We start from the raw sequence: 115,343 nt of genomic DNA on the forward strand, positions 1-115,343 counted from the left end.
TCCGACGGTGTAGGCAGTACCATTGAAAACTACTCTTCCAGGAACATCTTCCATATCGACAGAAGAAATATAACTGGGAACGCGAACAACATCAAAACCATCGACTAAAAGTTTGATGCTACCGTAACCGTTATCAAAGCCGGAGGGAAAAATTTTTTGTAAGGTGTGAATGTTGGTCATGGGGGTCAAGTGGGGTATAAAGTATGAATGAGTCAAAAATACCCTAAGCATCACCTATATATACCCTATATAGGAGGTAAAATGAGCATAAAAATTTTCAAGTATTTATAGGGTATATATAGCACCTACTTATACCCCATAAATTTTTGTAGACTGCTAACAATGTCAAATTTTGTACGCTGCTTTCACAAAAGCAGTAGAACTCATCCAACTGACTGTTTGATTGAGCAAGGAGCGCATAAATAGCTCATTGAGAGAATGTATTTCAAGAGATGTCAGATTCTGAGCTAGTCGCTCACCATAACTGGGTCGATTTGCATTAGCTCTAAACAAGCGCTCAATAAAGCCTGGGGTAATGTGTATTGGTGTTGTGTTCTGCTCAACTAATACTTCGACTGCTAACCCCGCATCTTCAAAAGCTTGCTGCAAATCAAAAGCATCCCAGTTCAACATCGGGTCTGATTGATTCGAGTAAATAGCCTCTTCAGCCGTAACTAAACGCTGATACAATTTTTTATCCAACTTTTCTGGCTCAATTAAGCGATAAAGCCTTTGTGTGTGGCGTGGGATTGATTCCGCCAGCAGTATTTTTCCTGAAGAAGGCAGTAATTTAGCTAGAATTTGGGCCGCGCTCGCTTTATCCGTTTGGGCAAACAATACATTGCGACCAATAATGTAGTCAAATATTACTCCTGGCGTTTGTGAAGCTAACACAGCAGGTAGTTCAGTGATTTGGGCATTTAATATCACTGGACGCATCAGTTCTGGAAGTGCTGCTGCTTGTTCAATTAGAGCAAGAGCATCATTTTGATTATTAACACAAGCATAAACTCCACCTTCCCCGACACGGCGGATTGCTTCCCAGGTGAGTAAACCACTACCTGCATTTAAATCCAAAACCAAATGATGACGTTGTAATTGGGCTAAGGTGAAAATGTGATCGCGTATTACTGCTAATTGCGTACCTACTTGCGAAAGAGTACGTTGTAGCCATAATTCACTAGTTCGGTCGATACTGCTATAAGTTAGTATTTCTAGAGGAGCAACACCCATTCCTTCTACTAAAGCAGCTAATTGAGCTTCACGGCGGCTGGCAACTTGAGCATTAATTTTTTCCTCCAATCCCTGCATTGATGGCTGATAAAATACTTGTCCTTGCAAGCTAGCAGGCAAGTATTGCTGCGCCACCCAATGGTCTCGGTAAGCGTGAGGATACAGATAGCCTGCTCCATGCCCAAATCCTTTTTTATCTCGATTAGCATCTTTGAGATGATTGGGGATATCTGCTGACCTTTCGCTCTCAACAGCTGCCAAAGCATCGAAAAAGCCCATAATGCTGTTGGACTTGGGTGCAGTTGCCAAATAAAGTGTTGCTTGCGCTAGGTGATATCGTCCTTCAGGCATACCGACGCGATCAAATGCTTCAGCGCAAGCATTGACTACAACAACAGCATTGGGGTCAGCTAGTCCCACATCCTCACTAGCAAGAATTAACATTCTGCGGAAGATAAAGCGAGGGTCTTCACCTGCATACACCATTTTCGCTAGCCAGTATAGTGCTGCGTCAGGATCTGAGCCGCGTAAGCTTTTGATAAAGGCGCTAATGGTATCAAAATGAGCATCACCTTCTTTATCGTATAAAACCGCTCGCTGCTGAATTGATTCTTCGGCGACTGCCAGGGTGATATGAATAACATCATTAGAAGTAGCTGATGTCGTCTCTACAGCTAATTCCAAAGCATTCAATAGTGAACGAGCATCACCATTGGCAACATTAACTAGGTGAGCTAACGCATCATCATCAATCTGCACTTTCAGCTTGCCATAACCACGTTGAGAATCATTTAGCGTTTGCTCAACAATCCGGTACAAGTCTTCACCCTGTAATGGTTTAAGCTGAAAAATCCGCGAACGACTGACTAGCGCTTTATTAACTTCAAAATAAGGATTTTCTGTGGTTGCGCCAATTAAAATGACTGTGCCATTTTCTACCCACGGCAGCAGTGCATCTTGTTGCGACTTATTGAACCGATGGACTTCATCCACAAACAGGATAGTCCTGCGGTTGTGGAATTTGCGTTGCTCTTGTGCGGTTTCAATGGCGGCGCGAATTTCTTTAACTCCAGAGAGTACGGCATTAATAGCAATGAAATGAGCGCGAGTTGTATTAGCTATCACACGCGCCAAAGTTGTTTTACCAGTACCTGGTGGCCCATAGAAAATTAGTGAGGATAGTTGGTCTAGACTTATGGCACGTCGCAGAAGCCTTCCTTGCCCAAGGATATGGTCTTGACCAACAAATTCATCAAGAGTCAAAGGTCGCATTCGGGCTGCGAGTGGAGCTTCCACTGCTGTGACTTGGGCTAAATGCTGATCGAATAAGTCCATTCAGTAAGAATCTCCACAGTAAATGTTAACGAAATAACACTTTAAACTCTATATATCTTTGAACGGATAGCAGTCACTAGCTCTGGATAAGGGCATCCTTGTTTCAGCCTTGCTTGCACATCTTTTAGTCTTTTTCATCCTCTGTTCTGCATTAATTAGAATTTTCCTTGGTGGGGATATAGAATCAGTAGTTCAAAACTTTTTCCTGGCTTTACATTTTCGTATTTTGCCTGTAAAGTCGCTTTACAAAGGCGAAGACTTGAACTTCAATTTGCAATAAAAGCAGAGAATTTAGCACATCATATATTGATATATGATATCCAAACAGTAAACGTCCGAATCTTAAAACAGCATTTAAAGCAAAACCATGCAAATTCGACTAGCTGTGATCAGCAATGCTGGGGGCAGTGGTAAAACTACACTTTCAGTTCATTTGGCTTATGAGCTAGCAAAACGTAAATATAATGTAGCTTTGCTCGACCTAGACCCCCAAGGTTCATTGACATTATTTTGTGGATTGAATCCACCAGAGCCAGAACAGACTTTAGCAGAGGTTCTTAAAGATAAATTTGAGGGTGCTTGGCCACTAACTCCATGCTGGAGTCAGTACACCAATAAAGTTGCCGTGTGTCAAGGAGGAATGATACTAACTGAGACGGCAGATGAGCTGGTGCTTCACAAACGAGGAGCTTACCTCTTAGCGGACTGCTTAACTGACTACCCATTAGAACAGGACGTAATTATTTTTGATTGTCCAGCAACTCTCGGTCCACTACCTTTAATGGCTCTAGCAGCTTGTACACATATGATTATTCCCGTACAGTTAGAGCCAAAATCAATTCAGGGAGCAGCACATCTATTGGAGTGGTACTACTACCATTGCAAATACTTGCGTTTAAACCCCACTCCTGAAATTTTAGGATTTATCCCTAATCAATATGATGCCCGCAGAAGTACTCATCGACAGATACTGGCAGCATTACCTGAACAGTTGGAACAAATGAAGATTCGAGCATTTTCACCAATTCGAGATAGTGCAGAATTTGTCAATGCTAGTGGTCAAGGGTTACCATTACATATTTATCGTCCTAGCCATCCTGCTAAGGATGATTTTCAGGAAATTACTTCTTATCTTACAAATTTAATTGGAAAGCCTAAGACAAGTAAAAGAACAAAATAATTATGTGTGCTCGTAAAACTCCTAATCTTACGAATTATTTTTCAGGTGCAAAGCAATCTCAGCATTTATCTGCCGCTGAGGAAGAGATACAGCAATTAAAAGCAGAAATTGAGGAACTCCGTTCTAAAAATTCTAGCGATCTAGAATTACAACTTAAAGAGTTACGAAAACAACTAGAGTCTCACTCAGGGATTCTATCGATTTCTCTCGAACAAATTGAGCCGAATCCAGAACAACCTAGACAAACATTTTTGCCTGAAAGTATTGAATCAATGTCTCGCTCTTTAAGTAGAGACGGACAACTACAACCCGTTATTTTAATTCAAAGAGGCAATCATCTATTAATATTCGATGGAGAGCGACGCTGGCGAAGCGCTAAAATTTTAGGTTGGCAAACTATACAAGCAGTAATAATTCCAGAACCAGTTTCTTTACATCGCAAAGCATTACTGACTTCTCTTCATCGAGAAGATCTTAATCCCCTGGATAAAGCAGAAGCGATTTTACGTGAAATATCCACAATTACTGAATTAGATGTTCAAGATATTCCGCGCCTTCTGTCAACAGTAATACGACGTTTGAACTCACAAAAGCGTATAAAGCCCGTTTTTGAACTAGTAACAGCTGATACAAAAAAACAAGAGCAAGAACTAGATATTTTAGATATAAGTGAGTCAGAGAGGGCAGTATTAAGAGTGTTGTTGGATTTACAACTAAATCCTGCTTCTATCGATGCCAACATTTTTCCCATGCTGTCTTTAGCAGAAGACCTAAAAATTGCAATCCGAAGCGGACTCAAAGGTGTTCATGCAATGGCATTACAAAAATTATCAGCCAAAAATTTAGGATTATCTGAACAAAAAGCCAAGTCCATTAGAGAAAAAACTACGCAGAAAGTAATATCTGAAAAATTATCTGCTATTGCTACACGAAAATTAGTTACTGAGGTGCTGGCATCTCAATCACAATCATCAGTAATAAATGATACTAATACTCAGGATGTAGCACAAACGTCTCATCGTTTGCAAAAACTTTCTTTAGAGTCGCTCAAGAAAGCAAATCCTTCTGAATTGCTACAGTTTAAAGAAGTATTATGTCAAAAATTAGCAGAAATTGAACAAGTACTAAAACAAAATTAATTTGTCTTTGGTCTACCGCTAATGCATGATAACCAGAGCTATGCTGTAGTCCTATCGCATATACATATGGCGATGATTATTTGCGCTCTGGTTCATAGATGAGCGCCACAACGTCTGAACTGAAAGGCTGTGCTTCCAGAAGCTTCAAAGTCGTGGTGGTATCATCTTGAAACAGGTGCTTGCCTTTGCCCACAACTACCGGATAAACAAGCAGCCGATAGATATCCTATTTTGATGCCGTCATTTTATCTGAGTGTGAACTGCAATGTCTACAACAGCGCCAAATGCTCGATTGATTTTGAAAACTTTACTACCACATCTTGTAGTAGCAGCCGCCTACGCCCGTTCTCTGCAAACAAAAATCGCTATACTTCCTGCCAAAGGACAAGGCGAAAACTTTTTTGCGACAGCATTAACTGATGCGGACTTAGCTATTCAAAATCTCGTGGAAGTAGTACTACTAGCGAATTTTCCAGAAATTCCCTTTTACGGCGAAGAATATGAGAGTTCTCGCAATACTAAATATTTTCATACTACCCAACTGAGTACAGAACATGATTACTTAATCACGCTAGACCCAATTGATGGTACTCGATTTTACATGGATGGGCATTCTAATTACCAGATTATTCTCAGTATTCTCAATCAGGATGACTATGAAGCAGTATTAGCAATTTCTCCTGCCCAAAATATTTATTATTATGCTCTTCGGGGCGAAGGCGCGTTTCAAGGAACATTGGAGATGAGCTTAGAAGCCTGTACATCTTTGCGTGTAATATCTTCTGCACCTCATGTATTGTTGGGATGGGGAATGAGTTCGTTAGCAACTGCGCTCAAAGAACAATATCAAGTCATTGATATCGCTAATGATTACTCTAATGATATTCAAATTCCTAATCTCAACGGTATCCTTAGTGGTGAATTAAGTGGAGCAGTTATTTCCTCGGGCAAATTTATTGACGGTGCTGCACTTGCTTTCATTGCCAGAGAAGCTGGTTGTATTGTTACTACTTTAGATGGCTCGAGCTTACCGCCACTACATACTTGTCTTGACTATAGTCTGCCTGGACTGATCGTAGCTGCCTCATCATCGATTTATCAAAATTTGCTAGCAGCAACACAAAGCTTACTTGTGTAAATGTGCTGGTTAAAAATTATGATTGAGAGAGGCTCGCTAGTACAATTGCTTGGAGATTCAAAAGCAATTCTGAAAAAATGCTCCTATCAGCATAGTGCAAGAAATTATGGGTAAAACTAAAAAATCAGAAAATGTTGCTAAAAAAGTAGTTAACTCTTCTGCAGATGGGTTATATGTGCTGGATGTATTTTTAATTGATGGCCCCATTACCGAGGAGTTTATTGCTGATAATTCAGTAGTGTCTCGAACTATTGAGATTAAAGGCAGTAATACTTTGCAGGAGCTTCATAAAATCATCTTCAAGGCATTCGACCGCGAAGAAGAGCATATGTATGAATTTCAAATTGGAGGAAATGGCCCGCAAGATCCAAATGCCAGAAGGTACGGTTTGAAACAAGCATTTTCCAGTTCCGGTTTGACACCAACGCCTACAGGCGATGTTTCTAGTACTTCAATTGCTGAGGTGGGCTTATCAATTGATGAGGCTTTTGGTTACTGGTTCGATTTTGGGGATGATTGGTGGCACCAGATTGATGTCACAAACATTTTAGACAAGGCCCCTGCGGGCAAGTATCCTAAAATTACTAAGCGAGTTGGGGCTAGCCCTCCTCAATACGCGGATTTTGAGTAGCAGAGAAAGTTAACCTATGAGGAGCGATCGCAACTGCAATCTTCGATTTCTAGCTAACTTGCTGCGGTGAGAGTGACTACAGGGACGCACCCTGACTTTAAAAGTCAAATTCTGTGATAACTAACAAATCACACGTAGTAAGACTTTTTCGATTATTCGGCATCTCCAATTAATGTGAATCCAGCCCAATTTTTGGGATTTGGATGTGTTTTCATGGTATCTAACATTGCTTGACGTAGCGCTTGGGCTTTATCAAGGTTGTTGTCCAGGTAATACTTGTAAAATTTGGTCATTAGTTCACCAGTGGGAGCATCAGGTACAGACCAAAGAGAAACCATAACGCTGGGAACTCCCTTGCCAATAAAACTACGCGACAAACCAAAGATACCATCTCCTCCAAGCATTTCTCCCCGACCCGTATCGCAAGCGCTAAGAACTACCAAGTCGGCATTAAGGTCTATTTTGTAAATTTCTTCCGCAGTCAGTAAGCCATCATTCGACTCCTCATCTCCAGAAGATGCCAGTACGATCGCACCTGGAATTGAGCCTAGTTGGGGGGTAGTGCCACGCATATTGGTGATTAAGCCGTGGGTTGCTAAATGAATCAATCGCGCTGTCTTCATTCGTCGCACTACTTCTGATTCTGTTGCTTGTGGCCCAATTAAAGCTTGGGTTTTAAGCTGTTTGGCGATCGCAATGGCTTCTGTTTCAGATGCGGGCAATGGATCGATGCGTATACTTTTAAATGTTGGATTGATTTTGCTGAGGTTTGGCATTGTTGGATTGCCCACAATCAATGCATCGTTAGCATTCCATGATTTACTTCTAGTTTTTTGCCGTGACTTGCTGGCGAAATCTAATACTTGTATGGATGGTGAGGTAAAAATAGTATGTTTTTCTATCAAGTATTTTCCTTTTGCATCTTGAAGTGCGGCAAAGGGGGTCAAAAATAAATCTCCTTGAGGAATAAAGATAACTCGCGCTTGAGGATTTTGTGGTAGAAAGTTTTCAATTGGCTCAATCAGTAGTTTATGTAGTTCCTGCAAGCGTGTTTTCTGTTCCTGTGGATTAATTTTGGCGACAATTTCGACATCACTACGACCTCTAGCACCGATCACATTTCGGCTGATGGTAATCAAATCACTCAAGGGTAGTTTAAGTTTTGCTAAGTCGATACTACGAAAATCTATTTTCCCATTGGGCTGAATTACCCAAATATAGAGTAAAGAGTCTTGAGGTTTATCAATATCTGGAATTAATGAATATTGAACTATTGTTGCATTTTGTGCTTTTGCAATTTCTTGAATGCGTGTGAGGTTAGGAGATTCAAAGCTTATTTTTTGTTTTGGTTCTTGGTTATTTGAAATTATTTTTCGATTAATTAATATTTCACCTAATGCTTGACTGCGGCTACGTTGAGAAACTTCTAGCGCTTCTTTGTTTTTACCTTGTTCAATCAATGCACGCTGTAGATAATGATAAATACTCTCTCTGGTGTAATATAGAAATGCAACGTCAAGACCTAAAGTTAAACCACTGGAGCTAGTGCTTGCTAAATGCTCTTTTCTATAAGCTTTACTTCCTTCCCATAGCTTAATCGCATCCGAAAAAGCTTTTTCAGCTTCGGCATATTTTCCTGTTTTGAGTAAAATTTTTCCCTGTTGTTCTAATGTTTTTTCTACGGCATAGGAATCGCCAGTTTCTTTTAATATAATTAGGGCTTTTTTATAGAGATTTAATGCTTTATCTGGCTGTTCTAAAAGCTCATACAGTAGCCCTTGATAACTCAGGATATTACCTTCTAATGCTCGGTCGTCTAATTCTTGAGAAATCGTTAATGCTCTTTGATAATACTCGATTGCAGCATCTATTTCCCCTCCGCGTAGATAAAGCAAGCCAGCAGATAATAATGGTTGAGATGCTCTAACTCCTAAAACGTATTTTTCATCTTCCAAATCAAATCCCAAATCAAAAGAAGTCAGAAGGTTGTAATAAATATACTCTAATAAATTTGCTATTGGTATTTTCTTTATTACAAAATTAACTTTGTTGCTAAAATCAATATTGATGGTTTTATTAACTTGCCTCTTTCTTGAAGTAAACATATGCATCAAGCTTAAGTAATCTAGCGCTTTTGCTGAGTGTTCTGAATTACCATAATTAACAATAACAAGTAAATTAGTTATCTGATCAACAGTACTATTTGGAAATCTCTCATAAATAGTACTATCATCTATCATTATGTTTGTCTTATTAGAATCATTTTGTTCTAATAATTTGTCATAATTGCTAATAGGTGAATTAATGATTTCTAATATGTTTATCTTTTTACCTTTTTGTACTAATAATAAACTGCGATGAGTTTCTAGAGCTTTGAAGTAATACCTCTGACTTATATATGCTGATCTAATGAATTTTATAGTATCTATTTGACCAGACATATTATTAAGCTTATGATAGATTATGAATGCTTCTTTATAAGCATCTAAAGCTTTAGAAGAATAGAAAATTTGTCTTTGATTGGAAACGCGCTTCAAACTATAGTATTTTCCTATTTTGATAAGAGTAGTTGCTACATTACTATCATCTTTTAAGCTTTTCATAAAGCTAGCTGTTTTCTGAAAATATTCAATTGTCTTGTCGAATTTGCCTAATTTATCCCAAGCAACTCCAATCTCGTAGAGAGTATTCGCAACTTCGGTATTATTTTTTAAATTTCTAAAAATAGTCAAAGCCTTTTGGTAAAACTCAATCGCTTCCTGATGCTTACCTTCCTCAGTATAAAATTTAGCAATGTTTAAAAGTACAGAAGCTTCTCCTGGTTGGTCATCAATTTCTTGGTAAATAGTTATTGATTGCTGATAAAATTGGAGTGAATTGTTATATTTTGCATCTCTAGTTGCATTTCTTGTTGACTTACCCCATTGCTGATAAGCATATGCAATATTGATTAAAAATTGACTTTCTTGTCTACGTATCTCTTTCAAACTAATTGCTTTATTGTCAACTGTTTTTAAAACTAATAATGCTTGTTGATAAAACTCAATTGCTTGAGAATATTCATTTAAATAATACCAAGAAACTCCTATAGAGTTTAGTGTATTAGCCACTTTGATTGCATCTTTTAAATTCTTAAAAATGGCTAAAGCTTTTTGATAAAACTTAATAGATTCATTATGCTTTGATAGCTTGCGATAAAGTATTGCTATTCTCTCCAGTGAAGAAGCTTCTCCTGGAGAATCATTTAAGTCTTGGTTGATTTTTAATACTTTTTCATAAACTCCAACAGCTTGTTCATAGTGTTCATATTTTGCATTGAGGGTTTTTTTAGGAGAGTCACCCAATAGCTCATAAGTAGAGGCAAGATTAGCTAAATATAAAGCTTCCTTACTTTGCCTATCTTTTAAAGTAATTTGTTTATCATCAACAGTTTTTAACACAGATAAGGATTGTTGATAAAACTCAATAGCTTTAGGGTATTCACCTAAATTAGTCCAAGCAACGGCTATATAATTGAGTGTGTCAGCCACTTGCAAGTTGTCCTTTAAATCTTGAAAAATGGCTAATAATTTCTGATAAGCTTGAAGTGCTTCTTTATGCTTTGATAGCTGACTATACGCTTGAGCAAGGTTAAATAAAAATAAACTTTGTTTTCGTTTAATATCTTGTATCGACATTTTTTTGCTATCAACAAGCTTAAGTGCCATTAATGATTGTTGATAATAGCTAATGGCTTTGGTATACTCACCTAAATTAGACCAAGATAATCCTATATAGTTGAGTGTGTCAGCCACTTGTAAGTTGTCTTTTAAAGATTGGAAAATTGCCAAAGATTTTTGATAAAAATCAATGCTTTTTTTATGCTTTAATTGCTTACTATATATTTCTGCAATTCTTCCATATAAAGAAGCTTGGTCATGAGCAGGTGCTAATTTCTGATAAATTGGCACTGCTTTTTTATAATACTCAATGGCTTTATCATATTTTTGGTTTTTGGTACTGTCTTGAGTTGAATCAGCAAATAATTCATAAGCATTAGCAAGATTTATTAAAAATTTACTTTCTTTGGTTTGTATGTCCTTAGAAGTAACTTGTTTTTTATCAACAAGTTTCAATAATAATAATGATTGTTCATGAGATTGAATTGCTTTGGGGTAATCTTCCAAATCTCTCCAAATAGTTCCAATCTTATTCATGAAATTTGCTGCTTCCAAGTTTTCGCCTATCTCCCGATAAATTGCCACTATTCTTTGATAGGATTCAATTGCTTGTTTATATTGTTTGGATTCATTATGAATATTACCTATTGATTCTAGTAACCAAACTCTCTCTAACGGCTCAATTTGACCTTGATAAGTTGATAATATTTGCTGAAATAAATCAAGTGCTTTCTCTTTCTCTTGTAATTCATAATATTCTATCCCAATCAGCGTCATAATTATCCTTTTTGTTCTGGGCAATTTACCTTGTTCTGCTATTTTCAAAGCTTGCTGATAGACTTCCAGTGCTTTTTTGGGTTGCTTTTGTTTACTATGAATTAACCCAAATCCAGTCATACTAAGCGCTTCTGCATCGCTATCTCCTTGCTGTTTTGCTGCTTGTATAGTGCGCTCAAATATTTGCCGTGCTTCCTCTAGTTTTTCTTCATGAACAAGTGACAAGCCTTTTTCAGCTTGTAGGATGAGTTCTGATTTTGGCTGTGTTTTTGTCTGAGCTATTACAACTCCTATTTGCGGAGAAAAAATAGGTGCAGCAGCAAAGGGGACTAAACCACAAAGCAACAGCAACAGATGAAAACAATATTTTTGAGGATACATGAACAACTCCTACGTATGATGATATTGAGACAAATGAATTATTTTTTTCTTGATTTTTATCTAAAAAGCGCAATGCAGAATAACTAAGATTCAACCACATTAATAATGGTTGAAATTGCTGCAAGTTGACTTTTAGCGACAATGCGATCGCCTGAACTTTCTACTCTAATACTCCGGGTATTTCGTTCTAAGTCCCCTAATAGCTCTTGCACCCACCCTAATGCTTGCTCACCCTCGATGTTTACAGGAGTTCTTCCACCAGGATTTGCTATATCTGCAATGCTCTTTAATCCTTTCAAAGCATCACGAATTGGCAAAAAACTTGCTAAGACCAAAATTTCTTGACTTCCCACTCCTTTAAGCTTGAAACTATAGCCATCACTTTCTTGAGGAGTAATAATCTCCTGTTGTGGTGCGAGAATGGCTTCTATTTCTGCCGAATTCCAGTAGGGGAAAAGCGGTGTTATTTTACCACTACTACCAATACTAATAACAGCTATATATAAGTTATTCTTTTCATTGTTACGTACTTTTACTTGTACATCTGTACCAGATAAAAACTGAGAAGGTGTGGTTCTTGTACTACTACCTTTAGGGATGATCGCAGTCGTAACATTCAATTTTGTACCATTGCCACCAAAAGCTGCATCACTGCCTGTAATCAGTTTCAATAGTTTGCCAGCTAATAATGATATTAAACGTCCTTGTAAGCGCTCAACAGCTGATGAAGCTGATTCTCCTGATTTTTGGAAAGTGTTGGCTAAAGGAGTGAGTCCTGGTAAAAACAGCCCAAAACTATCTACTGCTGGTAAATCTCGAATTTTCTTTGGTTTTACCTGTTGCAGATAGCTACTAGTCATCCTTCCCAGAATATATTCTGCCCCGGTTGAAACCACTTCGATCCGATCTATAGAAGCTAAAGAAGCTCTTGCTATTTCTAACTGCTCACCCAAGGAAACATCTAACCCAACCCGCAACTTAAGATTTTCGGGAATACCTCGTATCTTTTCTCTGAGCAGGACACCAAGTTGAACGTTTTTACTTTCCCCTTTAGTCAGTTTGCCATAACCGACCAAACCCTTTCTGTCCTGTTGCTCAATTTCGCCAATTTCTTGTCCCTTTGCATCAATTAACGCCCAAATAATTCCTTTTGGTTTTGCTTCTAGGCTCAAAGCAGAAATACCACCTAACCAATATTCTATTTCTCCACCAGGTTTTACCTTTCTCACAACCGCTTCAGCCCAGGGTTTGACGGGATTCAGGAAAAATGTTGGTTTTTGGCTGTTTGTTTCTGGATTAGCAGCAATTATAGGAGTTTGATACATTGATGACTTAATAGCAAGATCATTGGTACTACGCTCTAAATTCACAAAAGTATTACCTATACCTTCTACAGAACTTGCTTGCCACAAATAACGAGTAAGGATATAAGTAAAGGCTCCACAGTGAAATGTATCATTATCAAACTTCGCTTCTGCCGCAAATTGGTCAAATTGAGCCGAACCAATTGCCACACCTTTAGCAATACCCTGACGGCGCATATCATAAAGCTTTGCTTCCGATAGCTGCAAGTCTTTCATCCACCGTCGCTGAAATTCTAATTCCGTTTCACTTGGTTGAGCCGATTCCCCACTATCAAGTCGAGACGAAACAGCACGAAATACCAAATCACCCCGCGTACCTCCCCCTGAGTGACAGCTATCTAAAATTGCTGTGACGTTGTTAGTTTTTAGGGCATACATCAACAAAAATAAACTCCGCCCCATAATATCTTGAACTACATCGCTACGTTCTGTATTTCGGTCACGAGGTACAAGTGTACCGTTAAGCTTGTTGGTATTAGGAACTACTTCGCCATTGATAATTAGTTCCGGAATCGGATAGGGATCGATAATCCGCGAGCCATGTCCGGAAAAATGAAAAACAACTACATCTCCTGGTTTTGCTTGGTCAATTAAATGGGTTTGAAATTGATCTAAAATATTTTGCCGTGTTGGCTTTAAATCTGCTTCATCTGTAATGACAACGATATCTTTGGGATTAAAGCCAAAGCGATGTACCAGTAATTCATATTGCATTTCTACATCACTGAGACAACCTTTTAGGGATGGGATACCTGATGGATAGGAATTTACACCAACGAGTAAAGCTAACTTTCGTGGGGTATTTTGAGCAATTACTTGAGCATAGCGATTAGCTTGCTGGGTAAAATTTGATTGACTTAGTGCGATCGCGCTGAGTGTAGAACCAGCAAATTGGAGAAAATGGCGACGTTTGATGGGAGGCATTATCGAACTTCCTTTCTTGAGTTAGCTTGAAAATCGCTTGATTGGCACAAATAGCATCTAGTTACTCCTAGTATTTTTACGGAGAAATACTAAATTATTGTCTTACAGATATGTAGGCAGGTATAAAATTTTTTGTGCGTAGGCGTAGCCCGCCGCAGGCATCGCCAACTAGACTATACAGATGCAAAATCACAGGTTTTGACAGTTGTGCAAACATTGATGTGGCAGTAGTTCCAGTTCTCTAACTAATCAGCCCTGGAACATCACCACTTATCCCTATCTGTTCTTTACAGCTTGCACCGCAGCATCAGCATTAACTAAACCACGACCGAAGAAATACTCTTGGGCGGAAACAGGTTTCGCCTTAGGGAAAATACCAGAAGGTCGCGAAACTGGAGCATCTACAACAGTTCCAAAGCCGACTTCCTTCTGCAACCTATAGCGATTAGCATCCGCTTTAGAAAGGTTTAGCCCATCATAGGTCGCAGTCTGATTGAGAATTGAGACAATTTCATCGCGACTCAAACGCCGTTTTGGATCTTCTCCCTTCATCAGGGCCACTACTCCTGAAACAATGGGAGCCGAGAAAGAAGTCCCCTGTACCTGGACATACTTACCTAAGGGGTCTAACGCCAAACCCCAGGCGTAATCTGGTACAGACATTCCCTGCCAAAAACCATCCAACCAAGTACCACCTGTTGTTAAAATTCCACCACTGAGACTATTTTGGATTTCGCCGCCGGGTGCGACTAAATCTAATCCACCGCCATAACTGCTGTAGAAGGTGCGATTACCCGTCATATTTGTGGCACCTACTGATACAACCCCAGGAATACCAGCCGGGAATCCGACTCCATCCAAATTTTCATTACCAGCAGAAGCAACTATTACCAAATTACGATGAGCATCCAACACATCAAAAATTTGCTCGGTTAATCCCTCATCAGGAAGCAAACCACCCAAACTCATATTGATCACATCAACATTTCTACTGGCAGCATAACCAATGGCTTCGGATAAACTTGCCATATTAATCGCACCACGTAAACCAAAAACCCTAACTGGCAAGATTTGGGTATGAGGAGCAACTCCCAGAATACCTGCTTTATCTTCCGAATTGGCAGCAATCACACCCGCAGCCCAAGTACCGTGAAACTCGCTACCAATTTCAGCACGAATCAGATTGCGAATGCGATGAGCAATTTCACTGTCTGAAGCTTTAGGGTAACGCTGTTTTAAAATACCGGAAAGCTGTTGATATTTCTTTAATAATTGGTCAGATGGTAATTTAAAAGTGTCTTGAAATTCTGCTTGAATCTGTGACATTTCTTGAGAACTCAAGCGTGTATCAGCGTCACCTTCACCTTGGCTAGAAAAATCCCAGCCATATTCCTCACCAGGTAATTTATCAGAGCGATCGCCAGATTTATAGGTCTTCTTCACCAAGTCGGGATGATCCCATTGAATTAAGCTATCAATTACTGCCACAACAACCCCACGTCCGCCATTACTGTTGCGCCAGGCTTCCGTAGCGCGAATATCAGTCCGAGCTAACAGCTGACCCCGCCGAGGAGTACTATTTAAATGCCATTGCAAAGGTAGTAAGTTGGAAGAAATCGGAGTATCTTTTGGTTGGGGTAACTGTGCCAACTGCTGTTGTAAGCGTTCGGCGGCGTGAGGAGTTTCTGGTAAATTGGCTGCTGTTGCCAGCAATTGCGACATATGATCGGAAGTCGCTTGAATAAAATTCGGTGTTGCTGATTGCACTCCTGCTACTTGAGTCAGTTGATTAGCTACATGCAAAATTTCAGTGCCAGATACTGATTTAGAACGCACTAAGTAGCGGTTTTTACTAAATCTCAACGGGCGAAGTACTTCTAAATTGTGGCGCAACAGGATAATTTGCCTTTGACTCTCGGACATCTCACCTGCAAAACTAATGACAATCTCGTTGGGTAGTACAATAACTGACTCAGATTTTGTTTCTGGAGATGCTGACTGTGATTTACGTGATAAGATAGGTAATATTTCTTGCACGTAAGGCTGTTTTTGAATCTGCAGTTGAACTGTATTCAAGGAAGCACGAGTACCAGAAGGTAGGTTAACAAGGGCGATGTTTTCTCCTAAAGGTTTAACATCTACATCAGAGCGATGATTACTACCAATGCTGCGAGTATTACCGCCACCACGTCGTAAATCTTGTTGCAACTGTAAGTATAAAGGTTGGATAGAGCGAGAGCGTGTATTCCTGGGTTTAAAGCTCACAGCTACGGTATCACGGCGCAAATCCAAAGGAATTTTTTGCCCATAAAATGTATAAAACAATTCATCTGCTGTTTGTGCCTGCGCGAAATCACGGTATTGCTGAGGAAGCAGAGAAAAGCTGGTAGCACTGAAAAAACAACCTGCCAAAATCAGACTGGAAATCAAACGTCTCATAAGTGCGAACTGAGGATTAATTTTTCTGGATATGTGTATTTCTGAGGATTTGGAGGATATGCAATTTTTCAGCACTCAAGACTGGTGCAAAATTGCATAAGGTCGATTTCCTCAGAAGTACTAAAAAATGAAGGCTCAAGTTTTAAAAGGCAGAAGGCAGAGGGCAGAGGGCAGAAGGTTTTATTCAGATCGGAGTCGGAGTAACACCCCTCCTGTTGGAAGTCTTAAACCCTTGTTCCTTAAGGTCGCCGGCAGAGGGGGCATGACAGGTACGCAGGGTTAGGAGTAACTGCCGTGGCAGGAAGCAGAATTCCCTTCTGCCTTCTGCCTCCTGCCCTCTGCCTTTCCCAATAACTGTTAAATCAGGTACTCAGTATGGAATCTCAAAAAATGGCTGCACTTGCGTTGAAGAGCATCGGCAATGTGACAATTAACAATGACCAATAAATACAAATACTTATGAGCGAGGCTTCAAGATATTGGCAATTGGTGAGAATTGATGCGGGAGGGAACCGGAGAATTCAACAGATACCTGCTGCGAAGTCGTTTTACGCACAAGTATTTGAGCATTTGACACCAGATGATTTACCAGATGCAGACATCCAGCGTCAATTGCTAGATTTATATCGCCATAGTTCTGGCGAGACTGCTTTACTAGCAGAACGTTGTTTGCTGTGTTTTCTATCTTGGATTCTCGAGCAAGGATGTCTGCAATTAGAAAGAAAATTTGGTCAAAACCATAATTTTACTGCTAGCGATTTGTTCCCTTATGTCTTGGATGATGATGGTAGATTATCAACAGCAAGTTCTTATAAATGCTTCTCGCAAAAAATTCTCCAGAGTTTTGATCCGCAACAAAGTAGTCTGACTACTTGGGCGATAATGAAATTAAAGCAACAGCCTGACTTGAATAAATTTTTATTAGAATGCGGTCTTTATTTAATTAGTAATTGGGCGATTTTAAATGATACTCAACCTAAACAGTTAGAACGCATTTTCAAAGAATTTCATATTTTTAGGCAGGGTGGTTTTAGCAACGCAGCAATTAAAGAAGCGCAATCTATTTTAGAAAGCTATCATAATGTCTACCGCTTGCAAAGACTGCAACAACGGAGAAAAGGTTTGAGGAGTAAATGTATTGCGCCTGATACTCAACAATTACAAGATATCGCCCAAGATATTCAAAAGCATACAGGTCAACTTTTTGAGATTGAGGTTTTGAGTCAGAAACTACAAAAGCTGGCTGCTCAATTGCGCGAGTACCGAATTTATGTTCGGGGTGGTTCTGTACAGACAAGTTCTCTAGACGCTGTGTATGGAAGCAAGTATAATTCTTTGATAGAAGAAATCCCGGCGACTGAAACTAATAATATTGTAGAAAAAAACGACGAACAAACCGAATTTTTGCAGTTTTATCGCCAGCAATTTCAACTTTGCTTACAACAAGCTTTAGCCCAAGTTACAGAATCGCGAGTTAGATATTTAGAACGGAAGAAAGGCGATAAAGCCAAGATGTTTTTAACTGCTCTGGAACTATCTCAGTGTCAAAAATTAGCAATGAAGGAAATTGCTGAGTTCTTGGGATTGAGAGCGCAATATTCGATAACGAAGTTATTAAAATTACAAAACCTGCGGACTGATGTGGAACAGGAAATGTTGGTGATTTTAAAAGATTCTGTGATAGAAAAAGCCAAAGTATATGCTGATATCCAAGCTTTGAAAAACCTAGATAAGCAATTGGAGGTTATTTTTTTAGAAGAAATTAGACAGATGATGAAAAATTCCGAGATTCAATCAAGAACAATGAAAACTCACCTAAAAGCTGATATTTTCGCCGAACGGTTATGTGAATATCTCCAAAATAGAAAAACGAATTAAACCAAAATTATGACAAATTTATTAAGTAATATTCCTCCCATGTCTTACCTTGATTTTGATGCTTTACCAACTTCAGCAGTTATTCTTTCACCTGATGAGATTGACCAAGCCGCAGTCTTCAGTAATCAAGTTATTAATGAATCTAAGCAATGGCAAGCTTATCTTCATTATTTAGCTTTATCAGCTTTTGAGCAATGGCTACAAGAAAGAGCAGAATCTTTAACTATTAATCGCGAGCAATGTACAATTCTACAACCAGTTTTAGCAAATTTTATTAGTGGCGTTGCTAATTTACAAGTAGGAGCATTCAAAGTCTGTTTAATTGCTACTGGTAGCTTGAGCGATGAAATGGTGAATATTCCCAGAGTAGTTGTAGATTTACCAGAGTTTATTCCCCACTTTTATGTTTTAGTGGAGGTGTTGGAAGAACAAGAAGCAGCGAATGTTTATGCTTTTTTAAGCTATGAAGAATTACAAGATAATTTACAGACAACCTCTTTACAGTCAGATTGGAATTATCAACTTCCAATATCCTGTTTTGATAGTAATCCAGACCGTCTCTTGCTTTATCTACGATGTTTGGAATCATCAGCAATCTCTTTACCTGTAATTCCATCCAATCGTAGTGCGATTTTAGCAAATATACAAAATCAGTTGGTGGAATTATTACCTCAGTTACAATCACCAAAACGGGAATTGTTTGAAGTTTTAACTTGGGAACAAGCTGCTGCTGTTTTAACGAGTCCAGAATTAATCAATTGGGTTTACACATTACAAACACAAGCAGCTAAAGAGAATCTAGAGACGGGTAGCGCCAAGCCAGAATCAACAGATGCTTTTGCGTCTCTACAAGATGTAATTAAATTAATTACCCAACCTGCTTTAAATGCTGGACGTTGGTTATGGGATGAGTTGGATGATTTAGCTGCTTCACTTTCTTGGGTGCTGTTACCCAGTTTTGCAGATGCTTCCCAAATGCGTCCAATACGTAGTCCAGAGGAAGAATTTGAGGTAATAGCCACTCAATTACGACAGAGGGGTTTAGAAATTCCCGTACAAGCGCGGGGTGCGTATCAAGATTTACTTTTAGCTGGGATACCTTTGCGGTTGTATGCTGTGACTTGGCATTTACTATCGGAATCTGACAAGCCAGAGTGGAGTTTGTTACTAATTTTAGGCGCACCTGCTTTAAGTAGTTTACCGTCTGGGATTAAACTTAGGGTCAGCGACCAAACAGGTATTTTGGATGAACCGGGATTAAATGCAGAGAGTGAAGATTCTTATATATTTACCCGTGTGGTTGGTAATTGGGATGAGAAGTTTTTGGTGAGTGTGAGTTTGATAGATGGCGTTGAGGTGACTTTACCACCCTTTGCTTTTAATTTGGAGCGGTTACGGAATTGACGTGATTGGATATCAGAAACTGGGCGATCGCTCTGACAATACTACTCTTGGGAGGATAATTGCAATAAGCGAGTAATTGTTGCGAATGTCCGGTATGCTTTGGTATTTTCTTCACAATATCTTTAAATAGCTTGTGATCTCCAGTATTTATACGGTCTGTCACATCAAGGTATCGTAATTATGCTGAGGTCATTTTTAAATTTTGGCATAACCTGGTTTGTCCTCAGAAATATAAGAGATTGAGTAATCAATCTTCTGTAGCCATATCAAGAGGAATAACCAATGTTTAAGAGTTTGAAGAGTTTCGCCCTAGTTAGTTTAGTGTTTTCACTGACTTGTGGTGTTGGGTTAGCGGCGAATGATGTGATAGTGAAGCATACTTTGGCACAAACTGCAACAAGTTCAGATACTAAAGCAGATGCAGATAAGTTGTTTGAGGAAGGTGTTCAGCAGTTTCGTCGTGGGGAGTATCCCAAAGCATTGCAGACTTATCAACGGGTATTGGAGATTCGGCGACAATTGGGGGATAAAGTAGGGGAAGCTGCGACTTTAAATAAATTGGGTGAGGTTTATAACGGATTGAATCAACCTACCCAAGCTTTGGAAGTTTTGCAGCAAGCTGTAAATCTGTATCAAGTGATTAAAGATAAAGCTGCTGTTGGGGAAGTTTTGGATAATATCGGCACGAGCTATAGATTAAATTTTGATGCTACTAAGGCATTAGAATTTTTCCAACAAGCTTTAACAATTCGTCGGCAAGTTAATGATAGACAAGGTGAAGGTAAAACTCTCAGTAATATTGGATTTACTTACAGTAATCAAGAGCAATATCCTAAAGCTTTGGAAACTTTACAGCAAGCTTTAGCTATTCATAAAGAAGTAAAAGATAATTATCGGGAAGCATATACATTAATTAGAATTGGAATAGTTTATAGTAATTTGCGTGATTACAAACGTGAATTTGAGTCCTATGAACAGTCATTAAAAATAAGTAAAACCCTCGAAAATAAAGACGGAGAGTTGAGAGTTTTATTTAATCTAGGATGGCACTACAACAGTCAGGAAGATTATGTTCGTGCTGTGGATTATTGGCAAAAATCATTAATACTAGCGCGAGAAATTCAAAATAAATTATTAGAAGCTAGTAGCTATGAAAATATTGGTGATACTTACTCTGTTCAAAAAGAATATGGAAAATCTATTGAATTCTATCAGCAAGCATTAGCTGTAGCGAGAGAACTCAAAGATAAATCAAAGGAAGCAGATATTCTTAAAATGATAGGGAATGTTTATTTTTTTCAAAAACAGTATAAGCAAGCTAGTCAAATATATGAACAAGCATTAGTAGTAGCTAGAGAAGCTAAAAATAAATCACGAGAAGCCAATATTCTGGCAGTAATTGGAGATTTTTATGTTCAACAAAAACAATATTCACAAGCGATTGAAACTTATCAAGAAGCATTTAGTGTAGCACAAGAATTAAAAAATAATTCTCTAAAAATAGGTATTCTTAGAGAATTAGGAAATATTTACTTCCAGCAAAATCAGTACGAACAAGCAATTAAAACCTACAAACAGGCATTAGGTATTGCTCGAGAGGAAAAAGATAAATCTCTAGAGATTCGTATTTTAGGAGAGATTGGAGATGCTTATAAAGATCAAAAAATGTATGACAGCGCACTTCCATTTTATCAGGAAGCCCTACCACTTCTATCAGCAATTGAAGATAACGTATTCAAAGCAAATTTTCTAATTGTTATCGGTCAAACTTATTTATTTCAAGATAAAGACGACCAAGCAATTGAATTATTTCAACAAGCATTAAAGATTTATCATACACTGCAAAATAAAGAAGGACAACTGACTGCTTTGCAGAAAATTGTTGCAGGACATAATTCTAAAGCTGTAGACTTCTTTGTTAGAGAATTATATAGTCAAGCGAAATTTGAATATTCCCGTGTCATAGAACTAGCTCCATCAGTTATTAATCTTGCAAAAGAACTAAATAAACCAAAAATTCAAGCATCTACTTTGGCTGATTTAGGTGCTGCTTATGCTTTTATACGTGAAAATAAAAAGGCAGTTGAAACTTTACAACAGGCTGCCAAGATGGCTCGTGATCTGAAAGATTTAGTCACTGAAGCAACAGCTTTAGGAACCTTAGCCAACATTTATCGGTATCAAGGGGAACATCATAAACAATTAGAAGCAGACCAACGATATTTAGAAATAAAAAGAGAAGAAAAATCAAAATCAACTCAAGAATATGGTTTATTGGGAGAAGTATTTGCTTTAAAATCTGTAGCTAGTACTTATAATGTTTTGGGAGAGCATGAAAAGGCAGTTGCAACATATCATGAGGCTTTGCTTATAGCCCAGCAAATAAATATTGATAAATTACCATCCAATGTTCGGGATAATGCTGTCCAAGCGGAAATTTCTGCTTTGGGAGGTCTACAAACAAGTTATAGTGTCCTTGGAAAATCTAATCAAGCTTTAGATTTTGCCCAACAAGCTGTCAAAAAAGCTCAGGCATCAGGTATAAAAGAATATTATGCAGAAGCTTTAATTGACTTAGCTAAATCATACAGTGATGACTTCAAAGATTTTCCTAAAGCAATCGATATATGTAAGCAAGCTTTGACTATAGCTCAACAAATCAAAGAACCTAAAGTTGAAGCACAAGGATTAACACAACTCAGTAATATTTACACCAAACAGGGTAATCATACTTCTGCCCTAGAATCTGCACAACAACTTTTGACTTTAGCCAAGCGAGTAGAAAGTCCCTCTCTGGAAGAAGATGCTTTAAATAACTTACGAGATATTTACTTTAGTCAGGGTAACTTTAGTAAATCTCTAGAGATAGCACAACAAAATCTGCAAATAGTACAAAGCAAAATGGTTGGGAATGAAATTATTGTTTTGCTAAATCTTATTGAGAATTACATTTATGTAGGTGACACAAATAAAGCATTTGAGACAGCACAGCAAGCTTTAGCTTTAACAAGAAAGCAGTCAAATTTATTGTTTGAACCAGGTATTTTAGTATATCTCAGCAAAGTATATAAATTCCAAGGAGAATATGACAAGGGTATTAAAACAGCAGAGCAAGCAATAAGTATTTCACGTCAAATTAATAATTTTACTTTAGAAATCGAGTCTATAGCGGCTTTAGCTACTATTTATGAAGCCACAGGACAGTACCAACAAGTGACGGCTTTTGGTGAACCTTTACTTGGTAAAATTCAAAAGTTAAATAATCCAGTCAGAAAAGCAGAAGTTTTAATTGTTGTAGGTAAAGCATACGGATTAACTGGTCAATATAGTAAAGGTAAACAATTAGTTGAACAAGGTTTGACAACAGCCCGTGAGCTAAAAAATCCACTATTGGAAGTCCACGCTTTGACAGCATTAGGTAGTATTTACAGTTCCCTGAATAATTATGGACAAGCTTTAGATTTAACAAAGCAAAGTTTAAAAATTGCAGAGCAACTCAAAAGTCCTATCATTCAAGTTGATACCTTATATTTTTTGGGAGAGATTTATAGCAAACTAGGAGACTACAAAAATAGTGCTAAGTATTATGAACAAGCATTGACGATAGTGAAGCAATTCAACAATCGTCAGGGTGAAGGTACACTATAAAAGGTAATAACTCTACCAACATAAATATTGATAAACGTGGTGCTTACTTAGAACCAGGTGCATTACCCAGAAATGAACAGCGAAAAAGTAGTTACTCCCACCCCTACTACTGGGCACCATTTATTTTAATTGGTAACGGTTTATAAACAACATCAGAGATGCAATGAATCGCATCTCTCCTCACTAATAAATAATGCACTACCAATCAGTAAGCACACATGAGCAACTTTTATCTCAAAGTTCAACACATTGAAAAACTTTGTTTATTTCAACTCAGTTGGGGAAAAGGACAGCAGCTAAATGTGACAATTCCCTATCCTCAAAATCTCACCATACTTTATCAAGATTGGCAACGTTCCTATCTAAATTATTACAAAAATTACAAAACACAATCAGTACGTGGTCGGATAGCAGATAGTGGTGTAATTTCTACTCCTCCGACTGATTGGCAGGCAAAATTAGTGCAAGCGGAAGCTAAATTTTTGTTGGAATTTCATAAATGGTTGCGTTGTGGAGAATTATATGAAATTCGTATGGCTTTGGCTAATGTAGTAGGAGAAAAAGAAAAAATAGAAACCCCTGCTCAATCACCCCAGATTACAAATCTTTTTGTTACTTGTAACACCATAGATTTAGAACGCTTTCCTTGGGAATCCTGGGAAATTGGTACAGAATTTGCACTTTCTTCTGGTAAAATTCGCATTGTTCGTACTCCTGTAAATATTCATCAAGGATTTGCACAGAAAAATACTCGGCTTACTCGTAAAGTTAGAGTATTAGCAATTTTAGGTGATGAAACTGGCTTAGATTTCAAAGCTGAGAAGCAAGCAATGCGTCAATTTAAAAATATAATTGATGTCAAATTTGTGGGTTTACAGCCAGAAACAAGTATTGCAGATTTAAAAACTAAAATTAAAGATGCTCTTACCTCAGAATCAGGTTGGGATATCTTATTTTTTGCTGGACACAGTAATGAAAATAATATCACAGGAGGAGAAATTAGTATTGCAAAAAACGTTACTTTATCGATTAGTGAAATTGCACCATTATTAAGTATTGCAGTAGAACGTGGGTTACAATTTGCAATTTTTAATTCCTGCAATGGTTTGAATATTGCTAACTCTCTAATTGACTTGGGTTTGAGTCAAGTTGCTGTGATGCGTGAACCAGTTCATAATGCGGTAGCAGGGGAATTTTTACTACACTTTTTACAAGCTTTGGCGGAATTTAAGGATGTTCACGAAGCTTTATTATTAGCCTCGCAATATTTGAAGACAGAGAAAAATCTTACATATCCCAGTGCTTATTTAATTCCTTCTTTATTTCGTCATCCAGAAGCACCTTTATTTAAGGTTGAACCATTTGGTATTAAACAAAGACTCAAAAATATTATTCCCGCTCAAAAAGAAGGCATAGCACTTACAGCTTTATTATTAATTAGCTTACAAATTCCCATACAAAATCACTTATTAGGACGCAGATTGTGGGTACAATCTCTCTATCGTCAACTAACAGGAAAAGTTGCAAAGCAGGATATTCCTCCTGTTTTACTAGTACAAATAGACGACGAATCAATTAAAAAGTCTAAAGGTAAAATTAGTAACCCTAGACCGATGAACCGTGAATATATTGCGAGTTTAGTCAATAAGCTAACAGATAGGAGCGCGAAAATAATTGGGATTGACTTTGTATTAGATCGACACCAACCTCAAAATGATAAAATTTTAGCTCAAGCAATCAAAACAGGGGTTAATAAATCTCCTAATCCAACTTGGTTTATCTTCGCAGGAGAAGAATCTGATGCTGGAGTTTGGCAGACTGTTATACCAGAAATTGCTAGTTCCAATTGGAGTTTAGATGGGGAAATTGAAATCTTATTTTGTGATGAAATCCAGCGTATACCTTGTTATATAACACTGTTACCATCGTCGGGCAATAATTCAAAACCTTTTCCTTTTGCGGGTATATTGGCTTTATCGCATCAATTACAATCTTCTACTAATAATTTAAGCAAAGATAATAAAAATAACCTTCAAATTCCCCAACCAAAATTAGATAGTCAAAGTAATTTTTGGCAGCAGTTAAATAGCCATCTTAACAAGAATAAACAGAATATCCGAGAGAATACGATTTTGAATTCACCTCGTTCTCGGTTGCAACCAATCACAGATTACAGTACTATCCTTTCCCAAATGTGGCTGCATCCGATTATTGATTTTTCTATTCCTCCCAATCAAGTATATGAATCCGTCCCTGCGTGGAAATTGTTAGAACAAGATAGTAAAAATCTACCTTTAGCGAACCTACAAAAACAAGTAGTTATCATTGCAGCAGGGGGATATGATGAAGCGGGAATGTCGATGGATAAAGAAGATAATTTTGATGTACCCCCAGCACTAGATTTTTGGCGACTTCAACAGGGAAACAATAGCAAAATCATACCTGGTGGAGAAGTTCATGCCTATATGGTGCATCATTTTCTTACGCAGAGATTGGTTATACCTATTCCCGATGTTTGGATATTGGGGATTGCTGTCTTGATGGGAAAATATCTCTACTTTTTATTACGCAAACATTCCCACTATCGCTGGCAATGGCTGATACTACTTTCTTTACTAACAGTCGTTTATGGAATTATTAGTTTGGAAATATACATATCATCCCGAGCAATTGTAATACCTTGGTTTTTACCATCTGCGACTGTTTGGACATATTTCACATCAGCTTTTTTACGGAGAAAGGTTTATGAATAATTACAACTGGATTTTACCCAGCTTGTTGATATCTGCGATGACTGCTACATTTATCCCTGTTTTGCCCAATCAAGTATCCCACGCAGAAAAGCGTCCAGTACAACCGTCTTTTTCTTGGTGGAATATTTTTCGGAGGAAACCTCCCGTGGGAAGCGGAACAGGTGGATCGCGTCCAACGATAAATGGTGTTTGTATTGCTGCACCAGATCGTGGTGAAACTATTTGGAGCGATCGCCCGTTTATAATTTGGCAAGGGAATCTGAAAAAAATCGGACTTTCTCAAGGTATTCCCGATGCGAGTGCGACTGACAATATCCAAACAGGACAGCTTTATGCAACTTATACAGGGAATCCCTTGCAACTTGGTCAAACTTACCGTTGGTTAGTAGCAGTTATTGACCAATCGTGGACAGGAAATATTGCGTTTAAAATCATGGAACCCCAGCAAAGACAGCGCATTACCAATGATTTGCAGAATTTGGAACAGCAAGAAAAAGCTAAGGGAACAAGTGCTGAGGGGATAGCGTTTGTAAAAGCGGAGTATTTTTTAGCACAAGATCCACCATTGCGCTCAGATGCTTTGCAGCAAGCTTACTCGGTGGACAAACCTTCACCAGAGTTAGTCAAAACGCGGGAAGAGATTGTTAAGTCTTTGTGTAGTCCTGATGCATCTGGACATTAAAAATCTGTAGTGCAAGGCTCTTACTGAGGTTTTTGAGTAGTTAAAAAGATGCTTGCATCATAATGGCACTTTTTGAATGCTCAAAAAGCATAACCTCATTTGCCTAAGACATACCAGTCTTTTTAGGAGATATTTATTCAAGGGTTTGAAAAATGCGTAAAAGTCTGAGTTGCTTTAAATACCAATCTAATAATGCTTATAAAGCCAAAAATAAATTATCAATATTGGTTTATCAGGCTACCTTGATTACTTTCTTAAGCTCCTTTTGTTTAGCAGATGTTGCAGATTCACATACAAAGGGTACAATGCAACAGATTACACAGGTACAAAGGATTTCAGAAACTAGGAATGAAGGAGCGCAACTCAATCGAAGAGGTCTCCAGCAATTAAACACAGGTCAGTTTCGACAAGCTTTGCAGTCCTTTGAGAAAGCATTAGTTATTTTTAAAAATATTAGAGATGAACAAGGTAAAGGGGCTATCTTAAACAATATTGGGGAAGTTTACCGCAATCTAGGACAGTATAGTAAAGCCTTGGAATTCTATCAGCAATCTTTAGGCATTCGTCAAAAAATTAGTGATATAGAAGGTAAAGCTGCAACTCTCAACAATATTGGCTTGCTTTACAACGGTTTAGGACAGTATGATGAAGCATTGAAATACTATCAGCAAGCTTTAGCTGTTGTCAAACAAATTAGCAACACAGTTGGTAAAGGAAGAGTTTTTAACAACATTGGGTTGGCTTACGACAATTTGAAAGAATATGATAAAGCTTTGGAGTACTATCAAAAAGCGTTAGATATTGCTAGAGAAATTGACGATAAAGCAGGTCAAGGGCAAACTCTAAACAACATTGGGGCAGTTTACAGTAGTTTACAACAGTATGCGAAAGCCTTGGAGTCATTTCAGCAAGCTGTAGTCATACTTAAAACAATCAACGATATAGCAGATGTAGGACAAACTCTTAACAACATCGGATTTGTTTATAAAAAACAAGGACAGTATGCTAAAGCTTTAGACTACTATCAGCAAGCCTTGGCTATTCGTCAACGAATTGGTGATACAGTTGGCGAAGGACTAACTCTCAATAATATTGGCGCAGCTTACAACAGTTTGGGTAGTTATGCTGATGCAGAAAAAACTTTATTAGCAGCTATTGAGGTTTGGGAATCTCTGAGAACGCGGCAATTAACTGATGATCAAAAAATATCAATTTTTGAAACGCAAGCTTTCACCTACCGTTTTCTACAAGAAGCTTTGATTGGCCAAAATAAAATTACTACAGCATTAGAAATATCAGAAAGAGGTAGAGCCAGAGCATTTATTGATTTGCTAGCCTCACGCACAAAAACTTCCATAGCAGATACGGCTCCGCAATCATCCACTCCATCAATTGCTCAACTCAAAAAAATTGCTCAACAGCAAAAAGCGACATTTGTCGAATATTCCGTAATTGACAACTCAGAACTCTACATTTGGGTAGTCAAACCGACAGGAGAAATTGCTTTCAAAAAAGTAGATTTAAAATCCCTCAAAACACCTCTGAAAAAATTAGTAGAAACCAGCCGCCGTTCTCTTGGTGTTATGGGCGCTGTTGCCAAAGAACGTGGGCCGAGAATTGAAAACCCACCCCTACCAAGTCCAGAAACTCAAAAACGACGCTTACAACAACTCCACGAACTACTCATTACACCGATCGCCAATCATCTCCCCAAAAATCCGAGCGATCGCGTAATTTTTATCCCCAATGAATCCCTATTTCTCGTCCCCTTCCCAGCGCTCAAGGATGCAAACAACAAATACCTGATTGAAAAGCATACCATCCTCACCGCTCCAGCAATTCAGGTATTAAACTACACCCGTAAAAACACAGAAACATTGAATATTGCATCTCTGCAACCGGGAGATACATTACTAGTAGGGAACCCAATTATGCCAATTACAGGGATTCCCCCCGTACAACAACCTCCTTTACCGGGTACGGAAAAAGAAGCGAATAAAATAGCCCCCATCCTCAACACTCAACCTCTGATCGGTAAACAAGCAACAAAATCTGCCGTACTGCAAAAAATATCAACCGCCAAAATAATTCATTTAGCCACACATGGATTACTTTATGGCTTTGGGGAAAGAATACCAGGTGCGATCGCACTGACTCCCGATACTCCTGGTGTCAACGAAGGATTGCTCAAAACCACCGAAATAATTAACTTAAATTTGAACGCAGACTTAGTAGTTTTAAGTGCTTGCGATACTGGTGGAGGCGAAATCACAGGTGATGGAGTCGTGGGATTATCCCGTTCCTTGCTGACTGCGGGAGCAGAAAGCGTCATTGTTTCCCTGTGGGCGGTTGATGATAGTTCCACCTCAGATTTAATGGTGGAATTTTACCGCCAATTACAGCAAAATCCTGACAAAGCCAAAGCCCTACGTCAAGCAATGTTAAGCACAATGAAAAAATATCCCCATCCCATACACTGGGCGGCTTTCACCCTCATTGGCAACGCCGAATAAACGGGAATTCAAAAAAAATTTCACCAACCTGCAAAATTTTGGCATATCCTCCTTTCTCCCAGAAATACATATAACCAAGAAAGCACAAGATACTTCCAGAACGGAAAAACAATTGTAATTCACTCTGCCGAAAGTATCTAGTTTTCTTTTGCCAACATCACCCAACAATCATCAATAATTTAGGAAGCGAAAAAATGAAAAAATTCACAATAGCACTTGGCATGGCTGTATTAGGTGCGATTATTTCTAGTCCCAAAGTTTTGGCAGAAAAACTTAATCAACCAGAACCAATCCTGATTGCTCAAACTCAAACTCAACTCAAGCCACAACTACAGCCACCATCAATCAACCCTCAATCTACACATACCTACAACTCTGGAAATAGTAACAATATCGAGACCTTATTAAATCAGGCAACAGAGTATCTACAAAAGGGCAATTATGACCAAGTAATTGAGAATTGTAATCAAATTTTACAACAAGATAAAGATAATTATGGAGCTTATATACTGCGAGGTTTAGCATATATCCAACTAGAAAAGTATCAGCCCGCAGTTGATGATTTTAATCAAGCAATTCGGATTGAGCCAAATTCCCATTACTCATACTTTGGTAGAGGTTATGCTTACTTATACTTAAAAGACTACGAACAGTCACTAGCAGATTTTAATCAAGCAATCAAATTAGATTCAGACTTCGCCCACGCTTATTTCTGGCGTGGTATTGCTCAGGGGAATTTAGGTAATAAACAGGGAGCAGTTGCAGATTTAAAACAAGCGGCGGAACTGTATAAAAGAGAGGGTAAAACTGAGAATATGAAGACAGCACTTGACCTGCTAAAGCAAATTAGTTAATGCAAATATTAAGCCCAGATTCCCATCTGTTTGGAGGGGAATCTGTAGCACTCGCATTTGTGATTACTGAGTTTTATGGTAATTTAAGCAGAAATACGGATAAAGCGGGTGCGTTACGTCAAGCGATGCTGGAAACGATGAATAAAGTATCCAAATCCTCGCGATTGGGCTGGTTTTACTTTGGTTGGTTTGTTGTAGTGGGGGTATGGCTATGCGTTCCTGCAAAGTTGGGTTAGGTGTTTTGGTTTGTCTGTTGGCTGTTGTTTCGACTTCCTTGGGTTCTAGTTTGCCGATGGTGTTTACTGAATCGCCAGTTTTGGCGCAGACGCTGGATGCACGGAAAGCGGAAGCTGATAGATTATTTCTGCAAGGTATTGAGCAGCTTAAAAAAAATCAACTTGAAGCAGCATTACAATCTTTTCAACAAGCACTAAAAATCTACCGAGAAATAAAAGATCGTAAAGCTGAAGGTAACGCTCTGGGAAATCTCGGTATTACTTACTTATCGATGAAAAACTATCCAAAAGCGATTGAGTATTTGGAAGAAGGTTTTATACTCGCTAAAGAAACAAAAAATCGTAAATTACAATCTGAAGTCCTTCCGTCAATACTATTTATTCAACGACTAAACGACAGGCGTTTTGCAGAAGCCAATTTACTGTTAGATCAAAGCGTTTTAATGTCCAACACTAGCCAATTTAAAGCTGCTATAGAATTAAATCAACAAGCTCTAAAAATATATCGAGAAATAAAAGAACCAATTAGCGAAGCGACCGCCTTAAACAATATAGGAATCAATGATGTTTTCCTGGGAAATTATGAACGGGGAATTGGTTATATTGAGCAATCTTTAGCTATGGCCAGAAAAAATAGTGACCCCCTCAACGAAAATCGAGCATTAGGTAATTTAGGAATTGCTTACCGTAGAAAGGGAGATTATCCAAAAGCTATTTATTATTTTCAACAGCAACTAGCGATCGCACGAGAAATTGAAGACAGCTTAAGTGAATTAAAAGTATTAGCTAATCTAGGGAATGTTTATCAAAACCAGGAAGACTACGAACAAGCTATTAGTTATCACGAGCAGTCTTTAGCGATCGCACGAAAAATGTATAACCGCTTACAGGAAGGAATGGCAATAGGTAATATCGGACATTCTTACAGTCTAATAGGAAATTACGGAAAAGCTATTGAACTCATACAACAAAGCATAGCGATTGCAGAAGAAGTCAATAACCCTTATGGCAAGCAACTAAATTTGTCAATTCTAGGAAGTATTTATCATTCTTTCGGAGAATATTCTAAAGCAAAAGAATATTATTTAAAGAGCTTAGAAATTGCAAAGCAAATAGGCGATCGTGAAGCTGAAGCTGGAGTTTTAGGGGACATAGGATATGTATATAATTCTCAGGGAGACCACAAAACAGCAATTAGTTACCATGAGCAGCATTTAGCAATTGCCAGAGCAATTAGCAACCCTGCCAGTGAAAGTCAAGCATTATCTGATTTGGGAGGTAGTTATTTTTATTTAGGATACTTTATAAAAGCTATTGATTACTATGAACAATCTTTAGATATTGCACGAGCAATGAAAGTCTCCGAATCAGGTGGATTAATGAATTTGGGTAATATTTACGATGCATTGGGAGATAGTACTAAAGCAATTGACTACTTACAGCAAAGTGTAGCAATTGAGAGAAAGACAAACACATTTGTAGGTTTGGGTAAAGCCTTACATAACCTTGGAGTCGCTTTTAAAAATCAAGGAAATCTCCTAGCAGCAGAAAAAGCACTAACTGAGGCAATTCAAGTAAGGGAATCTATAAGAGTAAATAGTGGTAATAACTTGAATCGAGTCTTAGTTTTTGATACTTTAGCTAACACATATCGCATCCTACAAGAAGTCCTTGTCGCACAAAATAAAACAGATGCAGCTTTAGAAATTTCCGAAGCAGGTAGAGCGAGAGCTTTGGTGGATTCGTTAGCAAAATTTGATAATTATAATCAAACTCAGCCGAAACAATACCAATTAAAAATTGAACAGATCAAACAAGTCGCTAAAACTCAAAATTCGACTATTGTTCAATATTCAACTATTAATTATAAATCCCAAGTTGAAGGTCAAGTCAAAACTGAAGAATCAGAACTTTATATTTGGGTAATCAAACCCACGGGTGAAGTCACATTCCGCAAAGCCGATTTTAAAGCATTATGGCAGAAAGACAAGACAAATTTAGAACAATTAGTTCAAATCAGCCGTCAATCAATTGGTGTCAGAGGTGCAAAAATGGAAAACCCACCTCCACCAAATCCAGAAAACCAGAAAAAACGCTTACAAAAACTCCACGAAATATTAATCTCACCCATCGCTGACCTATTGCCCAAAAAAGAAACCGATAAAGTAGTATTCATCCCTCAAAGCTCATTATTTCTAGTTCCCTTCCCTGCATTGCAAGATAAAAATGGCAAATACCTGATAGAAAAACATACCATCCTCACATCTCCATCAATTCAGGTTTTAGATTTAACTAAAAAACAATATCAAAAACTTGGCAACCAACCCCTACAGAGTAAGAATATGCTGATTGTGGGTAATCCCATCATGCCCAAAGTCACAATAAAAATTGGCGACAACCAACAAAAATTACCACCTTTACCTGAAGCAGAAAAAGAAGCAAAAGCCATTGCTAATTTATTTAAAACTCAACCCTTAATTGGTAAACAAGCTACAGAATCCACCGTAGTTCAACGCTTACCCCAAGCACAAATTATTCACTTTGCCACCCACGGATTATTTGATGATATTCGCGGTTTAGACAGTTCCATCGCTCTCACACCAGAAAATCCTAACTCCCTTTCATCCCCCCTCAGCAAAGAAGAGCAAAAACGCGATGGACTCCTAACCGCAGAAGAAATTTTTGGCTTGGAACTCAAAGCTAATTTAGTAGTTCTCAGTGCTTGCGATACAGGTAGAGGAAGAATTACAGGGGATGGTGTGATCGGTTTATCTCGCTCTTTTATTAGTGCAGGAGTACCAAGCGTCATCGTCTCCCTATGGTCAGTAGATGATGGTTCAACTGCATTTTTAATGACTGAATTTTATCAAAATTTACAACAAAAAATGGATAAAGCCACAGCATTAAGAAAAGCCATGCTCGACACCAAGAAAAAATATTCAAATCCATCACAATGGGCAGCTTTTACCCTCATCGGTGAATCTCAATGACCTACCCTTGGCAACGAAATAGAAAATTTTAAAGCCTTTATCTTTACAGAAAAGAGGTCAAAACTGGCATATCCTCCCACACCCCAGAAATACAAATCACCAAACAATCTAAAATCCAAAATCACCATGTCCTACATCAAACGCCGTCAATTTATCCAATTCGCTGGTTCTGCTTTAGCCACAATGGGTATCAGCCAGTTAGAAATTATGCGTCAAGGAGAACGTTACGCAAAAGCCCTAGCACAAGATACACCCCGCAAACTGGCGTTACTGGTGGGAATAAACGATTATAAAAATGGCATACCGCCTCTACAAGGTTGCTTAACCGATGTTTCCTTACAACAGGAGTTACTAATCAACCGCTTTGGTTTTAACGAAAAAAATATTCTGACTTTAACCGACTCACAAGCTACACGCCAAGGAATTTTACAAGCATTTGACGAACACCTCATCAAGCAAGCCAAACCGGGTGATGTAGTGGTATTTCACTTTTCCGGACATGGTTCGCGGGTACTAGATAAAGACAAAGATATGCCCGATGGGCTCAACGGTACAATTGTCCCAATTGATAGTTCCTTACCTCCAAATGGTGGTGTGGTGAAAGATATCATGGGACACACGCTGTTTTTACTCATGTATGCATTGCAAACTGCAAACGTCACTGTGGTGTTAGATTGCTGTCATTCAGGGGGTACGAAACGAGGAAATTTTGCTGTTCGTTCCCGCGATGGTGGAAGTAATTTCTTACCCAGTAAAGCAGAATATGAGGAACAGGGTAAATGGTTGGCGAAAGCCGAACCCAGACTTACACCAACAGAATTTATCAACAAACGCCGCCAAAATGTTGCTAAAGGAATTGTAATTGCAGCTGCAAAACGCGACCAATTTGCTTGTGATAGTCAATTTAGTGATTTCAGTGCAGGGGCTTTTACTTATACTTTAACTCAATATCTTTGGCAGTTAAATAGAAATGAATCTTTCGCAAGAACTTTTACAAGTGTTAGCCGCAATGCTCAGAATCTCGCATTGCACAGAGGAGGTTTTCAAGAAGCAGAAATAGAAACGAATATCACAAACTCTAACTCCCCATTATACTTTTTACCACCTACACCAATTCCTGCAGAAGCCGTAGTCACAGGTGTGAATAGCAATCAAGTAAATTTATGGTTGGGTGGAATCGAATCCCAAAGTATAGAAGGTTTTAATAAAAGTGCAATTTTAACAGTTGTCGATGAAAAAGGAGAACCACACGGACAAGTACAAATTGAATCCCGTAATGGCTTATTTGCTAAAGGTAAATTACTCAACACTACACGCGCACAAACACCATTAGCAAAAGGAACTCTTTTACAAGAGCGTATACGCAGTATCCCGAAAAATATAACTTTAAAAATCGGACTTGATGATAGTTCTCTTGATAGAAATACTATTGCTCAAGCAAAACAAGCATTACAAGCAATACCCAGTATTGAAGCCTTACCTCTGCGACAAAAAGAAGTGCAATATATATTTGGCAGGATGACTCAAGCCAAATATCAGGAATTACAGAAACAAAAAATCCCAAATTTACCTACGGTGGGTAGCTTTGGTTTATTTACACCTACATTAGATGCAATTATTGTTAACTCTTTTGGCGATGCTGGAGAAACAATAAATGCCGCAGTTAAACGCTTACAATCGAAACTTCAATCATTCTGGGCTACTCGAGTTGTTAAAGATATTCTGGGTAACAAAAATACATCAAAAATTAATATTTCCGTTTCGATGATTATTGCTGATACTCAAGAACCTCTCGCCAAGACTTTTACACCTCGGGGAGCCAAACTAAATAATGATACTGGAAGCGAATCAACACCAAGCAAACCAGTAAATATTTCTGATTCTGGAATACCAAAATTACCCTTGGAAACAAAAATTGCCTTCCATGTTGATAATAAAGAATCAGTGCCCCTTTACGTCAGTATTTTAGGCATAGATAGCGCTGGTGAAATAGGAATTCTCTTCCCCTATGATTGGTCAGAAGAACCCATATTAGCCGCATCAATAGAAGCTACAAGTAAAGTATTAATTCCCAAAGCCGAACATCAACGTAGCGGAACAAGGATAAACATTGGCAAGCCATTGGGCTTTTCAGAAATACTTATCATCGCCAGTCCAACACCATTACGGGATTTACTTGATAATCTACAAAAACTTGCAGATTCCCAAAGACAAGCTGGTAAACGCAGCCTCATAACAGCAACCGGAGATGAATTTTTAGGTTTAACTAATAATTTGCTTGATGATTTAGACAGAAGCACTCGCGGTGGAATCGTTGTTGAAAATATTCAACTTCCAGAGGGAGAACGTGGGGTTGATACAAATAAGTTAGCTGTGATGTCGATTCCATTTGAAGTGGTGAGTTAATCAGATTGAGTAAACTTACAGTATTATTGTTTTATTTGTGGGAGGTCAGGTATTTTACCTAACCTCATTTATTTCAATTCACATTTAAAAAGCAACGGTTCATCTAGAAGGAGTGGATCGAACTTTCTCACGTAATAAAAGTCCAGGTTTTAGTGATATAGATGTTGGAGATTCTAGCAATTTTGCATATCCCACCAATCCTCTACGGCTTTCAAGCTTAACTATTCCTTGCTGCTGACCTTCAGCATTGATGATTTCAAAAACAGCACTTTTATTCAAGTTCTCCAAATTTTTTAGATTAACACCACCAAGCCAAATTTCTATTTGATTTTCCTTAACTTGAGTAATTACCGCTTCTGCCCTCGGTGTTTGTACTCCAATAAAATACATGGGACGTTGCTGATAATCACTGTTGGTTTTAACAAAAAGTACAGGCTCTTGAAAATTACCTTGCTCAAAACTCAAAGCCTGGACATTGCGAGCAATATTCACAAATGATTCACCCAAAGTTAGATTTCCACTTTGCTGCCAGAGATACTGTGTCAAAGTATAAGTAAATAGTCCTGCATTAAAGTCATTAAAGCTGGCATCGATGGCAAATTGATCGCGCCTTGCACTTGCAAGCACAACTCCTTTAGGTATTCCGATTCTCCGTTGTTTTATAAATTCCTCTGCTGGCAAACCTAAACGTTGTAACCAACTTGCTTGGTAAGCCTTTTCTTCGGAGCTAACTTGAAATTTCTGCTTTAACTGAGATGATTTCAATGGGCTACTGACTAAACCACCAGAATAGATAGTATCGATGACAAAAGTCACATTTTCCGTCTTTAATGCTGCCATCAATAACCAAAGTGTGTGTCCTGTAACCTCTTTGGTGCTAGAAGAATTTTCCGATGCTAATTGACTATCAACAGCAACCAAACTACTAACAAGACCATCTGGATTATCCCGATCCGCGTCAATTACTCGTGAACCATGTCCAGAAAAGTGAAATACTACCACATCCCCTGGTTTAGCTTGCTTAATCAAATGCTCCTCAAAGGCTTGTAAGATACTTTTGCGCGTGGCTTGTTTATCAGTTAGAGTCAAAATATCTTGAGGATTAAAACCAAAGCGGTGAATTAATAACTCACGTTGCAATACAACGTCATTAACACAACCCGATAACTGAGCCACACCATCAGAGTATTCATTAATTCCTACCAATAATGCTAATTTTCGCGGTGTGTTTTGGGCATAAGCTTTAGTATCAAAAATTCCCTGTTGACTTACATCCAACTGCCCTAAACCTAATGTTGCTAATGTTGAGCTTGCGAGTAGCAGAAAATGACGGCGTTTAAATGAAGACATGATTATCCCTTAGTCTAAGTATGAGAACTAAACAGTTAGCTGTCACAATTACTGTATTTCTCAGTGACTCAAGGATATGCAAATCCTGTAATAGCAATTTCGGCAAGAACAAGCTCATTTTATTGGCGGTAAGCGTAGCCATATCGTCAGGCTTATCGCCTTGGTAGTCTCGACTTTGGCGGTGTTCGATGTGCGCCAAAATATTTCTCACTGCGATAACGCAGCCACACCCGCAACACTTGCGGTATCTGCTGTTTCTGCTCTTTAGTTAATGTGTTGTAAAGGGTCAATGCGCGCTCGCGCTCACCTCGACAAGCGGCATTTTTATGAGCATCCCAATAGCTACGAGCTACTCGAATGCGACGACAGACTTCTTTAATTAACGCTTCTCCTGTGAGCGGAGCATCTTGCTTTGCCATACTTAAATCTGCTCAATTGATAATGTCATCGTAGCGAATCAGACTTATTCTCACAATTGTAAATTGACAGTTGGTAAGCTATGCCTGTTTTTAACTGCCGACTGATTTTTTAGTTCCGAAATCACTTAATCTTTTGTTGTAGCTATTGTGTAACTATAATTTGTCAAGTATATAAATTGTATGAGTGAGCCAAAATTCCACACAATAGACCCTGAAGCTATAAAAAATATTTCTATTGAGCAGATTCAATCTCAACATCATCAAGTTTTAGAAACTGCTGACTACACTATCGCTGTACCGACAACAAATCAAACTATCCCTCACTACAATGGTATACAGCACAATGGGTCGCGTTCGATTCTCATACCCAAACTCGATGCTCCATACCGAGGTCGAATTGGCGGATGTTAATAGTTAAAGGATTTTCAATAATCCCAGCTAATACTTTTTTAATAATAGGTTTTCTACTAGATATTAAACAGTTATAATCTAAAGATTCAATATCATAATAGCCATATTTTGATTGTAGATTGGATGCTGAACTATTGCTATACGTGTAAATCCATATCTTTGATAATAACTTTCTAAAGTTGGATTATCCATAACACAGTCTATATATATCTGAGAAATTTGACGATGAAGTGCGGTTTTAATAATTTGAGGAATAACTTTTCTTCCAATCAATTTATTTTGTCTTAAATTTGTACAAAAACTTTTAATCAGCCAAATATTATCATCTGTTGTCAGTGAATGAGGATAATAATCTGGCAGGAATTTAGCGACCGAAAAAGTACATAACAAAACTCCACTTTCATTTCTAATTACAAAAGCCTCTCCTTTGAGAATATTGTGGGAGATTTTTTCTAAATCGTACCCTTTGTCCCATTGCTTTATTCCTTTGTTTTTATAATACGTAGTAGCGAATTCAAAAAGTTGACATATCTCATAAAAATCAGAAAATGTTGCTTGACATGCGAACTCTGCAAAGAGATTTGAAAGATTATACTTTTTTGTAAAATCTTTACGCTCGCTGTATATGTTTATTTCTCTCAACATTAGAGTGTGCTGAAATTTTTCTATGATAGTTTTTACATAACTTGCTTTTTAAGTAGCTATTGAGAAATATTCTCGCAATAGCTACTTAATTTAAGCGATAGCTGAAGGATTTATATTTGATTTATATCCAACCTAAATCTTTTAAAGCTTGAGCAACCTGTGGGCGTAACTGCCATTGCCATTCTCGTTGAGTAGTACTTTCGGTATCTTCCAATGTCTTCCAGTACCCCGAAGCCAACATTAGCGACCAAAATGGTTTACCATTATCGTCACGCTCAGGGGGTACGTAGTTTAAGTGATTTGCAACCAGTTCCGCTATTCTGGCGTATTGCAGATTTGCACCACCGAAATTTTCATATCCAGCTGCCTTTGCTAATCCAGTTGCAGTAATAATTTGTGCAGGTGCATGGTAGTGCGCTTTCAGCATAAGTTTATGGCTATTGGTCATTTGACTACTGATAGTTATAAAAGCTTGCTTATAGTCCTGTGTTGACGGAAACTCTATAGTAAGAACCTCTTGGACAACATAGCTTTTGAACTTGTCTATGTCAGTGAAGTAAAGATAACCAAGGCGATTAGCAATTGATTCTATTTCCTGATCTGCATCAATTAGTAAAGCAATAGGTTGGCTTTTGCCCTCTTGCAAACCATTAGGCCACGCTAAATCCAAAACAGCGATCGCCGCGCCTGTGGAATCAATCAGTTCATACATCAATTCACCAATCGGCAATCCCTGCTCTTGCACCCATGCATTACATTCTTCTAAAACTCTCTCTTCAGCCACTGGCATAACCGTAGTAGAGCTTTCGATGTCTTGATGCTCCATAATAGGAGGAGTCGCTTTTGCTTCGGGAATATCTCCAGCAAGTAAGCTATTCAAAAAGCTATTAGCAGCTTGAGCTAGAAGTTCACGGCGTGCGGCTAAGAAATCACGATAGTTTTCAATTTGCCACAAACTGCGTTCCATCGGTATCCAGTGGGTTGCGATCGCCCCGGGTTGAGTATACTCGAATGCCTCAAAATACTCCGAAGGATGACGGTTTGAGACTTTGAGATTGGTGTGTTGCGTTAAGAAGGTGAGATTAGCGATCGCATTAACTTCTGATTTTGGGTATCCAGCTTTGTAAAGTAGTGATTTGGGAAAAATATGATGAACTTCTAAATAGTTGTGCTTACCTAAAAGATGTTTAGACAGTTCAATACCACTATCCCAATCTTTTGCTTGATGCACGCGGGTGAGCATGTAAACCAACGGATAAAATCTTGCTCCCATACCCCAGCCCTGAAAATCAATAGCTTTGATTTCCAAGTCCCCACGATTCTGCCGTAAGTTGGCGATCAGTTGGTCAAGTGGGTTATCCGAAGATTGCAATACGTGTAAATCTTGGGTTAAAACGCTCTCAGTTGAACCGGCGTACCGTCCCCACAATAAAGTATGCACGTACCAGTACAATAGTTTGTCACGTTCTTTGTAATCACTCAGATACCCACCACACCCAACAAGGTAACGCACCATTACGGGGAATGCATAAATGCCACCAAGTACGCGATTGTGGTCGAGTCCAAGTCGGCCGGAAATCAAGTTGAGCAGCGTATCAATCGCTTTTTCTGCCTTGTATAACCCGTCTTTAAATGTGGCAGTATCAACATCTTTGAGTGCAGAGAACATAGCCTCTCCGGTAATCACTGCATTAATGCACCGGAGCAACCACTCCAAACGAAAGTCAAATCCTGCTTTATTCCATTTCGTCAGACTTGCTTTAAGTTCAGTGCGGGCATCAGGCCATTGGGCACAAATTTTTGCTAGTGCTAAATCACCCTTAGATAGTTTGGTTCCTCCACTATTAACAGTGTTGAAAATTTCGACAACGACATCAACAGTTTTATCTTCACCGCTAACTTCTTCAATATGAAGGTTAATATTTTTAGTGCCTTCAAGTTTATTCAAACGATTGATGTAAATAGTTAATTGAGATTGAATCTCTGGAATTTTTATTAAATACCCAATGAAAACTCCTACACCTTGCTGCATCAGTTCAGTAACATTTACCCACAAGGGGTTATCCTTCATTTTAACAGGAGCATAAAATTCAAATATTTCTTCTTCTAGGTTGAAGTACAATCCAGTGAAAGCTTGAGGATTGCCATCAAAAAACTGAGGTGGTCTGCCCCGGACGATACCGTAGAAAGAAGTAATACGCTGTTGACCATCAAGCAACAGTTTAACTGTGCCTGTAGATAGCTTGCCATCACCACGAGCATGGTCAATTGCTTGTTCAGTTTTGGTTTCCCACACTAATAAGCTACCAATGGGATGCTTACGGTAAAGTGAATTCATCAATCCACGAACTTGGTCACGATTCCAAACGTAACCCCGTTGGAATTCTGGTAAGGCAATACTGCCCATGTCAATTTGGTCAAGTATAGTAGTAATATTCATGAGTCATTTTTCCTTTTTTAAATAAGTTATAAAGTAATTAACTTCTAGTTAAATAGAATTAAAATATTTTAAAATTAATATCTATATATAAAAACTATTCAATAATTGCTATAAGCTTGAATGCCTTAATTTTTTAAGCATATAAAAAGTAAAATAGATGCAAAATACGCACTCGTTTCTCAAGATATTTGATGGATATCAACTAAAGATCCAAGAAAGATAGATTTGAGCGCTACCTGAAGTAAATTATAGTCAAGTAAGTGACAAAATAAAAATATTTGCACATATAGCTTACTTGGTAGCACTTGGTTAAATTATTATGTTCAAATCATCTACTGTAATCTATCGGGTAGATAGTCTATTGATACTGCATTAACTGATTGCACGATTGCGCTGATATGCCCAGATTGCTAAAAAACTAGCAACACAAGTAGTCCAGACTAACCATTCTAGATGTATAGCTAGATAGTTATTGTAAAATTCAGCTATCTGTATATGTCCTGCCCACATTACAATTTGAGCGTAGTGGTAAAACGGTGAGAAGGGAATCAAATTTTGCAACCACTCTGGCATTCCAGGTAATGGAATACTACCAGAACTGAACACAGCCAGACCAATAAGAAATGCACTTACTAGAGAAATACTATTTGCATCCATTGTATAACCAATGACAAAACCAAAGATTGCAAAAGGAACAATCCCTAAAATTAGGCTGAAGAAAAGTATTACCCAGTCAAAAAAAGGTTGGCTCATGCCAACTTTGAATATCCCCAAGCTAAACATTAAAATTATGCCTGTAAAAGAGACTATAAAAGCAATAATCACCTTTGAGGTTAGGTATATCCAAGCTGGTAAAGGAGTAACTCGGAGCAATTTTACCCACCCTTGTTTTCGCTCAGTTGCAATTTGTATACTAAGTGTCTGAATTGCAACTATCAGTAGGTTGATAGTTGCAAGACCTGTCATATAAAATAGAGCATTTGGATCATTTCTTGGGAAAAGTGCCACAACACTATATAGTGCCAGCATACTTAGCAGAACTATAGGTTGCCGAATTAATTTCAATAACTCCACCTTTGTCTGTCCAAGCAACATAGAAAATAAATTCTTTGGTTTGACGACTGGTTGTTCAGAGCGACTGTATGCTCCTCCAAACTTTGAAATTGATTGTTGAAGCTGTTCAAAATTGTCAGTACGAACTTCCTGAATTTTTCCATGACTAAGTGTTAACGTTCGAGTTGCTAAGTCCGATATTGCATCTGCATCTGATTCAATATGGCTAACTAGGAGAATAGTTTTTCCTTCATTTGCAAAATCTCGAATTTGCTGTAAAACCCTACTTCTTGCATGAGGATCTAGACCTGTAGTTGGTTCGTCTAAAATCAAAAATTCAGGGTTTCCTGCAATTGCTAACGCAAAATATAGCGATCGCTCCTCTCCTCCGCTTAACTCATCAGAAGAAGCCCAGCTATAGCGTTTCTGCTCTAACTTGCTTCTAGTTAATAATTCTGCTGTAGAATATGATTTTGGATAAAAACTGCGAATAAGATTTATCGTTTCCTCAACTTTTAGATTTCCTGGCGCTCTAGTTTTTTGCAACATCAAACCGAGCTTAAGCTTAGATTCTGGTTGTTCTGGAGCATAACCGAAAACTCTAACTGTACCTGATTCAGGTATTTGTAAACCTAATATCAAGTTAATTAAAGTGGTTTTTCCAGCTCCCATTTCACCTTTGAGGATAATAAATTCACCCGCTTGGATAGCCAGGTTAACATTATCTAGAATTTTGCGTTTCTGCCCACTTTCCTCAAAAGACTTAGTAACATTCTTAAGTTCAACAATATTCATGAGTAATTATCCTTAAAGCTTTTTAAAGCCAAAATCTCAGAGCAAACCAGGCAAGTACGCCTACAACTGCTGCTGGAGCTAAAGGAGTACCAAAGACTGCTGTCAAAGAAATAGTTGTTAGAAATCCAACAAGAATTGTTGAAAGTTCGTACCCAGTTTTATGAATGTCAGGTTGGCAAGAAATACTAAACCAGCAATCAGAATGGGAGCTAAGTAAATAGATAACACTAGCTGCAAAAGCTAAAATCACAATAATTCTGATTAAATCCGTTGAAATAAAAGAACTTAATTGTGAGTTCTGATTTGAATTATTTTGAGAGTTCATAATTATTGCGCCTCTATATTACATAAAATTTTAGAAATCTGGAAAAGTTAGTACTAATGCTCTAACTACAAGGAAATGGAATGACTGCTTGCCAATTATGTATTCCTGTAGCTGTTGCTGAACCTAAAGCTAAGGCAGCTGGTAAGGGTACGCCAATAACAGTTGCTCCAGCTGTAACAATTGAGCCAGCACCAATAGCAAACCAGTTTATTCCTCTAGGAATTTTCACTGTAGTAGTTGCACGTTGGTTAAAGTTCTGTTTTGAAGTAGCAGTGATTTGTACTTCGCCTTTCGATATCGCAGTTACAAAGCCATCGCTATTAACAGTTGCAATTTGGTCATTGCTAGAAGACCAATATATAGTCTGATCAATCGAGCCTATACCTTTAACTGTCGAACACAATTTAGCTGTACTATTAATGTCAAGCTCAAGTTGTTGAGGTTGAACAGTAATGTAATTAACGATAGCTGGCAAAACCTCTAAGTGAATCAGGTCTTTTTTACTATTATCTTGGTTAGATGTCGCTGTAATAGTTACACTACCAGGTGACATTGCCTCTAATTGCGCTGTATGCCCGTGTCCAAGAACAATTGTGACATCTGAATTGCTAGAAGACCAAGTAATATCTTCACTATTGCTTCCTAAGCCTTCAACTATTGCTGTTATTGTTTTAATTTCTCCCACTCTCAGGTTAGTGAGCGGCTCATTATTATTTATAATGACTCGTTCAATAATGACATTATGAGAAACAGTCAGTTTAGCATTTACATATTTGTGGCTATCTTGTTTAGAAATTGCTTGAATAGTAGTTTCACCTTGTGCAATAGCTGTAACTAAACCACTATTACCAACAGTTGCAATATCTTTGTTAGCTGATGACCAATTAACAGCAGTTTCAAAGTTGCCAAAACCATTAACCTTGGGTATTAATGTTCGAGATTCTCCTACCTCAATTACAAGACTCTTAGGTTGAATTTCAACATTAGTGATGCCTTCTACCAATAAGTCAAAAGTATCACTTTTACTTTTGTCTTTTTTAGAAACTCCTGTAATCTTTACTACACCAGGGGCAACTGCAAAAACTTGACCTTGAGCATTAACTGTAGCAATCTTTTCATTACTTGAAATCCATCTTACTTCTCGGTCTACTGAGCTGGTGTTCGTCAGGTTAGTTTTGACTAGAACATCAGCCTTAAGTTGCCGCGACCTCCCTACTTTAAGCTTTAGCTCTCTAGGGCTGATAGTTACTCTTTCAATCGGGCAGCGATCACCTGCCCAATTTACTAAGGGAAAACAAGAATGCTGCACATTCCAAGTCTGCATTAGGATTAAGGGTGTCCACAGCAAAACTACAATTAGCAATAGATGCTGTGATAAAAATTTAATAATACTTTTAGCAGTTGTTTTCGTATCCTGTTGCTTGACCAGTTCTATTAAGTTGGTATGGAAAGCATTCATGAACATTCCAATAGTAAGGTGGTTTATGCTTGCTCTCTTATACTGCCCAGTTTGAAGCTATCGTTAACACAGGCATGAGGTTATTGAAGCTTCTCTAAAAGTCTCCTGATGAGTTGATGTGAGCTTCCGCAGATTGTTGTATTTCATCTATTTCTGGGAATTTTCTGTTACCAAAAATTACAGATTTTATATTTCTCAATACTTAAGTAAATAATTGTAACATATTCAACAGTTTGTGTCTATAATATTACGCAGTCAAAACTTCTTTCAATCTCATGCACCAAAGCAATCTCCGTAAAAAGAAATTTCCTGTTCAGAATAGTCAGCACAACAAGAAGTATAGGACGGGGGTATACAATCACTTCGACGTTTAGGTTAAATAAACTAGGCTGATATGGAAACACTTGCTCCTGGTGCGCGGATTGTTGCTAGAGATGCTGAATGGCTTGTAAAATCCACTTCAAGAACACCCAATGGTTCTGTGGTAATAGAAGTTGTGGGTGTAAGTGATTTTATTAAAGGTCGCACTGCACGGTTTGTCAAAGAATTAGAAGAAGACCTAGAGGTTTTAGACCCGAAAAATACTAATTTAGTATCCGATAATACTCCTGGCTATAGGAATTCGCTGCTTTTTCTCGAAGCTCATCTGCGGCAAACTGCTCCCACTGATACTAATCTTTACATTGGTCATGAAGCGGCAATGGATGTGCTGCCTTACCAATTAGATCCAACGCTCAAAGCTCTTTCTATGCCGCGGCAGCGTTTGTTAATTGCAGATGCTGTTGGCTTGGGGAAAACTTTGGAAGCAGGAATTTTGGTTGCTGAGTTGATGCGTCGGGGACGAGCAAAACGCATTTTGGTTGTTACAACCAAAAGTATGCTGACTCAGTTCCAGAAAGAATTTTGGGTGCGTTTTACTATTCCTCTAGTACGTCTTGATTCTGTGGGTATTCAGCGCATTCGCTCTCGTATTCCCACCAATCATAATCCTTTCCACTATTACGATAAAGCTATTGTCTCAGTTGATACCCTGAAGCAAGACAGGGAATACCGCACTTACATTGAGCAAGCTGAATGGGATGTAATAGTCATTGATGAGGCACACAACGTTGCTCGTCGAGGACGTGGTAGCAGTGCTTCGTTACGTTCTAAATTGGCTGACCGTTTAGCAAGCCGCTCCGATAGTTTAATTATGTTATCAGCCACACCACATGATGGACGCGCAGAAAGCTTTGCTAGTTTGATGAATATGCTCGACCCAACGGCGATCGCCAACGAGTCGAACTACACTAAGGAAGATATTCGAGATTTGTACGTCCGGCGGTTTAAAAAAGATGTTGTAGCGCAACTTCTCAAAAAATTCCCAGAACGACAGGTTTTAGCGGTGGAAGCTAATGCTTCTCCCCAAGAAGAAAAAGCGTTTGAAATTCTCGATAACTTAAAATTAGCTGGGATTGACGCGAAAGCTTCTACAGGTAAGTTGTTTAAAACTACTTTGCTAAAAGCTATGCTGTCTAGCCCTATGGCTTGTTTGGAGACAGTATGCAATCGCATCAATCGGGTAGAAAAAACTGGTGATCGGCGTTTTAGTGCTGATATTGATGAATTGAAAGCTTTAGCAGCTGCTTTAGTAACCATCAACGATCAAAATTTCTCAAAATATCAAAAACTACTAAAACTAATTATCACAGCAGAAGATGGAGGCTTTGCTTGGAAGGGTAAAGATCCAAAAGACCGGATTGTAATTTTCACGGAACGTTTGGAAACGATGCGCTTTCTGAAGGAGAATTTAAAGCGCGATTTACAGCTAACAGAAGAAGCGATCGCTACTCTTGATGGGGGAATGCCAGATGTTGATTTGATGGAAATTATCGAAGAGTTTGGTAGTGAAAAATCTCCGCTGCGGCTGGTAGTAGCTACAGATGTGGCATCGGAAGGGATTAATTTACATTATTTTTCACACCGTCTCATACACTTTGATATTCCTTGGTCATTAATGGCCTTGCAACAGCGTAATGGGCGGGTTGACCGTTATGGGCAGGAACGACAACCACAAATTCGCTATTTATTGACTCGTTCATCTAACGAAAAAGTTGATGAAGCAGAGCGCATTGTTAGCGTGTTGGTGAGGAAAGACGACCAAGCAATTAAAAATATTGGCGACCCTTCTGTTTTTATGGGAGTGTTTGATGCTGATAAGGAAGTAGAGGTGACAGCCGCAGCTATCGAAGCAATTGAGCAGGGAGAAACGGCAGAAACTTTTGACGCACGCCTGCAACCAGGTGAGCAGACAGAGGATGAGGATAACTGGTTTGCTGATTTACTTAGCGATGACCCAGAAGTGAGTGAGGAACCCCAAGCACAAGCTGCTATGCAGAAAATGCCAAGTTTATTTCCCGATGACTATCATTACACCTTAGCAGCGTTGGGTGCGGTTAATGAGGAAAATCCTTTGCAGCTGCGTAGTTTGGAGGAAGAGTTGTTAATCGAGTTAACAATGCCCAATGAATTGCGATCGCGTTTTGAGCGTTTACCAAGAGAAATTCAACCTGCATCAAATCAAGCATTGCGTTTGTCTGGCGATCGCAATAAAGTGATGCGCGAACTAGAGGAATCACGAAAATCTGAGGAACGCTGGCCCTCGATTCAGTATCTTTGGGAACTGCATCCGGTAATAGATTGGTTAAATGACCGTGGGATAACACTTTTCGGTAGGCATCAAGCACCTGTCATTGTTTTACCTCAGTTACAAGCCAATGAGGTTATATTTGTCATGTCAGGTATAATTCCTAACCGTCGTGGTCAACCTCTAGTCAATAAGTGGGTAAGTGTAGTGTTTCAAAATCAAAAGTTTAAGCATATAGAAGATTTTGAGAAAACGCTACAGCTTACTGGATTGGGGCAGGAGCCGATTCCCAATCAAATGTTACCTACTGATGAAAAACTTTTGAATTTACGTGAGATAGCGGTTGTAGAAGCGCAAAAGAAAATGCTAGAAGCACGTAAGAATTTTGAGGATTCAATTAATGTTCAATTACAGGAACAATTGAATCGTTTAAATAAACTCAAAGGTCAACATTATGAGCAACTAACATTACGTTTTGCAGACGGTACTCCTTTAAAAGAAGAGAAAAAATCAAAAGCAGAACGAAGGATTGAGCAAATTTTTAATGATTATTGGCGTTGGGTAGAGGATAGCATGACTACCGAACCTGCTCCATATATCAAAATCATTGCAGTTTTACAGGGAGCTAAGGTATGAGTAAACTAACAGGAATTACTAATGAAAATGAGTTTTACTCAAATCACTACCTGGATGCTATCCTCAATGATGATATTAAGGGAATTGCTCAACGCTGGCGAGAAGCTGCGGCTGAAAATGAAACAAAATCTCCCCCTGAATTATTGGGAAGTTTAGCTGCCCCTTATTTTAGATTGATAAATAATTTTAATAAAGAAAAAGATATTGCAGAACGTATAATTCTTCAACAGCAATGGTTGTCTGATTTTTTTGGCGTTTTAGGTTATCAGATTGAACCTAGTCAACGTATTCTCGATGAAGGGCAAATACTCCCCGTATTGTGTGAAATTAAAAAAACTAATGGAGTGCCGTTACTCTGGATTATAGAAGCTTTACCAGAAGGCGATGAAGTTATTGATATTTTAGATTTAAGTCTAAATAAAGCACAATTTACTGAACAAGATAATGATGATATAAATGCAGAATTAATTTCGTCTGAAATTACGATAGAAGATATTATTTCTGATTATATTTTTTCTCAAGATGAGCCGCCCCGGTGGTTATTGCTTGCTAACGTTCATCAAATTATTCTGATTGACCGTTTCAAATGGAACGCATCACGCTTGTTGCGGTTTGATTTATCAGAAATTCTCTCACGTAAGGAATCAGATACTTTATTAGCAACTGCAACATTACTGCATAAAGAACATACCTGCCCTAGCGAGGGTACAGCTTTACTTGATGAATTAGATGAAAATTCTCACCGTCATGCTTTCTCTGTTTCCGATGATTTGAAATATGCCCTCAGAAAGTCAATTGAAATTTTGGGTAATGAAGCAGTTTGGTATGTAAGAAATAAGCTAAAAACAGGGGTATTTTCTGGGCAATTAGACGCGGGACAATTATCAATTGAATGTCTGCGTTATATGTACCGCTTGCTGTTCCTTTTTTACATTGAAGCACGGCGAGATTTGGGTTATGCACCGATGAATGCTGAAATTTATCGGGAAGGTTACAGTTTAGAATCGCTGCGGGAACTAGAGCAAGTAGAATTGCGGACAGAAGAAGATAAAAACGGTTATTTTATTAATGCTTCTCTTCGCAAACTATTTGACTTAATTTGGAAAGGGTATACACCAAGCAATGTGGGAACTCTGTATTTACCCGAAGAAAAAATTTATGATAACACTTTTGAACTGGCACCGCTAAAGAGTCATTTATTTGACCCAGAGCGTACTAAATTAGTGTATCGTGTCAAGTTCCGTAACAGCGTACTAAGAGAAGTAATTGAATTAATGTCGCTATCGCGGGAAGGGAAAGGTAAGCGTCGGGGACGTATTTCCTATGCACAATTGGGAATTAACCAGTTGGGTGCTGTGTATGAATCTTTACTGTGTTTTCGGGGCTTTTTTGTTGAGCCTGAGACTGGTTTATATGAAGTGCAGCGTGCAGAAAAAACAACAAAAACCTCTGCGGGAGAAGATGACGAGGAAGAAGTAGAAGAAACTCCCAAACGAGGAAAAAATAACTATGACGAATTAGATGTTGCTTACTTCGTCAAGTTGGAAGATTTAGAAAATTACACCAAGGCGGAACGGGTATTTAATGCTGACGGTACGCCAAAAATGTACCCCAAAGGTAGTTTTATTTATCGGTTAGCGGGAAGGGATCGCCAAAATTCTGCTTCTTATTATACCCCAGAGTCACTAACACGCTGTTTGGTTAAGTATGCGTTGAAGGAATTGCTTAAGGATAAGACAGCAGATGATATTCTCAAGTTGAAAATTTGCGAACCTGCGATGGGGAGTGCAGCATTTTTGAATGAAGCTGTTAACCAGTTAGCAGAGAAATATCTGGAGTTAAAGCAAGACGAGTTAAATAAACGCATTCCCCACGACGAGTATTTACAGGAAAAGCAGAAAGTCAAAATGTTTTTGGCTGACCGCAACGTATTTGGGATTGACTTAAACCCGGTTGCTGTGGAGTTAGCAGAGGTGTCCCTGTGGTTGAACTGTATTTACAAACCAGAAAATAGAAAGGCTTTTGTACCTTGGTTTGGGATGCAATTGCACTGTGGTAATTCGCTAATTGGTGCGCGTCGTCAGGTGTACAGCACTACGTTAATTCCCCGGAAGAAGAAACAACCATACTGGTTTGACCATGAACCCCAACGGGTAATGGTAGGGGATAAGTTACCTGATGGGATGGTGTTTCACTTTTTGTTACCCGACCCAGGAATGGCCAATTATACGGATAAAGTTATCAAATCTCTAGCACCAAACGAAATTGAAACTATTAATAATTGGCGTAAAGAATTTTGTAAAGCCACTTATGAAGATTTTGATGTTGACCGTTTAGTAACATTATCTCAACGCATAGATGAACTTTGGCAACGTCACACTAATGAATTGCGGATGATGCGACAACGTACTACTGACCCGTTGAGTATTTTTGGTTATGAAGAAGATGCACATCAAAGCAGTAGTTTGGAAATAAAAGATAAGATTTTAGCGCAAGAGAAATTATCTGAAGGTGTAGGTAATTCTAGCTCTTACCGACGGTTAAAATTTGTCATGGACTATTGGTGTGCGTTGTGGTTTTGGCAAATTGAAAAGGCTGATTTATTGCCGTCAAGGTATGAGTATTTTATGGAATTGGCCGTAATTTTGGGTGAAACAGAAATGACGTTTGAACCCGAACCAGAGTTACCTTTATTTCCTGAGACTGCAATACAAAATGAAGTGCAAAAGTTTGTTGATGATTATAAGTTTGTCAATGTTGCAAAGTTGGCGGAACGGTTTCCCAGGTTGGGGTTAGTTGCGAAAATTGCGGAAGAAAAGCGCTTTTTTCATTGGGAATTGGAATTTGCAGACATTTTTGCAGATAATGGTGGTTTTGATTTATTTTTGGGGAATCCTCCGTGGATTAAGGTGGAATGGCAAGAAGGAGGCGTATTAGGTGATGTTGAACCTTTATTTGAATTACGCAATTTTTCAGCCAGCCAATTGACTACGTTGAGAGAAGAGACATTAGTTAAATATACTCAACTCAAGTTAATCTATTTTAATGAATATGAAGTTTTTGAAGGAACGCAAAATTTTCTGAATGCTTATCAGAATTACCCTATGTTAAAAGGAATTCAAAGCAATTTGTATAAATGTTTTATTCCTCAAAGCTGGACAATGGGTAATCCTCAAGGTTTTTCTGGATTTGTTCATCCAGAAGGAATATATGATGACCCAAAAGGGGGAAAACTGAGAGAAGAAATATATCCACGTTTAGTGTTACACTGCCAGTTTCAAAATGAATTTCAACTATTTGTAGGAACTAACGATCATGGAAGAATGCGTTTTGGTACGCATATATATAAAAATAGTAAATCTACAAAAATATCTTTTAAAAATCTCAATAATTTATTTAATCCATCTACCGTAGATACTTGTTTTGAACATGATGGGCAGGGAAAAGTACCAGGCATTAAAAATGATGAAAATAAATGGTGTATTGAAGGTCATGCAAAAAGAATTATTCATGTAACTGAAGAAATACTAGACTTGTTCTCTAATCTTTACGACTCAGAAAACACTCCTCCATTACAAGCAAGATTACCAGCATTACATTCTCAACAACTTTTGAGTGTATTGGAAAAATTTGCTTCACAAACTCGACGATTAGCAGATTTAGAAAGAGAGTATTTTTCACTTGAAATGTGGCATGAGACTAACTCTCAAAAGGATGGAACAATTCAGCGAAAGACTTGTTTTCCTGAATCTGTAGATCAATCTATTCTCTCCGGCCCACATTTTTATGTAGGAAATCCTTTTAATAAAACACCACGAGCTATTTGTACAGCAAATGGACATTATGATGTCGTTGATTTAACAAATATTTCTGACAAATATTTACCTCGTACTAATTATATCCCTGTTGGTAATTTCAATCAATATCAGCAGCATATTCCTAACATACCTTGGATAGAAAATGAAGATGGAGACAAACAGATTAAAAAAGTTACAGATTATTATCGTTTTGTTCATAGAAGGCAATTAAGCCAATCTGGTGAAAGAACATTAATTTGTGCTATTATTTCTATTTATACAGCACATATAAACACTATAATTAGCACGGCTATTAAAGGAAATAGCAGATTAGTTAATTTTGCTGGTTTTTGTTTTTCTCTTATATATGACTTTTACTTAAAAAGTACAGGAAAATCTGATTTATATGGTTCTCATCTGGAAACATTTCCTTACATTGAATCAAAGCAAATTGCTTTACGATGTTTATTATTAACTTGTATTACTACCAATTACACTGAACTTTGGGAAAGCCTATACAGCCTTGAATTCAATCAAGACACCTGGACAAAAATTGACCCCCGTCTCAACAACGACTTCTTCAAAAACCTAACCGCCCACTGGCAACGCAACGTCGCCCTCCGCACCGACTACGAACGCCGTCAAGCCCTAGTCGAAATCGACGTACTTGCAGCAATGGCATTAGGGCTAACCCTAGACGAACTAATCACAATTTACCGCGTCCAATTCCCCGTTATGCGCCAATACGAAAAAGATACTTGGTACGACCAAAATGGGCGCATTGTATTTACCATTAGCAAAGGACTTGTAGGTGTTGGCTTCCCCCGCAAAGGTAAAAAAAGCGAACAGGGATGGGAAGACATCAAAGACATGAAAACAGGTACAGTCGAACGCAAAGTCATAGATGACACCATGCCAGGTGGCCCCATCGAACGCACCATTATCTATGAAGCCCCCTTCGACCGTTGCGACAGAGAGGAAGACTACCGTATTGCTTGGGAGGCATTTGAGAAAAGATTTGCCGAACAGGAGGTTAAATTATGATACCGTCAGTAGTCGCCTCAGAAGTTCGCGCCAGCATTGAAGACTTCCTCAAAACTGAATTTCGCCCTGCATCCCCTGGTTTTGAAGGGCTGATGCAACGCTTCTTAGCAACACCGGAAGCTGTATTTAAAGGCCCTTACCTGTCTGTGGGTTTGCCATTCCGCCCCGGTTCTACAGGTGCAGACTATTTCCCCGACGTGCCAATGGCATTTCCCCCACACCGCCATCAGGAACAAGCATTCGCTCGATTAAAAGCACCTTACTATCAATCAACCCTTGTCGCCACAGGAACAGGTTCAGGAAAAACAGAGTGTTTTTTGTTACCCATCCTCAATCACTGCTACCAGCATGAAAGCGAACCGGGTATTAAAGCACTGCTAATTTATCCGATGAACGCCCTTGCTACCGACCAAGCAAAGCGATTAGCAAGTCTCATCTGGCACAACCCAAAATTAAAAGGTAAGGTAACTGCTGGGTTATTTGTCGGTGAATCAGAACGAGATCCAAAGGCGATGATGGGTGAAGACCATATCATCACTGACAAAAATATTCTGCGCCAATGTCCCCCCGACATTTTGTTGACTAACTACAAAATGCTCGACTACCTGCTGATTCGTCCTGGCGACCAACCATTATGGGCAGGAAATGCACCAGAAACCCTGCGTTATTTGGTAGTTGATGAAATTCACACCTTTGATGGCGCACAGGGAACAGATTTAGCTTGTTTAATCCGCCGCCTCAAAGCTAGATTGCAAACTCCCGAACGTCATTTAGCTTGTGTCGGGACTTCTGCAACCTTGGGTGGTAGTGGTAATAAATGGGATATGTTGAATTATGCAACTACTGTTTTTGACGAACCCTTCGACCAAAATGCCCTAGTTGAAGAAGATAGGCTAACTTGTGGAGAATTTCTCTTTGATGCTTACATTAATCCCCTCCCCATTCCCGAACCAGATAAATTAGACATTCTCAAAGCTGCCAACTACCAAACTATCGACGAATATATCTGCGCCCAATATCAGCTATGGTTTGAAGCAGCAATTACCGAACAATTTAATAGTAACGAGTGGCGGGTTGAATTAGGCGATCGCTTGAAATCTCTGCCCATCGTCCACAACTTACTCAAAGTTTTAGACCAAGGAGCGATCGCCCTACCTGAACTTTGGCAAAAACTCAGCCGAAAAATGCGCTTACCAGATAGCGATGACCCAATTTATCAAGCTGCTTTATTTGATAGTTTAATTGCTTTGTGTGCGATCGCCCGCCGCCAATTGCACACTGCACTTGTCCCTTGGGTGAATATTCGTCTGCAATTTTGGCTGCGAGAACTGCGCCGCATGGTGGGAACTGTAGAGAAGCAACCCGAATTAGTATTTGCTGATGACCAAGCATCAGAAGAAAAAGAGCGTGTTCTGCCAGTGATACACTGTCGAGACTGCGGTAGTACGGGATGGGGAGGATTAAGGCAACAAGTAACAAACCATAAAATAGCTTGTGACCTACGAGATTTTTATAAAGCGTACTTCGCAAACGACCCATTAATTACCTACATTTTCCCCCATCGCAATCCAGATAATGATAGAGGTTGGTTATCTTGGAAGCTTTGCAAAGAATGCCTAACCCTTAACCGCACAGATGCTCATCGTTGTTCTAAGTGCGCCAGCGAAGAATTTATTTCAGTTATTGAACCAGACCAAGATGCGATCGTTCGCACGATAAAAACCAAAAATGGTAATCCCCGGCGCGTTTCTAACCATGATTGCCCCTTCTGCGGTAGTAAAGATGGTTTAGCAATTCTCGGTTCTCGCGCTGCGAGTTTAGCTAGTGCCGCAATTGGTACATTATTCTCATCAGCTTACAATGATGACCACAAACTAATTACTTTTTCTGACTCCGTACAAGATGCAGCGCACCGTGCAGGCTTTTTTGAAACTCGTACCTTCCGCACAACCTTAAGAAGTGCCTTACGCCAGCATCTTGATAATAAAGCCAAAGGATGGAATTTAGCGGATATTCGGGCTGACTTTTCTCAACATTGGCGTAATGAAATTGGTGGCGATGGCGATTATATTGCCACGTTTATGCCTTCAGATTTGGAATGGTTGCGGGAATGGGAAGAATTACAACAAGCAGGAACAGCAAAACCCAGCCTTGTTGACCTGATTAATAAACGACTTGATTGGGAAGTAATTGCAGAAATTGGCTTGCGGACAAATTTGGGTGCTTCATTAGAACGCACTGACACCTGTGCAATCTATCTTGATAGTAATTTACTCAATCTTGCTTGTTTAAACTTACTCGAACGAATTCGCAACGAAATTGGCGGACTAGAAAATCTCGATCAGCAAACCCTGCACCGTTTTCTGTTGGGGTTAATTTACCATCTGCGGCTACAGGGCGGTATTTTGCATTCGGTAACAGAAAATTATATTGAAAGTGGTGGTCAAACGTTCCGGTTGCAGCAACCCTTATTTATGCCTGGATTTGGCCCATCCTCACTTACACCCGTTTACTTTGTCCAAAATGGTAATTTTCCTCGTTTTGAAGCCTTAGTCCGACCATCAGGGAAAATAACTTGGTGTGAGAATTGGGCTTTTAAATTGTTTTCTAGCTACACTCCACTAATTGTCGCCCAGGTAGAAACCCTTTACAACCTAGTTTTAAATCAACTGGTGTCTCATGAGATTTTTGGAGTCAGGGAAACACGTAACGGCGCAAAAGTCTGGGGTATCGAACAAACAGCATTGTATTTGGATATTACAGCACATCACCTTGAATGCGATAAATGCGGACACAGCATTACCTCTTCTCCACAAGAATTGACGTTATGGACAGATACACCTTGTATGCGTCCGAAGTGTACGGGGAAATATCAACCATCGGAACGAAAAACCCGCGATTTTTACCGCCACTTGTATTCTAAAGGTCGAGTGTGGCGCATTTTTGCCAGAGAACACACCGGACTATTAGAAAGAGATGTCCGCGAAGAATTAGAAAATCGCTTTATCACAGGTCGCCACCGTTACGACCCCAATCTTCTGTCTGCTACTTCAACCCTGGAAATGGGGATTGATATTGGTACGCTTTCTTCTGTTTTATTGTGTTCCGTTCCTCCAGCCCAAGCCAATTACCAACAGCGTATTGGTCGTGCAGGCCGTCGAGATGGTAATGCTTTTATCGCTGCGATCGCTAACGGTACTCCCCACGATTTATATTTCTGGGCTGACCCCATGTTAATGATTGCAGGTGGGGTAGATACTCCCGGTTCTTACCTCGATGCTTCAGCGATTTTACAACGCCAACTCACTGCTTACTGTCTCGACCGTTGGGTATCCCAAGGTATCACCCCAGACCAACTACCCGAACGATTTGGCACTGTTTTAGATAGCGTCCAGCAACGCGATTTAACTCGCTTTCCTTATACATGGCTAAATTTTATTGAAAATCAACAGTTAGAACTACTGCAAGATTTTCTCGATCTCTTCCAAAATCAAATATCCCACCGTAGCGCCGAACAGTTAAGAATATTTATTGAGAAAGGCGAAAACGATGAAGGGGGATTGCGTTGGCGCATTGTCAACCGCTTGCAGGAAGTAGTGGAAGAACGCCGACGCTTAAAAAACCAAAGTGATACCTTACGGCGACGTATTAAAGATAAGGAAAAAGCTGCTAAGAGTCAAAATCATGAAGAAGAACTAGCGGAACTCCACCGCGAACGGGGGGGGTTGATGGAGTTAGTGAAAAATATCAGCGATAAAAATACCCTCAACTTCTTTACTGATGAAGGGTTGCTACCTAACTATGCTTTCCCTGAACCAGGTGTAATGCTCAAGTCAATTATTTGGCGACAAAAGAATATCAAAGGAGATGGTGCATCTGGCAAATACGAAACCTTTACCTTTGAGTACGAACGCCCTGGTGCGATCGCCTTGCGGGAACTTGCTCCTTCTGGTGTATTTTATGCCGAGGGAAACCGCGTCAAAATAGACCAAATCGACTTAAATATTTCCCAAATTGAAGAGTGGCGCTTATGTAGAAACTGTTCCTATGCTGCTCTCACTATTTTAGATGCAGCTAAAGAACCAGCTTGTCCACGCTGTGGGGACAGAATGTGGTCAGATGCAGGACGTAAGCGCAAAATGATTCGTTTACGCCAAGTTATAGCAACTACTAACGCCAGAGAAAGCCGTATTGGTGATGACAAAGATGAGCGCCAACCAGCCTTTTTCACTCAACAAATGTTGGTAGATTTTGAACCGGAAGCACGGGAAAAGACTTTTGTAATTAAAGATGATGAATTTCCCTTTGGTTTTGAATTTATTTCACGAGTCACCTTTCGAGAAGTCAATTTTGGGGAGGGTAATTCCCAATCTGAAAATTTTGAAGTTGCTGGAATTAACCGTCCCCGTCCTGGTTTTCAAATTTGTCGCCATTGCGGTAAAGTTCAAACTGATCCAGAAAAACCAGAACACGCCTTGACTTGTTCTAGACGTGAAAATAGCAATGAAAATGATTTTACTGATATCTTGTACTTGTTTAGACAATTTGAATCGGAAGCAATCAGAATCTTACTACCTGTAGATACCTTAACTTCTGATAAAAAATTACATTCATTTATTGCCGCCTTGCAACTAGGGTTAAAACAATACTTTAAGGGTAAAGTAGACCACCTCAGAACCCTTATTAGTCACGAACCGCAAGAAAATACACCTAGCTTGCTACGCAAACCTTTTCTATTTTTATACGACACCATTCCTGGTGGAACGGGATATCTACGCGAATTACTACGAGATCCAAATAACTTTTTCTCTGTGTTTGAACAAGCATTAGTTATTTTACGTGCTTGCGATTGTAATGATGGCTGTTATAACTGCTTGTACGGTTATCGTAATAGTTTTGACCGAGATCAAACTAGCCGTAAGACAGCGATTGATTTACTTAATATGATTGTTAACCGTCGTCTGCAATTAACTGAAACTCAAGGAGGGCTTTCTCAAGTTAAACTCAATGCTTTATTTGATAGTATTCTTGAATTACGTTTTATTGAAGCACTAAGACGCTACCGTCATAATAACGAACCAACAATCGTTCGTAAAGAAATAGTTAATGGTAAAGCTGGTTATTTTATTAGAATTGCTAATCAAGATTGGAACGTTGAACCACAGGTAGAACTTGGCAGAAACGAAGGAATTGAAGTTAATAGCAGAGCAGATTTTGTTTTTTATCCTGCTAAAAATACAACAGCGATTAAACCGATAGTCATATTTACCGACGGTTGGCAATACCATGCTCACCGCATTGCCGAAGATTTTCTTCAACGTATGGCAATTGCTAAGAGCAACGAGTATCACGTTTGGTCTTTAACTTGGACTGATGTAGAATCGCAGTTCTCAAACAAGCAAAATGATGTTTATGTTGACCTTTTAGAACTTGGTAATAGTCAGCAATTTAAGGCTAAGGAAGGTACATTTTACGAAAAATATAAATGTGTAGAATTACGACTGATTGCTCAAAAAAACAGTTTTATTTGGCTGGTTAATTTCCTGGTTAATCCAAATAGAGATTTATGGAAAAATTTTGCTCTGATGAGAACTTCTGCTCAATTTGATAATGCTCGTTTTAGCCAGCAGGATGCTCGTCTATCTTGGGTTAATGCAGTATTAAAGAAAACCAACTCTTCAGTTGTAGATGCGTTTAAACCCATAGAAACTGGAAAAATGTTAGGTTTAGTTTCTGGGGCAATAAATGACGATAAAAACTTAGTCAAAATTTATATCTCAGTAGATGGTAAACGTCATTTAACTCTAGATAGTACTGGCTCGTTTGTCACTATTTATTTAGATGATAAAGCAATAGAGAATGAAAAAGAATTGCAAAAATTATGGATAGGAGTTCTACGTTATTTCAACATATTACAATTTCTTGACCATAGTTATGTTGTGACGGCTCAAGGTAACGACAATGGTTTAAATTCTGCATTAGTACCTCCCAAAGCAAATCAGGCTCAATCTCAACCGACGGTTAAACATAATGTAGCAGCTTGGCAAAAACTAGAGGAACTAGTTTTTGATGAGACAACATTAGAACTGTTGCACTATATGCAAGAACATAACTGGGATTTACCAGAAGTTGGTTATGAGTTAATGGATAGTAATGAAGTTGTAATTGCTGAGGCTGAGTTAGCTTGGACAAAACGTAAATGTGCTGTTTTGATTACAGCAGATAATACTTTAATGCTATTTAAAGCAGCAGGATGGCAAGTAGCTACTATTAGTGAAGTTATGGCTGATCCAGAAACATTTTATAGCCAATATATTAATTAATAATGCGATAGGAGATTATTCAAGGAAGTAATTATATGTTAAACCATCAACCAAAACTAGCAATATCCGCAGATTTTCTCGATGCTTTTAGTAGGATACCTCGACAAATTCAAGGTAAAGTAAATGTATTTGTTGAAAAATTTAAGAAAGACCCAACCAGTTCTGGTATTAATTATGAGTCAATTAACGGCAGGGACTCTCGACTAAAATCTGTTCGCATTGACTTGTCATATAGAGCTATTGTTTTTAAACCTGATAAGGGCAATACTTATATTCTTTTATGGGTTGATAACCATGATGATGCTTATAGCTGGGCGCAACGCCGGGTTTGTAAAATTAACCCAGAATCAGGTGCATTACAAATTATAGATATTGAGGAAGCAAGCGCAATTGAAGCAGAAATTTCTAGTCGTAGAATACCACAAATTCCTGGTCGATTTGATAGCATACCAGATAAATATTTATTGCGGCTTGGCATTCCCGATGAATTATTAGGTGCAGTTCGTGCAGTTGTAACTGACGAAGATATCGATAAATTAGTGTCTAAGTTACCCGAAGAAGCGGCTGATGCTTTACTAATGTTGGGTGCTGGATACTCTATCGAAGAAACTCTCACAGCACAAGATAAAAACCGCGAACAGACTATCGACACAGATAATATTGATGCAGCTTTAGAAAAAGACGACAGTAAACGCCGCTTCCGAGTTGTTGAAAATGAAACAGAATTGTTAGAAATTCTAGCTGCACCTTTAGAAAAATGGCGCGTATTTCTCCACCCCAGCCAAAGACGTTTGGTTGAACGCGACTGGAAAGGGCCAGTACGAGTATTAGGTGGTGCAGGAACAGGGAAAACAGTAGTTGCAATGCACCGTGCTAAATGGCTGGCAGAAAATCGATTTACAAATTCAGGCGATCGCATTTTATTTACAACCTTTACCCGTAACCTTGCAGTTGATATCGAAGCTAACTTACGTAAAATCTGCTCTCCTGAAACCATGCGTCGCATACGAGTTGAGAATATTGATGCCTGGGTAACATCATTTTTAAAAAGTGAAGGTGTCACTACTAAAATTGTCTACGATGACCAAGTAGCAGAACTTTGGGAAAAAGCTTACGAATGCAAACCTGAATCTCCATCGTTAACACTTGCTTTTTATCAGGATGAATGGCGTGAGGTAATTCAAGCTAATAAAATCACAAACTTCAAGCAATATTTAACAGTTACCCGCACTGGACGCGGTACAAGACTCAATCGAGCCGAGCGAGCTGCTATTTGGGTTGTTTTTGAAGAATATCGTTCATTACTCCAACAAAAAGGTTGGAAAGAAGCCGAAGATGCAATGCGTGATGCTTGTAGTTTATTACAAAATAAACCAGGAGAAACTTTACCTTTCAAGGCTGTAATCGTAGATGAAGCTCAAGATATGAGCGATGCAGTTTTCTCACTAATTAGGGCAATAGTTCCACCGAAAAACGACGGCAATGATATTTTTATAGTTGGCGACCCTCACCAACGTATTTATGGGCGAAAAGTTGTTCTTAGTCGCTGCGGTATTGATATTCGCGGTCGCTCCCATAAATTAAGAATTAACTACCGTACAACCGATGAAACCCGCAAGTGGGCAACAATAGTGCTGGATGGTATTACTTTCGATGACTTAGACGGTGAACAAGATGACCTTAAAGGATACCGTTCTTTACTTCATGGAGATCAACCTGTAGTTAAAGGATTTTCTAGTTTCGAGGATGAAATGAATTTCATCAGCGCGTATCTTCAGCAGCTAGAAAGTAGTGGTACTCCTTTAAGCAATGTTTGTATTGTGGTTCGCACTAATTCTTTGGTAAAACAATATGCTTCTGCTCTTGAAAATCTTAATGTCAAAGTGCGAGAAATTAAGCGTACTCAGCCTGATAATTTGTCTGAACAAGGTGTTCGCATTGCAACAATGCACCGAGTAAAGGGTTTGCAATTTGACTATGTGGTGTTAGCCAGTATCAATGATGGTATTTTACCGTTAAAGTCAGCATTATCTAATACTGCTGATAAAGCAGCATATAATTCACTAATTAATTCAGAGCGTTCTTTAATCCATGTAGCTGCTACTCGCGCTAAACGTTGCGTTACGCTTACTTACTATGGACAATCAAGTTCTCTCATTCCAGCAACAAAAGCTATACCTTTACAAAAATAGAGTTTGTTTAGCTTTTGTGGTAATAGTCAAACTTTATTATAAACCTGAATCAACTTTAAATTTAGATTAGTGATTCTAAAGATGTTGACCAGTTACAGTTTCGTTGTGAGCATCCTATATAAATACCCTTATAACTTTTGTAAGCAATTGCTTGTTGCTTACAAACTGAACAGTTAATGTTCATGAATCTCATCAAAAGGGTCGTATCTTTCTCGTTCATTTTTCTACGAGAATGGTTAGGCTGTTTAGAACAAGTAATATAAGCCCCATATTCAGTACGGCTATACCAGCGAGGTTGCCCACAATCAGGGCATTGACCAAATGGATTTTCACCCTGAGTAATTTTAGCTGTTATGGAACCTGGATCTTGTTCAGGTACTAAGCGTAAAAAACTATATAGCAATTTTGTAGTTTGTGCTAAGTCTATCTGAATAACTGGGACTAATGATGAATTAGCATTTAAATATATCCACAAACACTTGCGGTCAATACCAACTAGCCCAATATTTGTATCGGCTTTATTATCCCAAACATGAGTATTTTGTAGCCCAGTAGCTATAGAATTGCGATTTTTACCTGTAATAAAAAATCGAATATTACGAGAACTACACCGCTTTAATGTGGATAAAGGAAGCTGATTATTATTTGAATTTGACCAAGCTATAGCTATTTCTTCCTTAGAGGCAATTAAGTCTAACTTTATTTGTTGTAAAGCATCTTGGCTTTGAGAAAAGTAAGTTACTCCTGGTAAATTGCTGAGTGGTTGTAAAGCCCATGTAAGTGATTGAATATTAGCTTGAGCGTATATACGGTCAACAAATTTCCGAAAAATATTAAAAGAGCCAAGAGTTTGCTGAATATATTGATAATTAAATAAACCAATGAATTTACCCTGCGCTCTACTAATAGCAACATTTGCCAGCCGCATAGCTGTACTTTGCGTTCCACCTGTAACTAGTTTTCCTGCCTTAGCTTGTGGTGAACCTTCAACAGTATCAAAAATAATGATATTCTGTTCTGCTCCTTGGAAGCGATGAACTGTAGCGACTCTTACAGACTTGTCCGTAAGGTCTAAATCTTGCAGCAAACGTTGTATTAAACGTGCTTGGGCATTGTAAGGCGCAATAATACCGACGCTGGAATTATTCGTCTGGGTACTTTGGTAAGCTAGATTGACTGCTACTAAAGCTGAGATAATATTAAAACGGCTGTGAGACTGCTGTTCTTTAAAACAAAAAGCTGAGAGTTGGCTCAAGTCATACAAGATTAAAGCAGATCCTGGATGTGGCTGACTTTGGACAATCGGCATTGTCTTTTGCTCTACACCAGAGCCATCTTGTAGTTGACCATTGTAAAAAAGCTGATTTGGTATTTTAGAAATAGCTGGATTCATGCGGTACTGTGTTTTTAACAGCACCATACGTAAGTCAATTTGTCCCTTGTTTACCTTTTGAGTAATACCCGCTTCGTCAAAGATATCTCGTTGTAGCCATTCCTGCGCTACTTCTGTCTCTGCTTGTGAAATTGGCCCTAACTGACGAAAGTCACCAAAAATAGCAATGCGGCGATTAGCAAGGGTGCTGATATAAGCACAGTGGGGAATATAAGCCATACTCGCCTCGTCCACTACTATGGCATCAAAACGGCGTTGGTAGATTTCTTTGGCGATCGCCGCTTTAGATAAGGTGCAGCCGACTACTGTGGCTTGTTTAATCAGTTCAACTTCTTTCTGCTTTAACTGTTCTTTGAGTGGTTGCAAAGCTTGTTTGACAGTGGCAATGTCATTTTGGATACTTTGACGTTGCAGTTCGGTTAGCTTTTCAATACGAGATCGCTTGACTAAATCTCTGCGTTGTCTTTCTAACCGTTCAATTTGCTCTATTAATTTTGGATTCTGCTGACGTGCTACTCCTCTAACGTGTAACTGTGGAAATTCTTCTAAACTACCAGGAGTTGCAACTCCATAGCGCAACACTAAACCATTTTCATAAATAGGCGCACCTTGCAAATACTGGGCTACACTTTTCATAGCTGTATCAACAGCAGTGTTGCTATGAGCCACTACCAAAACTGACTCACCAGCTTGAACCAATGCAGCTACAGTGATTCCCAAAGTTTTCGTTTTCCCTGTTCCTGGCGGCCCCCAAATAAAACTGACTTGGCGATTAAGTACCTTGTCAACAGCAGATTTCTGATATTCATTACAACCTATTGGTTTTTGTGATCGCTGCTCAATTTGATTTAACAGTTTTTGGCTATTGCTGCTTGAAGAGTTAGTTTCAGTTTTATCACCTAGTAATATTTCCGCTAAGTTTCTATTAGATAACTTTAAATTAGAGCTTTCTAGCAAACGCTTTTTCAATTCTTCCAATAAAAACCAGGGAGAAGTATAAAGTATAGCTGTAGAAATTGAATCTCCTAAATTTTTCTGTAATGCCAAAATAATATCAAAGCCTTCAACGGAAACTAAAATTCCGCTATATCTTTTGGTTTTATATTCTAAATCTACTGGAGTATCATCAGGGAAACGCAGTTCAGTATCGGTTGTAAATGAATATATATATTGACCGCCACGCTTACCCAACAATGAACCATCACTCAAAAAAGTTTTTTGTCCACCACTTTTTCGTAATGCTTGAATTTCGTCATCAAGCGCTTTGTGAAATTGTTTTTGATATTCTGTGTAACCCATTGGGGCACCCCTTAAAAAATTCTATTTCCAATTTGGTCAAAATTTTTTCCAATAGCTACGGTGTAAACCGTATTCTTTGATGTACAGTATGGTGGTTTTTTCAAGCAGGTTGGGTAATCGACAATCCGGATGAACTTGCTACTATCTCGCAATAGAAGTCTGAAATTCAACAAGCAATTGCAATCGCGGCGATACTTAAGTACTTTGAAAATTAGTCTCACCAGTGACAAGCCAGCGCAGACAGCTTTCTAGAGATTTGAGTCATTAAGCCAATCTCACAGTTACAGCAAGCTAAATCAGTATATTTACTATTTATTAGTAATACGTAATACAAAATATAATAAGTATAGTTTATGTTTCCTTAATAAATTTATTTATGTCAAATAGCTTGCCATCATTACCTACAAAAGCAGGAAAGATAGATGAAATAAATGCTGAAGATTGGGGTTACAAGTTTGTTGGCAGGTCAATTGACAACTTTATTAGGGATGTAGAAGGAGAAGCCGCTTTAATAGCCAATTCAGATTTTCGCGATCGCCGTGCCTATGCTGAAGATTTAATTTTTAATTTGGTTGGTCTAGATCCTTGTCTATTTTATGTGCGTCGCAAAGAACAAGGACAACAAGCAGACGAAGAGAAATGGGAACTGACAATAGCTACAGACTTAGATAATGTCGAACTACCAGCAATACTGCGTGAGTGTAGTAAAACTTTGGGATTAGTGGCTATAGTCAGTCAAGGTGGTTATGGTGGTTTAAAAGTACTGTCAGCCAGATTGCTACCTTTTAATAGAGGACAAGCAGATAGTTTTGCTGTACCTTTTCGGCTACGTTTGCGCTCCAGCCATAGATATCACATTGGAGTACCCTCTTCTGCATGGGCGCGTATAGTAACCATGCCTTTACTCAGTGATTCTAAACCCACAGAAGAGCAATTACAGGCTTGGAAAGTATTTGAAAATATTGAAGAGCGCCTTGCCAAAACACGTCAATTTTGTGTGCCTTTTGTAAATCATAACTATGGTGAAGCTACAAGAAATATTACATTTATCATTGATGCTAATTCCGCCACTGTAGATGGAACTCTAGAATCTTTAATAGATGTTGATGATTTTTGGCAAAGAGCAAAACGGGCACGCAATCAAAATCTCAAAGCGTTAGAAACAATTTATAGTAAAGGAAAAAGTGACGGACGTGAATTAGGAACAATTGAATCAATCGAAGTAGAAAGCAGCAGAATTAGAGTTAGGTTAGATTCTGAAATTTTCGACTTGATATCTGGAGGGCTTTATCAGCTACCAGATACAGGATTTCTATCTTTTGAAGCTGCTGGTGATATTGTTCAAATAAAACGCAAGAAGAAAGCATTACAAGATTTAGAATATGGGCGCACGCAAAATCCTTATTTAAGCCAATTTTTATTTGATGCATCCAAAGCAAGGCTTCCTCAAGAAATTATTACAATTCAACAACAAAATTTATTACTTAAAACCGCAAATTCTTTTCAGAAATCAGCTGTAGAGATAGTATTAGCTGCACCAGACTTAGCCTTGATTCAAGGGCCGCCAGGAACAGGTAAAACTACGGTAATAGCAGAGATTTGCTATCAAGTTGCATTGCGGGGAGGACGTACACTCATTGCATCACAAGCAAATTTAGCAGTAGATAATGCCCTTAGTCGTTTACAACACAATCCAGTTATCCGTGCTGTACGTAAAGGCAAGCGTGGTTCTGTTGCTCCGGAGGGTGAGCAATTTCTTGAAGACAGAGTTATTGGGAGATGGCTGCAAAATACTGCGACTGACTGTGAAAAAAATTTATCTATACATATTGATAATATAAACATTCTACCACAATTACTAGCATCATCTCAAAAATTTGAAGCTTATTTAAATTTAGAAAAAACATTTGATTTTAATCAGAGAAGATTACAAGAATATGTAAATAATTTAAAATCAAATAAGCAAATAATAGAAAATCAGCATAATCTAGCTAAAACTAAACAAACAGAATTAGAGTTTCTGCTTTCTAGCTTAAATGATTTGCTTGTTTCCTTTCCTCAAATAAATTGGACAGAATCAAAAGTTAGCCATTTATTCGTTCGTCTCCAGCCATACATCAATAGTCATAGAGCAGCACAAAATCTAGCTGCAAATTTACATATAGTAATTGAGAAAATAAATCTTAATCCTACAGAGCAAAATTTATTTGGCAAAGCTGCTTGGGTAAACAATAAAGTCAACAATGTGTTACCTGAAGTGAGAACAGCATTAAATCAAGCAAATAATACAGTTATAAAAATGCGTGAAGTTGATGCCGCAAATCAGGTTTTACAGCAGCACCATCGAGATTTAATTCACTTACGACAAAATTACAACAACAGTTTTTCTATCCAAAATAGTCAACACCAAGAAATTGTGAGTCTGCAAAATCGTATCTCAGAAATTGGTTTAGCAGTAATTGAGTTAGATAGATGGTTATCTAATAATCAAAATTTGCGTCAATTTTTGTATAATTTTTTGCAAGAACGCAAGCAATTGAATAAGAATTCAATAGAATTATCTCCTAGATTATTAGCGTTATTTGCTGAGATTAAATCTAATCCTTGTGAAGGAACTTTACAGGACTTTGCAGAAAAATTCAATAATTTAATTGGAACATATCGTCAGTGGGATCAAGCCTACATTATTGCTAGTAAACTTGATGCTTTCATCTCTTCTATATTGAAAAAATTATCTACAAAACCTCCTAGTGAAGAAGCCATTTCTAAAGCTATGAAGGCATTGTCACTTAAGGAACTAACTTCTTTATCAGCTTTACAAAAGCTACGCCAATTAACGCATTCCTGTATAACAGAATTAGAAAAACCATTAGGGTTTTTGGCACAAATTATGGAATTTATTTTAGCTGTTGCATCTCAGCTAAAGCTATGCAAGCCTAGTCGCCGTACCACTGCTATGGCAACTCTAGAAGCGGTAAAAAGGTTAGCTCCTATTATTATCCAAAAATCTCAACCAAGTAACATTGATACTGTTGTTAATACCTTTACTGATGAACTTGTTAATACTATAATCTTCAATGCTCGTACCTGGCTCAATGACCTGCAAGCAAATACACAACACAGGATGGAACTGCTGCAAGAACAATTCGATAAGCAAAGGGCTTTGGTTTTAAACCTTGAAGAGCAAATATCTCGAACGGAAGAGCTTATAGCAACAGCTAGTACTAATATTGACTCTCAATTACATCAAGTTACCTTGCTCTGGCAAAGGCTCTCAAATTTACAATATATACCAACTAGATTACGCATTTTAATTGAAAATTATCAACATAATCCTAAGGCTAGTTTAGCTCAAGTAGCAGAGTTTGCTGCACAGTTAGATTCTTGGGAACATTATATTAACGAAATAGAACAATTAATTCCATCATTAAATCCTTTCAGTGTACTTGAGAATATAAAAAATGAAATAGCAGTTGAGCATACTCAGCAAGAAACAAATACCAAAAATTTATTAAATCAACTTCAAGAGAGCAAACAAAAGCTTTCTAACATTGATAGACAGTTACAGCAACAACAAGAAAATTTACAAAAAGAAAGAAATTGGTGGGAACAATATTGGCAAAAAATTCCTAAAGAATTTAAGCCAAGTATTCCATCAAATGAGTTATTCAATACAATATTTTTACAAAATTTTCAAGCTCAATTTCCTGTTTGGCAACATGAATTAGAGAACTCACAAGCTTATCTCCAGCGATATCAAATTTTAGTGTCTGATTGGATTACTAAGTTACATCATCCTACAGAACAAGACCGGAAAGAGTTACAACGGATTTATTTAGATAATGCAAATGTTATTGGTATAACTTGTAGTCAATCAGCTAGTAGAGATTTTTCTGAAGAATTTAAATCATTTGATGTCGTTATTATTGACGAAGTTAGTAAATGTACTCCTCCAGAGTTACTAATACCCGCTTTAAAAGCTAAAAAATTAATTTTAGTTGGGGATCATCGTCAGTTACCACCTATGTTAGATACTAATACTTTAGAAGAAATTGCTGAGGAATTAGGAAGTACAAGAGAAGAAATAAGTTATTTAGAAGAATCTTTGTTTAAAAGTTTATTTGAACAAGCACAAGAAAGTATTAAAGTCATGCTGAATACTCAATATCGTATGCATCCCATGATTATGGGAGCAATTAACCAATTTTACGATAATCAGCTAAAATGTGGCCTCGAAAATCCTGACAAGCAAAGGGCACATAATTTTACTAACTCGATAATTCAAGATAATAAGCATATTGTTTGGGTTAAAACACCTATTCAGCAAGGTTTTAAAGAACAAGTAGATGGAACTTCATTTGTAAATATTAAAGAAGTTGATATTATTGAAAAGTTATGCGACCAATTTGAGCAAATTTGGTCTAGCAAGGTTAAAAAAGGTCAGCCTAGAAAAGAAATTGGAATTATTACTTTCTACGGACGACAGATAAAGTTAATCGAAGACCGTATAGATATTAGACGTTATCCTTCATTGCATATTCGCACAGGTACGGTTGATAGATTTCAAGGTATGGAAAGACAAATCATCATAGTAAGTATGGTTCGGAACAATGGCCAAGGAAAAGTTGGCTTTGCCAAGAAACCAGAACGTGTGAATGTTGCTTTTTCTCGAGCTCAAGAATTGTTAGTAATTGTTGGTTGTCACTCGCTCTTTACACAGCAGCATGGTAGCGTCGGGGCTATATACTCCAATGTTTCAAATATTGTACGTATTAATGGAGGTTTTATAGATGTTTCTGACATCCTCTGCTAAACCAATTGACCAAGAACTGCGTGAATCAGTAGATAAGATTGAAAGGCAAAGTCCTAGTTTATCAGTTTTAGCAGCTCGTAGCTTCCGCTATAGGGTTACACAAGCTGTCGTCCAAGTTACTATCAGCGAGTCTCGCAAATTTAATATCTTAGAAGAGTTTTTACTTCGTGCAGGTATAGAACTTCAACCTCCACCGACTGAAGATGAATTAGCTGCTATTTTAGGTTTAGACTCTATATTTATTCGCAGCACTACAGCAAATCTTCAAGGGTTAAACATACTAACGGCAGCATCTAACTACCAGATTCAAATAACTGCCCAAGGACGAGAGTTTTATAATATAGGTTCCCTACCACAAGAACCAAAGACTAAAGAAATTTTTGCTATATTTGACCCATTAACAGAAAATATTTTATTTGATTATTCACCTTTAAGTAACTTGAAGATAGGTAATATACCTGATTTAACAGAGGCTATAAACATAAATAATATTTTCAATTTTTCTTCAGTATCTATAGAGGAATTACAGCAATTAGTCAAAAACTCAAATTTAGGACTACATATTCCTGATGAAGGTAACCTAGTTACCTCCTGCGGTGTGGTTGCTTCTGAGATACTTTACCAAAAAATTTCAATATTTATCATTTTCGATAGTATCGAAAATCAAATAAAGCTAGAAGCAAGACGTGGCAATAAAATTATCCAAGATGCATCAAGTGTATTGAATAGAATTGTTGGTGAATCTCAGGTATTGTTGCAATCTTTATTTGAGTTGACCGACGAAGAAATTAGATATCAGTGTGAGGAAATACTTAGGCACAAAAACGTTGAGGTTGAGAATCGAATAGAAAATATTCGCAAACAAGTGCGAGAAAATGCTTTACTAGCATCGCAAAAACAGCAGAGTTCTGATTCTGAGACTAAAAATTTTGAATCTGGCACAGCTGTGCAGTTACGTGGCAGCAAAATATCTCAAGAACTAGAAAAAATATTAGATTCTGCAAATAGCCAAATTCTCATCTATTCTCCTTGGATAAGTAGGAAAGTCGTAAACAATGAATTTATTAAACGACTTCAGAAGTTAGCTGAAAAAGGGGTTTGGATTATTATTGGACATGGCATTTCTAAGAGTGAAGAAGCCGAAGAAAGACCTATTCCTCCACAAGTTGAAGAGCAACTGCGTGCTATTCGTACTCGTGAGGGATTACCAGCAGTACAAATATTCTGGCTAGGGGGTTCTCATGCCAAAGAAGTGATTGTTGACCAAAAAGTTCATCTTTTGGGTTCCAATAACCTTCTTTCCTATCGTGCTGATTGGCGATTATGGGATGAATCTGTATATAAAGTTACACTTCCTGAGCAAGTCAAGGAAGCTTACGAATTTTATGCAAAGCGGTTTCAAGCAAAAGCAAAGCAATTATGGAGTCAAGCCATACAAAACCGTGATACTACTCTCGCTACAGAGGCCATTTGTTTGTGCGGTTCTCTATCCCTAGAAGAATCTGCTTTAAAGATAATCCAACAATATTCTTGGTTGGAACTTTATCCTATATGGTTACATATGGTATCTCAAGGTTTGAGATCTAAACAAATATCACCATCATCAGCTTATTTTCCAGTTGCGCTTTCCTTGTTAAGTCAGATTTCATCGGATGCTGCTTATATAGAGTCGGTGCGTGAAGCTTGGAAAAAAGTAATAGGCAGGATTGCGTATTTAAGTCAAGATACTGCTCTGAAATTAGTGAATGATTCATGGGCTGAATTTACCTACCTTAGTATTACTCAGCAATCTATCAGATCACCCGCCCAATTTATATCTAAATACATAATGGCGCGACAATAACAATCAGTTAAGTAAATCAACCTTAAAAAACTGAAAATAGATTTTGGAAATTACTTTGCTCCACTGTGTTACTTACCCTGGGGGAATGCGTTTCCCAATGTAATGCTATTAAATTAATCAAGACCATATGATATATATTTCCCACATTTCTACGTTGCTATCAAAATTCGGCATGAGAGCTTTGGCAAGCCATTTACTCTTTTAGCTCATCCGGAAACCGCCGCATCATCTCCTGTACTTCCACCGCATCCCCCGAAGGCGTATACACGACTCCTCCAGACATAGCAAGTGCAATCCTTTGCTTCCTTGCCCACTCAAACCAATCACTCACATCCGATGTCACCACATTCTTGCTCTTAGCCCCACTCTTGCAGCTGTTGATAAACAACCCAGTCGGATTGTCACACCATCCCTCGTGAATTGCTTCTTTTACACGAGCGATCGCCCCAGGTACATTCACCCAATATTTCTTCACCACCCCCAAGCATGGCTCTGGGTTTATCCGCAGTCGCCGCAACTCAGTACAGACCTCAGCAATTTCGTGCTTACTCGGTTTATACGTACTTGAATCGACTTCAACTTCCGGCTCGGAAAATGGGTCTTCATGAGGGTCTATCTCACTCGTTGAGTTATCTTGTTCAATTTCATCAACGAAGTGAGTAATTTGGGGTTGCTCTGGTTTTGGAGCTTGGCAAACTGGCTCATATAAGCTTTGTTTTACTTCTTCATCCTTTTTTTCCCCAACAGCAGTGTTGTTGTTTTTTAAAGGTTTTAGAGTATTTCTATATGTTGCCAGATTATTCGCATCGATGCGCGAGTTTTTTGGCACAGATATGTCAATTTTTTCGCATCGAAAAAGTACTTTGGGTAGCAGATGTTGGTATTGAGCAAATCCTAGTAGTTTTGAGGCATAACCTAACACGACCTCATCAAATTCCAGATTAAGCCAGCCCAGATTTAACCTGTATTTATAGGCTGTGTCCTTTGGGAAGCGGTTTGCTCTGAGCTTTTCTACGAATTTATCTGCTACTAGCTCTGTGAGATGCCTGCTGATTGTTTCTCGACAATAACCCAAAATATCAGCCAATTCCTCAAAGGTGATCCTCACCCACTCTTGTCCATAGTAGTGCTTGCCATCAAGCCAAGAAAGTATCGCTGCTTTGCACTTCTGGCGACGGTTGAAAAATTGCAGAAATTCCTTGAGGATGTTGACGGGAGTGTGTATTTGTCCGAGTACTGCGGAGGTAAAGCTAGTCATTTTCTACCTCCCACATGCGGACGAAAAGTTAAGTTAATTCGCGTACTAACCAATTTCTTGGTTTTCGGAACTTGATGCAAGTGCGTGGACTGACAACCGGGGTGCATGATCAGCAAACTCCCATGCTCCAACCAGAAATCAGTCGGCTTGCCTTTGATGGCCTTTATCTGAAATTTCCGCTCCGCACCTAAACTGACGGATGCGATGGCTGGATTTAGGCCCATCGATTGCTCATTGTCAGCGTGCCAGCCGATAGAATCCTGTCCGCTCCTGTATTGATTGCCAATGACGATGTTAAATTTGTAGCCAGTCAACGCAGTAATCCTGTCTCTCAACTCGGCCAGCGATGAAGTCCAAGGCAATGGTTTTAATAGCACGCTCTTGGAATACAAATACTCACAACCTTCGTCACCGTAAATGCATTCCAGCCTGGGCACAAGTAAAGTTTTACCCACCATTTTGATTTGATTCTGTTGCCATTGCAGTCCAAGGCAGTGTTGGTATAACACACCTGCTTCTTCTTGGTTAAGGAACTCTGGGTAATAAGTGACTGGTAAAACTGGGGCTGGTTCGTTAAAAAGGGACATCTGTATCATCTTGTTCTCCTTGTAACCATAGTTGCTTCAGTGCTTCTTGTTTTGCTGCTTCTAATTGCTGTTTCTCCTGGGCTGATGACTCACCGACGAGCTGCTGAAATTCCGCCCGTTGTCGTTGCTTCAATTGCTCTGTAGTCACAACAGGTAAAGCCAGTTGCTCATTTGTGCCTTGCCCAGAAGGACGGAAGCTACGACGGCGGTACAAAAAGCGGAAATGGCGTTTGTCCTGTGAGGGGAGCTTTCGCCATACTTCCTCATTCCAGCCTGGGGGTATGAAGTCAGCAGATGGGGGTAGGAGGTTTTGGATTTGGGATTGCAGCTGGGCGATGGCTAGCGAGTATTCTTCAATTACCCGGTTCTGCTGTTCAAATTTCTCTAATAGTTGAGCAAGTAGTTCTGAATTTTGCGGGGCTAGCTCTGCTTCACGAGTTTTCACTGCAAAGTAATTTTGTGCAGCCGCTATCTCTGGTTTACGCGGATCACCGTTCATCGCCACCAAATAGCAGGCGTGTCGTGATAGCTTGTAATCTTTCAGCACTTCTCGAAATGCCTGAGAAGCCCCAATTTGCGCCATTTGGACGACATCGACCAGATGGTAGGATTCATTTAACCCGGAATTCCTGGCACTGATTTTTGCTCTTTCAACTGTGTCTTTGATTCTTTTCCAACTCTGATAACCCAGTAGTGTTAACAATTCAGTTGCTAACCAATACTCAGATCCATCGGTATCAACCTGTTTAATTTTGTCAAATGGGCTGCTGTTACTTTCGTACTTTATAATTGCGTCCATACTATCTCCCAATTTTTGACGCAGGGTAAAGGAGCGGCATTGTATCCATATCGCACCGCTATCTGAATTTGTTAATTTGAGTGAGCAGCAGTGGAAATTGCTGCTCACAGTTGGTTTTAGACTGTTAGTAATTCTTGACCCTGATCTGTGTCAGAAAGCAGCGATCGCCATTCTCCAGGAGTGAGGTGTTCAAGTAGTCGATATCCCAAATATTCATCAGCTGCGCTCTTGGACAACAACTGCACAGCATCTGCTGCCGAGTTACAGGGTATGCGTTGATTGTCCTGTGCTGTGCGTACCATCCACCAGCGACCGTCAGTGCATCCGACTTCACCGAGCTTTACATCATTCTGGTAAATACCATCGTCAAGCATTTCAAACCCATAGTTCTCGCATTCAGTAAAAATTTCAGCCATGATTTCGTTATCGGTAGCCCAAGGTTCTTCCGGTTCTAACTGCTCTTGCAATGGCAGTTTGCCTTGCTGGTACTGTTGTTTGATGTAGCTGTGGCATCTAGCAGGACTGATGTCTCGGAAAATCTCAATACTGTTAATCATTACCCGCCAGTATAAATTCTGGTAATTGCCGTGGTCGTAGCTAATGCTGGCTACGAGTTCATCCCCAACAAATGCCTCTTGGTCATAAAACGAGATTTCTAAAATGCTTGGGGCTTCTGGTACTTCGGTTTCAGTTTGTGGGTTGAGTGTTCCATCTTGATGATGCCATTGGATGTACCGATAGCATTGAGCTTGGGTTTGGTGGCGGAAAATCTCTTCACCATTGACCATAACTACCCACGGTTGGGTGACAAACTCGTCATAGTCGTAGGTGATGTAAGCGACCAGTTGCTTGAGTGCGTAAACTTCGTAGTGGTAGCAGTTGATTTCTACTGTGGTCAGTTGTGGAGCTATGGCTTCGGCTTGGTCTGCAATGTACTGGTCGAGTTTGGCTTGAGCGAGTGCTTGTTCGTCGGGAGCAGCATTAACGGCTGTCTCAACCCTGATTGCCTGATACTCGGCGATCGCATTCATCCAAGCATCCTTGCACCGCTTGTCAAATACCTCAACTGTACAGCCGACTTCACAATAGATTTGCTTGAGCCGAGCTATGGATTTGTGTTGCAGCTGTTGATGAGTGTATGTCCGGTAAGTCATAATAGTATCCTCTTGTAATAGAGCCAAAAGGCGATCGCTTCCAAAGTTTCCGAGGCTGAGGGCATCGCCTTTTGTTATATCCCTATATTCGCATTTTTAAGTAATAGCGTCAATATGCGTATTCGCATTTTTATGGCATAATATCTATTATGAGAATATGGAGGTATGACAGTGCAAAATCAAATCAAAAAATTTATCGAAGAAAAAGGCATCAGCCGATATAAGTTCTGGCAAGACACTAAACTTGGCAGAGACACCGCTTATCGTCTATGCAATGACCCAAGCTATATACCTACAGGCAGTGTATTAGATAAAATCTGCACTACTTATAAGGTTCAACCAGGGGAGTTGTTGGTTTGGCTTCCTGACGACGAGCCATTTGTAGAAGCAATGGCAGACAGTAAAAAATCTCAACCTGAGGAAGTATCGAACATTAACAAACACTCCGGCAACCAATCAACAGATCAAGCAGATGGAATAGTGTTGCCATTTGAGAGGAGATCAGCATGAGTGTGTTATGTCAAAAGCATTTACAGCTTTTGATGATTAGTTTTGCCACTGTCAATTCTTCTGTTTATCTGTATGTATTCTTCTTCAATCAGCAATTACAGCTATCTAACACGCCCAAAATCTGTCTTTACTCAATTTTGAACAAATACCATTGAACCAAAAGAGGTGGAATCATGAATATCCCACCCCGTAAGCACAAAAAAGCCACCTCTACCTCCAGTGACTTACAACCAGCAGTTAACCCACAAAATATCTCTTCCCAGGACAATCAGGATTTAGTAACCATCGATGTTCCTGCTGTTGAAGTTCCAGAATTAACCCCAGAAGAACAGAGCGATCGCTTGCATCTTGAACGCAAAGTCGAGAGAGCGTTTTTTGAGGCAGGTAAGGCATTAGCAGAATTGCGCGATCGCAGACTCTATCGCTCCACCCATCGCACATTTGAGGAATATTGCCGTGATAGATTTGGCCACAGTCGCCGCCAGTCTTATCTTCTAATGGATGCAGCTGTTGTCTTTGATAACTTGGTTGAAAAATGTGATCGGAACGATCACATTTTGCCAACTAATGAATGGCAAGTTAGGCCGTTGACGAAGCTAGACCCAGACATTCAGCCCCAAGCATGGCAGCAAGCTGTAGAATCTGCCAATGGGAAAGTACCATCTCATCGCATCGTCAAAGATATCGTGCAGCGCATCATGGAGCGAACCCAAGTACCCAACACCTACCAGTTGGGTGAGGTGTGCAAAATCTTAGCAAAGGACAATCCCGAACTCAGGGGTAAAGGCGGTTGCTGGGCGATTGTCACTCAAGTGAATGACTTCACTTGCACCGTGAGGACTTGGGATGGCGAACTGACGGTGGGGCTGAAGCATCTGAAGCCTTACGAATACTTGCCGGAGGATTGTCAGCAGGTGCAGGAGATATGCGCTCGCATCAATCGGGTGTATTCAAGTGGGCTGGAGGAATCAGTGCAGAGCTTTCTGGAGTCGTTGGGGAAGCTGAGGCGGGCTTATTTGACGGATTTGGAGGAAAAGGTGTTGAGAGTGCTGGAGACTGAGATGAAAGACTGATGCAATAATGCTTTGGGTAATTTATTGTGTAAGGATGAAATTTTGGTACTGATTATCAGAGAAAGAGCGACGCTAGAACAAGTTGGGCAAATGATGCAAACTTTGAAAATTTACATTAAAGTTGCAGTAGATATAGAAAGAGGAATATTAGCTGGAGGAGGAGAAAAACACGCTTTCTGTGAAGCAGCATTGCTCGAAGATGGTAGTAGACAGCGAGATATTTGGGGTGCTGATTGGACTCCTTTTAATCAATCAATTGCTTATGAATCAATTATTAACATTCGCCCCAGTCAAAATAATCGCTCGATGCTAATTCAAGACCCAGCAATTCAAGAACGTGTTCAACAAATTACTCAGGAGTTAATCGGTGGTTATGAACCAGAAATTAGATGAAAAACAAGCAAGATTTCAAAGAGAAAATACATCAAATCGCTTAGGACATATAGCTTCTAATTTAGCCAGGTTGAGAACATTTTGTAACACAGCTTACCCGGAAGCAGTTGAAAGTGTGGCAGATGAAACTATGTATTTTATCGAATGGACAGCAGCAGACATTGAACCGGAATATGCCGAAGAATTAGTCAACATTCAAGTTCAAATAGCACGGTGGAAATTAAAGTTTGATAGTCTTTGGTCTGATGAAAGTGAACGCAGAAATATGTCCGAGCAAGCTAGTGCTTGGTCAGCGCGAGTATTAGATATGTCAGGTTTGTTGTCCGAATCTATCTAAAATTTTAATCGTGCTCGCATTTGTGGAGAGTACTTTTGCGTTACCCTCATCTCAATTAAGCTCGTTACGATTATGTGTCGGCAATTGAAGCACTTCAGAAAAACGTGAATACTTAACAGCATCGGTAGGAGGATCATCTGCCGACACTGCGATTAACCCAATTTTTATATCCTCGAAATAAATCACACCCCCAATACGCCGTTCAGCTTGGAAAGGCCCATGAAAAAAATGATACTTTGCAAGGTAAATCGATATAAAGTCAGTAATCTTTATTGCCCTGCCAAACATTTGGTGGCAAGTTTTGTGGATAACAGTATCTAGATATTCATTATGGGTAGGCTCACCCATATCTGTAAATTGTGGATGATCTGCAAAATGATCCATATAAAATAACCAGATATTAGACAAGTCTGCCTCATGAGTCAGTTTTTGCTTGAGTTCTTGCAATCGGTCGATATTCATAGTGTGGATATTGATAAAATATAAGGAACAGATAGCACTGTTAAAAACCTACCATAGAAACTGTTTATGCTCCTAGAGCCTGAATATGGAGAAACATAAATTCAGTACGACAAACCAGTAATTTGGGTGTTCTAGTATATATTTAATTTATTGAGAAAAACTATAATAATAGTAATAAATTTTTGATTCATTTGGAAAATTAAAAAGTTTAAAATGTCTACAAAAAATCTAAGTATATATTTTATTGAGAAAGTCCCAGGAGATATTTTCAAAGGATTAGGCTGGATAAAGATTGATTGTGACATAGCTCACAGATTACAAATTCCTGTTAAATATACTGGTGTAATTAAAATTCCCAACCCTGAACCTTACTGCTGTCCTATTAACCCAGAGGATAAATTACCTTGGATTAAGCCAAATTACCATTCACACTATTATATCCATCCTCCCGAAATTAGAGGGAAGAATAAAAAATTTATCATTCATATAAAAGGAGAAAATACTAATTTATATGCACAATATTCTTTAACTGTTGAAGCTATAGTCTCGTGGTTGCTTTCGTGGGCAGACAAGGATGTGAGACTCATTACTCCTGGCAATAGAAGCATTTCTTTATCTGGAAATATAAAACTTAATCAAGCATTCGTTTACTTCATTTTTAACTCTGATAGCTATGCTATTAAAATTGGTAGAGACTCTAATGTTGAGAAGCGATTGCAATCTTTGCAAACCAGTAGCCCCGTTACATTAGAAATTCTCAAAGTTCTACCAATGGAAAGCCTCAAAAAAGCTCAAGAAGTGGAAGCATATCTCCATAAGAGATTTGGACATCTAAGAATGAGTGGGGAATGGTTTAGAGCAGATCCTCAACTAAGAGATTATATAACTCGTTGTGATGAATCTTACTTTAAAGATAAATTTTTAGCACAGCCTAGCCCCAGGTCTAGTGTTAGATTATCAGAATTATAATTAACTAAAAAATCAGCTAAATTTTTCCCTAAAAAATAGTAATATTGAAGAAGAATTCAAAAGTCAGAATACATCTGTCAAAATTAATTAGTTGGGGATTCAGATCCGCGACTGATTGAACTTGAGTGCGTCTCTATGAGGAAGAAGACCACCAAATTTTCAATGATCAACGTACAAATTTGAGACTTTCGATACTAGAGCCAAACATATCAGTGAAAATGCTCATCACTGTCCGCTCACGCAACTTGATATTACCAGTAACCGACATCCCTGATTGCAAAGTCACATTACGCCCATTAATCAAAATTGACTGTCGCTCAAGTCGCACCTTAGCAGGAAAACGGTAGAAGGGATAAATCTGATCTGGTGGGAGAGCATCTGAACCAATCCAAATTAACGTACCTTTGACATCACCAAATTCGCTAAAAGGAAACGAGTCAATTCGCACATCTACCGTCATGTTCTCTTTGACAAAACCAATATCTTTATTGGTGATGTATACTTTAGCAATCAGGGCATCATCAGGAACAACTTTGAGAATTGGTTCGCTTGATGTTACTACAAACCCTGGAGTATGAGCTTTGAGTTCAAAGACTGTACCATCAACAGGAGTAATGATTTCCTGATATTTCAAGTTCATTTGCGTTTGACTCAACTGAGAATCAATTTCCGCAATCTTTTTATTATTTTCTACGATGGCTTTAGTAAGTTGAGAGTCAATCTCTGCAATCTTTTTGTTATTATCTGCAATTTGAGTAATCCAATCCTTACGTGAAACAGCTACAGTTGAATGCAACTTAGCTTGGGCTTGTCCAATAGCAGATTGCAGACGCAAGCGCTCCTGCTGTAATTGCTCAATTTCTGACTGAGCATTACTTACTTCCTGTTGCTGCTTCAGGTATTGAATTTTGGAAATTGCTCCATCTTCCATTAATGGAGTAATATTGTCCAAAATCCCTGTATTCATAGCTAAAGTATCTTTAGTTGAAATCAGTTTAATTTCAGTTTGCTTAAGTTGGCGGCTTAATTGGTCAACTTCTAAATTCGCAGCAGCAACCCGTGCATCTAATTCTACTTGATTTGATTGTAGACGTTCCTTTTGTTCTATCGTCAAGGGAGTCTTGGATAAATTCCCATCTAATTGAGTGCGGTATAGTTGATTTTCAGCAACTAAAGTAGCTCGACTTTTTGTTAAGTCAAGCATTTGATGAGAAATTTGCAAACTAGTAACGCTAACAGCACCCCCACCCTTCATTTGAGATTGGTAGAATTGATTTTCAATGACTAGAGATGAGCGAATTTTATTGAAAGAATCAAGTTGAGCATTCGCAGTTGTGGGGTCAAGACTTAATAGCTTTTCTCCAGCTTTTACTTGCTTGCCATCTTCAACATATATTTCTTTAACTACTCCACCTACAGGAGCTTGTATTTCTTTAACAGTGCCAGATGGTTCTAGTTTACCAGTAGCTGAAACTGCTTCTTCAATTTTGGCAACATTTGCCCAAATAATCGCACCAGTTGTAGCACTGATTAAACCCCAAAGAATAGCTCGCGACCATTTGCGGGATTGTTGAAGAATAACAGGTTGGTCGAATTTAGGAACGTAGCGACGTGCAGTAGAGGGCGGTTTGGGTTGTATTTCTTCGGGATTTGGCGATGCTTTAGGAGCTAGTTCTTCTAATTGTTGGATGGAAACTACTGAAGGTATCGATGAATTGCCGTTTCCATTATTACCCGTTCCCTTAGTCCCGTTACTGTTATGATTTCCCTGACCGTTATTGCCATTATTATTATTAGTATTCATAAGTAATTAAGGATAAAATTTAACTTTTTTGTTTTGACTGGAAAACAAGCCTTTATAAATTACTTTTAGTTTTGGTAGTGAGTTAGAATATTAATTGTTGCTAGCTGATGATTAGGGTTTGATTGGCAAATTCCAGTACAAAAATTTGAGTTGTAAACCAGTAGAGAATAAATGGATGCTGAATTGCATCCGCTAAAAATTAACAGCTAACCGCTAGAAGCTTCTTGCTGCTGGTATAAACAGTAATAAAGCCCTTTCATAGCCATAAGTTCTGCATGAGTACCTTGTTCAGCAATCCTTCCGGTACTCATCATCAAAATTACATCAGCATTCTGGATTGTTGCTAACCTGTGAGTAATAAAGAATACTGTCCTGCCCTTAAATGCTTGTGCCAGGTTCAAGCACACCTGACGTTCGGTAGCATAGTCTAAAGCACTGGTGGCTTCATCCAGAATTAACAGCGGTGGGTTTTGCAATACAGTGCGGGCGATCGCAATTCTTTGTCTTTGTCCTCCAGATAAAGCCGAACCCCTCTCCCCCACACGGGTTTCGTAACCTGAAGGCAAATTCATGATAAAATCATGGGCACAGGCAATCTTGGCAGCTTCTACAATTTCTTCTGGTGTCGCATCAGGCATAGTCAAGGCAATGTTTTCCTGTACTGTAGTGTCAAATAGCAAAGTATCTTGCAGCACCATGCCAATTTGACAGCGTAGAGAGTAAAGTTCTACCTTGTTAATGTCATAGCCATCGATTTTGATGCGACCAGAGTCTAATTCGTAGAGGCGGGGTAGAAGTTTGGTTAATGTACTTTTACCTGCACCACTTTGACCGACAACTCCGACAAACATCCCCGGAAGGATATCGAGATGAACGTTATTCAGTTGTGGGTTAGGGCTTTTACCAAAACTAAAGGTCACATTCTCATACTGAACTGTACCAATAATTGCTGGCATGGGAATGTTATTGCGCCTAGCAATTTCTGTTTCTTGGGGAGTATCGAGAATATCGGCGAGGCGTTCTAGTGATAAAGCAGTTTCTTGGAAGTTCTGCCACAGTTGAATTAGCCGCAGTAAGGGACTTGTAACATAACCTGCGATAATGCGGAAAGCGATTAACTGTCCCAGAGTTAATTTTTGCTGCAATACTAAATATGCTCCTACCCAAAGCAGCAGTAAACTAGATAGTTTGTTGAGGAAATTGCTGAGAGAACTAGCAGTATTAGAAGTCAGAACATTTTCAAAGCTAGCGCTAATATATTTAGCATAGCGAGATTGCCATTGCCAGCGGGAATTAAGTTCAATATTTTGGGCTTTAACTGTTTGAATCCCAGATACCACCTCAACTAAATATGATTGAGTTTCGGCATTGCGTTCGGCTTTAGTTCGAGTTTGACTGCGAATAATGGGTGCAAATATAAAAGTAAGAAGTGCAAATAGCGGTACTGTTGCTAGTGCGACGATAGTCAGCAACCAGCTATAAAAAATCATCACTGCAATGTAGATAACAGAAAAAATAGCATCTAAAACAACTGTCAGGGCAGTACCTGTGAGAAAAGAACGAATGTTTTCTAATTCGTTGATGCGGCTAGAGATTTCGCCAACAGGACGCTTCTCGAAATAACGCAGGGGTAAGCGCAGCAGATGGTCGATAACATCTTTACCTAAAGATAAATCTATGCGGTTGGTAGTATCGACAAACAGATTGGTACGCAGCCAAGTAATTACGCCTTCTACTATAGCCATTGCGATGAGCAGAAAGCCTAAAACGTTGAGGGTATTAATCCCGTTTTGAATAATAACTTTATCAATAATGACTTGAGTAATTAGGGGATTAGCTAATCCCAATAGTTGCACAAATAAAGAGGCGATAAATACTTCTATGAGTACAGTGCGGTGCTTTTTAATCGCTGGGAGAAACCAAGATAAACCAAATCGCTTAGTAGGAGTTTCTTTAGTAGGTTGCAGAAGTAGGACTTGTCCTTCTTCACCCCAAGTTTCAGCAAAATCTGCGGGCTTTTTGCGGGTAATTCCTTGTTCTGGGATGGCGAGAATTAGTTCTTTTTCTGATGCTTTGTAGAGAATAGCAAAACTATCTTGCCAAGGAATGAGGACAGGGGTTGGTAGTTTAGAAATAGCGACGGCGGGAACGTTGACTAGTTGGGAGGTGAGTCCCATGAGTTCTGCCAAGGCACCGCATAATTGAATAGAAATGCTGCCAGTGCGTTCTTTATTATTGATTAAAGCACGGCGCAGGACATCGCGGCGAAATGGCATCCTGTTGTGTTGCGCTAGCATTTGAAAGCAGGCGAGGGTGCCATCCACAGGCCCGCGACCTGATATGTAGGGATATTTGACTTGTGAAGTTTGTTCTAATTCTTCTGGTTGTTCTGGGTTGAGGGAGGCGTAGGGGGCTTTTTCCCAAATATCAGAGTATAGAGATGAGGAGGTGAGGAGATGGGAGGATGCAGCGATGGGGAGTGTGGGGTCGATAAAACCGACTAAGCGAACTTCTCCAGCGATTTCGGCTTGGGTTTCGGCGGGATTGAGGCGATCGCCTACTGTATAGTTTGAACCTTTACTGCTAACTAGCCACAGCAAATTGGGGTCTAATTGCTGGAGTGGCGTTTTACCAGGGGGTAGGTTAAGGATGGTAGCTTGTTCAGTAGCAACTATGGCTAGTTCTTTTAAATTGTCTGGACTTTTGCCCCGGCGTTCTAGTTCTGCACCTAATAAATCAAAAACTTCTATCAGGCTAGGATGGTTGCAAAAGGCATTGACGAAGGTGGGTTCAAGTTCAAGTAGAGTTAAAAAATCTCCTGCTTTCAGAGTGAGGCAAAGGGTTTCAATGGAAGCGATCGCTGTTTCGCAAGGAACGCCACGCAGCAAGCTTGTCCAACCTAAAATTGACCCCGGTTGAAGTAGTTGTAGGGTATCTGGAGCAGCCGCACCAGGAGCATATCCTAGTAAACGGACTTGACCTTGGTAGAGAATGGCAACTCTAGCTGGTTGGGTTTCGCGCACGAGAATTGCTTGTCCCATACGGTAGCGTAAAGGTTCAAGTTTTGTGGCGATGCGCTCAATAGTGGCGATATCCAGTTGGTCGAAGGGGTGGATGCTGGCGAGAAACTCTTTAATTGTGGCAGTGCTTTCTATCATCTTGTTACTAAAGTGGGGGTAGGTGCATCGTCATGCAGAGTTAAGGGTGCAGTGCCCATCTCTTCTGCTAGGCAAGTCTCAAATAGATGATTGAGGAGGGTGGAGCGCATGGCATCATCTAGAGAGGCAGGAATTAGCTTTTCGAGTTTGACGATTACGACCCAGTTATCCAATCGCATTGGGGGCCACAACTGTCCTGGTTGGGAGATGGCGAGTTTTTGGGCGATCTCTGGGTGAGGTTGACTAATGGGAACGGGGCCTAGCATTCCTCCAGTTTGTGCTTCAGATCCTTGCGAGTATTCCTTAGCACATTCGGCAAATGTCTGTTCTCCTGCTTTGATGCGAAAGTAGAGTTCTTGAGCAACTTCTGCGTCAGATGTGCGAATTAGGGAATAAATAACTTTGTCTAGCTGAGATTTATATTGCAGGAAGTACTGTTCTAGCTTGCTTCCCCAAGTGGCGATTTTAAATTTTTCAATTCTTAATTCTCTGGTGGCGAGGGCTTCTAGTTGTGCCTCGCTCATACAGTAATGCTGGAGGGTTTTTGTGCGTGCTTCTGGGGTGGTTAGCTGATTTTTTTGGTAGAACTGCTCTATGGCGCTGGTTTTTTCTTCTGTGGTGAGGGAGTAGGGAGCGATCGCCTGATCGATGATTAAGTGGCGGCACAATTGCGGTAGCATTTGGTAACCAGCAAGCATGGGAAAAACTTCTGCATTGCTGATGCGGTGGTTGCCAAATTGGAGAATTTGAGCCATAAGGTAAGATGCAGCAAGGTGAGGGGAATGTTAGTGTTTCCCTACAGCATCATGGCTTGATGGTTTTCAATATGACAATGATGAGTATACGTAAGTTGGTTAGAGGAATAGCTGTTGAGTACTTAGAAATACTGAGAATAGCTTTTTAGAGGATACAAATTCTGCACCACCCCATCTTGAAAAATTTTCTGGTGAATGAAGAAGATAAAAATACCCGAATTTTTGAATAAACTCCTCTTTTACAGTGCTTGTAGCGATACTGAATGAGCCTGCGATTGCAGATTTTTAACTATCTTGCACTCTTATATTTCTGGAAAACAAGCTAAATATTATTATTTAAAGTAACAAATAACTTGGTATAAAGTATTACTAAATTATAAGTAATTAAATATACATTGAACTTGGGAATAATTACGAAATAAAAGTTGGCGATTAGAGTAAATAATTTATGAAAAAAACTATTTCCATCATTATGACGGTCTACAACGGGGAGCGCTATCTTGATTTAGCAATTAAAAGTGTTTTGAGCCAGACTTACCCCGACTTTGAACTATTAATCTGGGATGATGGTTCCACTGACCGTTCTGTGGAGATTGCTCGTCATTTTGCTCAGTTTGACCAACGAGTGCGTATAGTAACAGCACCACATCAAGGGAGAGCGCGTTCTCTCAAAGCCGCAATTAAACAAACTAGTAGTCCCTATATTGGATTGGTAGATAGCGATGACTTATTGGCACCGACTGCTTTGAATGAAACAGCTGCCATACTAGATGCACGCAAAGAAGTTGGATTGGTTTACACAGACTACCAAGTTATTGATGAAAACAATAAGCTCACGGGTTATGGGCAACGCTGCCGCATACCTTATTCTAAAGAGCGTTTGTTAGTTGACTTCATGATTTTCCACTTTCGACTGCTGCGTCGGGATATTTATGACCAAGTTGGTGGTATCAATGAGAAATTTGAACTAGCTCAAGACTATGACCTGTGCCTGCGACTTTCTGAGGTGACTCAGATAGAACATTTAGCAAACCCGCTTTATTATTATCGCTATCACTATGAGAGTGTGTCCCATCAAAAGCGAATCGAGCAAATTTTGGCAGCGCGGGATGCAATTAACCTTGCCTTACAGCGCCGGGGACTTGAGAAGCATTATGAACTGGATTTGCAAATAGTAGGACGTTACTCTTTGCGTCCAAAGGGATGAAACTATGGTGTAGGTCGTAGGGTATAGGTGAAGAACCCAATTTCTTACTACACCGTATACCCTACACAGTTGTTAACTTTCACCAATAGCAGTAACAGTGGCTTGACCGTTAAAGATGATATTACCTTTGACATCAATTGAGCCAAATAAAGTTGAATTGCCATTGTAAGTAAAGTTTTTAGCAGCTAAGAATGTTCCCCTTGTATTAGCAGAGCCATTGTAAGTCAAATCCCCTTGCGAAATCACTTGCAAATTGCTGCTCTCATCTACTGTCGATGTCGCCCCATTAAAAGTAATATTACCTTGGCTACTACCATTTGCAAGTATTGTATTGCCTGCAAACCTAGCGCCACCATTCATATTAATCGAACCAGAAACCAACACCGACAAATCCCTAGCCTGTACAGTAGACAAATTGACATTGCCGTTATTAGTTACCAACACGACATTATTGAGATTATGTCCACTGCCATTGAAATTGATATCTCCTTGTTCGACAATAATTACATAGTTGTTGAGGCTGACGTTAGCAGGGATATTTAGTCCTCCTCCTGTCACCCGCACCACAGTAGGATTGCTTGCAGTACCAGAAGGTGGAAACTTCTTCGCCCAATCAGCAGCATTGTTCATCGGGTTTTGCTGCATATTGAAAGTGAGTGTGGTTGCACCTGTCGGAATTCTGCGTTCTAGCTCCTGCTGTTTTACTGACGCATAAGCTGGCACAATAATAGTTTGCGGCTCGACAATTTGGGGAGGCACTAAATTGGCATACTGATTGCTATTAGAAGCATTACTAACGGTATACCCTGGTGCTACTGCCACAGCATTTTCGATGAGAATCAGCTTACCCTGAGCATCTCGTATGGGATTCCCTTGAGCATCTCGTTTCACAGGTAGTACAGGATTGCCATTGATATTGAAACCCTTGGCTGCATAAATTAATGTATCATCGTACAAGTCAAGGGGATTACCGTCAAAGTCGCCACTACCATTGATAGTGACTGTGCCTTCGGCTCGAATCGCAAATCCATCAGTGCGGTCATCGTCAACAATCGTACCCGTTCCTTGAGCATCAGCGATCGCAGCATTGGTGGCGTTACTCAGATTAATCGCGAAGGTTTCATCAGCACCCCTATTGTGATCGCCTATTACCTCTACAATAATCGTTTGACTGGTTTCACCAGGAGCGAAACTGAGAGTGCCGCTAGTTGCTTTATAATCACTACCAGCGATCGCAGTACCATTAGCGGTGGTGTAGTCTACAGTTATTGGTTTAGCACTGGCTACAGACAGACTGACTGTAAAGCTCATGTATGTAGTCCCATTGTCACCTTCAGTAATAGTTTTGTCGTTAATCGTCAGTACAGGTGGTGCATCGTTGTCTAAAATTGTCCCTACTGCTTGAGCATCAGTAATCGTAGCGTTGGTAGCATCGCTCAAGTTGAGGAAGAAGGTTTCATCATATTCATCAGTAATATCGCCGTTTAACTGCACTGAGATAGTCTTGGTTGTTTCTCCCGGAGCGAAGGAGAGCGTACCACTAGTTGCAGTATAATCGCTACCAGCGATCGCTGTGCCGTTGGCAGTTGCAAAGTTGACAGTTACTGGCTTACCACTGGCTGCGTCGAGGCTAACGGTGAAGATAGCTGTGGTTGTACCGTTATCTGATTCGGTAATAGTTTTATCTGTGATGGTTAGCGTTGGTGGTGCGTCATTGTCTAAAATTGTTGCTACTGCTTGTGCGTCAGCAATGGTAGCATTGGTAGCATCGCTCAAGTTGAGGAAGAAAGTTTCGTCATATTCATCAATGCGATCGCCATTTATTGCCACTGTAATTGTTTGCGTAGTTTTACCAGGGTTAAAGGTAATTGTTCCGGTTGTGGCTAGATAATCGCTGCCTGTAATTGCAGTGCCGTCAGCAGTGGCGAAGTTGGCAGTTACAGTCCGCAGGCTGGCTTCTGATAAGCTGGCAGTGAATACAGCGTAAGCGTTGCCATCATCGCCTTCAATCAATGAGATATCGTTGACAGACAGTGTAGGTGGTTTCTTCACTGTCACAGTTAATGTATTGTTGGTTACGCCACCGTCATCATCGGTGACGGTTAAGGTAACGCTGTATGTGCCGTTGCTATTGTAGATATGGGTTGGGCGTAAAGTGCCAGCAACCGTGTTACTATCGCCGAAGTCCCAAACAACGGTATGGGTATCTAATATACCAGGGTCGGTAAACTGTCCCCAGAAGGCGACTGTTTCGCCAATGTACATAATTTGATTATCACCAGCTGCCACTGTGGGTGCAACATTGTTTACCTTGGTAGAAAGCGTCTTTGTTGTGGAAGCGCCATCTTCATCGCTGACAGTCAGGGTAACGGTGTAAATGCCGTTATCTGCAAATGTGTGATTGACATTTTGTCCAACTACTGCATCTGTACCATCACCAAAGTTCCAAGTGTAGGTAAGGGTGTCGTTGCCTGGGTCAGTAGCAGTGGCGCTAAAGTAAGCTGGTGTGCCTTCATCCACATTTGTATCGCCGGAAATATCGGTGATGGTGGGGCCGACATTGTTGACTGTAACAGTGAGGGTGTCTATGGTAACGCCACCGTCGTTATCCCGGACTGTGAGGGTAACGTTGTAGATGCCGTTATCTGCATAAATGTGCGTTGGGGTTAAGGGGGAGTGGGGGGGAGTGGGGGCGTGGGGAGTGTATTCTAGGGTAGTGCCGTCGCCAAAGTCCCAAATGATGGTGTGGGTGTCAAGAATACCAGGGTCGGTGAAGTTACCGTTGAATGTGACTGCACTACCTTCATCCGTTGTGAAATCTGCGCCCGCGTTGACTATCGGTGCGACGTTGCTGACACTTAGTGTTAGAGTTTGCTGGGTGGCTGCACCATCCGGGTCTTGTACTGTCAGCGTGACTGTGTAGTTCCCGTTGTCGGCGAAGATGTGATTGACATTAGAGCCAATTACTGCATCTGTACCATCGCCAAAGTCCCAGGTGTAGGTGAGGGTATCGTTGCCTGGATCGGTAGCAATAGCAGAAAATGTGGCAGTTGCACCTTCCTCAATATTAATGTCACCTGCAACATTAGTAATGGTGGGTGCGACGTTATTCACGCTTACTGTCAGGGTGTCGCTATTTTCACCACCGTCATTGTCTTTGACTGTCAGTTTGACGGAGTAAACGCCGTTGTTGAAAAATACATGGTTGGGGGTGAGTGTACCTTCTGCTGTTGTACCGTCGCCAAAGTCCCAAGTGATGGTGTGGGTATCAAGAATGCCAGGGTCGGTGAAGTTACCGTTGAAGGTAATGGCAGTACCTTCGTCAGTTGTTAAGTCTGCGCCTGCGTCCACGATGGGTGCGACGTTGCTGACATTTACTGTTAGGGTTTCCTGGGTGGCTGCACCATCGGAGTCTTGTACTGTCAGGGTGACATTATAAGTGCCTTCATCGGCAAATTCATGGCTGACATTTTCACCTGTCTTGGTAATACCATTGCCAAAGTCCCAGGTGTAAGTGATGCTATCATTGCCTGGGTCGGTGGCTGTGGCTGTGAAGTTGGCTGTTGCACCTTCATTAATATTGGTATCACCAGAGATGTTGGTAATTATGGGTGCAGCGTTGTTGACACTTACTGTCAGGGTTTCACTGGTAATACCGTTACTTGTATCGGTAACGGTGAGGGTGACGGTATAATTACCATCTTGGGCGAAGATATGGTTGACTGTTTGCCCAACTACTGGGTCTGTATCATCGCCGAAGTTCCAGGTGTAGGTGAGAGTATCATTACTGGGGTTAGTAGCGGTGGCTGTGAATTTAGCGGTTGCACCTTCATTAATATTGGTATCGCCTGAGATATCGTTGATGATTGGGTCAATGTTGTTGACGGTGACAGTCAAGCTGTTGCTGTTAGTAGCGCCATCATTATCGGTGACGGTTAGTGTGGCAGTGTATACGCCATCTTGATTATAGGTGTGGGTGGGATTGAGGATGCCTGTGGCTGTGGTGCCGTCGCCAAAGTCCCAAGTGATTGTATGGGTGTCTTTGATACCTGGGTCGATGAAGCTACCGTTGAAGGTAATGGCAGTACCTTCATCTGTTGTGATGTCTGCGCCTGCTTTCGGTATGGGGGCAATGTTGTTGACATTTAGCAACAGTGTTTCTACGGTAGATGCACCAGCGGTATCAGTGACGGTGAGGATGGCGGTGTAAGTGCCGTTGTCGGCGAAGGTATGGTTGACTTGTTTTCCGGTGACGGGGTTGCTACCATCGCCAAAGTTCCAAGTGTAGGTGAGGTCATTACCTGGGTCAGTGGCGATCGCGCTGAATGTGGCAGTTGTACCTTCTGTAATATTTGATTCTACTGTAATGTTGTCGATGGTGGGGGCGATGTTGTTGACGGTAATTGTGACTGTTGCCTCGTTTGAGATGGCGTTATTGTCAAGGATGATGTAGGTGAAGGTATCTGTGCCGACGAAGGTGTTGTTGGGGGTGTAGGTGAGGGTGCGGTCATTGTTAATAATGATGCTACCGTTAGTTGGGGCTGCGCCTAGTTGTACTGTGCCTTGTGTGCTGTCATTAGCTAGGACGTTGATGGCTACAGGTTTTGCTTGGTCGGTGGTGGCGATGTCGTCGTTGGCGATGGGGGTAATGAGGTTGTCGTCAAGCAGCATGACGTTATCGATGATGATTTTAGCATCTTTGGCACCGAAGCCCAGGAGGTCGAAGTAGAGAGTGGCAACGGTTCCAGGGGTGATGCTGCTGATGTCGATTTTGACGGTGCGCGGTGTGTTGAGGGCTATTTTGTCGCCGGAGGTGTTTGCACCTGCTATCTTGACTTTATTGCTAAAATATGCATTGCCGGATTGCTGGAGGTTGAGGAGGGAGTCGGTTTGGGTGAGTCCGGTGGATGTGCCGAGTAGGGGGGTGAGGGTGCGGGCATCGAGGAGGGCGACTTCAAAGGCATCGCTGGGGGCGTTGGTGTTGGTTCCCAGGTGGGTGTCTAGGATAGTGAATTGGAGGTATTTGGCGTGTTCTGGGATGATGAAGGATTGGGTGAAGTTGCTGTTAAATGGGGAGTCTTCGGTGAGGACGGCGGCAGAATTGAGGATTGTGGCTGCACCGCGAGTTGTCCAGCCATATTCGGGTTTGGTTGGGTCGCTTTCGGAGAAGTTGCCGTTGGTGATGTCGGCTAGGAGTATTGCTGTTAGTGGTGCTTGCAGGTTATTCCCCCACTCTCCCCCTGTCCCACTCCCCGACTCCAAGGAACGGATGGCGGTGAGCATTTGCAGGTTGAGCCATGATGGTAGCTTACGCACGCCTGGGGCGAGGGTGTTGTTCATCAGGTCGTAGGGGTGGACTTTGGAGTCGAGGTGGCTACCATCCGGGGTGAGGGTGGCGGTGAAGTTGTCGCCGATGAAGGTTTTTGTGCTGTTGACGGTTTGGATGTAGCGGTCGAAGCCGGGGTTGCCGGAGATGATACCTAGTAGGTGTCCGGTTTCGTGGAGAATGGTGGTGAGGAGGTCGTATTTACCGAATGCGTCGCCTGTGGTGGCGCGGTAGGCTGTGTCGGTTAGGGTGGTGGTGAATTCGCTGTTTTCCCAAGGGGTGGGGTCGATGAACCAGCCTATGCCGTTAGCGTCGGTGTCGATGAGGATGGTGCCGCCGTTGGGGCGACCATATTGGTCAAATTTAGTAAGTTGGGCTTCGGCTAGTTGTTTGGTCGGGAGGTCGGTGATTTGAAAGGTAAGGTCGAAGGGGTTAGTGGGGTCGAATAGGGTGTTCCAGAGGTTGAGTGGGTTATCTTTATATGTGTTGGTTAATGCAAGAGGTAAGTTATGGATATTGAAGAATTGCTGGAAAGGTATGCTGCTGGAGAGAGAGATTTTAGGGACGTTGACTTGAGCTACAGCGATTTGATTGATGTTAATCTCAGTGATACCGACCTGAGTGAATCCGATATTAGTGCTACCAATTTCACCAATGCTAACCTCAGTAGGGCTAATTTGAGTAAGAGTATGGTGATGGGTGCTATCTTTGAATGTGCCGACTTGAGTTACGCCAACTTGAGTGCTTCCGATTTGACGGAGTGTGACTTCAGTGACGCTAACTTGGTTGGTGCTAATTTCAGTGGTTCGGAAATGTTCACTGCCATTTTGCGGGGAGCCAACCTCACTGGAGTCTGTCTTAATAATGTGAGTTTGAATCATGCCAATTTGGCTGGTGCTAATCTGACCGACGCTGATTTGAGCGGAGCTTCTCTCGACAGGGCTAACCTCACTGGTGCTAATTTGACTGGTGTTAAAAATGCCAACATCAGCGGAGCTATTATATACACTACCACCACTATGCCAGATGGTAATGTTGTGGAGCATCGCCAAATCTGTGAATGAAGAAAAAGTATTCTCTGTTAATGATTGCTCATAAGTATCTATCCCAATAACTTGGTCGCTCATTAAGGGTGTAGATAATTTAGGCGACCATCCTGTAGGAATAATGCCGTTATCAAAAATAACAGTATTATCTTCAATTTCATCTTGGAAAGTCTTGTCAATATTTGAGAATAAATCATATCCCGTTTTATTCTCAATCCAATTAACAGATTTAACTGTTAATTTCCATTCGTTGGGAGTACTAGATATTCCTGCTGCATTATTACTAGGTCTTGAGTATTCGCGATTTTCCAGATAAAAACCAATAGTATAAGAATTATTTGTAGGTTCTTTATCTGGGTCAATTACTAACATCGCCATCCAAATATTTTCCGGAATGGTAATATCACCACCACTTCCTATTACTTTAGCCTCTCCACTTCCATCTTTTAATTTTTTGATTCCGTCCGTACCTGCTGTTATATAGACTTCTTTGTTACCTTTTATGGCAAATTTTGCCGCTAAATCTTCGATTGCTCTCCATTCTCTCTGATTATTAGAAGATTGTTGTGGAAAAATATTTGATATCAAATTCACTGCCACTATATCTTTGTTATGTCTATTTCGATGTTTCACAGGAGTCAAATGTCCACCATCGTATGAGATACCATCAACTTTTGCACCATAAGGGTCTGTAATAGCAGCAAAACCAGGAGGAAGTGTAGGGTCTTTAGCGAAGTTTCGCTTATTTTGCTGGTCTGCAATAGGATATCCTTTACCTTTGATATAAAACCAATATTTATCTAACTGCCAACTAGCCCAATTCGCAGTATTAGTAGTTCCATTGAACGACAAGGTATATTGTGGTCTTTCTAGCAACAAATTATCTTTATACGGATTGGGATCGGTATCACTATACCTTGCCTCTTTTGGGTTGCCAAACTTGAGGTGTTTACTCTTATAAGCAACATTATCTATGTAAACAACAGTTTCATTGCTAGGATTCAGTAATTCAAATTTAATTGTTGCTGACTTACCTCTTAACTTGTCTGATATATTCAGATGAAATGTCTCAAATCCAAATGTTGCATAACCAAGTTTTGTGGTATCTGCTAAATAATTTGAGTTATCTCCCACTGCATCAACAAGATCGATAATTATATTTTCAAAATTATTTTTGTCATTTGTGTCTTGTACGGTAACTTTAAGTTGTCCTGAACGATTTCCAAGCTTAGACTTAGGCGCATGAATGTCAAATCTTAATACACCCCAATCAGGAACTATTTCTGGGTTAGTTGGAGGAGGAGTTAGATTTCCGCCTCCAATCTTGAGAGTAAAATCAGCAGATTTTCTCCTGTCATCAACAGTCAAAGCTGCAATTAACTGAGGAGTTTCTTCATTTAGCTCATCTTCAAAATCGCCTTCACTTACTGAATCTAAATTAATTAAAGTAGGAATGGAGCTTTTCTCTACTAAATATTTTCTTAAAAGCTGTTCTCCATTATGGAAAGACCAACCAGCAACAGGTGCATTTAGATCATCACTTAAACCAACATCAAAACTGCCGTTGAAAACAGTCGGTACTGCAAAATCACCACTAACAATATCCTCATCGGTATTATCAAAATCAACCGACACACGCTTACTCATGTCTACAGTCGGACGTTTACCACCTCCTAAAGCAGAGTAGAACCAACCAACACCAATACCCTCTGTGGAACTTTGATTTCCATTAGAAGAATACCAGGGTGTTAAGATAGCATTATTTTCTTTTAGATTAAGCAACTTTTCTAAACTTCTTTCACCCAGTTGATCGTAAACAGGTAGCGCCTCTTGCGTATACCCATTATCAACTTCATCTATTGCTAAATCAGTAGTACCTGCATACCAAGAAAATACATTTCCGTGCGGGCTTCCCCTGCGGTCATCTTCGGTAAACCCAGTGCGACCATCAAGCAAAATATTGACATCAGCACCCTCAATAAAACGACCATTAGGAGTAAAAGTAGAACCATTAGGGTCAGCTACAGTTTGATAGTAATTATCAGCAAATGTAACATTATCCCAAACTTGAACTGTTGGCTCATTGAAATCTCTGAAATCCTTTATTATAGGTGTCCCAGGAATTGCTAAATTTACCTTCAAACTCTCCTGATAAAAATCATGAGGGTCAATAGTAGTCATCTGCAAATCACGAACTAGCTTACCATTACTATCAACAACAGGAGTTCCATCAGCATTAATCTGTCCCCCTGCATAAGGGAAATAAGTTCCCAAACGTTGAATTATTTCACTATTAACAACCGTACCGCGACTAAAACCAATAAAGTGTAAATGTGAGTTAAATAATGCCCCCTGTTGGCGAATTAAATCCCCATCTTCATCATATAATCTCACCAAATTACCAGCAGCATCATGTTCACCAACATCACCACCCAATGCTTGGTCTAATTGCACAATCGAAGCAAAAATGGCATCAGCTGCTGCTTCAGTAAAACCGCTATCAGGTTGCGTTGATTCACCATCTGTAGACCATTCAGGAAGCAATACTAATGCTTTATTTTGGTTAATATACTTGCTCTGAATATTATTTGCCAATGTTGTTAGATAATTTTCATCTCTAGGATTAAGTCCACCTGTCAAATTAGTCAGTACTCGTGCCTTCTTATCTACAGGAATCCACAATCCTGTAGGCTTGTCATAACGCAGAATTAACCCTTTCTCGCTGGGTGAATCTCCATTAACGGAAGCAATACTGTCAGCTAAATCATAGAAATTATCAGGAATTCCTGTCTTTGTTGGAAATATCGTGAAGCCATGAGTAAGAACAGTTACACTACTAAAAGGATTTGCACTTACAGGAGCAATAGTGTCAAATTGTCCAAACTCAATTTCTGTCTGCCCAGTTGAACTAATAGCTTGTACAGCCCAATGGTAATTTTGACCAGCAGTCAGCGTGCGAATATCCGGTAAAGTAAAGCGAGTATTGTTATTTTCCAGGTCATTAGTCGGTTGAGCAACAACCTCCGTACCATCGTGCCAGTACCAAGTATTGGTTTCTCGCTTCCAAGTCGCTGTCACAATCCGTCCTGGATTGAAATCATCATACTCATTCCAAGATTTCGTCAGCAATTGCTGCTTTTGGTATTGATATAACTCAGGTAAGAATGATGGATCGGATAAATCAACTACCTCATCCCAAGGTAACAATCCTTTACCTTCCGTGAAAGTACTGATAAAGAGGTTAACTTCGTTAACTTGCTCATCAGGTATTTGAAAATCCCAAGTGAAAGTGGGAGTCAAGTCTCCTTCTTCGACACCATTAGGACTTGTCAACCTCAGCAAATCAGGAGGTGATACAGCCAGATTTCGAGTTATACCAACATTCACAGGAGCGCGATCGCTTCCCTCAAACACACCATAAGTAAATTGATTGCGTGCCCTATCTTCAGCAATAATTCCATAATCGGCAGCAATACTAATTTTTGGGTTAATATCGTCAATTGGTACCGAACCAAAATCAAGGATATTAGCCGGACGCTGGTAACGAGGGTCAAAGAAACGAGAACCTTGAGGTCTGCCAAACTGGTCAATAATATAGTCAGTTGGGCTTTCTAAGGTTTTAATCATTTCCTCGACATCAAAAACGTATATTCCACCTCCTAACGGGTAAGAAGCATAAAGATATTGATCGTCGTTAGAAAGTGCTAAGTCAGTAGTTAATCCCAGAGGAATGGGGCGAGTGGCAGCAAATAACTGTGGGTTTTCTCCCAATGGGTCTTTAATGATACCAATATTACTGCCAGCCTGTACGCCATCGATACTTTCAATGCCAGAACCAAACTTACTACCGTTATAACCAGCTACAAACCCGTATTTTTTGTCTTTAGTGACAACAACTGACACACCCTCATTGACATCAAAATAGTCATAAATACTACCAAGGTTAAGTTTGGCGTAGCGTGTGGTAGCAGCAAAAAAGATGGAAGGTTCATCATTGGTGATTTCAACAACACCGTAACCAGTAGCATCGCTTTTACGATTTGTGAAGGTGAGAAAACGTGGGTCAGCAGTAGTAGATAATCCCTCTGCACCTTCAACATCAATTGCAGCAACCTGCTCGTGCCATCGTCGAAGATTATTTTGGTAGTATTCGGGTTTATCTTCGGGGTCTATATTGACTACCACAATCTTACTTTTTGCTGTACCAGAAGCAGGTGCTGTGGCAAACAGTTTGCGACCATCAGTACTAACAACCAACTCACGCAATCCCAGAGGTGCTCCATTAATTTGTATGTTCTGAATTACCTGATGGTAAGTCTTGGAGTTGGGATTGATATCCAGTACATAAATAATCCCCAGTCGCCCATCAGCAATGTAAGCATATTGGTCTTGGTTATCAACAACAATTGCACGGGGTGAGGCAGCAGTTGGTAACTTAATGGTGTCAATTTCTTCAGTTTCAGGTTTTGTATCTATTTGTTGCAAGAATAATGGGTCAACCAGAGCAATGCGACCAGAATTTTCTAAGGTTACGTAAGCACGGGAGCCATCCCTGGTGAAAGCAATATCTCGCGGTCTATCTACTACATCATCTGTACCTACGGGAATGCGAGCTACTACTAAGTCATTGCTGCTTGTAGCTTCAACTACTGCTTCTGGGTTTGTTCCTTGTAGAACAGCTACTCTGTCGCTAAAAGGTTGTGCTGCTAAAACATAACCATTATTAGCTGACAAGTGGATGGGATTGCTATCGTATTTAACTATTTGATAACTAGAGGGTTCAGTACCAAAATATTCTTTTTGAGTTCGCGTGATGGAAATTTCGGCGCTTCCTAACGCTATTTTGTTTGAAGACTTGACCCTAACTTCAAACTGATTGTTACCCAAGTCTTTTCCAGAAAGAATAGTACCAACGTATGTTTGATTGCCAACATGGAAATTAACAATCAAATCTTCAAATCCAGCATTGGAGTTATTGGCTATAGTGTATGGCACTATAAGGTTGCTGCCTGTTAGAACTAATACTGGCTCTTTTGTATCATCTTCTTTGGTTTCAATTTTTAATTCTGCTTTTTGTAAAACAGGGGGTGCAGATGGATCGGTTGTCGTTGGTGCAGGTAAATTTAGCCTTGTTTCAAAGGTTGCTACCCCATCTGGGTTGAGTTGTACGTTGGCAGAAGTTACTACAGGTAAGCCAACTGTGGGAACTTGCACGATATCTACTTTAGAGATATCGTAAGAAACTTTAAATGCTGGAATGGAAACAAATAAATCTGGATTCAGTAATTGTCCAAAAGCACTATAAGGTTTCAGTACTTCAGTAACTTTCTTCAGAACTTCTGCATCAAGTTGTCCTTGCGATAATGCTGCTCCAACTTCTGCAAGAGTTTTTGCTTTTTCTATAATTTTTGTAATGTTTTCAATAGTTTCCAGTGGTGCTTTTAATACTTGAAGAACACTGCCAATTTGTTTGAGGATTTGATTTTTGCTATTGGGAAATGTTGCTAAAGCAATACCGAATCCAATCTTTTCAAGGTTAATATCGGGTGGTGGTGGAATCAGCAATCCATAGAAGGCTGGTGGGAATTTATATTCGAGAGTTACCTTGCCCTTGACTACGCTACCACTACCAGCAACTCCTGAGTAAAAAGCTGCATATTCACCAGGTTTGGTAACACCTGGGAACGGAGGAGATTGAGTGCGAATCATTCCATCAGCAGTAACAACACCTGATTCTTCCAACATCCACATGGGCTGCCAAGTTCCTGTTGCATCAGGCATCGAACCTTTACGCATGAAGTAAACTTCAGTACCTACGGGTAAATCAGCAGGTGCAGGAATGGCAATTTGGGCTGGAATCAGGAGAGTATTGTCACCAATGTTTAAGTTAAAGCCACCAGCAAACTCAAAACCACCAGGAAGTGGTAATGATAAATCTTCTTTTTGGTCTAAAAGTGTAAAGTTAACGTTTGTATCTTCGAGCAGTGCGCCTTGAGATAGCATTAGCAGTGAACGGTTTACACCATCACCAAATTGAATAATTCCGCCATTGATACCAAGTGTAGTCTCACCCAAATGAGGTGTTTCTACACGTACAGGTACTATTGCTTCTGCTGCACCGTAAATTACCGTTACGTTGGTTACACCTTCATTTAAAGCAGTAATTAACCCATCGTCACCTATTTGCAAAATTCCAGGATTGCTGACATAGTAGCGAGTTCCTGCATCTTTAAATTTTAGATCTGGAGATTCTTCTACTCCGTATAAACCAACTAATAATTGTCTTGTTGCACCTTTGGTGAGCATGACGGACTCTGGGTACAAATCTAGACCTTCTTGTTCAGCGATCGCTACGTTCAATTGTGCTTGATTTATTGGCAGCAGTTCACCCACCCTAAGCGCAGTAACCGCAGTAATCCCATTCCGCGCCGCACTCAGCACAGACACCCCATCCGATAACCCCATCACCTTACCCGCAGACACCGCCGCCACCGCAGTATTATCCGATGCCAACTGCAAATAAGAATAAGGCAGAATCACATTCTCTTGGTCAGCAAAATCTCCAACCACAACCAACTCAGCACTTTCACCAGCATCCAACCGCAAACCGCGCCGTGCAAAATCCAAATTCACCAACGCCGCATTACTGACATTCACCGTCACTAACGCTGGTGCAGAACTACTGTACCCATCATCAGCAACAACTTCAAAACTCGCCGTTCCCGAATACCCAGCATTTGGTGTAAACCTTGCAGAATGACCATCTGGAGTAAACGTCACCGCCCCATTCACCGGATTAATAATGCGGTAAAAGATGCGATCGCCTTCAGCATCAGTAGCCAATTTATCCAATGCAATACTAGTTTCTAAATCAGTATGCGTCAGCACAGATGTAGCTGTAACCACAGGCGCACGATTAGCAGCAAACCCATAATTACTACCTAAAATCTGCACATCAGCAGCATTTAACACACCATCGCGGTTGAAATCGTAAGTGACATCATAATTGCCAAAAGCGATCGCCCCCCTTAACAACCCACTATCAACCCCATCAACCAACCCATCGCGGTTAACATCCCCAGCAACAGATAGTTGCAACGAATATGCACTTCCAGCACCACCTAACTGAAGTAAATTCAACCCAGCAGAGGAGACAGCAAACAAAGCAAACGCACTATCAGCATCACTTTGACTAACAATTGGTGTCAAGCCGCTAATCAACGGTATAGCCGGATTTAGCGCAGCATTTACTGACACCGCTAACAGCACAGTACCAGTAGCAGTAGAGCGTAATTCAGAATCTCTCAGACTAAAAGTAAAGCGATTGCTCTCACCCAAACTACCACTAGTCGTCTTAAGAGTAAACTGCGCCGCACTACCCAAATCAGCCAACACAGGCGATACTTGTGGGGTTGTGGAATAGGAGATCGCCTCCCCTCCTATCCCCGGTGTTCCCGTTGCTAAAGTCAGCACAGAAGAGGAATAACCATAACGACTCGATTCACCAGATGCAAGATTACGAGCTGAGACCAAATTACCTTGAGTATCATAGCCGTAAACCACCAAACTACCATCAGGTGCAGTAATCTGCGTTAATCTTCCAGCAGAATCCTTGACAAAACGCACCGTTTCCCCTGCGGAACTAGTAATCCCGCTATCGCTGTAAACCAACCTTGTACCATTAGCAGCAATCTCCTCAGTAACACCACCAGCAGAACTCAAGTGATAAACAGTACCATCAACAGCAGTCAGCGTATACTCAGCATCAGAGTAACTTCCCCTGCCAGGATTGTAAGCTAGACCCGTCTTCAAGTCATACAAGCGATTACCAGCCAAAGTCAATGTAGCATCCGCCGACTCCAGCTTGTAATTTACTCCAGAGTCTGCCACCCAAGCAGGCGTGTAATAAGTAAGACCAGGAATTATGTGTTTCTGCGGTGCAAACGTAAACCCAACCCTTTCCCCAGAAGGAGTAGTCAAGTAAAGCCTTGTTCCCACACGGAACGGTTCGTAAACACCCAATGATTCCCGCCCAGTCAGTGGTACATTAGTTTGAATATTGGTATCCAGCGTCGCCCATTGCCAACCATTGCCAAAACTACCAACTTCATCAGAATTCAGAGAACTGTAGGTGCGTATGAGGTTGAGGGAGTGAGGGAGTGAGTCCGGGAGGGTGGAAGAGAAAGTGATGGATAAATCAGTTTGGGTTCTGGTATAAGCGCTTGGTTTTGTGGCAGTATTTACCTCGACTATTACCTGAGTTGATGAAATGCGATCGCTAATATCAGTCGCCCGTAACCGCAACTGATAAAAACCATTTTCTAACTTACCGGGGTCAAATTGAGCCAAAGTTATATCGCTTACCGCACCATTCCCACTAGCCAGCGTCCTGTATACATCCTCACCAAAATCAGCGATTTCCAGCACCCAGTTATCAAGATTGACATCGCTCACGCTGCCAATAATATTAGTAACATTAGTCAACTTCGCTCCATCCAAACCAGGAGCAAAAGCAACTATGGGTGCAGCCAAATCTTGTGGATCTCGCACCTTCACCACAGTACTATTATGACCAACGCGACCATCAGCATCTGTTGCTGTAACATCAACAACCAAACGCCCAGGCGTAGTTGGGATAATCTCAATTCTGCCTTGAGTATCAACAAGTACAGTATGCCCATCAATAGTTGCACTCAAATTAGCGATCGCCGCTAAAGAGGAAGCGAGAGTCTGCACTATTACCTTTTGTCCCGGAACTGCGGGGAAAGAAGGCGTGAGATCAAAATTAACAATTGGTGGTGTTGGTGCGATCGCCACCCGCACAGTAGATGTCTGCGTTACTGTCGTCTCACCATCACTAACAGCATAAGTTACAGCATAATCCCCAACTTGACCAGGACTTGGCATCCAGCTAAACATTCCTGTCGCCGCATCCAGTACTGCCTCATCCGGTAAATTTGCGGCACTAAAGGTAAGATTTGTATTGTTATCTGGGTCAGTACCAACAACTTGAAATTGCAGCTTTTCACCCAAAGCTACTGCATGGGGAGACACAGAGATGACTGGACTGCGGTTAACATTGGCAACCCGCAGAGTCACATCACTCTGACTAGTAGCATTCTGGGTATCTTTGACAGCAAACTTTAATACATATTCACCAGCTTGTTCATAATTGGGCTTCCAAGTAAACTTGCCAGTGCGCGGGTCAAGGACAGCACCAGTAGGCAAAGCTGAAACAGCCGAGTAAATTAATGAATCGTTATCAATGTCTGCCGCCGCCAGAGTAAACTGGATGAGGTTATTTTCTTGTGCTGTTTGGATGGGTAACGGTGCTAATACAGGAGCCTGATTTGTATTGTTAACTGTAATTGCGAAGCTTTGAGAACTGCTCTTATTGCCATCACTAGCAGTCAGGGTGATGTTATTGTAAGTTCCCGCCTGGGATAAATTAGGAGTCCAAGTGAGTATACCCTGTACTGGGTCAAGCACTGCACCTGGGGGCAGATTGGTTGCAGAATAAGTCAGCGTGTCTCCATCAGCATCACTGGCTGATAATACCAAATTGAGAGTTTGCCCTTCCGCCACAGAGGAATTGCCAATTGCTGCCAATACAGGTGTTGTGTTGGCAGTGCGTACAATTAAATTGAACTGTTGCTGACTGACAAAAACTTCATTGGGGTTGCCATTACCACTGTCACTGACAGCAATTGTTACAGGATATGTATTAATATCAGCAGCAGTTGGTGTCCACTGGAACAGTGCTTCACCATAAATTCCAGTGGGTGTGAGAGTGGCACCAACAGGCAAACCGCTTAAATTAAAGCTTAAATTATCTTGGTTGCGATCGCCTGCTTTAACAATAAATTCCAAAGTCTCGCCCACAACTGCAACCTTGTTACCAATGAAAGGTAATATTGGCGGGTCATTAAGTGTATTTACTGAGACCACAAAGGTATATTCATCTGATTGAATGGCATTTGCACTACCATTACCATTATCAGTTGCGGTGAGAGTAAAGGAATAATTGCCGCCGTCATTTATACCTGGTGCCAAGCGTAAAGTAGCAGTGCGATCGCCATTATCTATAAATCTTACAAAGTCAGGAATACCATATCCCGCAGATTCTGCTTTTAGTTGCAGTACCAAGGGGTCGCCATCTGCATCTGTTGCTTGTAATACCAGTTCTTTGACTTCACCCCGGTTAAGAGTAATGTTGCTAAACTCGTTAATTTCGGGTGCGCGGTTGCTATTGAGAACAGAAATCGGTACAGTCAGGGAAGTTGCTTTAGTTATTCCCGTACCATTGCCATCATCAGTAGCAGTAAATGTGACATTGTATGTACCTGCACTGGTATACCCTGGTGTCCAGACAAACATTGCTGTAATTGGGTCAAAAGTAGCACCAACTGGCAAATCAGAGACAGTATAAATAACAGATGGGTCGCTACCTTCTAGAATAGTGAGTTGACCGTCAGCATTGCGGTCTTGAGGTACAAAGCCTGGGTTATCAGGGTCAAAAGCAAAAGCACGGAAGCGGACTGATTGTCCTTCTTGTACCTGCCAAGTACCGATATTATCAAAAATAGGTGCAGCGTTGGCGTTGAGTACGGTAATCTTTGTAGTTTGTGTAGTAACTGATTCACCATCGCTGACAGTGAAGGGAATTTCAAACTCTCCTGCTTGGAAGTAAGCTGGTGTCCATTCAAACAATCCCGTGCGTGGATCGAGGGTGGAACCGCCAGGGAGGAGGTTGCTATTGTAGGTGAGGAGGGAAGTCGGAAGTTGGAAGTCGGAAGTCGAAAGTGGGGGAATAGAAGCGATTATGTCTGCGTCGGTGGCTTGTAATTGGATGCGGACTTTTTCACCTTCGCGGACAATTGTATCAGCAGGGCGGATGAGGGTGGGTGCTTGGTTGATGTTTGCAATCAGGATAGTTGCAGTCTGCGTTACTCGTTCTACACCATCACTAACGGTAAACTGCACGTTTTCATATGTGCCTGCTGCATTGTAGTTAGGATTCCAAGTTAGAATACCTGAAGAAGAGTCAAAAATCGCACCATTAGGTAGATTATCAGCCCAATATGTCAGTTTGTTGCGGTCAGCGTCGGTTGCGGTAATTTGAATTTGTAAGGGTTTTCCTTCTGCACCTTTGATTGTAATGGGAGTAGCAGAAGAACCAGAAACTGTGCCGTTAGAGGATGAAACGATAATTCCACCACTGACAACAGGAGTATTAAATACAGGTTTGTGATTACCTCCTACCACATTTAAGCTAAACGATTGTGTGGTATGAGCGCCGCGCAGGTCGTATACTTGCAAAGTCACATCAGCACTCACTGGACTTTGCTGTGTTGGCGACCAAGTAATTAAACCAGTATTTTGGTCAATAGTCATTCCAGATGGTGCATCATACAGCAAATATCCCAACACCGCACCATCTGGATCGTTAGCTGTCACCTGATAACTATATGCTTGACCAGTATAAGCTGTTAATACTGGATTAGAAGTAATAATCGGTGCTTGATTCGGATAAGGAAGCGCATAAATTCCCGGCGTAAACTCCACCCGCAGCGCGTCTGGGTTGTAAACTGTAATTGTATGTGCAGTAGTAGATTGGCCTGCCTTGAGGACACCTTGAGCTAAATTATCCTTTAAATCTACCATATATGCCCCAGATGTATCGCGTGTTGCACCTGTGGGAACGCCTGTAAAGTACTGTGCTGGGTCAAGCAACAGCATTACTGGTAGCAGTAAATCATAACTTGCCTTACTGGTCAGAGTGACATCGTAGGAAATTGTTTGATTTTGCCTGTCGGAACGGGGATTGGTAAACTTAAAGTCTACTAGGGCGGAAAAGTCAGAAATTGCTGTAAACTGCTCTTGATAACCACCAGTTAATTCAACTCCAGCAGTACTCTTGAGATTCTGGGACACCCGTAGTGAGTAATGATCGGGAGTAAGGGTATTGAAATCCAAAAGTACGGTGCGGGTTTTAGCATCGTAACGGACTGACTGCGGTGTGAGAGTACCGTTAGCACTTACCAATTCAAAGTTTGCTGGGTTGAGAACTGAAGTAGAGTCATTAACAGCCCCAGCATACATATCAGAATCAAAGGTAATGCTAATTGTACCTTGAGGCAAAGCTACAATCGCATCAGGTGCAGGGTTTGTCGCCGCCACTTTCGGTGCAATCACAGGGCTAAATATATCAATTTGCTGCGACTGTGAAAGTAAAATGCGACCGTCATCAGTGGTTTTGATATTTTCACCACGGCTACCACCATTAGCCACTTTAATGTGTTGCAAGGTTGCTAAATCAACCATTTGCAAATCGCCATTGTTGTTAGAAACAAACAACAATCCCGCCAAGCGGCTACCAACTTTACCAAAAGCAATAGAATCTACAGGTGAATCAAACTCAAGCATTCGCTCTGGTTTACCATTTTCATTAAAGCGAACAATATCGCCGCGTTCAGGCCAGGTAGTCGCCCAGAGTTTTCCGTCTGCGTCAAATGCTAAACTATCAACACGCAAATCGCTGTAGTGAGTAAAAGTTTCATTGATGGGATTGAAGATTTCAATACCCTTACCAGAAGAAACATAGATTAATCCCGTACCAGGTTGAATTGCCAGCGCTTGCGTGATACTATCTCCATACTGCTTGACAATTTTACCAGTTTGTGTATCAAGTTGGAGTAAAGGGCCGCCACCTGTAGTTGCCCAAAGAGTACCGTTACCATCTACAGTCATATCGAAAATCGGATACTCTAAGGTAACAAAAGGAATCGGAGAATTTTGTCCGCTATTTAAAGGTGCACCAGTTTGAAGGAAGCGATAGAGAGAACCCCGGTTAGCACCACCGCTAGCTAGTACCGAACCATCTTTGAGAACTGTAATTGCTAAAGGTGCGATATTAGCATGGCTGGTGGGAATACCCGTAGCAAAAGCTTGGGCAGTGAAGGGACGCAAAACACTGCTAAACTCAGATGGGCGAGTTGTGGGGAAAGCCGCAGGTATACCTTGTTTTGCTGCTAGGAATAGTTGATTTGTTGATGGTTCGGGGTTCGGTTGGGGAGGAGTACCTAAATCAGGTTGCGTGGTCTTCTCAACTGTCGGTAGAGTTCCCAGATTCACCACAGAACCATCATTGGGTGCAGCAATTCCTAAACCTGGTTTTTCTCTATTCCCGGCATTATCCGTCGCTAATGCTAAGAATTCATAGGTGTGTCCGGGACGACCAACATAAACACCAGAATTTTCCGTAGTTTGTTGTTGCCAAATCTTAAAGTCCCCAGCATCTTCTGCGACATACACAGTTACGTGCTTGATTCCAGAACCAGCCGCATCATCAGTTGAGTGCCATTTTACTAAGTAGTCGGAGCCTCCTGCTACTAATGGTGTCACAGTCAGCGCGGTGGTTGGGGCACTACCATCAATAATGTTAGTAACTCTTGCTGTATCTAAGGGAGCAGCAGTGTTGTAAATAACTCTAGCTTCACTAGTAATTTCCGTACCTGTAGCGCTACCAACTTTGGGGAGGACGGTGTAGCTAACAAAGCCACTACCTGTGCCATTGGCGTTATTGGGTGGTAATAAACCGATATCGCGATTCTGCACTACCTCTCCGGTATTGGGATCAATCGCTTGAATCAGCCAAGTAGCAGTGTTAGAAATTACATCTAATCCAGCTGCCACTCTCAGAATAAATCCCTTAGTGCGAGTAAAGTCAAAGTCGCCAGAGAAAGTACCGCGTCCTGCGGGAATATGAACTTGAATATCACCTAAACGCAAAGAACCCAACTGGAAGTTGCGCGGGTCGAGGTCATCATCGAGTTTTGTAACAATTCGTACTTCCCCAACTGTTGTTGCGGCACTGGCTGCATTTTCAAAGCGGATGGTGTAGGGTAGTGCTGTACCCAAAGGTATGATGTTTTCTGTACCGTAACCTAATGGCCCAGTAAGGGTAGCCAAGTTACTGACTGTACCAGCGGCGTTGAAGAAACTGCCAAAACTTGGTGGAGGTACGGTCACGCCTTGCGGTAGTTCCACCCTAGCATCCCCAAAGGGAACGTAGACGTTAAAGGATTGGACGTGGGTTTTGTGCGACAGTCCCAAGTCGTATTGTTGCGCGTTAGGAGCCTGTTGCTCTCCTGTTAAACTGGGGTTATGACCGTACCACTTGCGGACTTGTTCAAAGAAGCTGACTAGGTTGTTACTAGAGATAATTTGATTGCCCGCCGGGCCTAGTAACAAACCAGTGGCCAGGGTTGCCATTAAGCTAATTACTTGAGGATTTTGGCGAATTGGTGGTGCTTCGTTTTCCGGGCGCAGCAGTCCTGCTTCTTCTAATGCTGCTAAATATGCATTCGTCCAGGTGTTAGCATCAGCCGCCAGCACAGTCAGTGAAACTGAAGCTGTTGAGTCTTTGAGGATAGCATCTCGCAACCGCAGTGCTTCAGTAGTTTGTTGGGCGATGAACTCAGCACGAGTCATTGCCGTTGCTGTGGCTAGGATGTGGAATTTAAAAGCAATTGCGTCGTCGGGAACGTCCTCTAAACCTTTGGGGTCTTTTGCCAGTTCCGCTTGCAGTCCTGGATAAGTTTGGATGTTGAATGTGCGACCGACAAAGGAGGCGTTGGGGAAGTCAAGTACGTAGCCTGGTGCTAGAATTTCGCCGTTGGTATTGACATCAGAAATAAGACTGGCCCAAGGTACGTCTTGTAAAGTATTTTCCGGATTGCCCCGCAGATTGGAACTGAACTCTGTGTAAGGCAGATTGAATACTTCTGAGTTTGTCCCCAATTCCGGACTGCCAATGGAGAAATGTACGTAAGGTGTGTCAATGTTGGTTAAACTTTGTACTGATACACCATAAGTGCCTGCATCTCCTGGCGCGAGGATATTTGGCCCTCCCAGTCCGACGGTGACATCTGGTTCAATTGCCCGTTCTACTAAATAGCGGTAGGGTACAATTGCCACCCGACCATCTGGATTGATAACTTTGACATCGTAGAGACCGTGGGGTGCATCTGTTAAGTCGAAGATGGCAGTAATTTTCGTACTGTCAATGACTTGGTATCTAACTGGGTTATATTCAGCAATTCCCGGACGTACTAATTTGACAATTGCCCCTGGCTGGAATTGTGCGCCTAAAATATTGGTAGTGACGTAGCGACTATCTCCACCTTTGTCGGTGATGACATCAGTAATTTCAAAGGGTAAGACATCAGCCAACAGGGTGAGGGGTGTGTTGTTGCTAGGTTCAAAGTAACCGCGTACCAAGACGTAGTAAGTGCCGCTTTGGGTGGTGGGAATGATTACTGATTGATTTGGCCCTAGTATTCCAGTGTAAGCTGCGTCATAAGCAATACTTGTAGGTGCTTGCTGGTAGCGGACGAATATCTCGTTAGCAGCTTCCTTAGCATCCGAGTTAGCATTAATTCGCAGGGTTTGTCCAGCTTGGAGATTGATTGCAAATAGCCTTTCAAATCCGGTACTCAGGGTTGTTTGTTTGGCTACACCTAACTGTAACTGCTCAACGGTAACATTGAGAGAGTCAGCAGAAGTAGTGCGGTTGTTAGCTTCGTTTTCGGCTTCGTAAACTTGATTGAAGATATCTGGTCTAACAATAATGCGATATTGTCCGGGGGTGGCTGGTGGTAGGATAGCTGTCAGGGTTGAAGTGTATTCAGCACCACTTGCCAAGTTACCACTGTAGGAAACTCGCCCGATGGGACGGTCATTAATATCCCAAACTGCATCAGCAGATAGGTATACTGCATCACTCCACTGACCGCTAGCTGGGTTATCGCCGTAGTTAGTAACTTTCCAACTAATTTGCACCGATTCGCCAGATTTGGCATTACTGGGGATGGTAATTTCGTCAACTTGCAAATCTGCTGGCGGTGGTAATTCTAGCACCAAGGGTTGGAGACTGGGTGTAGCATTGTTGCCCTCATTATTACCTTCAAATACTAGACCACCAGCGCTAGATTGAGGAGCATCGGTGATGACAAATACGTAGTAGGAACCAACTAAGTCATTGGGCAGTTGTAGTGTTTGATTAACTGTATAGCTACTGCCAGCAGTTAAACCTCCTGTATGTTCTACATATCCCAGATAGCGATCGCTTTGTAAATCTAAAAATTCATCTCTAGACAGATAAATTAAATCGTTCCAACGATTTTGTCTGGTAGGTGTGTTGCCAGTACCTTTATTTTCTACTGTGTATTTTATATTAAAGCTTTGTCCGCTGGTGGCGCGTTCGGGAATAATAACTGAAGTTACTTGTAAATCTGGTGGTGGTTGCAATACAACTTTCATTGGTGCAGCCGTAATATTGTTACCTTCATCCCGGAATTCAGGCACGCGAGCAAAGGTCGAGTTGCCCTCAAAGCCAAGTTTATTGTATTGTTGATTAATATTCGCGTCAGTAAATACCAGTAGGTAAAAGTTACCTGCGATGCCATCTGGCAGAGTAATTTGGCTGCTTCCGGTGTAAGATTGACCTTGTTGCAAGCCGCCGCGCCGAGTAAATTCTCCTAAAAATGTGTCATTGAAGTCTAAAGATTCGTCGCGGGAGAGGTAAACGCGGTCGTACCAAGAAGATTCTCTGGTATCGCGTGTACCTATGTTTTTCACAGTCCAGCTAACACCGAGGGTCTGACCAGATGTGGGTGATGTTTCTGGGACTATCAAATTAGTAACTTGCAAATCTGGTTCTTGGTAGATAACAGGAATGGTGGCGCTGCCTAAATTATTGCTTGGGTCTTCAAATACTCGATATTCAAAGCTTTGCCGATAGGAATTGTTATCGCCGCTGTTGGGGATTTCACCTCGGAATTTTTCGGTGTTGCGATCGTAACTGTAATTTGTACTAACGTAGATATAGTATTCGCCATCAATCCCCGCAGGTAAGGTAATATCTTGCCTTTGGGTATAACTTTCCCCAGTACGCAATGGCTGTTGGGAACTGTAGGGAACGAATCCAACTTTGGTTGCGCGGTTGAGAATAAAGGTGGGGTCAGGCGAAACCCAAATTTCGTCATACCAGTACCGCGTTAGAGACGAAATATCTGCACCTATATTTTTTACTGTCCATTCAACGGTAGTGCGTTCTCCAGAAAAGTTTTGTGGTAGAGTTTTTACCTTCGCTACAATTAAGTCGGCTGGCGTGCTGGTGACGTTAGTTTCTGCTGAACGTTGATTGTTGTCAGTATAAGGCCCTTCCCAAACGCTATTGCCATAGTTAGTCTGAACGATGATGTAGCGACCGCTAGCCCCAGGTGTCAGGATAGTCTCAAGCTGTCCAGTATAGGTTCCACCAACTCCTAAACTACCATCATGTCCAACGCTACCGAGGAACCACCGTTTAGCTCCTGGTGCGTTGAGTGTGGGACTATCAGATAAGTAAACGTTGTCAACCCAATTACTTTGTGCTGTGGCGTTCGCGCCCTGGTTTTGTACTGTCCAGGTAACGCTAAATGGCTGTCCACCCAATGCTTGTGTTGTGGGTGTAACTGAAGTTACGACCAAATCTGGTGGTGGTGTTAGCAGGATTGTAATTGGTCTAGCTTTGTAGTTATTGTTGTCTAGTTCGTTGGGGTCGTCTGGGTTGTTATTGATAGATAAGGTATCTTCTAAAACAATATTGTATGCATCCGACCAAGGTGTGATATACCATTCTCCAGTAACTTGGCTCGCTAAGGTGAGTTCAACTTCTGTTTCATAGCTTTCACCCACCTTGAGGGAACCACTATGCCCGACACTGGTCAGGAGAATATCTTCTGCGCCTCCATCTCTATTTGCAGGAGAGGGTCGATTTTTGTCACGAGTCAACCAGATGGTGTCAGTCCAGACTTCGCGGTCGGTTTCGCCAATACCCAAGTTGGTGACGGTGTAGCGCACCTTAATTTTAGAACCTTCAAATGCAAGGGTGGGCGCAATTACTTGACTAGTCACCAAATCGGCAGGTGGTAGAGAATTGATATTTATCTCAATTGCTTGAATATTGTTGGATTCTTGGGGATATTCATCAACTTGCCCAGCCGCATCAGTTTGGACAATCAGGTATGCTTTACCTCGGAAATACTTGGGAATTACCAAGGTATTAGCTTGGGTGCGGTAACTTTCGCCAGATCCTAAGGCAGCTGCATTGCTAAAGCTACCTAAAGACAGGTCATCGTAGCTAATTTTGTTATCTAAAGATAAATAAACTCGGTCTTGCCAGTTGGGGGTGGTAGTGCCAACAGTGCCTTCATTGGCAACAACAAATTCTAAGGAGATTGTGCCACCAGCATTAGCAGTTGTAGGTGCGGTAATAGACTTGACTTGTAGGTCAGGACGGGGAGTCAGGCTGACCAAAAGGTTGTTGGGATTGGTGCTGCTAGTGTTGTTGTTAATTGCACCATTCTCATAAAGAGAATTGCTGGTGTTGGTTTTAACTACAACTTCGTACAATCCTTGAATTGTCGATGGCAGAGTAAACTGTTCAAAGCGGGAGTAAAATTTCCCAGCTTGCAAACCATTGCCATAATTAAATGTTCCTAAGGAAATTAATTGTTCGCTACCGCCTACTTCTTTGAGGAATACCTGGTCTGTCCAACTACCAACTGCATCACCTGTGCCGGAGTTGGCTACTGTCCAAGATATGTCAATTTTATTACCAGATTGAGCATTGCTTGGAGAAGTTACATTGGTGACTGTTAAGTCTGGAGGAGGTGTAAAGGTGACAGCGATGGCGTTGGAGATGCGGCTGTTGTTGTTAGTGTAGATGAATTCAAACGGCCCGCCTGTGGTGACGACTATATAGTAATTACCAGAAATGCCGTTAGGGAGGGTAACATCTACAGAACGGTTATAATTGCCACCTATTGCTAGTGCGCCTGCATGTTCAAAGCTTCCCAAGTCAGCAATGATATTTTGACCTTCTGGGTCACTGGTGAGAAAAACGCGATCGCTCCAGGAATTACTATTGGTTGTACCAATGCCAGAGTTAGTCACACTCCAGGATACTTGCATTTGTTGACCGCTACTAGCGGTTGCTTGTGCCTGGACTCTAGAAACCAGCAAGTCTGCGTAGGGAATGGGGACAACGCTGAAGGTATTAGGGGCAGATGCGGTATTATTTGTTTCTAAGTTGTTCTCGAATACGACTTCTGTGGCATCAGTCTGGACAAATAATTTATACCGACCTTGGAAACCTGGGGTCAATCGCAATCTTTCTGTGCGAGTGTATTTTTCGTTGTCATTCAAAAATCCTTCGTGGGTGAAGTTAGCTAGTACAATGTCGTCTGTGTTACCGAGTTTTTCGTCGGTCGAGGCAATAATTCTGTCAATCCATGTGCTAGTTTTACCGCTACCCTTGCCAAGGTTGGTTACTGTCCAACTAACGGATACTGTTGCTGGGTCGCCAATAGTCAATTCTTCTACTGTGACGTTGTTAACGGCTAAGTCTGCGTATGATGCTAGTTCAAGTTGAATAAACTTGTCAGCATTGTTATTTTCTTCACCACCAAGTTCTTTGATTTGGTTGTCAGCATCGGTTACTACTAGTAAGTAGCGATAGCGATCGCTGCTAACGTCTAATGGTATGGCAATGTTAAGTTCTAATTCATCAGTGGTGGCACCAGAGGAGAGCGAGCCATTATACTTGCGTTCTGTGAGGAGTAAATCGCTGGGATCAAATTTTGTATCTGAAGATAAATATATGCGGTCAACCCAGCCGCCTACAGTATCAGCTGAACCATTATTGGTTACAGACCACTTTAGGGGTATTGTTGTACCGGATGTAGCTGTAGCGGGAGAATAAATAATTGTTGGTACAAGGTCAACGTGACCAATTGATAAGACTTGCTCAGAAACACGAAGGTTGTTTTCATCTTTCCCTTCAAGTATTGAGTTGTCAAAATCAGTGATAACAACAATTCGATAGTCACCATCTTCTACTTCTGGCAGCAGTACTTTTCTGACAGGAGTGGTGTATTCGTCATTAGCTGCTAGACCAGTCTCATGGCGTAATATATCTAGGAATATTGCACTTGAGGGTAATGTTACACCATCGAAGGTTCCATTTGTGTTCTCTTTGATGAGATATACTCGGTCAGTCCACGCTTGGGTAGCTGATAATGAACCTGTGTTTGCTACAGTCCAGCTGATATCAGTAGTTTGGCCGATACTCGCTGTGGGTGGAGTAAATACTGATTTAACTATTAGATCTGGTGCCTTTGTCTGAGAATTGAGTGTATAGGTTCCTGTAACATCAGAAAAATCACTAGTAACTCGCACTTTATAATTAATGCCAGACTCAGGAGTGAAAACAATAGAAGAATTTGAGTTATTATTTATTTGCGTGTAATAGCTTTCAGTTATTACTTTCTGGGTATTTGCATTGATCAGTTGTAACCGGGTATTAAAGTCGGGAGAGGATAGGTTAAGGCTTACAGGTTGACCAACTGTGAAATCTCTTAGTTGGTACTCATCGCTGAATTTATGTGGATAACTAATGTAATAATTAGACTGAGGTGGAATCGCATTATAAAAATCATTTTGAGTCAGTGCGCCATTAACTGTACTATTAACAGCAGAAATTGTTGGTAATTCTGTAGTATTTAAGGTGTATTTTCCCGTTTGATTATTGTTGTAGCTGGTAACCCTTACTATATAGTTAATCCCAGACTCAGGAATAAAAAATACTGGCGTTCGCTCATAGTTATAGTAAGTTGCAGACTGAGTAATTACGTTAGTGGTATTTGCATTAACTATCTGTAAATAGGTTGTAAAATCAGGAGAAGATAGCTGAATACCAATTTCTTGTCCAACAGTGAAATTAGTCAGTCGATAATCATCACTGAATGTTGCCCAACGATCTGGATTAAGAAAATCATCTTTACTTAGTTGTTCATCAACTTTACTACCATCTGCTGAAATCGTAGGTAATTCTGATAAGGAAATTGCTTGAAGTTGGTAGTTTCCTATTTGATTTGAGGAGTAACTACTAACTTGAACTCTATAGTTGATTCCCAATTTAGGAGTGAAAATAATAGAAGAATTTGAGTTGAAATTTATTAGCCTGTAATCACTAGAATTTATCAATTCATGGGTGTCAGCATTAAAAAGTTGTAGACGGCTTTGAAAGTCGGGAGAGTAGAGATTAAGTTTTACAGGTTGACCAAATGTTAAATCGTTAAGTAGGTACTCATCGCTGAATGTATTTTGGTAGTCATCATAAAAATCATTTTGACTCAATACACCATCAACTTTGCTATTAACAGCAGAAATGGTAGGTAATTCTGTAGTAGTTAGAGTGTAATTTCCTACTCGATTTGAGTAGTAACTTGTAACTCGCACTATATAATTAATGCCAGATTTAGGAGTAAAAAATAATGGTGATGCCTCATAGCCATAACCATAGCCCTCGTTAGATGCAACAATAACTTCCTGAGTATCTGCATTAATTAATTGTAGATAGGGGTCGTAAAAGTCAGAGGAAGATACTTGAAGACCAATAGCGTGGCCGACTGTAAAATCGGTCAATCTATAATCATCAATAAATTTATTAGAGTTAGTAGGGCTAATAAAATCATCTTTACTTAATCTTTCAGCAACTTCATCACCTGCTGCTCTTATTGTAGGTAATCCTGAAAAAGTAATTGCTTTAAGAGTGTAATTTCCTACTTTATAGGAGTACCTACTACTAACTCTTACTATGTAGTTAACGCCAGACTCAGGAACAAAAGTTAACTGTGAATGATAAGTATTATTTAAATAATTAGAAGAACTGGAGCTAATAACTTGTTGAGTATCTGCATTTATTAATTGTAAATAGGGTTCATAAAAGTCCGCAGTTGATAGGTTAAGTGTAACTTTTTGACCAACAACGTAATCAGCTAGCTGATAATCGTCACTATAACTTTCCAAATTATTAGGATTACTTGCATCAGTTAAACTTAAACTCTCATTAACTGTACCGTTGGCAGCAGATATCACAGGCAAATCTGAAAAAGATATATTAGGAAAATGCCCAAGGTCTGCATTGAGAGTGTAAGCTCCTTGTTCACCATAAATATCACTAGTAACTCGAACTAGATAGTTAACGCCAGACTCAGGGACGAAAGTTAGTAGTGAATGATAGTTGTTATTTGCAAACGAATAACTACCATATTTGATAGTTTGCTGAGTATCTGCATTAACTAACTCTAGATAGAGATCTCTATAGATATCAGAATCAGCATAAGATAGGTCAAGCCTTACAGGTTGACCGACAATGTAATCAGTCAGTCGGTAATCATCACTGTAAGTTCCCAAATCATTAGGGTTATCTGCATCAGTTTCACTTAAGCTGTCATTAACAGTACCGTTGGCAGCAGAAATAACAGGTAAGTCAGAAAAAGATGTATTAGAAAAATGCCCAGGATAAGCATTGAGAGTGTAGGTTCCTTGCTGACCATAGTCATAACTAGTAACCCTTACTATATAATTAACGTCAAGCTCAGGAATGAAAGTTAGTAGCGAGTGATAGCTATTATTTGCAAACGAATCACTGCCATATTCTATAACTTGCTGGGTATCTGCATTAACTAACTCTAAATAGATATAATAATTGGCAGAGGATAAGTTAAGCCTTATAGGTTGACCAACAGTAAAATCAGTTAGTTGGTAATCATCACTGTAAGTTCCTAAATAATTGGGATTATCTGCATCATTTGCACTTAAAGTGTCGCTAACAGTACCGTTGGCGGCAGAGATTGCAGGCAAGTCTGAAAAAGATGTATTAGAAAAATGTCCAGGATTTACATTGAGAGTATATGTTCCTTGTTGACCAGAAGCACGACTGGTAACTCTTACTAGATAGTTAATACCAGATTCAGGAACAAAAGTTAGTAGTGAGTGATAGTTATTATCTGACCACGAATAACTACCATATTCGATGACCTTTTGAGTATCTGCATTAACCAACTCTAGATAGATACTAGAGTTGGCAGAGGATAAGTTAAGTCTTACAGGTTGACCGACAGTAAAATCAGTTAATTGGTAATCATCAATAAATGAGGTTTTCCAGCCATCAAAATTAATAAAATCATCTTGACTCAGCTGTTCATTAACTTCATCACCTGCTGCTCTTATTGTAGGTAATCCTGAAAAAGTCACAGCTTTAAGATTGTAATTTTCTACTGGATAAACAGAGTTACTATCAATCCGTACTATATAATTAACACCAGATTCAGGAGTGAAAGTTAAAAGTGAGTAATAGTTATTATTTAGAAACGAAGAACTACCAGATTTGATGACGCTTTGAGTATCTGCATTAACCAACTCTAGATAAATGCTAGAGTTGGCAGAAGATAAGTTAAGTCTTACAGGTTGACCAACTGTGAAATCGGTCAATTTATAATCATCCCTGTAGGTTCCCAATCGATTAGGGTTATCTGCATCAGTTTCATTTAAGCTATCATTAACCTTACCGTTGGCAGCAGAGATAACAGGCAAGTCTGAAAAAGAAGTAAAATGCCCAAGATTTGCATTAAGAGTGTAGGCTGCTTGTTGACCATAGCCAGAACTAGTAACCCTTACTAGATAGTTAACGCCAGACTCAGGAATGAAAGTTAGTAATGAGTGATAGCTATTATTTGAAAACAAAGAAAAACCAGATTTAACTACTTTCTGGGTGCCTGCATTGACCAACTCTAGATAAATGCTAGAGTTGGCAGAGGATAAATTAAGCCTTATAGGTTGACCGACAGTAAAATCAGTCAGTTGATAATCATCACTGTAACTTCCTAAGCGATTAGGGTTATCTGCATCAGTTTCACTTAAGCTGTCATTAACCGTACCCCTAGCAGCAGAGATTGTAGGCAAGTCTGAAAAAGAAGTAAAATATCCAGGCTTTGCTTCAAGAGAGTAAGTTCCTTGTTCGTAGTAATAGTAGTAGTAGTTCCAATAGGAATAGGCACCAGTAACCCGTACTATATAGTTGATACCAGATTCAGGAACAAAAGTTAGTTGTGAACGATGAACACTATCATCGGAGAAACCGTAGCTAATTTCTTGCTGTGTGTCTGCATTAATCAGTTGTAGACT

The 115,343-nt window shown here is 40.2% G+C and carries 49 protein-coding genes and 2 pseudogenes (1 of these 51 running past the window's edge); 28 read left to right on the top strand and 23 right to left on the bottom strand.

Going from position 1 to position 115,343, the window contains the following annotated elements; all coding sequences use genetic code 11:
• A pseudogene (locus AACU25_RS34415) lies at window positions 1-180 on the bottom strand (ParM/StbA family protein); the annotation flags it as partial.
• 165 nt (window positions 181-345) lie between these two features.
• Window positions 346-2,568, bottom strand: coding sequence for an AAA family ATPase (locus AACU25_RS34420; RefSeq protein ID WP_096584496.1), 2,223 nt, complete (start codon window positions 2,566-2,568; stop codon window positions 346-348).
• Window positions 2,569-2,935: 367 nt separating this feature from the next.
• Here AACU25_RS34420 and AACU25_RS34425 point away from each other — a divergent pair, with 367 nt between their 5' ends.
• From AACU25_RS34425 to AACU25_RS34440, 4 genes are all read left to right on the top strand, one after another.
• Window positions 2,936-3,748: a ParA family protein gene (locus AACU25_RS34425; protein ID WP_096584499.1), complete on the top strand. Its 813-nt coding sequence runs from the start codon at window positions 2,936-2,938 to the stop codon at window positions 3,746-3,748.
• A gap of 2 nt (window positions 3,749-3,750) precedes the next feature.
• Complete coding sequence (locus AACU25_RS34430; protein WP_096584502.1) at window positions 3,751-4,887, top strand: ParB/RepB/Spo0J family partition protein; 1,137 nt, start codon at window positions 3,751-3,753, stop codon at window positions 4,885-4,887.
• Window positions 4,888-5,152: 265 nt separating this feature from the next.
• Window positions 5,153-6,025 carry an inositol monophosphatase family protein gene (locus tag AACU25_RS34435; protein WP_096584505.1) on the top strand — a complete coding sequence of 291 codons (873 nt, stop codon included), beginning with the start codon at window positions 5,153-5,155 and terminating at the stop codon, window positions 6,023-6,025.
• A 106-nt stretch (window positions 6,026-6,131) separates the two neighbouring features.
• Entirely contained in the window at window positions 6,132-6,656 is a 525-nt protein-coding gene (locus AACU25_RS34440; protein WP_096584507.1) for a plasmid pRiA4b ORF-3 family protein, read from the top strand.
• 152 nt (window positions 6,657-6,808) lie between these two features.
• On the opposite strand, the gene AACU25_RS34445 is transcribed toward AACU25_RS34440, so the two are convergent.
• From AACU25_RS34445 to AACU25_RS34455, 3 genes are all read right to left on the bottom strand, one after another.
• Entirely contained in the window at window positions 6,809-11,473 is a 4,665-nt protein-coding gene (locus tag AACU25_RS34445) for a CHAT domain-containing protein (RefSeq protein ID WP_096584510.1), read from the bottom strand.
• Window positions 11,474-11,556: 83 nt separating this feature from the next.
• Window positions 11,557-13,761 carry a caspase family protein gene (locus AACU25_RS34450; RefSeq protein ID WP_096584513.1) on the bottom strand — a complete coding sequence of 735 codons (2,205 nt, stop codon included), beginning with the start codon at window positions 13,759-13,761 and terminating at the stop codon, window positions 11,557-11,559.
• A gap of 276 nt (window positions 13,762-14,037) precedes the next feature.
• Window positions 14,038-16,200, bottom strand: coding sequence for a S8 family peptidase (locus AACU25_RS34455; RefSeq protein WP_096584515.1), 2,163 nt, complete (start codon window positions 16,198-16,200; stop codon window positions 14,038-14,040).
• Window positions 16,201-16,659: 459 nt separating this feature from the next.
• Between AACU25_RS34455 and AACU25_RS34460 the strand changes: the two genes are divergently transcribed.
• The 10 genes from AACU25_RS34460 (at window position 16,660) to AACU25_RS34505 (ending at window position 35,564) form a co-directional block, all read left to right on the top strand.
• On the top strand, window positions 16,660-18,078 hold the full coding sequence (locus AACU25_RS34460; protein ID WP_096584518.1) for a hypothetical protein: 1,419 nt from the start codon (window positions 16,660-16,662) through the stop codon (window positions 18,076-18,078).
• A 9-nt stretch (window positions 18,079-18,087) separates the two neighbouring features.
• Window positions 18,088-19,482: a DUF1822 family protein gene (locus AACU25_RS34465; RefSeq protein ID WP_190445585.1), complete on the top strand. Its 1,395-nt coding sequence runs from the start codon at window positions 18,088-18,090 to the stop codon at window positions 19,480-19,482.
• 282 nt (window positions 19,483-19,764) lie between these two features.
• Complete coding sequence (locus AACU25_RS34470; protein ID WP_096584521.1) at window positions 19,765-23,130, top strand: tetratricopeptide repeat protein; 3,366 nt, start codon at window positions 19,765-19,767, stop codon at window positions 23,128-23,130.
• Between the two features lie 218 nt (window positions 23,131-23,348).
• On the top strand, window positions 23,349-25,883 hold the full coding sequence (locus tag AACU25_RS34475; RefSeq protein ID WP_096584525.1) for a CHASE2 domain-containing protein: 2,535 nt from the start codon (window positions 23,349-23,351) through the stop codon (window positions 25,881-25,883).
• The gene (locus AACU25_RS34480; RefSeq protein ID WP_096584528.1) at window positions 25,876-26,565 is read left to right on the top strand and encodes a hypothetical protein; all 690 of its coding nucleotides are present in this window, start codon (window positions 25,876-25,878) and stop codon (window positions 26,563-26,565) included. The genes AACU25_RS34475 and AACU25_RS34480 overlap by 8 nt, the downstream gene beginning before the upstream one ends.
• A gap of 305 nt (window positions 26,566-26,870) precedes the next feature.
• Window positions 26,871-29,078 carry a CHAT domain-containing protein gene (locus tag AACU25_RS34485; protein ID WP_321206562.1) on the top strand — a complete coding sequence of 736 codons (2,208 nt, stop codon included), beginning with the start codon at window positions 26,871-26,873 and terminating at the stop codon, window positions 29,076-29,078.
• 194 nt (window positions 29,079-29,272) lie between these two features.
• A complete protein-coding gene (locus AACU25_RS34490; protein ID WP_096584534.1) occupies window positions 29,273-29,932 on the top strand; it encodes a tetratricopeptide repeat protein in 660 nt (219 codons plus the stop codon).
• Window positions 29,932-30,168: a hypothetical protein gene (locus AACU25_RS34495; protein WP_321206563.1), complete on the top strand. Its 237-nt coding sequence runs from the start codon at window positions 29,932-29,934 to the stop codon at window positions 30,166-30,168. The genes AACU25_RS34490 and AACU25_RS34495 overlap by 1 nt, the downstream gene beginning before the upstream one ends.
• On the top strand, window positions 30,144-33,158 hold the full coding sequence (locus tag AACU25_RS34500; RefSeq protein WP_096584927.1) for a tetratricopeptide repeat protein: 3,015 nt from the start codon (window positions 30,144-30,146) through the stop codon (window positions 33,156-33,158). Before AACU25_RS34495 ends, AACU25_RS34500 begins: the two co-directional genes overlap by 25 nt.
• Window positions 33,159-33,284: 126 nt before the next feature.
• On the top strand, window positions 33,285-35,564 hold the full coding sequence (locus AACU25_RS34505) for a caspase family protein (protein WP_096584537.1): 2,280 nt from the start codon (window positions 33,285-33,287) through the stop codon (window positions 35,562-35,564).
• A 99-nt stretch (window positions 35,565-35,663) separates the two neighbouring features.
• On the opposite strand, the gene AACU25_RS34510 is transcribed toward AACU25_RS34505, so the two are convergent.
• A complete protein-coding gene (locus AACU25_RS34510) occupies window positions 35,664-36,914 on the bottom strand; it encodes a caspase family protein (RefSeq protein ID WP_096584540.1) in 1,251 nt (416 codons plus the stop codon).
• Window positions 36,915-37,066: 152 nt separating this feature from the next.
• Window positions 37,067-37,333, bottom strand: a complete 267-nt coding sequence (locus AACU25_RS34515; protein WP_096584543.1) for a Precorrin-3B methylase — start codon at window positions 37,331-37,333, stop codon at window positions 37,067-37,069.
• A gap of 180 nt (window positions 37,334-37,513) precedes the next feature.
• On the opposite strand from AACU25_RS34515, the gene AACU25_RS34520 reads away from it, so the two are divergent.
• Window positions 37,514-37,744 carry a hypothetical protein gene (locus tag AACU25_RS34520; RefSeq protein ID WP_199347154.1) on the top strand — a complete coding sequence of 77 codons (231 nt, stop codon included), beginning with the start codon at window positions 37,514-37,516 and terminating at the stop codon, window positions 37,742-37,744.
• 78 nt (window positions 37,745-37,822) lie between these two features.
• On the opposite strand, the gene AACU25_RS34525 is transcribed toward AACU25_RS34520, so the two are convergent.
• The 5 genes from AACU25_RS34525 to AACU25_RS34545 form a co-directional block, all read right to left on the bottom strand.
• A complete protein-coding gene (locus AACU25_RS34525) occupies window positions 37,823-38,389 on the bottom strand; it encodes a GNAT family N-acetyltransferase family protein (RefSeq protein ID WP_096584546.1) in 567 nt (188 codons plus the stop codon).
• Window positions 38,390-38,510: 121 nt separating this feature from the next.
• Window positions 38,511-40,829: a GmrSD restriction endonuclease domain-containing protein gene (locus AACU25_RS34530; protein WP_096584549.1), complete on the bottom strand. Its 2,319-nt coding sequence runs from the start codon at window positions 40,827-40,829 to the stop codon at window positions 38,511-38,513.
• A 372-nt stretch (window positions 40,830-41,201) separates the two neighbouring features.
• Window positions 41,202-42,677 (bottom strand): ABC transporter ATP-binding protein/permease, encoded by a 1,476-nt coding sequence (locus AACU25_RS34535; RefSeq protein ID WP_096584552.1) that lies wholly within the window; start codon window positions 42,675-42,677, stop codon window positions 41,202-41,204.
• Window positions 42,678-42,699: 22 nt separating this feature from the next.
• Entirely contained in the window at window positions 42,700-43,002 is a 303-nt protein-coding gene (locus tag AACU25_RS34540) for a hypothetical protein (RefSeq protein WP_096584555.1), read from the bottom strand.
• Between the two features lie 61 nt (window positions 43,003-43,063).
• Window positions 43,064-44,461, bottom strand: a complete 1,398-nt coding sequence (locus AACU25_RS34545) for an Ig-like domain-containing protein (RefSeq protein WP_190445589.1) — start codon at window positions 44,459-44,461, stop codon at window positions 43,064-43,066.
• 394 nt (window positions 44,462-44,855) lie between these two features.
• Between AACU25_RS34545 and AACU25_RS34550 the strand changes: the two genes are divergently transcribed.
• From AACU25_RS34550 to AACU25_RS34565, 4 genes are read left to right on the top strand one after another with little or no spacing between them, the layout of a single operon-like run.
• Window positions 44,856-47,723 (top strand): DEAD/DEAH box helicase, encoded by a 2,868-nt coding sequence (locus tag AACU25_RS34550; protein ID WP_096584559.1) that lies wholly within the window; start codon window positions 44,856-44,858, stop codon window positions 47,721-47,723.
• Window positions 47,720-52,564: an Eco57I restriction-modification methylase domain-containing protein gene (locus AACU25_RS34555; RefSeq protein WP_096584562.1), complete on the top strand. Its 4,845-nt coding sequence runs from the start codon at window positions 47,720-47,722 to the stop codon at window positions 52,562-52,564. Before AACU25_RS34550 ends, AACU25_RS34555 begins: the two co-directional genes overlap by 4 nt.
• Window positions 52,561-58,887: a DEAD/DEAH box helicase gene (locus tag AACU25_RS34560; protein ID WP_096584564.1), complete on the top strand. Its 6,327-nt coding sequence runs from the start codon at window positions 52,561-52,563 to the stop codon at window positions 58,885-58,887. Before AACU25_RS34555 ends, AACU25_RS34560 begins: the two co-directional genes overlap by 4 nt.
• Window positions 58,888-58,922: 35 nt before the next feature.
• Window positions 58,923-61,079, top strand: a complete 2,157-nt coding sequence (locus AACU25_RS34565) for a UvrD-helicase domain-containing protein (protein WP_096584567.1) — start codon at window positions 58,923-58,925, stop codon at window positions 61,077-61,079.
• 61 nt (window positions 61,080-61,140) lie between these two features.
• Here the strand turns inward: AACU25_RS34565 and AACU25_RS34570 are convergent, their stop codons facing one another.
• Window positions 61,141-63,771: a DEAD/DEAH box helicase gene (locus tag AACU25_RS34570; protein WP_096584570.1), complete on the bottom strand. Its 2,631-nt coding sequence runs from the start codon at window positions 63,769-63,771 to the stop codon at window positions 61,141-61,143.
• Between the two features lie 598 nt (window positions 63,772-64,369).
• On the opposite strand from AACU25_RS34570, the gene AACU25_RS34575 reads away from it, so the two are divergent.
• Window positions 64,370-68,584, top strand: a complete 4,215-nt coding sequence (locus tag AACU25_RS34575) for an AAA domain-containing protein (protein ID WP_190445591.1) — start codon at window positions 64,370-64,372, stop codon at window positions 68,582-68,584.
• Window positions 68,562-70,427, top strand: coding sequence for a phospholipase D-like domain-containing protein (locus AACU25_RS34580; protein ID WP_096584576.1), 1,866 nt, complete (start codon window positions 68,562-68,564; stop codon window positions 70,425-70,427). The genes AACU25_RS34575 and AACU25_RS34580 overlap by 23 nt, the downstream gene beginning before the upstream one ends.
• Before the next feature lie 193 nt (window positions 70,428-70,620).
• Here AACU25_RS34580 and AACU25_RS34585 read toward each other — a convergent pair whose 3' ends face one another.
• From AACU25_RS34585 to AACU25_RS34600, 4 genes are all read right to left on the bottom strand, one after another.
• Entirely contained in the window at window positions 70,621-71,685 is a 1,065-nt protein-coding gene (locus tag AACU25_RS34585) for a helix-turn-helix domain-containing protein (RefSeq protein WP_096584578.1), read from the bottom strand.
• Window positions 71,682-72,272 carry an alpha-ketoglutarate-dependent dioxygenase AlkB family protein gene (locus AACU25_RS34590; RefSeq protein ID WP_321206564.1) on the bottom strand — a complete coding sequence of 197 codons (591 nt, stop codon included), beginning with the start codon at window positions 72,270-72,272 and terminating at the stop codon, window positions 71,682-71,684. The genes AACU25_RS34585 and AACU25_RS34590 overlap by 4 nt, the downstream gene beginning before the upstream one ends.
• Window positions 72,259-73,071: a BRO family protein gene (locus AACU25_RS34595; RefSeq protein WP_096584584.1), complete on the bottom strand. Its 813-nt coding sequence runs from the start codon at window positions 73,069-73,071 to the stop codon at window positions 72,259-72,261. The genes AACU25_RS34590 and AACU25_RS34595 overlap by 14 nt, the downstream gene beginning before the upstream one ends.
• 116 nt (window positions 73,072-73,187) lie before the next feature.
• Window positions 73,188-74,225, bottom strand: coding sequence for a hypothetical protein (locus tag AACU25_RS34600; protein ID WP_096584587.1), 1,038 nt, complete (start codon window positions 74,223-74,225; stop codon window positions 73,188-73,190).
• 165 nt (window positions 74,226-74,390) lie between these two features.
• Between AACU25_RS34600 and AACU25_RS34605 the strand changes: the two genes are divergently transcribed.
• The 4 genes from AACU25_RS34605 (at window position 74,391) to AACU25_RS34620 (ending at window position 76,538) form a co-directional block, all read left to right on the top strand.
• A complete protein-coding gene (locus AACU25_RS34605; RefSeq protein WP_199347155.1) occupies window positions 74,391-74,735 on the top strand; it encodes a helix-turn-helix domain-containing protein in 345 nt (114 codons plus the stop codon).
• Window positions 74,736-74,908: 173 nt separating this feature from the next.
• On the top strand, window positions 74,909-75,808 hold the full coding sequence (locus tag AACU25_RS34610; RefSeq protein ID WP_096584590.1) for a hypothetical protein: 900 nt from the start codon (window positions 74,909-74,911) through the stop codon (window positions 75,806-75,808).
• Window positions 75,809-75,850: 42 nt separating this feature from the next.
• A complete protein-coding gene (locus AACU25_RS34615; RefSeq protein ID WP_190445593.1) occupies window positions 75,851-76,201 on the top strand; it encodes a DUF5674 family protein in 351 nt (116 codons plus the stop codon).
• The gene (locus AACU25_RS34620) at window positions 76,182-76,538 is read left to right on the top strand and encodes a hypothetical protein (RefSeq protein ID WP_190445594.1); all 357 of its coding nucleotides are present in this window, start codon (window positions 76,182-76,184) and stop codon (window positions 76,536-76,538) included. Before AACU25_RS34615 ends, AACU25_RS34620 begins: the two co-directional genes overlap by 20 nt.
• Window positions 76,539-76,589: 51 nt before the next feature.
• On the opposite strand, the gene AACU25_RS34625 is transcribed toward AACU25_RS34620, so the two are convergent.
• Window positions 76,590-77,000, bottom strand: coding sequence for a hypothetical protein (locus AACU25_RS34625; protein ID WP_096584595.1), 411 nt, complete (start codon window positions 76,998-77,000; stop codon window positions 76,590-76,592).
• Between the two features lie 213 nt (window positions 77,001-77,213).
• Here AACU25_RS34625 and AACU25_RS34630 point away from each other — a divergent pair, with 213 nt between their 5' ends.
• Window positions 77,214-77,969: a GIY-YIG nuclease family protein gene (locus AACU25_RS34630; protein WP_096584598.1), complete on the top strand. Its 756-nt coding sequence runs from the start codon at window positions 77,214-77,216 to the stop codon at window positions 77,967-77,969.
• A gap of 166 nt (window positions 77,970-78,135) precedes the next feature.
• Here AACU25_RS34630 and AACU25_RS34635 read toward each other — a convergent pair whose 3' ends face one another.
• The 3 genes from AACU25_RS34635 to AACU25_RS34645 form a co-directional block, all read right to left on the bottom strand.
• Entirely contained in the window at window positions 78,136-79,773 is a 1,638-nt protein-coding gene (locus AACU25_RS34635; protein WP_096584601.1) for a beta-barrel domain-containing protein, read from the bottom strand.
• 206 nt (window positions 79,774-79,979) lie between these two features.
• A complete protein-coding gene (locus AACU25_RS34640) occupies window positions 79,980-82,931 on the bottom strand; it encodes a peptidase domain-containing ABC transporter (protein ID WP_096584604.1) in 2,952 nt (983 codons plus the stop codon).
• The gene (locus AACU25_RS34645) at window positions 82,928-83,686 is read right to left on the bottom strand and encodes a peptidylprolyl isomerase (RefSeq protein ID WP_096584607.1); all 759 of its coding nucleotides are present in this window, start codon (window positions 83,684-83,686) and stop codon (window positions 82,928-82,930) included. Before AACU25_RS34645 ends, AACU25_RS34640 begins: the two co-directional genes overlap by 4 nt.
• A 448-nt stretch (window positions 83,687-84,134) precedes the next feature.
• On the opposite strand from AACU25_RS34645, the gene AACU25_RS34650 reads away from it, so the two are divergent.
• The gene (locus AACU25_RS34650; RefSeq protein WP_096584610.1) at window positions 84,135-84,893 is read left to right on the top strand and encodes a glycosyltransferase; all 759 of its coding nucleotides are present in this window, start codon (window positions 84,135-84,137) and stop codon (window positions 84,891-84,893) included.
• Window positions 84,894-84,965: 72 nt separating this feature from the next.
• On the opposite strand, the gene AACU25_RS37045 is transcribed toward AACU25_RS34650, so the two are convergent.
• A complete protein-coding gene (locus AACU25_RS37045) occupies window positions 84,966-90,233 on the bottom strand; it encodes a PKD domain-containing protein (RefSeq protein ID WP_422641128.1) in 5,268 nt (1,755 codons plus the stop codon).
• Window positions 90,234-90,728: 495 nt separating this feature from the next.
• Between AACU25_RS37045 and AACU25_RS37050 the strand changes: the two genes are divergently transcribed.
• Entirely contained in the window at window positions 90,729-91,283 is a 555-nt protein-coding gene (locus tag AACU25_RS37050) for a pentapeptide repeat-containing protein (RefSeq protein ID WP_096584942.1), read from the top strand.
• A 165-nt stretch (window positions 91,284-91,448) separates the two neighbouring features.
• On the opposite strand, the pseudogene AACU25_RS34655 reads toward AACU25_RS37050, so the two are convergent.
• Window positions 91,449-115,343 (bottom strand): annotated as a pseudogene (locus tag AACU25_RS34655) (CARDB domain-containing protein); its annotated part runs 1,098 nt beyond the window's last position; the annotation flags it as partial.

It is taken from the genome of Tolypothrix tenuis PCC 7101, from assembly GCF_963874875.1.
In the GTDB taxonomy this organism is placed as follows: Bacteria; Cyanobacteriota; Cyanobacteriia; order Cyanobacteriales; family Nostocaceae; genus Aulosira; species Aulosira tenue.

Bases quoted from the DNA above. Each gene is read 5' to 3' on its own strand.
- AACU25_RS34420 (WP_096584496.1), bottom strand. From the start codon at position 2,568: ATGGACTTATTCGATCAGCATTTAGCCCAAGTCACAGCAGTGGAAGCT.
- AACU25_RS34425 (WP_096584499.1), top strand. From the start codon at position 2,936: ATGCAAATTCGACTAGCTGTGATCAGCAATGCTGGGGGCAGTGGTAAA.
- AACU25_RS34430 (WP_096584502.1), top strand. From the start codon at position 3,751: ATGTGTGCTCGTAAAACTCCTAATCTTACGAATTATTTTTCAGGTGCA.
- AACU25_RS34435 (WP_096584505.1), top strand. From the start codon at position 5,153: ATGTCTACAACAGCGCCAAATGCTCGATTGATTTTGAAAACTTTACTA.
- AACU25_RS34440 (WP_096584507.1), top strand. From the start codon at position 6,132: ATGGGTAAAACTAAAAAATCAGAAAATGTTGCTAAAAAAGTAGTTAAC.
- AACU25_RS34445 (WP_096584510.1), bottom strand. From the start codon at position 11,473: ATGTATCCTCAAAAATATTGTTTTCATCTGTTGCTGTTGCTTTGTGGT.
- AACU25_RS34450 (WP_096584513.1), bottom strand. From the start codon at position 13,761: ATGCCTCCCATCAAACGTCGCCATTTTCTCCAATTTGCTGGTTCTACA.
- AACU25_RS34455 (WP_096584515.1), bottom strand. From the start codon at position 16,200: ATGAGACGTTTGATTTCCAGTCTGATTTTGGCAGGTTGTTTTTTCAGT.
- AACU25_RS34460 (WP_096584518.1), top strand. From the start codon at position 16,660: ATGAGCGAGGCTTCAAGATATTGGCAATTGGTGAGAATTGATGCGGGA.
- AACU25_RS34465 (WP_190445585.1), top strand. From the start codon at position 18,088: ATGACAAATTTATTAAGTAATATTCCTCCCATGTCTTACCTTGATTTT.
- AACU25_RS34470 (WP_096584521.1), top strand. From the start codon at position 19,765: ATGTTTAAGAGTTTGAAGAGTTTCGCCCTAGTTAGTTTAGTGTTTTCA.
- AACU25_RS34475 (WP_096584525.1), top strand. From the start codon at position 23,349: ATGAGCAACTTTTATCTCAAAGTTCAACACATTGAAAAACTTTGTTTA.
- AACU25_RS34480 (WP_096584528.1), top strand. From the start codon at position 25,876: ATGAATAATTACAACTGGATTTTACCCAGCTTGTTGATATCTGCGATG.
- AACU25_RS34485 (WP_321206562.1), top strand. From the start codon at position 26,871: ATGCAACAGATTACACAGGTACAAAGGATTTCAGAAACTAGGAATGAA.
- AACU25_RS34490 (WP_096584534.1), top strand. From the start codon at position 29,273: ATGAAAAAATTCACAATAGCACTTGGCATGGCTGTATTAGGTGCGATT.
- AACU25_RS34495 (WP_321206563.1), top strand. From the start codon at position 29,932: ATGCAAATATTAAGCCCAGATTCCCATCTGTTTGGAGGGGAATCTGTA.
- AACU25_RS34500 (WP_096584927.1), top strand. From the start codon at position 30,144: ATGCGTTCCTGCAAAGTTGGGTTAGGTGTTTTGGTTTGTCTGTTGGCT.
- AACU25_RS34505 (WP_096584537.1), top strand. From the start codon at position 33,285: ATGTCCTACATCAAACGCCGTCAATTTATCCAATTCGCTGGTTCTGCT.
- AACU25_RS34510 (WP_096584540.1), bottom strand. From the start codon at position 36,914: ATGTCTTCATTTAAACGCCGTCATTTTCTGCTACTCGCAAGCTCAACA.
- AACU25_RS34515 (WP_096584543.1), bottom strand. From the start codon at position 37,333: ATGGCAAAGCAAGATGCTCCGCTCACAGGAGAAGCGTTAATTAAAGAA.
- AACU25_RS34520 (WP_199347154.1), top strand. From the start codon at position 37,514: ATGAGTGAGCCAAAATTCCACACAATAGACCCTGAAGCTATAAAAAAT.
- AACU25_RS34525 (WP_096584546.1), bottom strand. From the start codon at position 38,389: ATGTTGAGAGAAATAAACATATACAGCGAGCGTAAAGATTTTACAAAA.
- AACU25_RS34530 (WP_096584549.1), bottom strand. From the start codon at position 40,829: ATGAATATTACTACTATACTTGACCAAATTGACATGGGCAGTATTGCC.
- AACU25_RS34535 (WP_096584552.1), bottom strand. From the start codon at position 42,677: ATGAATATTGTTGAACTTAAGAATGTTACTAAGTCTTTTGAGGAAAGT.
- AACU25_RS34540 (WP_096584555.1), bottom strand. From the start codon at position 43,002: ATGAACTCTCAAAATAATTCAAATCAGAACTCACAATTAAGTTCTTTT.
- AACU25_RS34545 (WP_190445589.1), bottom strand. From the start codon at position 44,461: ATGAATGCTTTCCATACCAACTTAATAGAACTGGTCAAGCAACAGGAT.
- AACU25_RS34550 (WP_096584559.1), top strand. From the start codon at position 44,856: ATGGAAACACTTGCTCCTGGTGCGCGGATTGTTGCTAGAGATGCTGAA.
- AACU25_RS34555 (WP_096584562.1), top strand. From the start codon at position 47,720: ATGAGTAAACTAACAGGAATTACTAATGAAAATGAGTTTTACTCAAAT.
- AACU25_RS34560 (WP_096584564.1), top strand. From the start codon at position 52,561: ATGATACCGTCAGTAGTCGCCTCAGAAGTTCGCGCCAGCATTGAAGAC.
- AACU25_RS34565 (WP_096584567.1), top strand. From the start codon at position 58,923: ATGTTAAACCATCAACCAAAACTAGCAATATCCGCAGATTTTCTCGAT.
- AACU25_RS34570 (WP_096584570.1), bottom strand. From the start codon at position 63,771: ATGGGTTACACAGAATATCAAAAACAATTTCACAAAGCGCTTGATGAC.
- AACU25_RS34580 (WP_096584576.1), top strand. From the start codon at position 68,562: ATGTTTCTGACATCCTCTGCTAAACCAATTGACCAAGAACTGCGTGAA.
- AACU25_RS34585 (WP_096584578.1), bottom strand. From the start codon at position 71,685: ATGACTAGCTTTACCTCCGCAGTACTCGGACAAATACACACTCCCGTC.
- AACU25_RS34590 (WP_321206564.1), bottom strand. From the start codon at position 72,272: ATGTCCCTTTTTAACGAACCAGCCCCAGTTTTACCAGTCACTTATTAC.
- AACU25_RS34595 (WP_096584584.1), bottom strand. From the start codon at position 73,071: ATGGACGCAATTATAAAGTACGAAAGTAACAGCAGCCCATTTGACAAA.
- AACU25_RS34600 (WP_096584587.1), bottom strand. From the start codon at position 74,225: ATGACTTACCGGACATACACTCATCAACAGCTGCAACACAAATCCATA.
- AACU25_RS34605 (WP_199347155.1), top strand. From the start codon at position 74,391: ATGACAGTGCAAAATCAAATCAAAAAATTTATCGAAGAAAAAGGCATC.
- AACU25_RS34610 (WP_096584590.1), top strand. From the start codon at position 74,909: ATGAATATCCCACCCCGTAAGCACAAAAAAGCCACCTCTACCTCCAGT.
- AACU25_RS34620 (WP_190445594.1), top strand. From the start codon at position 76,182: ATGAACCAGAAATTAGATGAAAAACAAGCAAGATTTCAAAGAGAAAAT.
- AACU25_RS34625 (WP_096584595.1), bottom strand. From the start codon at position 77,000: ATGAATATCGACCGATTGCAAGAACTCAAGCAAAAACTGACTCATGAG.
- AACU25_RS34630 (WP_096584598.1), top strand. From the start codon at position 77,214: ATGTCTACAAAAAATCTAAGTATATATTTTATTGAGAAAGTCCCAGGA.
- AACU25_RS34635 (WP_096584601.1), bottom strand. From the start codon at position 79,773: ATGAATACTAATAATAATAATGGCAATAACGGTCAGGGAAATCATAAC.
- AACU25_RS34640 (WP_096584604.1), bottom strand. From the start codon at position 82,931: ATGATAGAAAGCACTGCCACAATTAAAGAGTTTCTCGCCAGCATCCAC.
- AACU25_RS34645 (WP_096584607.1), bottom strand. From the start codon at position 83,686: ATGGCTCAAATTCTCCAATTTGGCAACCACCGCATCAGCAATGCAGAA.
- AACU25_RS34650 (WP_096584610.1), top strand. From the start codon at position 84,135: ATGAAAAAAACTATTTCCATCATTATGACGGTCTACAACGGGGAGCGC.
- AACU25_RS37045 (WP_422641128.1), bottom strand. From the start codon at position 90,233: ATGAACAACACCCTCGCCCCAGGCGTGCGTAAGCTACCATCATGGCTC.
- AACU25_RS37050 (WP_096584942.1), top strand. From the start codon at position 90,729: ATGGATATTGAAGAATTGCTGGAAAGGTATGCTGCTGGAGAGAGAGAT.